Source organism: Pseudomonas sp. GW821-FHT07B01, assembly GCF_059419065.1.
This window is the reverse complement of the sequence record NZ_JBWKRA010000014.1, coordinates 1-114,359: the sequence shown is the minus strand read 5'-3', so window position 1 is coordinate 114,359 and position 114,359 is coordinate 1. Positions and strand designations below refer to the sequence as shown.

Genomic DNA, 114,359 nt, shown 5'->3' with positions numbered 1-114,359 from the left:
CCTATCTGGAACATTTACCGGTGCTGAGCCTGGCGCCCGAACAGTTGTCACGCTACAAACTACGGCGCTCCAAGCGCGATGACCATTTCTGCACCGCCGAGGTGGCGGCGCTGTGCCTGGAGCTGGCCGATGACCTGGCCGCCAGCGAAGTGCTGGATGCCTACCTTGATGTGTTCAGCACCCATTACCTGGCTGCCAAATTCCAACTGTCATTGGATGCGGAGGACACCGTGCATACCCGCCTTGCACCCTACATCCCGGCGGGATAACCAGACGACGTTTGCATGATGGCACTGTAAGCCCGCAACCCGCTAAAATCCCCACGGGCGTAGTGCTTGACCCTCCAGGCTACGCTGGGCATGCTGTGCGCCGATTGGGTGCAACCGTGAATTATCGACGTCGTTTCATGTGTTTTTGACGTTGAACGGGCCCTGTGGCGATCGCTGCCTGGCCGTCGCCTCGTGTATTGGTGAACCCTGAACCCATCAGGGCTCCCATAAAAAACAGGATCATTTAACCAATGGCCACATACGAAATCCTGATTGCCGATGACCACCCGCTGTTTCGCAGCGCACTGCATCAGGCCGTAACCCTGGGCCTTGGCCCCGATGTACGTCTGGTCGAAGTGGCCAGCATTGCCGAACTGGAAGCCCGCCTGACTGAAAAATCCGACTGGGATCTGGTGTTGCTCGACCTGAACATGCCGGGCGCGTACGGTTTCTCCGGGCTGGTGCTGCTGCGCGGCCAATACCCGCAGATCCCCGTGGTGATGGTGTCGGCCCAGGAAGAAGCCGACGTGGTGGTGCGCTCCAAAGAGTTTGGCGCCAGCGGCTTCATTCCCAAGTCCAGCGCGATGGAAGATATCCAGAAAGCCGTGCGCACGGTGTTGGACGGCGATGTGTCCTGGCCACCCCAGGCGTTTGAAGAAATCAATGTGTCCGATGAAGCCAAGGCCGCCCGCGATGGCCTGGCCAGCTTGACGCCCCAGCAGTTCCGGGTATTGACCATGGTCTGCGAAGGGTTGTTGAACAAGCAGATTGCTTACGAATTGAGTGTGTCGGAAGCGACCATCAAGGCCCACGTTACGGCGATTTTCCGTAAGTTGGGCGTGCGTACGCGCACTCAGGCGGCGTTGCTTTTGCAGCAACTCGAGTCCATCTCGCAACATTAAGTTACAGCCGCTTCACGCTTTTTTGACTTTGCGTGATCTAGCTTCCCCACTTCTTTGGTTCAGTTGCCTACATCTATGTCGCCTTTCAAGGGTCAAACCGGTATCAAACGTATCTTCAATGCAGGGGGCTATTCCCTGGATGGCCTGCGTGCGGCTTTCACTGGCGAGGCGGCATTCCGCCAGTTGGTGTTGCTGAACGTCATCCTGATCCCCTTGAGCTTTTTCCTGCAGGTCAGCCGGGTTGAACGGGCGCTGCTGATTGCAGTGTGTTTGTTGGCGCTGATCGTCGAATTGCTCAACTCAGCGGTAGAAGCGGCCATTGACCGTATTTCCCTGGACCGCCACCCGCTGTCGAAAAACGCCAAGGACATGGGCAGCGCCGCGCAATTCGTGGCACTGACCATGATCACCCTGGTATGGGCCGTAATCCTGATCTGACGATCAAGCGATACTCGGCAGCACGATCTCGTCGCTGCGCTGCACCCCAGCGGTGAAGGCGCGGCACAGTTCGAGAAACTCGCGCATCGCCGAGGTCTGGTACTTCTGCTTGTGCCAGATGAAGTAGAACTGCCGGGCCAAGTCCAGGTCCGGGGTTTCCACCGGCACCAGGCTGCCACGGCGGAAGGCATCGCGCAGCGCCAGCCGCGAAATGCAGCCAATCCCCAAGCCCGACTCCACTGCCCGTTTGATCGCCTCGGTGTGTTCCAGCTCCAGGCGGATATTCAGCGCGCTGCGGTGATGACGCATTGCCTGATCAAAGGTCAGTCGCGTGCCCGAGCCCTGTTCCCGCAGGATCCACGCTTCGTGGGTCAACTCGTCCATGGTGGCCACCCCACGCTTGGCCAAATGATGCTGGGGCGCACAGAACACCACCAGCTCATCTTCTACCCAGGTCTGCACCTCGATATCCGGGTGGCTACAGTCGCCTTCGATTAGACCCAGGTCAATTTCGTAGTGGGCAACCTGATGCACGATATGGGCAGTGTTCTGCACATGCAGCTTTACCTGGCTCTCGGGGTGTTGCTGCATAAAGCTGCCAATCAGCAGTGTCGCCAGGTAATTGCCTATGGTCAGCGTGGCGCCGACCGCCAGGGAGCCGAAGCCTGACTTGCCGTTGAGCAGGTCTTCGATCTCCTTGGCCTGGTCCAGCAATGCCACCGCCTGGGGCAACAGCTGGTGACCGAGGGCGTTGAGGCTCAGGCGCTTACCGGCGCGGTCGAATAATTGACAGCTGGATTGACGCTCCAGCTCGGTAATCGAGGTGCTGGCGGCGGATTGAGATAAGGCCAGAAGGCCAGCAGCGCGCGAGACGCTTTCCTGCTGGGCGACGGCGACGAAAACTTGCAGTTGACGGAGAGTAAATCGCATATCGATATAACCGATAACCCTTATCTTAATAATCCAGTTAACAGATATTGTCGCCGCCATTAGAATGCTGTGCAATTGCGCATCCATACCTTTGGCGCAGACCCATTTCCAGGAGTCCCCCGTACATGAGCAACATGAACCACGAGCGTGTCCTCAGTGTTCATCACTGGAACGACACTCTGTTCAGCTTCAAGTGCACCCGCGATCCGGGCCTGCGCTTCGAGAACGGTCAGTTCGTGATGATCGGCCTGCAACAGCCCAACGGCCGCCCGCTCATGCGCGCTTACTCCATTGCCAGCCCGAACTGGGAAGAGCATCTGGAGTTCTTCAGCATCAAGGTGCCCGATGGCCCGCTCACTTCCCAGTTGCAGCATCTGAAGGAAGGCGACGAGATCATCATCAGCAAAAAACCGACAGGCACCCTGGTGCTTGACGATTTGAAGCCGGGCAAGCATCTGTACCTGCTCAGCACCGGTACTGGCCTCGCTCCATTCATGAGCGTGATCCAGGACCCGGAGACCTATGAGCGTTTCGAAAAAGTCATCCTGTGCCACGGCGTGCGCTACGTCAACGAAGTCGCCTACCGCGAATTCATCACCGAGCACCTGCCGCAGAACGAGTTCTTCGGCGAGGCCCTGCGTGACAAGTTGATCTACTACCCGACCGTGACCCGCGAGCCGTTCGAAAACGAAGGTCGCCTGACCGACCTGATGCGCAGCGGCAAACTGTTCAGCGACATCGGCCTGCCACCGATCAACCCCGAGGACGACCGCGCCATGCTGTGCGGCAGCCCAAGCATGTTGGATGAGACCAGCGAAGTGTTGAACAGCTTCGGCCTGAAGGTATCGCCACGGATGCGTGAGCCGGGTGATTATTTGATCGAGCGTGCGTTCGTCGAGAAGTAATACAGAGTCAGTAACACCGGCGATCCAAAAAGTGTGGGAGCTGGCTTGCCTGCGATAGCATCACCTCGGTTCAACTGAACCACTGAGGTGTCTGCATCGCAGGCAAGCCAGCTCCCACATTTGGTTTTCGCCCTATTTAGCCGAAACCACTTCCAGCACACAAATCATCCCCGGCTCCGGGTAGTGCCAGCGCACATCCACATCCCAGAACCGCACACCGTATTCACGCTCAGGACCGGGCGTTTGGTAGGCCGGTCGCGGATCTTGCGCCAGGCACTGATCAATCAACTCCACCAACGGTTCACCAAGGCGCTGTGCATGGCCTTGCGCCTGTTGCAGTGCAGCCTTGAGCCATTGCACGCCGATCAGCGCGGGCGCATCGCTGGCGATGTCGTTGGTGGCCGCATCCACGATATCGGCATAAGGCACATACGGCTTGATATCCAACACCGGCGTGCCATCGAGCAAATCTATGCCGGAAATCCACAGGCGCCCCGGTTCCACCTTGTCCAGCTTCACCACCGACTGGCCGATGCCATTGGGACGATGGGTTGCGCGGGTGGCAAACACGCCCATGGACGTATTGCCGCCCAGGCGTGGCGGGCGCACTTTCAGGCGTGGCTTGTCTTCCAGGGCCTGATGAAACAGAAACAGCAGCCACACATGGCTGACCTGCTCCAGCCCCTGCACCGCCTCACCCTGGTCGAACGGCGCCACCAGCTCCAGCACGCCACGGGCAGCCGGTGCCAGTTGCGGTTGGCGCGGGATGGCGAACTTCTCCTTGAAACAGGAGCGTACGAAGCCGACGGGCGAGACCTGGTAACTCATGGGCTTAGGCACGGACCCGCAAGGTCAGGCCCTTGAGGAAGTTACGCAGCAGCTGATCGCCACAGGTGCGGTAGTTGGTATGACCAAACTTGCGAAACAGCGCGCTCAGCTCTGGCTTGGACACCGGGAACTCCGCCGCCTTGAGGATTGCATGCATGTCGTCTTCCTTCAGTTCGAAGGCCACGCGCAGCTTTTTCAGGATGATGTTGTTGGTCACCGGGGTTTCGATCGGCTGCGGCGGGCGGCTTTCGTCCTTGCCGCGCTTGAAAATCACCAAGCCATCGAGGAAGTGGGCCATGACTTCATCCGGGCAGAACACGAAGCCTTCTTCCTCATCTTTTTTGAGGTAGGTGAGCAGGTCTTCCTTGGTCACGTCCATGCCGCCGAGCTTGATGATCTCGACCATCTTGTTGTCGCTGATGTCGAGCATGTAGCGCACGCTGCGCAGTACGTCGTTGTGAATCATGGTGGGCAATCCTGGTATTCAACTGATGACACCGCCGGAATCAGGCGGTGTCGGGAAAAGGGAACGGCTTAAAACTTTTCTTTGCCGGACAGGTAACGCCATTGGCCCACTGGCACCTTGCCAATGGACACGCCGCCGATGCGGATGCGGCGGATGGCGATGACTTTCAGGCCAACGGCTTCGCAGAACAGCGCGATCACGCCGGGTTGCGGGTTTTTCAGCGCAAAGCGCAGGCGGTTCTCGTTCTGCCAGCTGGCTTTGACGGCAGGCAGCTCTTTGCCTTTGTAGGTCAGGCCGTGGTTCAGGCGGTTAAGGCCGTGGGCAACCATGTCGCCTTCGACTTCCACCACGTATTCCTGCTCGATCTTGGCGGCATCGGCGGTCAACTTGCGCAGAATCTTCCAGTCCTGGGTGAACACCAGCAGGCCACTGGCCTTGGCTTGCAGGTCGGCGCTGGCGCTCAGGCGCAGAAAGTGCCCCTTGAGCGGACGCTTGCCGAAGCGGTGCTCTTCAGAAAGGGTTTCGGCGCTGATCGAGGCCATGGCGGTTTCAGCATCCACGCCTGCGGGGGCGTGCAGCAGGATAGTCACCGGCTCTGGCGCGGTGGCTTTAGCTTCCGGGTCCAGCTCGACTTTCTCGTCAGTGACCTTGAACTGCGGCTCGTCGATCACTTCGCCGTCCACCGAGACCCAGCCGCCTTCGATAAACAGCTCAGCCTCCCGACGGGAGCAACCGACCAGTTCGATAAGGCGTTTGGAGAGGCGTATGGGGTCAGTCATGACAAGGGCCGTAACAAAAGGGGGCCACTATTGTACCTGCCTGGCGCCGGTTAATCCCGGCCCCATTTCAGCACATGGGCCATAACAATTACTTAACTGACACAACACGGGTTAAATGTGGGAGCTGGCTTGCCTGCGATGGCGGTATACCAGCACCGGATGGGTAGACTGACCCGACGCCTTCGCAGGCAAGCCAGCTCCCACAGTTCAGGCATTACGGGCCTGTTGCTGCTGGCGCAGACGCAGGTGCAACAACGGATAAGGCTGCCCAAGCCCATCATGGTCCGTTCGCCCGATCACCTCGAAGCCTTGCTTGAGGTAAAAACCCAGGGCCTGGGGGTTCTGTTCGTTGACGTCCAGTTCATCGGCATTCATGTGTTCGATCGCGTAACCCAGCAATTGCCGGCCCAGTCCCTGGCCACGGTGGTGCGGGTCGATAAACAGCATTTCCACTTTGCCCCCCGACACTCCGGCGAACCCGGTGATGCGTTGGCATGAGTCCTTGGTGCAGATCAGCATGACCGCATCGAGGTAGCGGGTCAGCACCAGGTTTTTCAACATGTCGATATAGCTGTCCGGGAGGAAGTCGTGGGTGGCGCGTACCGAGTCCTCCCAGATCTGCACCAGGCGCGTGTAGTCGCTGGTTTTAGGTGTGTGAATCACCGAATGCTGACGCATACCCGCTGTCCCTTGCTGTATTCGGGGTTGATGGACAATACGATAGACCTAAAAAAGCCCCGCATCTTCTCAGAGGCGAGGCTTTTTTATCACCGTGCGATCAGTCGCGCTTTTCAGCCCACAAGTCGTACTCGTCGGCGTCGGTCACAGTGCACCAGACTTTGTCACCCGGCTTCAGGCCGCTGGCATCGTCGATAAACACGTTACCGTCAATTTCAGGGGCGTCGAAGAAGCAACGACCCACCGCGCCTTGCTCGTCGACTTCATCGATCAGCACTTCGATTTCCTTGCCGATGCGCAGTTGCAGGCGTGCCGAGCTGATGGCCTGCTGGTGCGCCATGAAGCGCTCCCAACGGTCTTGCTTGACGTCGTCCGGTACCACGGCCAAGTCCAGCAGGTTGGCGGGTGCACCTTCCACCGGCGAGTACTGGAAGCAACCGACGCGGTCCAGCTGCGCTTCGGTCAGCCAGTCCAACAGGTACTGGAAGTCTTCCTCGGTCTCGCCGGGGAAACCGACGATGAAGGTGGAGCGGATGATCAGCTCCGGGCAGATCTCGCGCCAGTTCTTGATGCGTGCCAGGGTCTTGTCTTCGAACGCCGGGCGTTTCATCGCCTTGAGCACTTTCGGGCTGGCGTGCTGGAACGGGATGTCCAGGTACGGCAGGATCTTGCCGGCGGCCATCAACGGGATCAACTCGTCCACGTGCGGGTACGGGTAAACATAGTGCAGGCGCACCCACACGCCCAGGCTGCTGAGGGCTTCGCACAGCTCGGTCATGCGGGTTTTCACCGGCGCGCCGTTCCAGAAGCCGGTGCGGTATTTCACATCGACGCCGTAAGCGCTGGTGTCCTGGGAGATCACCAGCAGCTCCTTGACGCCAGACTTGACCAGGCGCTGGGCCTCATCAAGCACATCACCGACCGGACGGCTCACCAGCTTGCCGCGCATCGACGGGATGATGCAGAAGCTGCAGCTGTGGTTGCAGCCTTCAGAAATCTTCAGGTACGCGTAGTGACGCGGGGTCAGCTTGATGCCCTGGGGCGGCACCAGGTCGATCAGCGGGTTGTGGTCCTGACGTGGCGGCACCACTTCGTGCACGGCGTTGACCACCTGCTCGTACTGCTGCGGGCCGGTCACGGCCAGCACGCTCGGGTGCACGTTGCGGATATTGCCTTCTTCCACCCCCATGCAGCCGGTCACGATGACCTTGCCGTTTTCCTTGATGGCTTCGCCGATCACTTCCAGGGATTCGGCCTTGGCCGAGTCGATGAAGCCGCAGGTGTTGACCACCACCACATCGGCGTCCTGGTAAGTGGACACGACGTCGTAGCCTTCCATACGCAATTGCGTGAGGATGCGCTCGGAGTCGACAAGCGCCTTCGGGCAACCCAGGGAAACAAAGCCAACCTTGGGGTTGGCTTTTGCGATGGTGGTGGACATGTCTAACCTCGGTATTGAATGACGCTGCCGGTCGTGCACGACAAGGCAACGGATGGGCGCTTGGTGCGCCTCTGATCAAAAAGTGCGCAATTCTATCGGTGGGCAACGCACTTGACCAGCTTTATGCAGGGAAATACGACGAGTGCTGCGCCGGGTCATCCCCATAGCCACTGGCGCGCGCTTAAGCCCGGATGTCTTGTTCGGTTCGGTGCGATACCACTTTAGACATGCCCACACCTAACGCCTGGAGGACTTTAAGCAAAGTGGAGAGCTTAGGATCGCCGCCGACGCCGATGGACCTGTAGAGGTTTGCTCTATTGAGTCCTGTGTTCTGCGACAAGCTGAGCATCCCACCACGGGCTTCCGCCACTCGACGGATAGCGACAAGGAAAGCGTCCTCGCCACCGGCTTCATCTATTTCCTCAAGCGCGACAGATAAATATTCGAGGGCGAATGCTTCGTCGTTGCGAAGCATTTCCAGAACGCTATCTTCGTGCGGGCGGGTACGAATGGTCATTTTTGCTGCACCTTGTAAGATTTCCAGAGAGCCTTGGCCTGATCGATATCGTTCTGCTGTCTGGCCTTCGAACCACCGCCCAATAGGAAAATGATTTTTCGATCCTGGACGGCGTAATACAAGCGAAACCCCGGGCCGAAATCGAGCTTCATCTCAAAGACCCCATCACCCACTGGCTCGGTAACGCCAAAGTGACCAAGGGACGCTCGATCCACTCTGGTGGTGATTCTTGCTTTCGAACGCGTGTCCTGCACTGTATCCAGCCAAGCCTGGAAGATATCCACGCCGTTGATTGACAGTACGTGTTTCACTTCGTACATGAGGAGTGTACCTTAAAAGAGACAGTCCGATAGTTGAGTTTTTATATCGACTGCGCGCCATGCGAATGCACGACTGACTGATCAGGTAATCCGGCCAAGGCGCTCCTGCTCACACCACCCAGGCAGCACGACTGAGCCGGGCCAGGAATATACGGTTGGCCGTAAATGTGATCAATGCAGGCAAAAAGGCGCCAAAGTGCTGCTGTGCCCGCTATGACTGATTGCCTAAAACGACACCCCGTTCACTTGAACGGGGAAATGCGACGAGTGCTGCGCTATGCTTCGCGCCGTTACGCTCGGGTAAAGCCCTTGGGTCAATAAAACGTCTGTTACGAGAAGTAAAACAGCGCATGCTAGGGTCAGCTTAGAAGCGCTGTTTATAAAAGACCTCAGGTCAAAAGGGCAGGAGTGGTTGATGGGTCAGGCAAGTAGTCAGGCAGCAGGTGCCGAGCATTCAAAAGCCAAGCCGATTGGCATGCTGGTGGCGGCGGTCGGGGTGGTTTATGGCGATATCGGGACCAGCCCGCTGTACACCCTTAAAGAGGTGTTCAACGGTGGTTATGGGGTGCAGGTCAACCATGACGGCGTCCTGGGGATCCTGGCGCTGATCTTCTGGTCGCTGATCTGGGTGGTGTCGATCAAGTACGTGCTGTTCGTGCTGCGTGCCGACAACCAGGGCGAGGGCGGCATCATGGCTCTCACCGCGTTGGCCCGGCGAGCTGCCGGCAAGCACACGAAATTGCGCAGTTTCCTGGTGGTGTGTGGCCTGTGTGGCGCGGCGTTGTTCTACGGCGACAGCATGATCACCCCGGCAATTTCGGTGTTGTCGGCCATCGAAGGCTTGGAACTGGCGTTCGACGGCCTGGAAAAATGGGTGGTGCCCATTGCCCTGGTGGTGCTGGTGGCGCTGTTCCTGATCCAGAAACACGGCACCGACCGCATCGGCAAGCTGTTTGGCCCGGTGATGGTGACCTGGTTCCTGGTGTTGGGCGGCCTGGGGGTGTACGGCATCCTGCAGCAACCCGAAGTGCTCAATGCGCTGAACCCGGCATGGGGTGTGCGCTTCTTCATGGTTCACCCCGGTATTGGCGTGGCGATCCTCGGCGCGGTGGTGCTGGCATTGACCGGCGCTGAAGCGTTGTACGCCGACATGGGCCACTTCGGCCGCAAACCCATCGCCCGCGCCTGGTTCCTGCTGGTGCTGCCGGCGCTGGTGCTGAACTATTTTGGCCAGGGCGCGATGCTGCTGGGCGATCCGGAGGCGGCGCGCAACCCGTTCTACCTGCTGGCGCCGAGCTGGGCACTGGTCCCGTTGGTGGGCTTGTCCACCATGGCCACGGTGATTGCTTCCCAGGCGGTGATTTCCGGCGCGTTCTCGTTGACCCGCCAGGCGATCCAGCTGGGTTACATCCCGCGCATGCATATCCAGCACACCTCCAGTGCCGAACAGGGCCAGATCTACATCGGTGCAGTGAACTGGTCGTTGATGGTCGGCGTGATCTTGCTGGTGCTGGGTTTCGAATCCTCCGGCGCTCTGGCCTCGGCCTACGGTGTAGCGGTGACCGGCACTATGCTGATGACCACCATCCTGGTATCGGCGGTGATGCTGCTGCTGTGGAAGTGGCCACCGGTGCTGGCCGTGCCGCTGTTGCTCTGCTGCCTGTTGGTGGATGGCCTGTTCTTCGCCGCCAACGCGCCGAAGATCGTCCAGGGCGGCGCCTTCCCGGTACTGGCCGGGATCGTGCTATTCGTGCTGATGACCACCTGGAAGCGTGGCAAGCAATTGCTGGTCGGCCGTCTCGACGAGGGTGGCCTGCCGTTGCCGATCTTTATCAGCAGTATCCGCGTACAGCCGCCCCATCGCGTTCAGGGCACGGCGGTGTTCCTCACCGCGCGGCCCGACGCCGTGCCCCATGCTCTATTGCATAACCTGCTGCATAACCAGGTGCTGCATGAGCAGGTGGTACTGTTGACCGTGGTTTACGAAGACATTCCACGGGTGCCAGCGGCGCGACGCTTCGAGGTGGATGCCTACGGCGAAGGCTTCTTCCGCGTGATCCTGCACTTCGGTTTCACCGATGAGCCGGATGTGCCTGAAGCGCTGAAACTGTGCCATCTGGATGACCTGGACTTCAGCCCGATGCGCACCACCTACTTCCTCAGCCGTGAAACGGTGATTGCCTCGCGCATCAAAGGCATGGCCCGTTGGCGCGAAGTGTTGTTTGCCTTCATGTTGAAAAACGCCAACGGCAACTTGCGGTTCTTCAAACTGCCGGTCAACCGTGTGATCGAGCTGGGCACCCAGGTCGAGATGTAAGGCGCTGCCTACCGGGAGCCGGCAATCGGCTCCCGCTTTCCTTCTGAACCCTGTGCAAACGATGGTTGTCGACTAGGCTGGTAGGAGCGAGCTCGCTCCTACAAAAATGCCTATGAAGCCCAGAAGAGGTGCGCCATGAGTCAGCTGCTCGAACCTTATACCCTGCGCCAATTGACCCTGCTTAACCGCATCGCGGTTTCACCCATGTGCCAATACTCCAGCGACGATGGCCTGGCCAATGACTGGCACCTGGTGCATCTCGGTAGCCGGGCCGTGGGTGGCGCCGGGCTGATTTTTACCGAGGCCACGGCGGTGACCGCCGATGGCCGTATCACCGCCCAAGACCTGGGCCTGTGGAACGACGCTCAGATCGAACCATTGCGGCGCATCACCCGTTTTATCGCGGCCCAGGGCGCGGTGGCTGGGATCCAGCTGGCCCATGCCGGGCGCAAGGCCAGCACCCATCGGCCATGGATCGGCAAACACGGCAGCGTCAAGCCGGAGGAGGGCGGCTGGGTGCCGGTGGGGCCTTCGCCAATTGCGTTTGACCCCAATCACACCCAGCCCAAGCCATTGGACGAAGGGCAGATCCAGCAAGTAATCGCCGACTTTGTCGCCGCCGCCAGGCGCGCCTTGACCGCAGGCTTTGAAGTGGTGGAAATCCACGCCGCCCACGGGTACCTGCTGCACCAGTTTCTCTCGCCGATCAGCAACCAGCGTCAGGACCACTACGGCGGCTCCTTCGAAAACCGCATTCGCCTGGTGCTGGAAGTCACCAAGGCCGTGCGCGCCGTGTGGCCTGAGGAGTTGCCGCTGTTTGTGCGCGTGTCGGCCACCGATTGGGTGGAAGACGGTTGGAACCCGGATGAAACCGTGGAGTTGGCGCGCCGTCTGAAAGACCTCGGGGTGGATCTGATCGACGTGTCGTCCGGTGGTACCGCCGCCAATGCCGAGATTCCTACCGGCCCCGGCTACCAGACGCGCTTCGCCGAGCGCGTGCGCAAGGAGTCGGGCATGGCCACCGGCACGGTTGGCATGATTACCGAACCGGCCCAGGCCGAGCATATCCTGCGCACTTGCCAGGCCGACATCATCTTCCTGGCCCGGGAACTGCTGCGCGACCCGTACTGGCCTTTGCATGCCGACGATGATCTGGGTGGGCGCAAGGCCATCTGGCCCGCGCAATACCAACGGGCCACCCACCGCGACCAGCCGATTCATGAGTCGGATCTGCGCGATTGATCCTGCACACGGCCCTACCGGACCCACCCTGACACGGTGGGTTTTTTCTTGCTCGCGTTTATAGGAAGGCTGATCCTCGGCGGTTGTTAAGCAGGAGAAGCTTATGCTGGTGGAACGCGCGTTAACCGAAGACGATATCCCTTTGCTGGCAACCATCGATCGTACGGAGCTGATCCCGGCGTGCTATCGCATGGACTGCGGCGAACTGGTGTTGTATGCCACACATCATGATATGCGCGGCTGGCCCGAAGGCGAGGCTGAACAGGATGCGGTGGCGCTGCGTGCCTGCCTCCAGCGCGGCGGGTGGTTGTGGGGCGTATTCGACGGCCCGGTGCTGGTCGCCGCAGTGGTGGTGGACAATCGGTCCTTCCATCACCAGGGCTTGCTGATGCGGCAGTTGAAATTCCTGCATGTCAGCCATAGTGCCCGCGGTACTGGTCTGGGCGGTCGGTTGTTGGCGCTGGCTTGTGAGCACGGCCGGCAAGTGGGGGTCCAAGCGCTCTATATCTCGGCGACGGAGTCGCGTAACACCGTGGACTTTTACCTGCGCCATGGTTGCCATTTGTTGCAGCAACCCCACGCTGAGCTTTATGCGCAAGAACCGCTAGACATCCACCTGTATCGACCCCTGCGTGAGTAATGGCTGTAGGCTTTTATTACCGACGTTATTTTTTTAAGTTAATACTCTAAAAAAATCCCACGAATGGTGAGATAGTTTCTACGCTAAGGGTAAGCCCGACTCCTGGCCCAGGGAGACAGGCGGTTGGTCCGCGAAGCCGTTGCGCTTCCCGGGAGTTGGGAAATGGGCACCAGGAGTGTTTGACTGATATCAGGAGTAGCGGTCCATGGCCAAGTCCTATGGCGTAGCGGGTGCGGTGGCGTCTTTTCTGAGTCGCCGGATGTCCTTGCGGGGTCGAAGGTTGAGTTCAGATGAGATGGAGTTGCTGGTGCAATACCGGGCGCTGACCGAGAGCGATCAGGTGGCGATGCGCTATCTGATTGGCGCGATGAAAAGCGTGTCGCGATTCTGAGCCAAATCCGATCATTCCCACGTTATTGCGTGGGAATGATCGTGCAGTGTGGCATCAGGTGTATTTGCGTTGCTCTGGGGCAGGTGGGAAGTACTGATACAGCCAGGTTTCACTGAGGGTGCGGTCCTGGGTTCGTATAAACAGGCGCAATTCGACGGGTTCCACGCTGTCGCTGGTGGGGTACCAGTCGAACAGGATGCGGTAGCCCTTGATGTTGTCCAGCACCAGCACACTGAAGTCCTTCACCTCACCATGGGAACAGGTCACCACGGGCTCGATGCCGGTGCCCGCTGGCAGGCGATCCAGGCCGCCGCCCTTGAAGTCCACGGCGAAACGCCGCGCCCATACCTTCGGATAATGCTCGCCGGGTGCCCAGCCTTCGGTAAAGCCGCCCATGCCGGAACGGGTCGCATCGACCTGTGCCAGCGGCGTGCTCACTGGCGGCAGTGCGCTCCAGTACAGCTTGTAGCCGTAGTTGAGCGAATCACCGGCGGCCACAGGCTTTTTCGGGGTCCAGAAGGCCACGATATTGTCCAGGGTTTCGCCAGTGGTGGGGATTTCCAGCAAGTCGATGGAGCCTTCGCCCCAGGCCGTGGTCGGTTCAACCCACAGGCTTGGGCGTTTGCTGTACCAGTCGACGGTGTCCTGGTAGCTGGCGAACTCATGGTCGGTCTGCACCAGGCCGAAGCCTTTGGGGTTGGTATCGGCGAACGCGTTGAATTGCAACTTGGCCGGGTTGTTCAGGGGCCGGCAGATCCACTCGCCGTTGCCGCGCCACATGGCCAGGCGGTCCGAGTCGTGGATTTGCGGGTGGATGGTGTCGCACATGCGGCGCTCATGGGTGCCGCAGCTGAACATACTGGTCATGGGCGCGATGCCCAGTTGCTCGATGGCGGTGCGCGCATTGATGTGCGCGTCGATCGCCATCACCACTTGGTTGGCCTGGCAGTCGATATCGAAGCGGTAGGCGCCGGTGGCGCTTGGCGAGTCGAGCAGGGCGTAGACCACAAAGCGCGTGGCGTTCTTGTCCGGAATTTCGAACCAGAACTGCGTGAAATCGGGGAATTCCTCGCGTTTTTTCGCGTAGGTATCAATCGCCAGGCCACGCGCCGAGAGGCCGTACTGGCCGGTGGAATCCACCGCACGGAAGTAGCTGGCGCCGAGAAACGACAGCACGTCATGGCGGTCCAGCTCCGGCGCCTTGAACAGCTTGAAACCGGAGAAACCCAGGTCGCCGGTCAATTGCTGGGTGTCCACCGTGGTTTTTTCATAGTTGAACAGTGAAGGGCGAAAATGCACTTCGCGGGCCTCACGGGTCTTGGGGTCGACGCTGTGCATGCGCACCGGCGTCTTGAAGCCCATGCCGACGTGGAAGAACTGCACGTCCAGTTGGCCGTTCAACTCCTTCCACAGCGAATGGTTACGGTCATAGCCGATGGCGTTGAAATTCTGCGGGGTCATGGTGGCCAGGGTCGGCGGCAGCACCTGCTTAGTGTCCTGATAGCCACGGGTGGCCAATTGCTTGGCCTGGGCCTTGAGCGATTCGAAATCGAACGCCACGGCCTTGCCATCGGCAGCCCGATTCCCGGCCCAGGCCTGCGCGGCCAGCAGGCCACTGGCGGACAAACCGGTGTAAGCCGCAATGGCCATGGATGCTTTGAGCAAATTCCTGCGGTGCATAGAGACAACCTGTCGTGAGCAAATCCCGCGCCGTTCCTGGCACGTAGCGGATCAGAAATAACGGTTCGGACATGCCTTCGGCCAAACGCAACGGACAATAAACAGACGCCGGATAGCTTAAGCGGTTCGATGAGCAAGGCAAATTGATTGATGGCGGGATGATGGCGTTGCATGTGCAACAAGACATTTCCAGCATCGCAGGAGGACGTTACATCTGGAAGCACTCTAGATCGCGGCTTTTTGGCACTTAGTTTTACGCTGGAGGCCTATTGGTCCTACGAACCCAAGTGTCTGGAGGCTACGAATGAATACCCGTGGATTGCTCGATCAGTTGCTCAAGTCTGGCCAGGACATGTTGCAAAACAAGGCCGGCGGCCAACGCAAATCCAATGACAAGGGCGCCCTCGGTGGCTTGCTCAGCGGTGGCGGGCTCGGCAGCATGCTCGGCGGTGCCGGCGGCGGCGCCCTGGCGGCGGGGGCCATGGGCTTGCTGCTGGGCAATAAGAAAGCCCGCAAATTCGGCGGCAAGGCGCTCACCTACGGCGGCCTGGCCGCACTGGGTGTGATTGCCTACAAGGCTTACGGCAACTGGCAAGCCCAGCAGGCCAGCGCGCCCCAAGGCGAGCCGCAAACCATCGACCGCCTGCCGGCTGACCAGGTGGAGCAACACAGCCAGGGCATTCTCAAGGCACTGGTGGCCGCGGCCAAGGCTGATGGGCATGTGGATGAGCGCGAGCGCGCCTTGATCGAAGGCGAATTTACCAAGCTGGACAACGACCAGGAGCTGCAACACTGGCTGCACGCCGAACTCAACAAGCCCCTGGACCCCACCGACGTCGCCCGCGCCGCCAGCACCCCGGAAATGGCCGCCGAAATGTACATCGCCAGCGTGATGCTGGTGGATGAGGAAAACTTCATGGAAAAAGCCTACCTGGACGAACTGGCCCGCCAACTGAAACTTGAGCCCGGCTTGAAGCTTGAGTTGGAAAAACAAGTGCGGCTTAACGCATAAACAAGGCCGCACGCCAATCAAAATGTGGGAGCGGGCTTGCTCGCGAATGCGGTAGACCAGTCACTCTATTTATGACTGACTGACGCCATCGCGGCATAGGTATCAACACCCTAACCACGATGCGAAGCGAGGTGCCGAGTGGTGGGGCAAGAGCCCTTTTGGTTACTTTTGGCTGGGCCGGCATTCCGGGCTCTTTTCCAAAAGTGACCCGCTGTAAAAGCGGAACCCTAAGTAGCCGTTACCGCAGCAATGGATATGTACACAATCCAACTGTGTTACCTGCCAGGCCGTCTTCGCGAGCAAGCCCGCTCCCACAGTTGGATCGCGGGGTGTCTGGTAGATAAGCGTTGCCGCCATCGCAGGCAAGCCAGCTCCCACATTCAGACCGTGGGGGGCAGGTGGGTAGGCGTCGGCTGTCAGGCCGTCACGGGAGCAAGCTCCCTCGCCACAGGTCCAGCGCCGTACCAAAATTGTGTAGATAGCTGTGGCCAACGCGAGCACATCTGCATTCTGTGCACTGCACATCAAAAGCCTTGATAAAAGCGCGCAGCCGCTCAGCTATACTCCCCTCCATTTGAATGGCCCTGCGAGGAATTACTGTGAAGAACTGGACCCTGCGCCAAAGGATTTTGGCGAGCTTTGCGGTAATTATCGCGATCATGCTGCTGATGGTCGTGGTCTCGTATTCGCGCTTGCTGAAAATCGAAATCAGCGAAAACTCAGTGCGGGACGATGCGGTGCCCGGGGTGTTTTTCAGCTCGATGATTCGCAGCGCCTGGGTCGACAGCTACCTGCAAACCCAGGAGTTGGTCGGAATCCACGAGAACCAGGGCATTTCCGAAACCGACAAACAGGATTACAAGTCTTTCGAAGCTCGGCTTGAGCAGCATATGGCCAGCTACGCGGGGACGATCAATATCACCCAGGATCGCACCGAATTCGATGCCTTCGAAAAACTGCACCAGAGCTACAACCAGATTCTCGCCCAGGTTTTGGCGGCCCATCAGAGCAATAACGCCGCCGAAGCACTGAGGTTGTTCAACGAGCAACTGACCCCCGCCTGGACAGCAGGCCGCATGAAGCTCAATGACATTATCAACGAAAACAAACAGGTCGCCGACAACGCCACCGCCGCCATCGATGATGCGGTAGCGGCCGCGAAGATCAGCATGGGCGTCTCGCTGTTGCTGGCGATTCTCGCCGCCGCGCTGTGTGGCCTGTTGCTGATGCGCGCGATCATGGCGCCGATGCAGCGCATCGTTCAAATCCTCGAAGTCATGCGCACCGGTGACCTGAGCAAGCGCCTGAACCTGGAGCGCAAGGACGAATTCAACGCGGTTGAAACCGGCTTCAACGACATGATGACCGAGCTGACTGCCCTGGTGTCCCAGGCGCAGCGTTCATCGGTGCAGGTCACCACCTCGGTCACCGAGATTGCCGCGACCTCCAAACAGCAACAGGCGACCGCGACAGAAACCGCAGCCACCACCACCGAAATCGGCGCCACTTCCCGCGAGATTGCCGCCACGTCCAAGGACTTGGTCCGCACCATGACCGAAGTGTCCACCGCCGCCGACCAGGCCTCGGTGGCTGCCGGTTCCGGCCAGCAGGGCCTGGCCCGCATGGAAGAAACCATGCACTCGGTGATGGGCGCCGCCGACCTGGTCAACGCCAAGCTGGCGATCCTCAATGAGAAGGCCGGCAACATCAACCAGGTGGTAGTCACCATCGTCAAGGTGGCCGACCAGACCAACCTGTTGTCCCTCAATGCTGCGATCGAGGCTGAGAAAGCCGGTGAGTACGGCCGCGGCTTTGCCGTGGTTGCCACCGAAGTGCGCCGCCTGGCCGACCAGACCGCTGTGGCGACCTACGACATTGAGCAGATGGTGCGTGAGATCCAGTCGGCGGTGTCGGCAGGGGTGATGGGCATGGACAAATTCTCCGAGGAGGTGCGCCGCGGCATGTCTGAGGTGCAGCAAGTGGGCGAGCAACTGTCGCAGATCATCCATCAGGTACAGGCCCTGGCGCCGCGGGTGCTGATGGTCAACGAAGGCATGCAGGCCCAGGCCACCGGTGCCGAGCAGATCAACCACGCGCTGGTGCAATTGGGCGATGCCAGCAGCCAGACCGTCGAATCCCTGCGCCAGGCCAGCTTTGCCATTGATGAACTGAGCCAGGTTGCGGTCGGTCTGCGCAGCGGCGTCTCGCGTTTCAAAGTCTGATGAGCGAACTCGCGGCTAAACGCGGTGCCGTCCCGGCAGCGAAAAAGGCGTTGTTTCTGGTGTTTCGCATCGGCAACGAACGCTTTGCCCTCAAGGCCACGGAAGTGGCCGAGGTGCTGCCGCGCCTGGCGCTCAAACCTATCGCCCAAGCGCCCTTGTGGGTGGCGGGTATCTTCGCCCATCGTGGGGTGCTGGTGCCGGTCATCGACTTGAGCGCCCTGACGTTCGGCACTTCGGCTCAGGCGCGTACCAGCACGCGCCTGGTGCTGGTCAATTACCAGCCGCAGCCCTGGAGTGAGGCGCGTTGGCTGGGGCTGATTTTGGAACAGGCCACCGACACCCTGCGTTGCGACCCCGCCGAATTCCAGCCCTATGGCCTGGACAACCGGCAGGCGCCGTACCTGGGGCCGGTGCGTGAAGATGCCCAGGGCTTGATGCAGTGGATTGGCGTTGCGGATCTGTTGACCGCGCCAGTGCGCGCCTTGCTGTTTTCCGCCGAGTTGAGCCTATGAGCAATGACCCGCGGTTTTTCGCGTTTTTGAAAGAACGCATCGGCCTGGACGTCGCTTCGGTGGGCGAGGCGATTATCGAACGCGCGGTGCGCCAGCGCTGCCAGTCGTCCCAGTCGCAGTCGGCGGAGGCTTACTGGCAACACCTGCAAACCTCCCATGACGAGCAGCAGGCGCTGATCGAAGCGGTGATCGTCCCCGAGACCTGGTTTTTCCGCTATCCCGAATCCTTTGCAACCCTGGCCCGCCTGGCCCAGGTGCGTCTGGCCGAGATCAATCAGCTGCGCGCCCTGCGTATTCTCAGCCTGCCGTGTTCGACGGGCGAAGAACCCTATTCGATTGCCATGGCCTTGCTCGATGCGGGGTTGGCGCCCCACCAGTTCAAAGTGCAGGGCATGGATGTCAGCCCGCTGTCGGTGGAGCGCGCGCGGCGGGGCGTGTACGGCAAGAACTCGTTTCGCGGCGCCGACCTTGAGTTTCGTGACCGCCACTTCACTGAAGACGCAGGTAATTACCGCATCGCCGACCGGGTGCGCGAACAAGTGCGCCTGCAAGTCGGCAACTTGCTGGACCCGGCACTGCTGGCGAATGAGCCAACCTACGATTTTGTGTTCTGCCGCAACTTGCTGATCTACTTCGACCAGCCGACCCAGAAACAGGTCTTTGATGTGCTCAAGGCATTGACTCACGTAGACGGTGTGCTGTTTATCGGCCCGGCCGAGGGCAGCCTGCTGGGGCGCCACGGCATGCGCTCCATCGGCGTGCCGCAGTCCTTTGCCTTCAGTCGGCATGTAGAACCGGCCGCGCCGGCTGCACCTGTGATCAAACCGACGCCCGCGCCGCTACCGCAGCGCAGGGCGGCGCCGATACCGCTCAAGCCGCGACCGTTCAGCTCGGTCACCCCCCACGTGCCACCGGTCAAAGCTACGCATACCGATGCAGGGGATCTGCTCAGCCAGATCGCAACCCTGGCCAACGAGGGCAAAAGTGCCGAGGCCCGAGCGGCCTGCGAGCGGTATTTGAGCAGTCACCCGCCGGCCGCCCAGGTGTTTTACTGGTTGGGGCTGCTCAGCGATGTGGCTGGCAGTGCCCTGGAGGCCCAGGGGTATTACCGAAAAGCTCTGTATCTGGAACCGCAGCATCCCCAGGCCCTGATGCACCTGGCCGCGTTGCTCGAGTCCCAGGGTGACAGTGTCGGCGCGCGTCGTCTTCAGGCACGCGCCGCCCGTAGCGAGCGAGCTGACAGTGAGACCAAACGATGAGTAGCCCTGACGCGCTCGACACCGCAGGCCTGGACCTGACGCTGACCGATACCCAAGCCATTGACGACTGTTGGAACCGCATCGGTATTCATGGCGACAAGTCCTGCCCGTTGTTGGCCGAGCATATCCACTGCCGCAATTGCTCGGTGTATTCCGCCGCCGCCACACGCCTGCTCGACCGCTACGCACTGCAACAGGACGACCATCACGCGCAGGCAACTGCCGAAGCGGATAACGAGGTGGTCACCCGTTCGCTGTTGATGTTCCGCCTCGGCGAAGAATGGCTCGGTATCGCCACCCGTTGCCTGGTGGAAGTGGCGCCGCTGCAGCCGATCCACTCGCTGCCGCACCAGCGTTCCCGAGCGCTGCTGGGCGTGGCCAACGTACGCGGGGCGCTGGTGGCGTGCCTGTCACTGGTGGAACTGTTGGGCCTGGACAGCACCAGTGCCGGCGCCAGCGGCGGGCGGATCATGCCGCGCATGCTGATCATCGCTGCCCAGGACGGTCCGGTCGTGGTGCCGGTGGATGAAGTAGACGGCATCCATGCCATCGATGAGCGCACCTTGAAGGCCGCATCGGTGTCCGGTACACAGGCCAGCGCACGCTACACCCAAGGCGTGTTGCAGTGGAAAGGCCGCAGCCTGCGCTGGCTGGACGAAGCGCAATTGTTGTCCGCCGTGACCCGGAGCCTCGCATGACCCCCGACCAGATGCGCGATGCCTCGCTGTTGGAACTGTTCAGCCTGGAAGCCGATGCGCAGACCCAGGTGTTGAGCGCGGGCCTGCTGGCGCTGGAACGCAACCCGACCCAGGCCGACCAGCTCGAAGCGTGCATGCGCGCCGCGCATTCACTTAAAGGGGCGGCGCGGATTGTCGGCGTGGATGCCGGCGTCAGCGTGGCCCACGTCATGGAAGACTGCCTGGTGAGTGCCCAGGAAGGCCGTCTGTATCTGCAACCTGAACATATCGACGCATTACTGCAAGGTACTGACCTGCTGATGCGTATCGCTACCCCAGGCAATGATGTGGGGCCGGCGGATATCGAGGCGTACGTAGCGCTGATGGAGCGCTTGCTCGATCCCTCGCAGCCGATTGCGACGCCCGCGCCAAAACCCGAACCCATCCCCGCGCCGCGGGTTGACGCATTGCTGCTGGAGCCCGAGCTGGAGCCTGCGCCACCGCTCGGCAGTGACGCGCCGCGCCAGAACAAACGCATGACCGAAGGCGGCGAGCGCGTGCTGCGGGTGACGGCTGAGCGCTTGAACAGTCTGTTGGACTTGTCCAGCAAATCCCTGGTGGAAACCCAGCGGCTCAAGCCGTACCTGGCCAGCCTGCAACGCCTCAAGCGCATTCAAAGTAACAGCTTGCGTGCGCTGGATGCCCTGGACGGCCAGCTCAAGTCGCTGGATCTGAACCTGGAAGCCCAGGAGGCCCTGACCGATACCCGTCGCCTGCTGAGTGAAGCCCAGGCCCTGCTGGCGGAAAAAAACGCCGAGCTGGATGAGTTCGGCTGGCAGGCCGGCCAGCGCGCCCAGGTGCTCTACGACACCGCATTGGCCTGCCGCATGCGACCGTTTGCCGATGTGCTGGCCGGGCAGGTGCGCATGGTGCGTGACTTAGGTCGCAGCCTGGGCAAGCAAGTGCGCCTGGAGATTGAGGGCGAAAAGACCCAGGTCGACCGGGATGTGCTGGAAAAACTCGAAGCGCCGCTCACCCATCTATTACGCAATGCGGTCGATCACGGCATCGAAACCCCTGAGCAACGCGTGCTCGCTGGCAAGCCGGCGGAAGGCTTGATTCGCCTGCGTGCGTCCCATCAGGCCGGGTTGTTGGTGCTGGAATTGAGCGATGACGGCAACGGTGTCGACCTCGAGCGCCTGCGCGGCACCATCGTCGACCGCCATCTGTCGCCGGTTGAAACGGCCCTGCGTCTGAGTGAAGAAGAACTGCTCACGTTCCTCTTCTTGCCAGGGTTCAGCCTGCGCGACAAAGTCACCGAAGTGTCCGGGCGCGGGGTCGGTCTGGACGCGGTGCAACATATGGTTCGTCAGCTGCGCGGCGCGGTGGTGCTGGAGCAGACTGCGGGGCAGGGCAGCCGCTTCCATCTTGAGGTGCCGTTGACCCTGTCGGTGGTGCGCAGCCTGGTGGTGGAAGTCGGCGAAGAAGCCTATGCCTTTCCCCTGGCGCATATCGAACGCATGTGCGACCTGGCGCCCGACGACATCGTGCAGTTGGAAGGCCGCCAGCACTTCTGGCATGAAGGCCGACACGTCGGCCTGGTTGCCGCCAGCCAGTTGCTGCAGCGCCCGCCGGGGCAGACCCCTTCAGATACCTTGAAAGTGGTGGTGATCCGCGAACGCGATGCCGTGTACGGGATTGCCGTGGAGCGCTTTATCGGCGAGCGCACGCTGGTGGTGTTGCCGCTGGATGATCGCCTGGGCAAGGTCCAGGACATTTCTGCCGGGGCCTTGCTCGATGACGGCTCGGTGGTGTTGATCGTCGATGTCGAAGACATGCTGCGTTCAGTGGACAAGCTGCTCAATACCGGGCGCCTGGAGCGCATCGCCCGACGCAACCAGCAGGCCACCGAAGCGCCGCGCAAGCGCGTGCTGGTGGTGGACGACTCACTGACGGTGCGCGAGCTGCAACGCAAATTATTACTCAATCGTGGTTATGAAGTCGCTGTTGCGGTCGATGGCATGGATGGCTGGAACGCATTGCGCTCCGAGGACTTCGACCTGCTTATCACGGATATTGATATGCCTCGCATGGACGGTATTGAATTGGTCACACTTTTGCGCCGTGACAGTCGCCTGCAATCGTTGCCGGTGATGGTGGTTTCCTACAAGGATCGTGAAGAAGACCGCCGCCGTGGCCTCGACGCCGGGGCCGACTATTATCTAGCCAAAGCCAGTTTCCATGACGACGCCTTGCTCGACGCCGTGGTTGAACTGATTGGAGGCGCCCGGGCATGAGGATTGCGATCGTCAATGACATGCCCCTGGCGGTGGAGGCCTTGCGCCGCGCCCTGAGTTACGAGCCCGCCCACGAGGTGGTATGGGTGGCCAGCAATGGCCTGGAAGCGGTACAGCGTTGCGCCGAGCTGACCCCGGACCTGATCCTGATGGACCTGATCATGCCGGTGATGGATGGGGTGGAGGCCACCCGGCAGATCATGGCCGACACGCCTTGCCCGATTGTGATCGTCACTGTCGACCGCCAGGCCAACGTCAGCCGCGTATTCGAAGCCATGGGCCACGGCGCCCTGGATGTGGTGGACACCCCGGCACTGGGCGTTGGCAACCCCAAGGATGCGGCCGCGCCCCTGCTGCGCAAGATCCTCAATATTGGTTGGCTGATCGGCCAGCGCGGCACGCGGGTGCGTGCCGAAACCCCGCCGCAGCGGGTCACCGGCAAGCGTCAACGGCTGGTGGCCATTGGTTCTTCGGCTGGTGGGCCGGCGGCACTGGAAGTTCTGCTCAAGGGTTTGCCCCGGGATTTTCCCGCCGCCATCGTGCTGGTACAGCATGTGGACCAGGTCTTCGCCGCCGGCATGGCCGAGTGGCTGAGCAGCGCTTCCAGCCTGCCGGTGCGCCTGGCCTGTGAGGGCGAGCCGCCTCAACCCGGCGTGGTATTGCTGGCCGGCACCAACCACCATATTCGCTTGTTGAAAAATGGCACGCTAGCCTATACCGCAGAGCCGGTGAACGAGATTTACCGGCCCTCCATCGACGTGTTTTTCGAAAGTGTCGCCAGTTACTGGAACGGTGACGCCGTCGGCGTGCTACTGACCGGCATGGGGCGCGACGGGGCCCAGGGCCTCAAGTTGATGCGCGAACAAGGATATTTGACCATCGCCCAGGATCAGCAAAGCTCGGCGGTGTACGGCATGCCCAAAGCGGCGGCGGCGATTGATGCTGCTGTTGAAATTCGCCCACTGGATAGAATTGCGCCCCGATTGCTGGAGGTCTTTGCAAAATGAACAAAAATCTCCCGCCGTGCTGGCTTGCAGGTAGTAATTCAGGTGATTGCACATGAATGATTTACAGCTCGACGACTTCAAGACCGACGAAAACGCCGCCATGGTGCTGCTGGTCGACGACCAGGCCATGATCGGTGAAGCCGTGCGGCGTGGCCTGGCCCATGAAGAGAACATCGACTTCCACTTTTGCGCCGACCCGCATCAGGCGATTGCCCAGGCGATCCGCATCAAGCCCACGGTGATCCTGCAAGACCTGGTGATGCCGGGTCTGGACGGCCTGACCCTGGTGCGCGAGTATCGTAATCACCCGGCTACCGCGAATATCCCTATCATCGTGCTGTCCACCAAAGAGGACCCGCTGATCAAAAGCGCGGCCTTTGCGGCCGGGGCCAATGATTACCTGGTCAAGCTGCCGGACAACATCGAACTGGTGGCGCGCATCCGCTATCACTCGCGCTCCTACATGACCCTGTTGCAGCGCGACGCGGCGTACCGTGCGTTGCGGGTCAGCCAGCAACAGTTGCTGGACACCAATCTGGTGCTGCAACGCCTGATGAACTCCGACGGCCTGACCGGGCTGTCCAACCGCCGCCACTTCGACGAATACCTGGAGCTGGAATGGCGCCGAGCCATGCGCGACCAGACCCAACTCTCGTTGCTGATGATCGATGTGGATTTCTTCAAGACCTACAACGACAGCTTCGGCCATGTCGAGGGCGACGAAGCCTTGCGCAAAGTTGCCGCCACCATTCGCGATGCCAGCAGCCGCCCTTCGGACTTGCCGGCGCGCTACGGTGGCGAAGAGTTCGCACTGGTCCTGCCCAACACCTCGCCGGGCGGCGCACGCCTGGTCGCGGAAAAACTGCGCATGGCGGTGGCGGCGTTGAAAATCCCGCACATCGCCCCGGCTGAAGGTGCCAGCCTGACCATCAGTATTGGGCTGTCGACGTTGACGCCTGTCCAGGGTACGGACTGCCGGCAGCTGATCATGGCGGCGGACAAGGGGTTATACACGGCCAAGAATAATGGGCGTAATCAGGTGGGCATCGAATAATCCCAAGCGCCGGGCGCCTCTGTGGGAGCAGGTAAGCCAGCTCCCACATTTGATCGCTATCTGGCTATGGATCCTGTACAAACCACCGCCTTTTCGGCCAAGCGGACTGCCGTTCGCAGCCGTTTGCCGTTATACTCGCCGGCTTTCAAAAGTTCGCCAACGAGTGCTGCCCGCCATGGAAATCAACCCGATCCTTAACACCATCAAGGACCTGTCCGAGCGCTCCGAAACTATTCGGGGGTATCTTTGACTACGATCAAAAGCATGAGCGTCTGACCGAGGTCAATCGCGAGCTTGAAGATCCGAGTGTCTGGAACAAACCCGAATACGCCCAGGAACTGGGGCGCGAACGCGCTGCGCTGGCACAGATCGTCGATACCCTCGACGAACTGAACACCGGCCTGGGTGATTGCCGCGACCTGCTGGACATGGCCGTCGAAGAAAACGACGAAGGCGCAGTGGGCGATGTCGTCGCCGAGCTGGCCCGTCTCGAGGAAAACCTCGCCAAGCTTGAATTCCGCCGCATGTTCAGCCATGAAATGGACCCGAACAACGCCTATCTGGATATTCAGGCCGGTTCCGGTGGCACCGAGGCCCAGGACTGGGCCAACATCCTGCTGCGCATGTACCTGCGCTGGGCCGACAAACGCGGTTTCGACGCGACCATCATGGAACTGTCCGCCGGTGAAGTGGCCGGTATCAAGGGCGCGACCGTACACATCAAGGGCGAATACGCCTTTGGCTGGCTGCGCACCGAGATCGGCGTGCACCGCCTGGTGCGCAAGAGCCCGTTCGACTCCGGCAACCGTCGCCACACCTCATTCTCTGCGGTGTTCGTCTCGCCAGAGATCGACGACAAAGTGGAAATCGAGATCAACCCGGCCGACCTGCGGATCGACACCTACCGTTCCTCCGGTGCCGGTGGCCAGCACGTAAACACCACTGACTCGGCCGTACGTATTACCCACGTACCGACCAACACCGTGGTCAGCTGCCAGAACGAACGTTCCCAGCACGCCAACAAGGACACCGCCATGAAAATGCTGCGGGCCAAGTTGTACGAGCAGGAAATGCAGAAGCGCAACGCCGCTTCCCAGGCGCTGGAAGACACCAAGTCGGATATCGGCTGGGGCCACCAGATCCGTTCGTACGTGCTCGATGCCTCGCGGATCAAGGATCTGCGCACTAACATCGAACGCAGCGACTGCGACAAGGTACTCGACGGCGATATCGACGAATACCTGGAAGCCAGCCTGAAATCCGGCCTCTAATACCCTCTGTGGGAGCGGGCTTGCCCGCGATCCCCCGCCGAAGGCTGGGGGCAACGAACCTGATGGAATATTTAAAGACATGAGCGACCAACAACTCGACCCGCAAGCCCTGCAACAGGAAGAAAACTCCCTGATCGCCCTGCGCAAGGAAAAGCTTGCTGCCGAGCGCGCCAAGGGTAACGCCTTCCCCAACGACTTCCGTCGCGACAACTACTGCGATGCCTTGCAGAAGCAATACGCGGACAAGACCAAGGAAGAACTGGCAGAGGCTGCGATCCCGGTCAAGGTGGCAGGTCGCATCATGCTCAACCGTGGCTCGTTCATGGTGATCCAGGACATGACCGGTCGCATCCAGGTCTACGTCAACCGCAAGACCCTGTCCGAAGAAACCCTGGCCTCGGTGAAAACCTGGGACATGGGCGACATCATCGCAGCCGAAGGCACCCTGGCCCGTTCCGGCAAGGGCGACCTGTACGTCGAGATGACCAATGTGCGCCTGCTGACCAAGTCCCTGCGTCCGCTGCCAGACAAGCACCACGGCCTGACCGACACCGAACAGCGCTATCGCCAGCGCTACGTTGACCTGATCGTCAACGAAGACGTGCGCCAGACCTTCCGCGTACGCTCGCAAGTCATTGCCCACATCCGCAGCTTCCTGATGCAGCGTGACTTCCTGGAAGTGGAAACGCCGATGCTGCAGACCATCCCGGGTGGTGCCGCAGCCAAACCGTTCGAAACCCACCACAACGCGCTGGACATGGAAATGTTCCTGCGTATCGCGCCGGAGCTGTACCTCAAGCGCTTGGTCGTGGGCGGCTTTGAAAAGGTGTTCGAGATCAACCGCAACTTCCGTAACGAAGGCGTCTCGACCCGTCACAACCCTGAATTCACCATGTTGGAGTTCTACCAGGCCTACGCCGACTACGAAGACAACATGGACCTGACCGAAGAACTGTTCCGCGAGCTGGCACAGCTGGTGCTGGGCAGCACTGACGTGCCGTACGGCGACAAGGTGTTCCACTTCGGCGAGCCATTCGTGCGCCTGTCGGTGTTCGACTCGATCCTCAAGTACAACCCCGAGCTGACCGCTGACGACCTCAACGACATCGACAAGGCCCGTGCCATTGCCAAGAAAGCCGGCGCCAAGGTGCTGGGCTTCGAAGGCTTGGGCAAGCTGCAGGTGATGATTTTCGAAGAACTGGTGGAGCACAAGCTGGAGCAGCCGCACTTCATTACCCAGTACCCGTTCGAAGTGTCGCCGCTGGCCCGTCGCAACGACGACAACCCGAACGTCACCGACCGTTTCGAGCTGTTCATCGGTGGCCGCGAAATCGCCAACGCCTATTCCGAGCTTAACGATGCGGAAGACCAGGCCGAGCGCTTCATGGCCCAGGTGGCCGACAAGGACGCCGGTGACGACGAAGCCATGCACTACGATGCCGACTTCGTTCGGGCCCTGGAGTACGGCATGCCGCCGACTGCCGGTGAAGGTATCGGCATTGACCGTCTGGTGATGTTGTTGACCAACTCGCCGTCGATCCGCGACGTGATCCTGTTCCCGCACATGCGGCCGCAAGCGTAACCGTAGCGAAATCCGAAGCCGCCTTTTATAAGGCGGCTTTTTTATGTGGCCTGTTCAAGTGGTGCTCGTCATTGATCGTTCCCACGCTCCGCGTGGGAGTGCACTCTGTGACGCTCCGCGTCACCTCTAAAGGAAGAAGTGTGGTGAACCGCGTAATGGCTCAAGAAGGTGCCGCCGGCATTGCTGCTGCCGTGGCTGAAAGCGTTCAGTACCAGGGCCGCAAGGCCAGCCGGCGGGGCAGCGAGCAACGCCGGCAAGACATTCTCGATGCGGCCATGCGTATCGTCGTGCGCGATGGCGTGCGGGCCGTACGTCACCGGGCAGTGGCGGCAGAGGCGGGGGTGCCGCTGTCGGCCACCACCTATTACTTCAAAGACATCGACGACCTGCTCACCGACACCTTCGCCCAATACGTGGAGCGTAGCGCCGCTTTCATGGGCAAACTGTGGGTGCGCAACGAAGGCCTGTTGCGCGAGATGGTCGCCTATGGTGACGGCAGCCCGCAGTCCCGCTCGCAACTGGCCGATGATATCGCGCGCCTGACCGCCGACTATGTGCTGCGCCAACTGACCAACCGGCGCGAATACCTGATGGCTGAGCAGGCTTTTCGCCAGGAAGCCCTATTGAACCCGCGGCTGGCCGAACTGGTACGCTCCCATCAACAGATCCTGTTGCAGGGTACCGGGCAGTTTTTCCAGGTATTGGGCTCCCGTGAGCCGCAGCAGGATGCCAAGGTGTTGACGGCTATCATCAGTCGGATGGAATATCAGGGCCTGTTGGGCGGCGCAGAGCCTCTGGCCGGTGACGAGATGCTTGAAATTCTCAAGCGTTACATGCACCTGGTATTGGCCTCGGTCTAGCCCTGTGCGCAATCTGCTTTGGGTGGGGGCAGGCAAGCCTGCTCCCACCTCTGATGGGCCTGCTGCTCAGATGTGAAGCCGTGCGCTACCTGCGCGTGGGCCAATAACGTTTAAAGAGGAAGCACCGGGTGGACGATTACCAGCAGACGATACGCACCTTGTCCGATCGCATTGTGCTGGCGCAAACACCGATCCGCGTTCTCGATGCGGTGAAATGGGACGAAAACATTCGCCAGGGATTTCTCAAGGCCAAGGGCAAGGCGATGCCTGCCGTAGACCGTGATTACTACCTGAACCGACCGCTGTCGTTCGACTCCAGCGCGGTGAAGCTGGAATTCCAGAACATCGAGCGCGACATCACCCGTCGCCTTGGGCAATTCAGTCCGGTGGGGCAGATCATGCGGCGCATGTGCCGTGAATACCGCATGGTGGTGCGCATGCTTGAAGCGCGCGGCACCGAGGACTTCGGTCTGATTTCCCAAGAGCTGTACGGCGCCGCCTCCGATGCGTTCCACGCTGGCGACCCGACCCTGGCCGACCTTGGCCTGATGCTCTCCGACTACCTGAACAACATCGATGGCCGGGGCGATCTCAAGGACGAAGCCAAGACCCTCACCGCCAAGGACGCGGTCAGCCTGCTGCAAACGCGCCTGAACAAGGTGTTTGGCGAAGCCGAAGAGACCATCCGCGTGTTCGAGTCCGACGGCATCGTCGCCGATGCGGCAGCGGGCGCCGACTACATCAAGATCCGCGCCGATGCGATGTTCAATGACCGCGACGTGCGCGCCCTCGAAGTGCATGAAGGGTTGGTGCATGTGGGCACCACCCTTAACGGCCAGAACCAGCCGATCTGCACGTTTCTGTCCAAGGGCCCGCCGTCGTCCACCGTCACCCAGGAAGGCCTGGCGATCCTGATGGAAATCATCACGTTTGCCTCCTACCCCAGCCGCCTGCGCAAACTCACCAACCGGACCCGCGCCATCCATATGGTGGAGGAGGGCGCCGACTTCCTGCAGGTGTTCGAGTTCTTCCGCGAGCAAGGCTTTGAAATGGCCGAAAGCTATGGGAATGCCAGCCGGGTATTTCGTGGTTCGGTGCCCACCGGCCTGCCATTTACCAAGGATTTGTCCTACCTCAAGGGCTTTATCATGGTCTACAACTACATCCAGCTCGCCGTGCGCAAAGGCAAGCTGGAGCAAGTGCCGCTGCTGTTCTGCGGCAAGACCACCCTTGAAGACATGCGTACCCTGCGCCAGTTGGTCGACGAAGGCCTGGTGGTGCCGCCCAAGTACCTGCCGGAGCAGTTTCGTGACATGAACGCGCTGGCGGCCTGGATGTGCTTCTCAAACTTTCTCAACCACTTGAGCCTGGACCGGATCGAGGCGGATTACTCCAATATCCTGTAACTGACGAAACCGAATCAAAAAATGTGGGAGCTGGCTTGCCTGCGATAGCGCTGGGTCAGCCAGCACTCAGTCACTGATAGACCGCTATCGCAGGCAAGCCAGCTCCCACGTTTGATCTTTACTGGTCTTCAGAACTTTCGCGAGGTTTCAACGGATGAGAATCCTCGGCATTTTATGCCTGCTACTTACATTGAACGGCTGCAGCTCCTTGCTGTTCTACCCCGAGCCCGGCCTACCCTTCACCCCGGAAAAAGCCCTCCTGCAATACCGCGACGTCACGCTCACCACCGCAGATGGCGTGAAACTGCACGCCTGGTGGCTGCCGGCAAAACCCGGTGTCCCGCTCAAGGGCACAGTCCTGCATTTGCACGGCAACGGCGGCAACCTCGCCTGGCATCTGGGGGGCAGTTGGTGGTTGCCGGAGCAGGGTTATCAAGTGCTGTTGCTGGACTATCGCGGCTATGGGCTGTCGGAAGGCAAGCCGTCGTTGCCGGCGATCTACCAGGATATCGACGCCGCATTCGGCTGGATCGACAAGGCGCCTGAAACCCAGGGGCAACCGCTGATTATTCTCGGACAAAGCCTGGGCGGTGCACTGGCTGTGCATTACCTGGCAGCCCACCCGGAGCGTCAAGCCCAACTAAAAGCCTTGGTACTGGACGGCGTGCCAGCCAGTTATCGTGACGTAGGACAATTCGCCCTGAGCACTTCCTGGTTAACCTGGCCGTTGCAGGTGCCGCTGTCGTGGCTGGTGCCCGACGCCGACAGTGCGATCAATGCCATGCCCCGGTTGACCGGTGTGCCCAAGCTGCTGTTCCACAGCCTGGATGACCCGATCGTGCCGGTGGCCAATGGCATCCGCCTGTATCAAGCGGCGCCACCGCCCAGGGTGTTGCAACTGACCCGCGGCGGCCATGTGCAGACCTTTGCCGACAAAACCTGGCAGACCGTCATGCTGCGTTATCTGGACGACCCGCTGCACTTCAACGGCTTGCGCCGCCTGGGGGAAATCCCGAATTACCCTATTCCTAAAGTTGATTCATCAGAGAGCCCGCAATGAGCGAAGAACGCAACATGATCCCGCTGATCCTCACCGGTATCGGTACCATCATCGGCACCGTTGGCTGCCTGTGGTACTACGGCTATCTGCACTTCGCCAAGCCGGAAGATGCGTTGCTGCTCAGCGATTTCACCATGCTCAAGACCATACCGGGCGAAGATTACAAAGTCTCCCTGACCCCGGCCGCGCAAGTGGCGCAGTGTGTTGACGGCGTGTTGGTGATGTTTGATACCGAGCAGAAAGGTTTGAGCGGCGTGCTGGTGAACAACAAGAAACAGGCCGTGCGTTGTATAGGTCAAGAAACGCCGAAACTGGAGCAGTAGGACAGGCAATGTGGGAAAAGCTGGAACCATTTTGAGTGAGTTGCCACTGATTTGGGACCGAGCAGCAACGCTGATTCGGTTAACTCTTGAACTTGATTTGGAGTCACATATGTCTATAAGTGGAGTTGGTCCTTCCCAAGGTGGTTTTGGCGCTCAAGATGCAGGTCAACAATCCGGTGACGTGGGCAGCCTCAAGAACCAGATTGCGGATCTGAAGAAGCAAATAGGTCAGATGCAATCTCAAGGTGCCGGTGGTTCAGAGGGCGGCGGCGGTTCGGGAGGCGCTGTGGATGACCTTAAAAAACTGCTGAAAGAACTCGAGGAAAAGCTTAAAGCTATGGAAGGCCAAGAGGGTAAAGGCGCTGATGGCGAAGGCAGCAAGCCTGGTGGCGAAGATGGCGCAAAGATTTCCATTGATTTCCAGCAGTAACATGAATAACGGGAACCGTCTTGCGTCAGAAGCCACAAAAGCGTCATGACTCATAAAGATTGGGGCCGAGACAGTGGCGATTACTATTGCTGCGATACGCAACATGTTGAACATGGCGAGAGGGCATGAAGAACTGGAGCGCAAAGTTGCCCAGACGCATGAGCTTAGCCAACTGATGGACAAGCTGTCGAGCGCGAAGATAGAAATGCCGCTCGAAGATACACATCGTCCAGTCGGGTTCGACGAACCCAAAAAAAACCCACCGTAAGGTGGGTTTTTTATCCAGCATCAATCAGTTAGCAACGGAAGACCGTGGCTTGACCGGCTGGTTGTCGTTGGAAATGGTCACTTCCACGCGACGGTTCATGGCACGGCCGGAGACGCTGCCATTATCGGCAACCGGGTATTCCTTGCCATAACCCTGGGTCACGATACGCGAGATATCCACGCCTTGTTGAGCCAGTGCACGCTGAACAGAAGCGGCACGACGCTCAGACAGGCTCTGGTTGTACGAGTCGGAACCGGTGCTGTCAGTGTAGCCTTCGACGATCACTTTACGGTCTGGGTTGTCGCGCAGGAACTGAGCCAGCTTGGTGATGTTCACCAGGCCGCTGGATTTCAGGTCGGACTTGTTGGTGGCGAACAGCACGTCACCGAAAGTCACCAGGGTGCCACGATCAGTTTGCTTGGCGTTCAAGCTGTTTTGCAGTTGCTTGATCTGCGCATCACGCGCGTCCAGCAGGGCACGGGCGCGTTCGTCACCGGCGTTTTTCAGCTTGGCTTCGGATTCGCGCAGGACGATGGTGTCCTTGGCCACTTCAACGCGCTGGTTGGTCAGGTATGCGAGTTGGTCGACTTTCTTCTCGTCTTCTTTGTCGCGGTAGGCCTTGTCAGCCTTGTCCAGCCAGTCGCTGGCGTCTTTGGTTTCCAGCGCCGCCAGCTTGGTGGCTTGTGGGTTGGTTTGCAGGGACGAGAAATTGGTCCGCGCATTTTCCAGGTTCGCGTTCGGCGGGGTGGAGCAGGCCGCCAAGGCAACGCTCATCGCCAGCAGGGCAGGGATCATCAATTGTTTACGCATAGTCGTGTCGTCCTTTCAATTCGATATCAGGTGCGATGCAGTCAAGTGGCAGCGGCTTACTTCTGCATGATTGCAGCTGGGCGCATGCCTTCTTTACGCAGTTCGTCAACAGCCTTCTGGGAATCCTTCACAGCCTGTTGAGCCTTGGCAGCCTGGGCTTTACGCTCAGCGACGCGAGCATCCCACTCGGCTTGTTCAGCCAATTGGCGAGCCTTGTCGTAGTTCTTGTCGTGCATGGCAATCTCAGCTTCTTTGAGCTTGTCCTGGGCCGACTTCATTTCCACCGCCGCATACTCGGTACCGCCGGCGCTGACTGCGCTGTTGACGGCCGATTGGGTCACGGCGTACTGCTCGGTTGGAGGGTTGCCGGCGCAGCCAGCCAGAACGAAGCTGGTGCCGATTGCCAGCGCGGCCAATTTGAGCCCGCGCAGGTGGTTAAACGAGGATTTGGCAGTGCTGGTGTTCATCGTCTTCAACTCCATTGGATAACTCCTGAAAAACATCAAAATCCATCGGGGCGTATCGATTTCGGGCCCGTCGGTAAAGCACATGGCGTCCGTTCAAACGACCGTTCCACAAGTGATGGCTACTGGCTGTGACCGGAGGCTTTTTTCAAAAGTTCAGCGGATATGGCGATTTGCCTAAAAAAATATCTGACTGATTGGTCAGTGTTTGAAAAATGGAACTTTCGCGGCGTGCGGCGGTACCTCCGGGCCTGTAAAAGGCCCGGAATACGTGGGTTTAATTGACGTCAATAAATGTTTATCAGTGTTTTTGTTCGTCAGTGCCGGCCGACAAATCATGTAGGTGGCGACGGGATAAAGTAAGAAAGCGTGGCGTGGGGCCGACGTCTTCATACAACGGGTCACCCTCTTCGTCGGTGGCAATTACCTGCTGGCCCTGGATGTAGGGAAAGCTGGCTTCCAGCTCTTCAAGGGCGGCACCGATCAACTCGCCGAGCAGTTCTTCGACATGGCGCTTGGGGTACATCTCGGCAATGGCCGCCAGCCGTGCAGCGGCTTCGACATCCAGATGAATGGCGTATTCAGTCTTGGTCAAACGACCCTTGGCGGTTTCTTCCCAATGCTGGGCCAGTTCTCGAATTTTCATGGCTACCTCAATAAAGCCTGCGATGGCAGGCGGTGATGAGCGACCAGCCGCCTGCGTGAAAATAACGCGGTGACTCATCGTTGAGACTAGCTGTAAGCGCCAAGGTTTAAAGTCGTTCGCGTTCGGCCTTGTCAGAAACCGACGTCGGCGGCACTCTGAAGCACTTGCGCGTCCCGGATTTCTGGCTGGAGATTGGCTGATGAGTGATATCGATGCACGCTTGCGTGAGGATGTTCACCTGCTGGGTGAGCTGTTGGGCAACACCATTCGAGAGCAGTACGGCGAGGCTTTCCTCGATAAGATCGAGCAGATCCGCAAAGGCGCCAAGGCCGACCGCCGTGGAGCCGTTTCGCAGAATGCCGCTGGTGATGAACTGAGCGCCAGCCTCAATCAGTTGCAGGAGGAGGAGTTGCTGCCCGTGGCGCGGGCCTTCAACCAGTTCCTCAACCTGGCCAACATTGCCGAGCAATATCAGTTGATTCATCGGCGCGATGAATCGCAACCCGCGCCGTTCGAATCCCGGGTCTTGCCGGAGTTGCTGGCCCGTCTGCAAAGCGAAGGTCACAGCAATGAATCCCTGGCCCGGCAGTTGGCGCGGTTGGACATCGAGCTGGTGCTCACCGCCCACCCCACCGAAGTGGCCCGCCGCACGCTGATCCAGAAATACGATGCCATTGCTGCGCAACTGGCCTTGCAAGATCACCGTGACCTCACCACCGCCGAGCGCGAGCAGATTCGCGAGCGCTTGCAACGCTTGATCGCCGAAGCCTGGCACACCGAAGAAATCCGGCGCGTGCGCCCCACGCCGGTAGATGAAGCCAAATGGGGCTTTGCGGTGATCGAGCATTCGCTGTGGCACGCCATTCCCAATTACCTGCGCAAGGCCGACCAGGCCCTGCACGCCGCCACCGGCCTGCGCCTGCCCCTGGAGGCTGCGCCGATTCGCTTTGCTTCGTGGATGGGCGGCGACCGTGACGGCAACCCGAACGTCACCGCGCCGGTCACCCGCGAAGTGCTGTTGCTGGCGCGTTGGATGGCGGCGGATTTGTATCTGCGTGACATTGACCAACTGGCCTCCGAGCTGTCGATGCAACAGGCCAGCCCGGCGTTGCAAGCCAAAGTAGGCGACAGCGTCGAACCTTATCGTGCCTTGCTCAAGCAACTGCGTGAACGCCTGCGCGCCACGCGCCAGTGGGCCCACACCTCGTTGACCAGCACCACCCCGGCGCCGGCCGAGGTGTTGCAGGACAACCGCGACCTGCTCGACCCTCTGCAACTGTGCTACCAATCGCTGCACGAATGCGGCATGGGCGTGATCGCCGATGGCCCGCTGCTCGACTGCCTGCGCCGTGCCGTAACGTTCGGCCTGTTCCTGGTGCGCCTGGATGTGCGTCAGGACTCCAGCCGTCACTCGGCGGCCATGACCGAAATCACCGATTACCTGGGCCTGGGGCGTTATGAGGACTGGGATGAGGATGCGCGTATCAGCTTCCTGACCCAGGAACTGACCAATCGGCGACCATTGCTGCCGGGTTACTTCAAACCCTCAGCGGACACCGCCGAGGTGCTCAATACCTGCAAGGAAATCGCCGCCGCACCAGCCGCATCATTAGGTTCGTATGTCATCTCCATGGCCGGCGCCGCGTCGGATGTGCTGGCGGTGCAACTGCTGTTGAAGGAGTCGGGCGTACAGCGGCCAATGCGCGTAGTGCCATTGTTCGAGACCCTGGCCGACCTGGACAACGCCGGACCGGTGATGGAGCGCCTGCTGCAATTGCCGGGTTACCGCGCACGCTTGCAGGGCCCGCAGGAAGTGATGATTGGCTACTCGGACTCGGCCAAGGACGCGGGCACCACGGCCGCCGCCTGGGCGCAGTACCGGGCGCAGGAACGTCTGGTGGATATCTGCCGCGAGCAACAGGTGGAGCTATTGTTGTTCCATGGTCGCGGCGGCACCGTTGGTCGTGGCGGTGGCCCGGCACACGCGGCTATCCTGTCGCAGCCACCGGGCTCGGTAGCGGGGCGTTTCCGTACCACTGAGCAGGGCGAGATGATTCGCTTCAAATTCGGTCTGCCGGATATCGCTGAGCAGAATCTCAATCTCTACCTGGCGGCGGTACTGGAAGCGACCCTGTTACCGCCGCCCCCTCCCGAGCCTGCCTGGCGTCATCTGATGGACGAACTGGCGGCAGACGGTGTCAGCGCTTACCGGGCCGTGGTGCGGGAAAATCCGCAGTTCGTCGAGTACTTCCGCCAGTCCACGCCGGAGCAGGAGTTGGGCCGTTTGCCCCTGGGCAGTCGCCCGGCCAAGCGGCGTGCGGGCGGGATTGAAAGCTTGCGCGCCATCCCGTGGATTTTTGGTTGGACCCAGACGCGCCTGATGCTGCCCGCCTGGCTCGGCTGGGAAGCGGCACTGAGCAAGGCGCTGGAGCGCGGTGAAGGTCAATTGCTGGGGCAGATGCGCGAGCAGTGGCCGTTCTTTCGCACGCGTATCGACATGCTGGAAATGGTCCTGGCCAAGGCCGATGCCGAGATCGCCCGTCTTTATGATGAGCGCCTGGTGCAGCCGGACCTGCTGGCATTGGGTGCGCACTTACGCGACCTATTGTCGCAGGCGTGTGACGTGGTGCTTGGCCTGACCGGCCAGTCGCAGCTGCTGGCCCATAGCCCCGACACCCTGGAGTTCATCCGCCTGCGCAACACCTACCTCGACCCCTTGCACCTGTTGCAGGCCGAGTTGCTGGCACGTTCCCGTCAGCAGGAGGCTGCCCAAGACAGCCCTCTGGAACAGGCGCTGCTGGTGTCCGTGGCCGGTATCGCGGCCGGTTTGCGCAACACCGGCTGAGGTTTTTTGCGTGTACTCAATGGCTTGCGGATAAACCGCGACGACCGCCCGGAAACGGGCGGTCGTCGTTTGAGAGGGTGGGTTGCGCTCAGGCACACCCTGGCGCTGACGCATGTGCGGCGCGGGTTTCTCCTACTTTTGGCGGCTTGTATGGTGAGGGCCCGCTGTGTATCTTGATCAGCCTTTGGCCGTTTGATCGGCCTAGAACCACATTTTTACGAGATTGGCCCCACGCGGCGAATCCGAGCGTCATCTCTATAAAAAATTGAGGAGCACATCGATGCGCGTCATTCTGCTGGGAGCTCCCGGGGCCGGTAAAGGTACTCAGGCAAAGTTCATCACTGAAAAATTCGGCATTCCACAAATCTCCACCGGCGACATGCTGCGTGCGGCCGTCAAGGCTGGCACCGAGCTGGGCCTGATCGCCAAGAGCGTGATGGACAGCGGCGGCCTGGTCTCCGATGACCTGATCATCAACCTGGTCAAGGAACGCATCAGCCAGGAAGACTGCAAGAACGGTTTCCTGTTCGACGGCTTCCCACGCACCATTCCCCAGGCCGAAGCCTTGGTGAAGGCGGGCGTGGAGTTGGACGCCGTGGTCGAAATCGCGGTTGAAGACGAAGAGATCGTCCAGCGTATCGCTGGCCGTCGTGTTCACGAAGGCTCGGGCCGTGTGTACCACATCGTCTACAACCCGCCGAAAGTGGAAGGCAAGGACGATGTCACCGGCGAAGACCTGGTGCAGCGTAAAGACGACACCGAAGAAACCGTGCGTCATCGCCTGTCGGTCTACCATTCCCAGACCAAGCCCCTGGTGGACTTCTACCAGAAGTTGTCCGCAGCCCAGGGCAAGCCGAAATACAGCCACATCCCTGGTGTGGGCTCGGTAGAGGCCATCACCGCCAAGGTGCTGCAAGCACTGAGCTGATCCCTTGATCGGCGGCACAGACAACGGCCCGCTTGCGGGTCGTTGTTGTTTATACTGGCGCACTTTTTTCCGACTTGGACACCCACACCGATGAGCACCCTGCTGGCCCTGGACACCGCGACTGAAGCTTGCTCCGTTGCCTTGCTGCACGATGGCAAGGTCACGAGCCACTACGAGGTGATCCCGCGCCTGCACGCGCAGAAATTGTTGCCGATGATCAAGCAACTGCTTGAAGACGCCGGTACCACCCTGGCTGCCGTGGATGCCATCGCGTTCGGCCGTGGCCCCGGTGCATTCACTGGCGTGCGCATTGCCATTGGCGTGGTGCAGGGCCTGGCCTTTGCGCTGGAGCGCCCGGTGTTGCCGGTGTCCAACCTGGCGGTACTGGCCCAGCGTGCGTTGCGTGAGCACGGGGCATCGCAGGTGGCAGCGGCAATTGATGCGCGCATGGATGAGGTTTACTGGGGTTGCTACCGTGAGACCGCAGGCGAAATGCGCCTGGTCGGTGCGGAAGCGGTGCTTGCCCCCGAAGCTGCGCAGTTGCCCGCTGACGCCAGCGGTGATTGGTTCGGTGCCGGCACGGGCTGGGGTTATGGCGAGCGCATCAAGGTGTCGTGTGCCGAGCAGGACGCAGCGATGTTGCCCCACGCCGAAGACCTGCTGGCGTTGGCACGTTTCGCATTCGAGCGCGGCGAGGCGATTGCGGCGGACCAGGCAGCACCGGTGTACCTGCGCGATAAAGTCGCGCAGACCAAGGCCGAACGCGGGATTATTTGACGCCAAAAAATGTGGGCGTTACGCGGCAAATTTCGCCAATCGTCAGAATTTGCCTGGGTTTTTAAACCTTTTACAAATTATGTGTTCTAGTTATCACCAGAGCATTTGCGCGCCATGGAAAGTGCCGCTAAATTGCCATCATTGATACCGAGTCTGCATGTATGCGTATAGACGGTTTTTCCTCACAGTCGTACCCCCTCAAGCGTAAGCCGCGCAAGGCGAGCGTGACGGTAGACGAGTCCGTCGAGGATTCACCGGACTTCATCGAAGTACACACCGATACGCCTTCCAAAGCTCAAGGCGCCTCGACCGTACGTATCAGCGGCGTTCCTGCCCGTCAGCAAGATATGGTTTTTCCCCGTTCCATGAGCAAAAGCGTTGCCACCGCCCTGGCCAGCTACCTGACCACTGCCGGCTTTGTCGAATGGGATATGGAAGTGCTGGGTCTCGATATCCATATCTGATGCGTTTGCCTTATTACATCGGCTGCCCGTCCTGGAGTGAAAACGCCTGGCGCGAGTACCTGTATCCCGTTGAGGCACGTTCCAGCGATTACCTCGGGCTCTATTCCCAGGTCTTCAACGCCGTTGAAGGCAATACTACTTTTTACGCTCGCCCCTCGGCCGCCACTGTGCAGCGCTGGGCCGAAATCATGCCTGATGATTTTCGCTTCACCGCCAAATTCCCCGGCGATATCAGCCATGCTGGCGATTTGCGTGAACAGTTGCCGGCGGCAGAAAGTTTTGTCGGCTTGATGAGCCCGTTGGGTGAGCGCGTTTCACCGCTGTGGCTGCAGCTCTCGAAGAGCTTTACGCCGCCACGCCTGGCGGAGCTGGCTGGATTTCTCGATGGCATTGATCGGCCGCTGGCCGTGGAGGTGCGTCATGAACAGTTCTTCGCCAAGGGTGATGCTGAGCGCATGCTCAACCGCCTGTTGCGTGATCGCGGTGTCGAGCGCATCTGCCTCGATCCCCGTGCACTGTTCAGTTGTACTTCTACCTCGGAAGCGGTGCTGCATGCCCAGTCAAAAAAGCCCCGGGTGCCACCGCGCCCAGCGGCCCTGACGCAATTTCCCCAGGTGCGCTTCATCGGGCATCCGGACCTTGAGGCCAATGACCCGTTCCTGATTCCCTGGGTGGAAAAGATCGCCAGTTGGATCGAAGAGGGCCGCACGCCCTATATGTTCCTGCACACGTCGGACAACCGTCTCGCGGCACAGCTGGCGCTGCGCTTCCACGCAAAGCTGATGGTGCGCCTGCCAGGGCTACCGCCGCTGTCTGCCTTGCATCGAGAACCCGTGGCGGAGCAGCTCGGACTACTTTGAGGGTTGAGCCGTGGGTATGGTCAAGACATTGAGTGTGTTGCTGGTGCTGGTGGGCGCCTTTGCGTTGGCTGTCTGGCGGGGTTGGGTGCCGATGCCGCCTGAATGGAACCCCTGGGCGCCCTTGGATGTGCGAGCGAGCCCCAACTTGTTGACGCGCTACAAGCTCAGTCGTTTGCAGGATGATCCAGCGCTGTGTGACCAGGTGTTGAACACCTCTGGTCTGCGCGTGAGCCGCCAGGCCGATACATCGGCTGATGCGGCATGCCCCTTGCGCAATGTCCTGCGTGTGCAGGGCGCTGACGTGGCCTTGAGCAGCAGCTTTCTCGCCAGTTGCCCGCTGGCGGTGGCGTTCGCCTTGTTCGAGCGACATAGCCTGCAACCGGCGGCCCAGGCCGTGTTTGGCCAAGCGGTGAGCCGCGTCGAGCATTTGGGCAGTTTTGCCTGCCGTAATATCTACAACCGTGCCGACGGTCGACTCAGCCAGCATGCCTCGGCCAATGCCCTGGATATCGCCGGTTTTCGCCTGGCGGATGGGCGCAGCATCAGCGTGCTCAAGGATTGGCCGGGGCAGGGCGACAGTGCGCGTTTCCTGCGTTTGGTACGCGATGGCGCCTGTGATGACTTCAACGTGGTGTTGAGCCCGGACTACAACGCGGCTCATCGCAACCATTTCCATCTGGACATGGGGCGTTGGTGGGTGTGTCGCTAGGGTTCAGGCGGCCAGGCGCAGGTTGTGGGTTACCAGCGGGCGTGCCCAGTAGTAATCGAAATCCAGGGCCTTTTGCTGCGCCAGCAGTTCTTCTTCAGGGTACGGCGTGGCGGCCGGTGGCAGCAGGTCCAGCTCGAATTCGGCAATCGGCAGGTGCAGCGGGCGTGGTTGTGGCGTCGGGCCCGGCGCTGGTAGCGGTTGGCCGGCGTTCAGCACAATGGGGCGCACCCACTCGCTTTCAAACGTTTGTTGGCGTTGCTGGGCGGCTATTTCTTCTTCCGGGAACGGCGTCGCGGCCGGTGGCAGCAGCTCGGTTTCGAACTCGGCAATTGGCAGGAAGAGCGGTTCCGGCGGGGCGATCTCGGTGTCTTTCACATCGCACTCACGCTGGGTGAGGATCTGCGCCAGCAGGTCGGCGCCTTCGCGGGGTTCAACCGCCGGGTCTGCCGGGGCAGGCGTCTTGGCGGCGAGCGCGTCCGGCGTTTCACCGAGCTGCTCGGCCAACGTGCGGGCGAAGAAGTCTTGCCACACATGACTCACCCCGGCCAGCGCTTGGGTATTGCGCAGGCCGTAATGGTTGTGGGTCGGCAGTACACCGATGGAAAGGGGAAGAATGTCTGACATTTTTCTCGGTCGACGCTCAGCTCTGGCAAAATACCTGACTGTGATTTTTATCGGCCGTTGTTTGCCGATCCTTAATATTTTTGAGCGTGGCGATTGATGAACGAACAACCAGCGGCCAGCCGCATCCAGGTCCAAGCCTTGGCTGACAGCTTCCAGGCCCGCGCTGAACAGTGGGCTTCGCTGCTGGGGTTGCCTCTACAGGTGGCCGATGCGGATTTTTCCCTGCAAGTGGGGGAGCACGGCTTGCAGTTGCAACAGCTTGGGCCTGATGCGCCAGGGCCGGTGCGGGTCGACTTTGTCGAAGGCGGCGCGGCGCATCGGCGATTGTATGGTGGTGGCAGCGGGCAGATGATCGCCAAGGCGGTGGGCATCGCCCAGGGCGTGCGCCCGCGAGTGCTGGACGCCACGGCTGGCTTGGGCAAGGACGCGTTCGTGCTGGCCAGCCTCGGGTGTGAGATGAGCCTGATCGAGCGCCAGCCGTTGATCGGCGCCTTGCTCGAAGATGGCCTGGCCCGCGCTGCAGAGGATTTTGACGTGGCGCCGATTGTGGCGCGCATGAAGCTGCTCAAGGGCAATTCCATCGACGTGATGCTCAATTGGCAGGGCGAGCCGCCTCAGGTGATCTACCTGGACCCGATGTTTCCGCACCGTGAGAAAACTGCGCTGGTGAAGAAGGAAATGCGCCTGTTTCGGCCGTTGGTGGGTGATGATCCGGATGCACCGGCGTTGCTCGCGGCGGCTCTGGCCCTGGCCAGCCATCGTGTGGTGGTCAAGCGGCCGCGCAAGGCGCCCTGTATTGAGGGGCCGAAGCCGAGCCATGCGTTGGATGGCAAGTCCAGCCGCTACGATATTTATCCCAAGAAGGCGCTCAAGGCATAAGCGGCAGCATTCATCTTGCTGATGCGGCGAGATCCAATTGTGGGAGCTGGCTTGCCTGCGATGACGGCCTCCCAGCCGACACCTATCCACCTGACACTCCGCGATCAACCTGTGGGAGCTGGCTTGCCTGCGATGGCGGCCTTCCAGCCGACACCTATCTCCCTGGCGCCCCGCAATCAAATTGTGGGAGCGGGCTTGCTCGCGAAGGCGGCCTGACAGCCGACACAGTTGGATTGTGTACATATCCATTGCTGCGGTAACGGCTACTTAGGGTTCCGCCTGACGGCGGGTCACTTTGGAAAAGAGCCCCAAAGTAACCAAAGGGCTCTTGCCCCACCACTCGGCACCTCGCTTGGGCTCGGTGTGCCCGAACGCAGGCTTGAATCCGTGGGCCGCCGCCACGCGCCATCCATGGCGCGGGGCGGCTAACCCGGCGTCCTGCCGGGTTACCCACGAATTCAAGCCTGCGTTCGGCCAGCGTGGTTTAACGGGGCGCTTGAGATCAAGATCACAAGCAGATCAAGATCAAGAGCGACTCGCTTCGCATCGTGGTTACCGTTGGTCGCTACCGACTACGCAGATGTATCGAAACCCTGGCTGCGATAGGCCCGCATAAACAACTTCACCACGTCCTGCACATGCTCTTCGGCCTCTTGCGCGCTCAATTGTCCGCCGCAGCCATACAACAAGCGGAAGTTCGCCGTGCCCTTGAGCAGGCAAAAGAAGTGCTCCGCGGCTTTGAACGGTGTGTCGATGCTCAGGGCGCCGCCCTGGTGAATCTTGCCGAGCAGGCGCTCCATGCCTTGCAGCATGCGCATGGGGCCGGCGTTGAAGAATATCTGGGAGAGTTTCACGTCCTGATTGCCGGTGGTCATCATCAGGCGATGCAGGTTTACCGACTCCTCGCTGTTGATCAGCCAATGAAAGCCGCGTGCGATGTTGAGCAACACCGTCTCGACGGGCATGCCTTCGGGAAGCTCGAAGTACATCACCGGCAACTGCTCTTCACATTTGGCCACCACCGCAGCGGTGAACAGCGTCTCCTTGTCGGTGAAGTGGCTGTAAACCGTGAGCTTCGATACGCCGGCGGCCAGGGCAACGGCGTCCATGCTGGTGTTCGCATAACCCTTGTCCAGGAACAGCGATTTCGCCGATTCGAGGATTGCCTGGCGTTTTGCCATGTCCTTGGGACGCCCGGGGCTTGCGGTGTTCAGAGGATTGTCGGACATTTTCACCTTTAATACTGGACTGGTGAGTTTGGTATTAATAACATACCGGCCAGTATAATTATTCCAAGCTCTATTTGCGAAAGGTCCTTCAGCATGCGCAGCGCTTTCCTGCCCCTTGCTTTGCCTGTCAGCCTGGTCTTCCTGTTAGCCGCGTGCGGCCATGAAGAAGCGGCCCAGACCACCGTACGTCCGGCCATGGTGGTGCAACCGCAGCCTTCGGCACAGGCGATGGACAGCTACCCTGGTGAGGTTCGTGCCCGTTATGAGCCGGACCTGGCCTTTCGCATCGGCGGTAAAGTCAGCAAGCGCCTGGTGGAGGAGGGCGAGCGGGTCAAGGCCAACCAGCCGCTGGCCGAACTCGACCCCCAGGACGTGCGCCTGCAACTGGAAGCGACCCGCGCTCAAGTAGCCGCTGCAGAGGCCAATCTCAGCCTGGTGCGTGCGGAACGAGATCGCTACAAGACCTTGATGGACCGGCAGATGGTCAGTCGGTCGCAGTACGACAATTCCGAAAACCTCTACCGAGCCGGTGAAGCACGCCTCAAGCAGATCAAGGCCGAGTTCGATGTGTCGAGCAACCAGGCCGGCTACGCCGTGCTGCGCGCGCCTCAAGACGGGGTGGTCGCCAAGCGTGCCGTCGAAGTGGGGCAAGTGGTTTCCGCTGGCCAGACCGTGTTCACCCTGGCCACCGATGGCGAGCGTGAAGTGTTGATCAGCCTGCCTGAACAGGGCTTTGGCCGCTTCAAGGTCGGCCAGCCAGTGTCGGTGGAGTTATGGAGCCAGCCAGAGCAACGTTTTGCCGGGCGCATTCGTGAGCTGTCTCCCGCGGCCGATCCCAAATCCCGCACTTTCGCGGCGCGTGTGGCCTTCACTGGCGGCAAAGTGCCCGCCGAACTGGGTCAAAGTGCGCGGGTTTTCATCCAGGCCGACGGTGTCATTGCGCTGTCGGTACCCTTGTCTGCCCTGAGTGCCGAAAACGGCGCGTCCTACGTCTGGCGTGTACAACCGGACAACACCCTTGAACGCACTCCCGTGCGCATTGGTGCCTTTGGCGAGAACACCGTACCGATACTGGAAGGATTGGCCGCCACCGATTGGGTGGTTGCCGCAGGCGTGCATGTACTCCATGAGGGCCAATTAGTGCGCCCGGTGGATCGCTCCAACCGTGTGGTTAATCTGGCGGCCAAGGAGTAGTCCCCATGGGTTTCAATCTTTCCGAATGGGCGTTGCGTAATCGCCAGATCGTACTGTTCCTGATGATCCTGCTGGCCGTGGTTGGCACCTTGTCCTACACCAAGCTGGGGCAAAGCGAAGACCCGCCCTTTACCTTCAAGGCCATGGTGATCAAGACCAACTGGCCCGGGGCCACGGCCCAGGAGGTATCGCGCCAGGTCACCGAGCGAATCGAGAAAAAACTCATGGAGACTGGTGAGTACGAACGCATCGTGTCGTTTTCCCGCCCAGGTGAATCCCAAGTCACCTTTATTGCCCGTGATTCGATGCGTTCGGCGCAGATTCCCGAGCTGTGGTATCAGGTGCGCAAGAAAATCAGCGACATCCGCCACACCTTGCCGCCGGATATCCAGGGGCCGTTTTTCAACGATGAGTTCGGCACCACGTTCGGCAATATCTACGCCCTGACCGGCGACGGATTCGACTACGCCGTGCTCAAGGACTACGCCGAGCGTATCCAGATCCAACTGCAACGCGTCCCGGATGTGGGCAAGGTCGAGCTGCTCGGCTTGCAGGACGAGAAGATCTGGATCGAGCTGTCCAATCTCAAGCTCGCCACCCTCGGCTTGCCTTTGGCCGCGGTCCAGCAGGCGTTGCAGGAACAAAATGCGGTCTCCACCGCCGGCTTCTTTGAAACCCCTACCGAGCGCGTGCAATTGCGCGTTTCTGGCAACTTCAAGACGGTGGAAGAGATCCGCAACTTTCCGATACGCGTGGGGGATCGCACTTTCCGCATCGGTGACGTGGCTGACATCCATCGAGGTTTCAACGACCCACCGGCACCGCGCATGCGCTACATGGGCGCAGATGCCATCGGCCTGGCCGTGGCCATGCGCGACGGTGGCGACATCCTCGTATTGGGCAAGGCCCTTGAAGCGCAATTCGCACGCCTGCAAAAGAACCTTCCGGCAGGGATGGAGCTGCGCAAAGTGTCGGACCAACCAGCAGCGGTAAAGACCAGCGTCGGCGAGTTTGTCCAGGTACTGGCTGAAGCGTTGGCGATTGTTTTGCTGGTGAGCTTTTTCTCCCTCGGTGTGCGCACCGGCATGGTCGTTGCCCTGACGATTCCGCTGGTACTGGCGATGACCTTTGCCAGCATGTATTACCTGGGCATCGGCCTGCACAAGATTTCCCTTGGCGCCTTGGTCCTGGCCCTGGGCTTGTTGGTAGATGACGCGATCATCGCCGTGGAAATGATGGCGATTAAAATGGAGCAGGGCTACGACCGGCTCAAGGCTGCGAGTTTCGCCTGGACCAGCACCGCGTTCCCTATGCTCACCGGCACCCTGATCACGGCGGCGGGCTTCTTGCCAATTGCCACCGCGCAATCGAGCACCGGGGAATACACCCGCTCGATCTTCCAGGTGGTGACCATCGCACTGCTGGCCTCCTGGGTGGCAGCCGTGGTGTTTGTGCCGTACCTGGGGGAAAAACTCCTGCCCGACCTGGCGAAGATTCATGCGGCCAAACACGGCACCGACGGCCCGGACCCTTACGGCACACCCTTCTATCAGCGTGTAAGGCGTCTGGTGGAGTGGTGCGTGCAGCGGCGTAAAACCGTGATCGTGCTGACCCTGCTGCTGTTTATCGGCTCGGTTGCACTGTTTCGCTTCGTGCCGCAACAGTTCTTCCCGGCTTCCGGTCGCCTGGAGTTGATGGTCGACCTGAAACTGGCCGAGGGCGCTTCCCTCAGCAACACCGCCGAACAGGTCAAACGCCTGGAGGCGTTGCTCAAGGAGCATGCCGGCATCAACAACTATGTGGCCTACGCGGGCACCGGTTCGCCGCGGTTTTACCTGCCACTGGACCAGCAATTGCCCGCTGCCAGCTTCGCCCAGTTTGTGGTGCTGGCTAACACCATCGAAGAGCGAGAAAGCCTGCGCACCTGGCTGATCGAAACCCTCAACGAGCAATTTCCCGACCTGCGTTCGCGTGTCACACGGCTGGAGAACGGCCCGCCCGTAGGCTACCCGGTGCAGTTTCGCGTGACCGGCGAGCACATCGAAGAGGTGCGCGCGCTGGCGCGCAAAGTGGCGGCCAAGGTTCGCGAAAATACCCATGTGGTCAATGTGCACTTGGACTGGGAAGAGCCAAGCAAAATCGTGTACCTGAATATCGACCAGGACCGTGCCCGCGCCCTTGGCGTGAGCACCGCCAACCTGGCGAAATTCCTGCAGAGTTCCCTGACCGGCTCCAGCGTCAGCCAGTACCGTGAGGACAACGAATTGATCGAGATCCTCCTGCGCGGCACGGTGCATGAGCGTAGCGAACTGTCGCGCCTGCCGAGCCTTGCTGTGCCCACCGACAATGGTAAAAGCGTGGCGCTGTCGCAAATTGCCACCCTTGAATATGGCTTCGAAGAAGGCATCATCTGGCATCGCAACCGCTTGCCCACGGTGACTGTGCGGGCCGATATCTATGGCAAGGAACAGCCGGCGACCCTCGTGCAGCAGATCTTGCCGACGCTCGCCGATGTACGTGCCGAACTGCCGGACGGCTACCTGCTGGAAGTGGGCGGCACGGTTGAAGATTCTGCGCGTGGGCAAAACTCGGTGAAGGCCGGCGTACCGCTGTTTATCGTGGTGGTGCTGACCTTGCTGATGCTGCAACTGCGCAGCTTTTCGCGCACGGCGATGGTCTTTCTCACCGCACCGTTGGGACTGATCGGCGTGACCCTGTTCCTGCTGGTATTCCACCAACCCTTCGGCTTCGTCGCCATGCTTGGCACCATCGCGCTGTCGGGAATGATCATGCGTAACTCGGTGATTTTGGTGGACCAGATCGAGCAAGACATCAAGGCCGGCCTGGCACCTTGGCAGGCGATTATCGAAGCTACGGTCCGACGCTTTCGCCCGATTGTTCTGACGGCACTGGCGGCGGTGCTGGCGATGATTCCGCTGTCGCGCAGTGTGTTCTTCGGGCCGATGGCCGTGGCGATCATGGGAGGGTTGATCGTGGCTACGGCATTGACCTTGCTCTTTCTCCCGGCGCTTTATGCCGCGTGGTTTCGCGTCAAAAAGGACGCTGGATAATCAGGCTGTCATCTCGGTTGTCGGGGCGTAGAGAGTACGCGCCCCGTCACCGTTGGCATGCGGCAGAATGAGCAATTTTCCTATGTGAGAGATAGGAAGCTCACTACACGGGGCTAGGAACCTTTCCTTATTGATTGCCACTCAATGTTACCTGGTTGGCAGGTACCTACTGCTCTTGCTCGTCGGCACAAACAGTAGTGATTGGAATGAATTTAAGGAGTTCGCCATGTGTATAGCTAGTTTGAAGGCTTTTCTGCGTCCGCCCAGCAGGCCAAAACCTCCTGAAAAGTGTAAACCCAGCCCTCCGGAGAGTTGTAAGCCCAAGCGTCCTGGGTATTGCAAACCCAAGCCGCTTGAGAGTTTCAGACCCAAGCCTCCTGAGGAATGCAAACCCAAACCTCCTGAAGAGTGCAATCCCAAGCCCCCTGCGAAGTGTTGCTACATAAAAATCGTTGAGCTGACGATTGTCATGAAGGCGGCCATAAAATACTGACTTTGAGGCTCTTTTTTGCGCAAACGCCTCGAGAATACGAGGCGCTTGTGGGGGGGCAGGGCAGATCGGCAGGTTTTACAGCGCGCCAAACACCTTCTTGGCCAAGCTGGTAGCCGCAGCCGCTGGATTCTTGCGAATCGTTTCTTCCTGCTGCGCAATCATCTTGAACAACCCATCCAGGGCCTGCTCGGTCACGTAGTTCTCAACGTTGGCGCTCTTGGCATCCACCGCGCCAAAGGCCGCGGCCTTGCCGGCCAGGGCGTTGTACTGCTGGGCCACGCCGACTTTGTCGGTGGCGGCCTTGACGATAGGCAGGAACTTGGCGCGAATCTCTTCACGGCTGCTTTTGTTCAGGTACTGGGTGGCGGAGTCCTGGCCACCGCTGAGAATGCCCTTGGCGTCGGTCACGCTCATGTTCTTCACTGCGTTGACCAGGATCGGCTGGGCCTGGGTCACGGCGGTTTCTGCGGCCTTGTTCATGCTGGTTTCCAGCTGCGTGACCTGGTCACCCATGCCGAACATTTTCAACTTGTCGGCGACTTTGCCGAGTTTGCCCGGCAGGCCGATCTTCACGTCCGGATTGTTACTGAAACCACCGGGCGTCCCGAGTTGTTTCACAGCAATCTGTGCACCTTGAGTCAAGGCATCCTTGAGGCCGCCGCTGGCGTCACCCTGGGACAGGCTGCCGAGATCCAGAGCCATGGCGTTGGCGCCGAATAGCAAGCCAGCACACAGGGCGGTGAGGCGAAGAGATTTGCGGAGCATGGGCGCTTCCTTATGAAGTGGGAATGATCAGTGTGCGGCTGCATCCACGCGCAGGCGCAGCGGTTGTGGGTCCTGGCCGTTGAGCTGCACCGTGTACCGCTCGGTGGTGATAAACAGTAGCTTGCCGTCCAGCTCGATGCGAGCGCTGACCGAGTATGTGTGGCCTGGCTTAACCTGGGCCGGGTTATAGCTCAGGTGAAACGGCAGCGGCACCTGGCCTTTGACCGGGCCTTTCTGTTCGGCGAGGGTCACGGCCGGGGCGTCCATCAGGGACACGTCCTGCAGGCTGACACTCAAGGTGGCGGCTGGCGGCAGGGCGATGCGTTGCAGGTAGAACACTTCGCCGTCAAGGCCGGCCTTCGGGGTTGGGGTCATCGAGTGGCAGGCTCCGAGCAGGGCGGTCAGGCCCAGGAGGATGAGTTTTTTCAAGGTGCGGCTCCTTTTCAACGGCGCCGGAATCCGCCCGACGCCTCATTCAGTCTAGCGCTGTGCTTCAGGGTTGACGGCAACCGGTTCCGCCGCAGCCTCGGCTGCACCGTCCACGCGGTGCAAGGCAACCTGGCGGATCGACAGGCGAATATCCGCCGGCAGTACGCGTTTGGCGGCGCCTTCGGCCAGTTCGCCGAGCAGGTCGTGATAGCCCAGCTTGCCGGCTTCATCGCGGCGCAGCACATCTTGCTCCAGCAACGTCTGGATAAAATGTCGGAAAAGACTCTTGTCGAAGAATTCCGGGGCATTGAGGCCGTGCAGGATCGACAGGCGCTGGGCCATGATCGTGCACAGGTCTTCCAGCTCTTCGGCGCTGATGCTGTTCTGGCCGCTGTTGAGCAGTAACGAGATCGCCATGTAGAAACGTTGCAGGGTCTGGGCGATGCTCTTGGACAGCAGCGTCAGCAGCACAAAGTGCCGCGAACTCGGCGCCGGGCGCAGGTACACGGCGTTTTCGAAACGCAGCAGGCCTTGTTCGACAAACGCGTCCAGCCATTGATCGACCACGTTGTCCAAGTCGTCCAAGGACCAACGAATAAACAGTTCCGATTGCAGGTACGGGTAAAGCGCGTGGGTGTAGCGCAGGATCTGGTCGCGGCTCATCCGCGAGCTGCTCTGGAAGAAGCTCGCCAGCAACGCCGGCAGGGCGAAGATGTGCAGCACGTTGTTGCGGTAGTAGGTCATCAGGACGGCATTCTGCTCATCCAGATAAACGATTTTGCCCAGGGCGTCACTCTGCTCGGACAACAGGTTCATGTCCTTGACGTGCTTGATCAGCGCCAGGCCATCGCCCTCCGGCAAAGTGGTATGGGGCGAGTAGGGCACACGACGCAACAGCGCCAGGTACAGGTCCAGCTGGCGGGCCATGGCCTGTTCATCCAGGGCCAGGCGGGTGGTGGACAGCAGGGCCAGCGCCACCAGGTTCACCGGGTTCACCGCAGCGGCTTCGTTCAAATGACGCGCCACCTGTTCGCCGAGGCGATTGGTGGTTTCGTTGAGCCAGGCCGGTTTGTAGTTCGGCCCCAGTTCCTGGGCGCGCCAGTCCGGTTGCTCGGCGTCGAGGAACTCCGCCAGCTTGATCGGCTCACCGAAGTTGACCGCCACTTGGCCGAAGCGCTGCTTGAGCGCGCCGACCACTTTGAAAATATCGAAGATCGACTCTTTCTTCTTGCTCGCGCCACGCAGTTCGCCCAGGTAAGTGCGGCCTTCGAGCACGCGCTCATAGCCGATATACACCGGCACGAACACGATGGGCATGCGCGAGGAACGCAGGAAGCTGCGTAAGGTGATCGCCAGCATGCCGGTTTTCGGTTGCAGCATGCGCCCGGTGCGCGAGCGGCCGCCTTCGACGAAGTATTCCACCGGGAAACCCTTGGTAAACAGGGTGTGCAGGTATTCGTTGAACACCGAGGTGTACAAAGGGTTGCCCTTGAAGGTGCGGCGCATGAAAAACGCACCGCCACGGCGCAGCAGGCTGCCGATCACCGGCATGTTGAGGTTGATGCCGGCAGCGATGTGCGGTGGGGTCAGGCCGTTCTTGAACAGCAGGTAGGACAGCAGTAGGTAGTCGATGTGGCTGCGGTGGCAAGGCACGTAGATCACCTCGTAGCCTTGGGCCACCTTTTGCACGCCCTCGATGTTATTGACCTTGATACCGTCGTAAATCTTGTTCCAGAACCAGCTCAATACCACTTCCAGGAAGCGGATCGCGGTGTAGGTGTAATCCGAGGCAATCTCGTTGCCATAGCGCAGGGCCAGGGCCTTGGCTTTTTCCGGGGCGATCTTTTCGCGTTCGGCTTCATCCGCAATGGCTTGGCGTACCAGCGGCATATTGACCAGGCCCTTGACCAGATTACGGCGGTGGGACAGGTCGGGACCAATCACTGCCGTCTTCAGGTTACGAAAGTGCACACGCAGGATGCGCTGGGCCATGCGCACGGTGCGTTCGTGGCCTTTATTGTGCTCGATCAATTCACGCAGGTTGATAGGCGCGGAGAATTGCACGCGGGTCTTGCGCCCCAGGATCAGGATGCTCAACAACCGGCGTAGACGCCCGGTGACCGCCCAGCTGTCGGCGAATAAAAGCTTCCAGGGGCTGGACTCGCTTTCGGGGGATTGGCCCCAGAACACACTGACCGGAATGATTTGTGCATTCTCTTCGGCGTGTTCGGTGAGGGTGTTGACTAGGCGCGTCAGGGTGGGCGGCGCACCGCGCTTGTCCTGGCGACCGAGCCAATCCGGATCCGGCGTGAGGTAGAAGAACGCCGCAGGCTCCATCAGCGGCCCCACAGATACCGGCAGCACCGGACGTGGCAGGCCAGCCTTGGTGCACTCGGCATCGACCACCGCCAACTCGGTCAGGGAGGGTGATTGCAGGACGTAGAAAACCGGCCGGCTGCGGTCCAGGTTGAGGGTTAGGGACGACTGGTTGATCGTCTCTGAGCGAACCCAGAGGTACAACAGTCGGCGCAAGGTGCCAAACACCAGACGGCGGAACGGGGAGCGGGTCATAGGCGAGCTGCTTCAAGTGGAAAAAACCGAGCAGGCGCTCGGGCGGGTAGTGTGCCGTATTCGCCGAAAATCGGCAAAAAAGCAGCGATGTAAAGTTGAGTTGATGGTTTTTGAGCCTGTCTTATACTCGGCAGTTCAATGCGAGCGACTCAACAATAAAAAACCAGTGGGAGTGAACAGATGTCAACGCGCGAAACCGGCAATGTGAAGTGGTTCAACGATGCAAAGGGCTACGGCTTTATCCAGCGTGAAGATGGCAAGGATGTGTTTGTGCACTACCGCGCCATTCGCGGTGAAGGCCACCGCTCGTTGGCAGAAGGCCAGCAGGTGGAATACGCCGTGGTGACCGGCGAGAAGGGCTTGCAGGCGGAGGATGTGGTCGGCCTGTAACAACGTTGTTTGATCGTTCCCACGCTCTGCGTGGGAACGCCTCTTGTGACGCTCCGCGTCACGCTTTGGGACGCAGAGCGTCCCAGGCTACTTTCCCACGCAGAGCGTGGGAACGATCTTCAGGCGGTTTTCCACGTGATCTGCTCTTCACCGTCTTCGCTGATGCGAATCCAGGTGTCGGCACTTTCCTCACCTTCTTCCTCAACCCAGGTGCCCGGTGCGCAACGCACTTCGACGTTCAGCGCGGCAAACGCGGCGCGGGCGCAGGCGATGTCGTCGTCCCACGGGGTCTGGTCGCTTTCCAGGTACAGGCTGTTCCATTTGCCCACCGCCTTGGGCAGCCAGGTCACCGGCACGCTGCCGGCCTTGCACTTGTAGGTCTGGCCTTTCTGGACCCAATCGGTGCACGGGCCCAGGGCGGCACCCAGCCAGGCGGCGATGGCCTTGTGATCGACGTCGGCGTCCTTCAGGTAAATCTCAATATCGGGTTGGCGCATGGATGTTCCTCGTTGCGGGATTCGAAAATCCATTCGCGGGTGGGTGAACGTCAGTCATTGAAGCACGAAATAATCGTAACGCATCGACACCGTGACCTGCAGCGGCTCGGCCGCCTCGATCACCTCGTGGCGGCGCTCGGCACTGGCCCGCCAGCCGTGGGGCGTCATCGCCAGCAGGTTGGCGCGGTCCTGGGCTTCGGCCAGGCTCAGGGTGAATTCCAGTGTTTCACTGTGTGCCAGGTGCATGCCGTCCGGCACCAGGGCCAGATGTTTGTCGTCGGTATACTCGCGTACCTCGTCGTAAAGACGCTCGCGCAGTTCCATCAAGTGGCCGCTGGTCGGGCCGACCTTCATCAAACCGCCGCCGGGACTGAGCAGGCGCTTGGCCTCTTGCCAGTCCAACGGGCTGAACACGCTGGCGAGGAACTGGCAGCTGGCATCGGCCAATGGCACGCGGGCCATGCTGGCGATCAACCAGGTCAGCGCCGGGTTGCGTTTGCACGCGCGCTTGACCGCTTCCTTGGAGATATCCAGGGCATAGCCATCGGCGTGGGGTAGGGCCTGGGCAATTTGCGCGGTGTAGTAACCCTCGCCACACCCAATGTCGACCCAGCGCTGCGGTGCACGCTCGGCGGCCAGTTCGGCCAGGCGCTTGGCCACCGGGGCGTAGTGCCCGGCGTTGAGGAAGTCGCGGCGCGCCTCGACCATGGCCAGGTTATCGCCTGGGTCGCGGCTGTTCTTGTGCTGCACCGGCAACAGGTTCAGGTAACCCTGGCGCGCGCGATCGAAACGGTGCCCGGCCGAGCACGCCACGCCACTGTCCACCGCATTGAGCGGTGCGCTGCAAATGGGGCAGGCAAGCATCAGGCGAGCAACTTGATCAGAGTCTGGTAGTAGATTTCGGTCAGCACATCGAGGTCGCTGGCCAGGATACGTTCGTTGACCTGGTGGATCGTCGCATTGACCGGCCCCAGTTCGACCACCTGGGTGCCCAACGTCGCAATGAAGCGCCCATCGGAGGTACCGCCGCTGGTGGACGCCTGGGTCTCACGCCCGGTGATCGCCAGGATGCTGGCCGACACCGCATCCAGCAGCGCACCCGGCTCGGTGAGGAACGGGAGGCCCGACAGCGCCCACTCGACGTGCCAGTCCAGGCCATGTTTGTCGAGAATGACCGCGACGCGTTGTTGCAGGCCCTCGACGGTGGACTCGGTGGAAAAACGGAAGTTGAACACCGCCGTCAGGTCACCCGGGATCACGTTGGTGGCGCCGGTACCGGAGTTGAGGTTGGAAATCTGGAAGCTGGTTGGCGGGAAGAACGTGTTGCCGTCATCCCAATGCTCGGCAGCGAGTTCGGCCAGCGCCGGTGCGGCCAGGTGGATCGGGTTCTTTGCCAGATGCGGGTAAGCCACATGGCCCTGTACACCGCGCACTGTCAAGGTGGCGCCGAGGGAGCCACGGCGGCCGTTCTTGACCACGTCGCCCACCAGGCTGGTGCTCGACGGTTCGCCGACGATGCACCAGTCCAGGCGCTCCTTGCGTGCGGCCAAGCGTTCAATTACGGCCTTGGTGCCATGGTGCGCCGGGCCTTCTTCGTCGCTGGTGATCAGGAAGGCGACCGAACCCTTGTGGTCCGGGTAGTCGCTGACGAAACGTTCCGCCGCCACCAGCATCGCCGCCAGGCTGCCTTTCATGTCCGCCGCGCCACGGCCGCAGAGCATGCCGTTGTCATCGATCAACGCGTCGAACGGGTCGTTCTGCCAGGCCTGTACCGGGCCGGTCGGCACCACGTCGGTGTGACCGGCAAAACACAGCACCGGGCCTTCGTGCTTGCCGTGGGTGGCCCAGAAGTTGTCCACATCTTCGATGCGCATCGGTTCAAGCGCAAAACCGGCGCCGCCCAGGCGCTGCATCATCAGCTTCTGGCAATCGGCATCGATCGGCGTGACCGACGGGCGACGGATCAGGTCGATGGCAAGTTGAAGGGTCGGCGAAAGGTCGGCATGGGCCGTCATGGGGGAACTCCGGAAAGCGTGTGGTGGGCGCAGGACGAATGTGGAAATACCGAGCCTGGAGCGACGCAATTCCAATGTGGGAGCTGGCTTGCCGGCGATAGCATCGCTGCGGTGTGCCTGTCAGACCGCGGCGTCTGCATCGCAGGCAAGCCAGCTCCCACATAGAATTGGGCCAGGCCAAGTCTCACAAACGGCCGTTATCTTATAGCAAAACGGCGGCCAAGGGCCGCCGTTTAGTGCATCGCGTGACTTTTTACGCCGCCGGCGCAGCCTCAGGCGCCGTCGAAGGTTTGGGCAGCGACGACAAGAACGCCATGATCAGCGCCGCCACGTACGGCAGCGACTGCACCAGCAACATCACCACCCAGAAGCGAATGTCATTGCTCGGCAGGCCTTGCACCAGGTAGATCCCCAGCGCCGCGCCCCACAGCAGCAGCATGATGAACATTTCTTCGCGGGCTTCGGAAATCGCCACCCAGAAGCCGTGGTTATCCGCGTTTTTCGGTGTACGAAAGAACGGAATGCTGCTGGTGAAGAAGCCGTACAACACCGCCTTGGCGATGGTATGAGACAGCGCCAACCCGGCCAGCGCCGCGCAGAACGCATCTTTCAAGTTCACACCTACCGCACGACGGTAGAGGAAGATGATCTTGCCGACTTTGAACACAAACAACGCCAACGGCGGGATTGCGAAAATCAGCAATGGCGGGTCGACCCGAGTCGGCACGATGATCATCGCCGCAGACCACAACAGGGCGCCGACGGTAAAGAAGATGTTCATGCCATCGGCCACCCACGGCAACCAGCCCGCAAGGAAGTGGTAGCGCTGGCCACGGGTCAGTTCGGTGTCTTTACCGCGCAACAGGCTGGCGGTGTGGCGCTTGATGATCTGGATCGCGCCATAGGCCCAGCGGAAACGCTGTTTCTTGAAGTCGATAAAGGTATCCGGCATCAAACCCTTGCCGTAGCTGTCGTGGTAGTAGGCCGCCGACAAGCCTTTTTCAAACACACGCAGGCCCAGTTCGGCGTCTTCACAGATGCACCAGTCGGCCCAGCCCAGCTCTTCAAGCACCGAGCGGCGGGTCATGGTCATGGTGCCGTGCTGGATGATCGCGTCACGGTCGTTACGGGTGACCATGCCGATATGGAAGAAGCCCTTGTATTCGGCGTAGCAGAGCTTCTTGAAGGTGCTTTCGTTCTGGTCGCGGTAATCCTGGGGCGACTGCACCACGGCGATTTTCGGGTCGGCGAAGTGCGGCACCATGTGCTTGAGCCAGTTCGGCGATACGCAGTAGTCCGAGTCGATCACTGCGATCACTTCGGCATCCTTGGCGGTGTGCGGGATCAGGTAGTTCAGCGCGCCGCCCTTGAAACCGGCCAGGGGCGCGACGTGGAAGAACTTGAAGCGCGGGCCGAGGGTTTCGCAGTAGTCGCGCACCGGCTCCCACACCGCCGGGTCCTTGGTATTGTTGTCGATGATCAGGACTTCGTAGTCCGGATAGTCGAGGGCGGCCAGGGCATCGAGGGTCTGTTTGACCATTTCCGGCGGCTCGTTGTAGCACGGCACATGGATCGACACTTTCGGGCGGTAGTCCGAGTCGCCTTCCACGGGCAGGAATTCACGCCGACGCTTGTGGGTCCAGACTGCTTCCGCCAGCTCATGGGCTTCGGTCAGCAACACAATGAACACGCCCAGCGCGCCGAGTGCCAGCAACACACCGACCGTCACGCTGAACCAGGTGCTGTATTGCTGGCTGTAGTCGTAGCCGATCCAGACCAGCACCGACCCGCACAGGAACGCAATAAAGGTCAGGAAGGTACGGCCACGCTGGCGCAGGGCCGAGCCATCGATCATCAACAGGGTCAGGGACAGCAGCGCAAGCACCACCGAACCGATGGCCAGCACCCGCCATTGCGGAATCGCTACCACCGGGCCGTCAAAATTGAATTTCTGCTGGCGCGCGGCGTTGAATACACCCCAATACGCACCCGCCGAACCTTCGTCGCTGACCTTCCACGGCTGGTCGAAGGCCTCGATCACGAAGTAGTTGTAACCCTGGCGGTTGAGCTTGTTTACCAGCGTACGCAGGTAAATCGCCTGGTCTGCCGGCGACGATTCATTGCCGCCGCGCATACGGCCGTTGCTCGGCCAGCCCACCTCCGACAGCAGCAGTGGCTTTTTCGGGAAGGCTTTCTTTAGGTCCTTGGCGCGGTCGAGGACGTACTGGCCGGCCTTGTCCATCGGAATGTATTCCCAGAACGGCAGGATGTGCGCGGCGATCAGGTCGACGTGCTTGGCCAGTTGCGGGTTCTTTTCCCAGATGTGCCATTGCTCGGAGGTGGTCACCGGGACTTTCACGGCGGCACGCACGCGGTCGAGCAACACGATCAGGGCTTCGGGGGTGATTTCCTCACGGAACAACGCTTCGTTGCCTACCACTACGCGCACCACACTGCGCGAGGTGTTGGCGATCTCGATAGCGCGCTGGATCTCCCGCTCGTTACGCTCAAGGTCCGGGCTGATCCAGATCCCCAGGGTCACGCGCAGGCCAAACTCTTCGGCCAGCTTCGGAATATCCCCCAGGGGGCCGTCCACCGAGTAGGTACGGATGTTGTCCGTCAGCTTGCTCATGATCGCAAGGTCCTGACGCATCTGTTCGTCGGTAGGGTACTGGCCTTTCTGCGGGTACTGGCCTTGCTGGAACGGCGAGTAGGAAAAGCCGGAGATCTGATCTGGCCAGTTGGGAGCGGTGACCGGGCGGTTGATCAGCGCCCAGAAACCGGTGAACAGCGCGGCAATTGCCAGCACCACCACCAGGTTGAGTCCAAATTTACGCGATGCCATGGTTATGTCGGGTTCCAAAGGGTGCGGAACGAAAGAGGTGTCGGCCTGCGCCGAACGGCGCGCATCCTACACTGGCGCTTCCCTGAGCGTACAGCAGACAGAGAAAAGCCGGACGTTAGTCTGCGAAACTCCATCTAAGTTCTTCACTTGTAACTTGTAGCTTAAAACTTGCTGCTGCGTAGCCCTATAATGCGCGCCGGTTTTTGGGGTAATGATGATGAGTACAGAAGATCCGCGGTTTGCAGGCGTTGCCCGCTTGTACGGCCTTGAGGGCCTGGAACGCTTGAAAGCGGCCCATGTGGCGATCGTCGGCGTCGGCGGCGTGGGTTCCTGGGCGGCAGAAGCGATTGCCCGCTGCGGGGTGGGCGAGATTTCGCTGTTTGACCTGGATGATGTCTGCGTCAGCAACAGCAACCGCCAGTTGCATGCCCTGGACAGCACCGTGGGCAAACCCAAGGTCGAAGTGATGGCTGAGCGCCTGCGCGGCATCAACCCCGATTGCACCGTGCACGCGGTGGCAGACTTCGTCACCCGCGACACCATGGCCGAGTACATCACTCCGACTATCGACTGTGTGATCGACTGCATCGACGCGGTCAACGCCAAGGCGGCGCTGATTGCCTGGTGCAAGCGCCGCAAGATCCAGATCATCACCACCGGCGGCGCCGGTGGGCAGATTGACCCCACGCTGATCCAGGTGTGTGACCTGAACCGCACCTTCAATGACCCGTTGGCCTCGAAAGTGCGCTCTACCTTGCGCCGCGATTATGGCTTTTCGCGCACCGTGACTCGTCATTACAGCGTGCCGTGCGTGTTTTCCACCGAGCAACTGCGCTATCCCAAGCCCGATGGCAGCATTTGCCTGCAGAAGAGTTTTGTCGGTGATGGCGTGAAGCTGGACTGCGCCGGAGGGTTTGGCGCAGTGATGATGGTCACGGCCACGTTCGGCATGGTGGCGGCGACCAAGGCGGTGGACAAGATTGTGGCGGGAGTGCGCAGGCCGTCGGAGCGCATCAAACCCAGCTAAATCTCATTGCCGAATATAGATCCAAATTGTGGGAGCTGGCTTGCCTGCGATAGCGGTGTGTCAGCCACTGAAAATACTGACTGATTCGCCGCTATCGCAGGCAAGCCAGCTCCCACATTATTTCTGTGTACGCGTCAGGTCTCGCATGCGTTGCAGTACGGCATTCAAACCATTGCTGCGCGACGGCGATAACTGGCGCGACAAGCCAAGTTGATTGAACCAGTCAGGCAGGTCAACCGCTTGCAGTTCATCAGCCGACAGCCCATTGACCCGCGCCAGCAGCAACGCCACCAACCCACGAATCATCCGCGCCTCGCTGCTCGCCGTAAACTGCCAATGGCCGCCCTGCAAACGCCCCACCAGCCACACCAGGCTTTCGCAACCTTGCACCAGGTTGGCGTCGACCTTTTCATCATCGGCCAGGGCGGGCAAGCGTTCACCCCATTGCATCAGCACCCGGGCGCGCTGCTCCCAACTGCCAATGGCCTGGAAGGCTTGCAGTGCGGCGTGTGCCTCCAGCGGCAAGCTCATCGCAGCATGTCCAGCGCCCGGTCCAACGCTTCAAAAAAGCGCTCCAGGTCGTCGGAATCGTTGTAGAGCGCCAGTGAAACGCGGATGGCGCCTGACAGATTCATCGCCTTCAACAGCGGCATCGCGCAGTGATGACCGGCACGCACGGCAATGCCTTGCTCGGTCAGCAGGTGGGCGAGGTCGGCGTTGTGCACGCCCTCCACCACAAAACTCACCAGCGCCACCTGCGGCGATCCCAGCACGCGTACGCCATTGCGTGCCTTAAGCCCACGCAGCAGGTAGTCATGCAGGGCGGCTTCGTGGGCGATCACCGCCGAGGGATCCAGTGAACTCAGGTAATCCAGGCTCGCGCCCAGGCCGATCACGCTGGCAATCGGTGGAGTGCCGGCCTCGAAACCCAGCGGCGCGGGGCGAAAGCTGGCGCTGTGGTAGTCGGCCTGTTGCACCATCTCGCCGCCGAACTGCCAGTGGCGCAGGTGGTGCAGGGCCTCATTACGGCCATACAGCACACCCACGCCGTCCGGGCCGTAGAGTTTGTGGCTGGAAAATACGTAGAAGTCGCAGCCCAGGGCCTGCACGTCGTGACGGCCATGGACGATGCCTTGGGCGCCGTCCACCACCGTGAGGGCGCCGTGTGCCTGGGCCATCGTCAGCAAGGCTGGCAGCGGCTGCCAGGCACCGAGCACGTTGGATAACTGGCTCACCGCCAGCAAGCGTGTGCGTGGGCCAATCAAGCTGGCCGCGGCGTCCAGGTCGATGACGCCGTCATCGTCCAGAGGCAAGACCACCAGTGTGAGTGCGCGGCGTTTGGCCAATTGCTGCCAGGGCAACAGGTTGGCGTGGTGTTCCAGTGCGCTGATGGCAATCTCATCGCCCGCATTGAATAAGTGCTCCAGGCCATAGGCCAGGAGGTTCAGCGCAGAGGTTGCGCCGTGGGTAAACACGACCTGCCCGCTGTCACCTGCGTTCAACCACTGCGCGACCTTGCTGCGGCTGTCTTCGAACGCCTGGGTCGCATGGGCTCCGGGCAAATGCTGAGCACGGTGCACATTGGCTGCGCCATTGGCGTAGTAATGACTGATGGCATCCAGCAGGGCTTGGGGTTTTTGCGTGGTGGCGGCGCTGTCCAGATAGGTCTGGTCTTGCCGTTGCAGGGTGGCGATGGCCGGGAAATCGGCGCGCCAGGGGGAGGGCACAAGCATGGTGATCAAGACTCGTATAAGCGAGCCGCCCCCGAAGGTGCGGCCGCTAGTGGCATCGAGTGGCTGCTTAGTTGTGAGCGTGCAGCGCTTCGTTCAGTTCGATGGCCGATTTGTGGGTTTTGCACTCCACGGCACCGGTCTCGGAGTTACGACGGAACAGCAGGTCTGGCTGGCCAGCCAACTCACGCGCCTTGACCACCTTGACCAGTTGGTTCTGCTCATCCAGCAGGGCAACCTTGGTGCCGGCGGTGATGTACAGGCCCGACTCCACCGTGTTGCGGTCGCCCAATGGGATACCGGTACCGGCGTTGGCGCCGATCAGGCAGCCTTCGCCCACCTTGATTACGATATTGCCGCCGCCCGACAGGGTGCCCATGGTGGAGCAACCGCCGCCCAGGTCCGAGCCCTTGCCGACGAATACGCCCGCCGATACGCGGCCTTCGATCATGCCCGGGCCTTCGGTGCCCGCGTTGAAGTTGACGAAGCCTTCGTGCATCACGGTGGTGCCTTCGCCTACGTACGCGCCCAGGCGGATACGTGCAGCGTCAGCGATACGCACGCCAGCCGGTACGACGTAGTCGGTCATTTTCGGGAACTTGTCTACCGAGAACACTTCCAGCAGGTCGCCACGCAGGCGCGCTTCCAGTTGGCGCTCGGCCAGTTCATTGATGTCGATAGCGCCCTGGCTGGTCCAGGCCACGTTCGGCAACTGCGGGAACACGCCGGCCAGGCTCAGGCCGTGGGGCTTGACCAAGCGATGGGACAGCAGGTGCAGCTTGAGGTAGGCCTCAGGCGTGGAGGTCAGCGCTGCGTCTTCGGCCAGCAAGGTCGCGACCAGCGGCGTGTGGCTTTCAGCCAGGCGGCTGAGCAGGGCGGCCTGGGCAGCATCGACGCCTTTGAGCGCGTCAGCCAGTTGCAGGGCCTGGCTCACGGTGAAGGTGATCGCCTGGTTGCCTTCGGTGTAACCGAGGATCGGTGCGATGGCGGCAACGATTTCAGCCGACGGGTTGAGCAAGGGTTGTGCGTAAAACACTTCCAGCCAAGCACCTTGGCGGTTCTGAGTGCCGACGCCGAAGCCCAGGCTGAACAGGGAATTGGACATGCTGTTACCTCTACAAAAATGGAAGGCTGGCCTACTTGAGGGCCGCCGAATAACTATCTGGCTTGAAGCCAATCAGGGTTCTGTCACCGAGATCGAGCACCGGGCGCTTGATCATCGAGGGTTGTGCGAGCATCAATTCAATGGCTTTCGACTGATCGAGATCGGCTTTGCGTTCGTCTTCGAGTTTGCGAAAGGTGGTGCCCGCACGGTTCAAAACCACCTGCCAACCGTGCTCATTGCACCATTGGGTCAAGTGTTCACGGTCGATACCGGCCGTTTTGTAGTCATGGAACTCATAGCTCACCCCGTGCTCATCGAGCCAGGTGCGCGCCTTTTTCATGGTGTCGCAGGCTTTGATGCCGAAAAGGTGCAAGGTTTTGCTTGAAGCACTCAAGGAATTGCCCCCCTTTGGACGTATGAAAATGAAAGATCGCCGATTATGCCACGACCAGCGGGTTTCGGCGCCGCTCGTCAACAGCGTGCGACTTTTGCGCAAAGTGCCAGTGCGCAGCATAGGCGAGTAACATAGCCAGGTAACATAGCCGGGTAATATGGCACTTCAACGGCCAGTTGTTGCCTGATGTGTCTTTGCAAGCCGATTGTCCGGGAAACCCGCGTTATGCAAACCGCCTACACCGTCCTTATCCTGCTGATGCTGGTCAGCCTTTCGCGCCTGGTCGGGCGCATCATCCCACTGCCGTTGCCCCTGGTGCAGATCGCCGCCGGCGCCTTGCTGGCCTGGCCCACGTTGGGGCTGCATGTGGCGCTGGACCCGGAGCTGTTCCTGTTTCTGTTCCTGCCGCCACTGTTGTTTTCCGATGGTTGGCGCATGCCCAAGCGCGAGTTGTGGCGCCTGCGTGGTCCGATCCTGACGTTGGCGGTGGGGCTGGTGCTGTTCACCGTGGTGGGCGCTGGTTACTTTATTCATTGGTTGCTGCCCTCGATCCCCTTGCCGGTGGCCTTTGCCCTGGCAGCGGTTTTATCCCCGACGGACGCCGTGGCGGTATCGGCCATTTCCCAGAACCGTTTGCCCAAGCCGCTGATGCACATGCTCCAGGGCGAGGCCTTGATGAATGACGCGTCGGGCCTGGTGACTTTCAAGTTCGCCCTGGCCGCGGCGTTGACCGGGGTCTTTTCCCTGGCGGATGCCAGCCTCACGTTTGTGTTGGTGGCGGTGGGCGGGCTGGCGGTCGGTGTGGCGCTGAGTTGGTTGGTCGGCCGCCTGCGTAGCTGGATGATCGCGCAGGGTTGGGATGACCCGGCGACCCATGTGGTGTTCATGTTATTGCTGCCCTTTGCCGCTTACGTACTGGCTGAACGCCTGGGCGCGTCCGGCATCCTCTCGGCGGTGGCAGCGGGCATGATGCAAAGCTGGCTCGACCTGCTGCCGCGCCAGACCAGCACGCGCTTGCTCAACCGCAGCGTGTGGTCGTTGCTGGAGTTTGCCTTTAACGGCCTGATCTTCCTGCTGCTCGGTCTGCAACTGCCAGACATCATCAAGGCCGTGGTCAGCCATGAAACCACGCTGTGGCCCACCTTGATGTATCGCTGCCTGGATGTGGTGGCGATCTTCCTGGTGCTGGTGGTATTGCGCTTTATCTGGGTGCAAAGCATCTGGCGGCTGTCGGGGTTGCTGCGCAGGCTACGTGGCAAAAGCGCGCTGACCCTGGTGCCGACGGCCCGTTCCTGCTGGTTGTTGACGGTCGGCGGTGTGCGCGGAGCGGTGACGTTGGCCGGTGTCATGTCGGTGCCCTTGCTGTTGGCGCCTGGCCAGGATTTCCCTGAGCGTGACCTGCTGATCTTTATCGCTGCCGGGGTGATCCTGCTGTCGCTGGTCGCTGCCTGCATCGCGCTGCCGTTACTGCTGCGTGGTGTCGAAAAAGGCCCGGATGAGAAGCGCCACAACGAAGTGCGCGAGGCCTGGAAGAAGACCGCCGTGGCGGCGATCCATGCGCTGGAGGCCCAGGAACCCGCCGAAGCCGAAACCCCGGATGCCGCTCAAGCTGCGCTGGCCACCGAACTCAAGGCGCGGCTGATGGCGGAGTATCGTCATCAGTTGGATGTGTTTAATGATTCGGCTGAAGCCCAGGCGCTGGCCCATCAGATGGATGTGCTGGAGCGTAAGTTGCGGCTCAAGGCCTTACGGGCGCAGCGGTTGGAGTTGTACAGCTTGAGCCGTCATCACCAGATTGGTGATGACGTTTTGCGGGAGGTGTTGGCGGATCTGGATATGAGTGAGGCGAATTTGGGTCAAACCCACTAGTCATTGATACCGTTTTCTGTCCCTGCCGCAGTTTATGGAGGCGCAGTGTAAATAAGTAAGTTGGAACATTAGGCCGATTTTTTAGGGAGGGTAATGTCGGTAAGGCCCAAGGCCTTAGCAAACATATGTTTGACGGCGCGAGCAGTTTTCTTTTTGTTGGCGTCCCAGTGGATCCCCATCGTGGGCTGTGATGTATCGGTACTTTTGGCATCTGTGCCTATTTGGGACCACGAGGTCCCATCCGCGCTCAGCGAAATTCGAATATCGCCGTCGTCTTGGTCGGTGAATACGACGTGATTATTAACGTGAGGTTGTAGTTTTTCAATATTATGCTTCACGAACTTTTGCTGTGCGTCATCCATGCCGTATAGAGATACGGTAACTTTCGTATTCTCGGGCCATAGCTTTTTTACAACGGCGGTAGCTTTGAGCTGTTTAATGCTGTCTTCCCGTGAAGGGTGAGGGGGGAGTGGGTACATGTTTTTGCCTATTAATTTTACATCGCCAAGTGAGGGTTTATTGTTTTTTTTAATTTCAGGGGCGCCTTTTAACTCGGTTGACGTAAACGGGTAGTGCATAATCGATTTCTGGTCGTACTCAGTGAAGATAGGGCCGTTTTTCTGTCGCTTTACTGTGTCAAGTATGTTGTTTTTTAAAGTTTTTTCGGGGTCTTTTAATTCCTTGGTACCCTTTAGAAGCTCAGCTTTATCAAACTTGATAGTGCGATCTGGATGTTGATGCTCATGCAATACACCAATGGCGTGCAAGCCCTCGTGTATGGTGGTAGCGACTATCTCTTCAGGCGTTCGATTGAAATTGATGAAAAACGTGGGTTTGCCGGCCGGCGCTTTTCGGGCGTCTGTTCCCACATATGTGGAACCATTTAACCCGGTTGTTTCGTTATGGCCTACTCGGATATCAGCGTCGGCACCGGCGACGTACTTGAATGTGAGATTGATATAAGGGGTGAATTCACTGAACCCTTTTTTTATAAGAGCTTCTTGGTCAGGGGTAGTTCCGATGAAGCCAATGGTGACGGTTGAATTCTGTGGCCATCTCCGGTGAATTGCGCCTACGCCGCGCTTGGATCTGCTAAGGGGCGTGGACTCCACCTGTGTTTGTTCATTGATGGTGGTGGTCGTCGGGTTTTCTACGTGCGTAGACGTCTGCCTGTAGCTATTGTTGATGACGGACATCTTGTTTGGCTCCAGAATAATCACGGTGTCGAATCAATATTCAATAATTGCGGTACTAATTCGTAAATTATGTGGTTGATCTGGCTGGGCGGTTCCTTTATGTGATCTGACAGATGTAAATATGTTTGTCGGCGATATCTGGCATCCACGCCGCTAGCCGTCGGCGAAATATTCGGGATTATGTTGAGGAGGTAATCGCCGGGAGTCGTTCTGTGATTCAGGGTTGAGGCTAAGCGGAGGGTAAAAAAATACGTTATATAACGTTGTTTCGTCATCATCAGGTGGGTGATGACTTTTTGCGTAAAGTGTTATTGGGATTGAATATAAGTGCCGCGAGTTTAGACAGCGACAACCTCAGGTTTGTTTCGATAATGCCCACTCCTGCCCGGCAGAAGTGGGCTCTTAGTTAGCGCTTGCGCTGAATAAAGTTCCGAATCCTCTGCGCCGCTTCCACACACTCGGCCAACGGCGCCACCAGCGCCAGGCGTACGCGCCCGGCGCCAGGGTTGAAGCCGTCGACTTCGCGCGACAGATACGAACCCGGCACAACGGTCACATGTTCCTCCACGAACAAGTCGCGGCAGAAGGCGGCGTCGTCTCCCTTCACATTCGGCCACAGATAGAAGCCACCGTCTGGAGCTTGTACATCCAGCACGGGCTTGAGAATGGCCAGTACGGCGTCGAATTTCTCCCGATACATGTCACGGTTGACCAGTACGTGAGCTTCATCCTGCCAGGCCGCAATGCTTGCAAGCTGGGTTTGCACTGGCATCGCGCAGCCGTGGTAGGTGCGGTACAGCAAAAAGGCCTTGAGGATCTCGGCGTCGCCGGCCACGAAGCCTGAACGCAGGCCTGGCAGGTTGGAGCGCTTGGACAGGCTGTGGAACACCACACAACGCTTGAAGTCCTGGCGGCCCAGTTCGACGCAGGCGCTGAGCAGTCCCGGTGGTGGGGTTTGCTCGTCGAAGTACAGCTCGCTGTAGCATTCGTCGGAGGCGATGACGAAATCGTATTCATCGGCCAGGGCGATGAGTTTTTTCAGGGTGGCGACCGGAATCAGCGCACCGGTCGGGTTGCCGGGGGAGCACAGGAACAGGATCTGGCAGCGTTTCCAGATATCGGGGGAAACAGCATCGAAGTCTGGATTGAAGCCGTTGCTATCCAGGCACGGCAGGTAATGCGGCTTGGCCCCGGCCAGGAACGCAGCGCCTTCGTAGATCTGGTAGAACGGGTTGGGGCTCACCACCAGCGCATCGTCGCCACGGTTGACCACGGTCTGGGTGAAGGCAAACAGCGCCTCGCGCGTACCGTTGACCGGCAGGATGTTGCGCGCCGGGTCCAGCCAGGCCTTGGGCACGTTGAAGCGGCGTTCGCACCAGGCGCCGATGGCTTCACGCAGTGCCGGGATACCCAATGTGGTGGGGTACACCGCCATTTGATCGAGGTTATTGCTCAAGGCCTCGGCAACGAAGGCCGGTGACGTGTGCTTGGGCTCGCCGATGGACAGTGCGATCGGGCGTTTGTCCGGGTTCGGCGTCACGCTGCCGAGCAGGGCGCGCAGCTTCTCGAAGGGGTAGGGCTGCAACTGGTTAAGGGCGTTGTTCATATAAGCCTCTATCACGGTGAGCGCGGACCTGTGGGAGCTGGCTTGCCTGCGATCTGCGGTCGATCGGACGGGCCGAAGTGTCTGCATCGCAGGCAAGCCAGCTCCCACATGACTCGTGTTCACAAAGTTAAGAATTCAAATAGTCAGTCTGGTCAGCTCGACACCGGGTTCCTGGGTCACGCTCAACTGCTCCACGATTGCCGCCTGTAAACGCAGGCACAGCTCCGGGTCGGACAGTGGCTGGTTGTCGGCATCGGTGATAAAGAACACGTCTTCCACCCGCTCGCCCAGGGTCGCAATCTTGGCATTTTGCAATGACAGGTCGAACTCCAGGAAAATCCCGCCGATACGCGCCAGCAGGCCTGGGCGATCCGGTGCGCTGAGCTCCAGCACCGTCACCGGGCGCTGTGCGTCGTTGGAAATGGTCACCTGGGGCGCAAAGGCAAAATGCTTGAGCTGGCGCGGCACCCGGCGCTGGATGATGGTGGGGTAGTCGTCGGGGTTGCGCAGGGCTTCGGTCAGGCCCTCGCGGATCTTTTTCACGCGCGCCGGGTTGTCTCCAATCGAGTCGCCGTCGGCATCGAGCACGATGTAGGTATCGAGAGTGAACTGGCTGCTGGAGGTGATGACCCGGGCGTCATGGATGTTCAGGTTGAGCTGGTCCATGGCCGCTACCGTCACGGCAAAGAAGTCGTGCTGGTCAGGGGCGTAGATGAAGATCTGCGTGCCACCTTCGAATTCGCGCTGGGTGGTTTCCTTGATCAAGACCAACGGGCCGCCATCGGCGGGTTGCTGCAGGATCGCGTCGCTGTGCCAGGCCACGTCGCCGGCGGTGTGGCGCAGGAAGTAATCGTCACCCAGTTGCGACCAGAGTTGCTCGACGTCGTCCGGGTCGTTACCGCCGCGCACCAGGATATCCAGGGCTGCGCTTTGGGTGCGGCGGATCTGCTCTTCGCGGTCCACCGGGTTCTCCAGGCCACGGCGCAGGGCGCGCTTGGTCTCGGTGTACAGCTGGCGCAACAGGCTGGCGCGCCAGGAGTTCCACAGCGTCGGGTTGGTGGCGTTGATATCGGAGACGGTCAGCACATAGAGGTAGTCGAGACGGGTCTCATCGCCGACGATGCCGGCAAAGTCGTGAATCACCTGTGGGTCGGACAAGTCCTTGCGCTGGGCCGTGGTCGACATCACCAGGTGGTTCTGCACCAGCCAGACAATCAGGCGGCTGTCCCACATCGGCAACTGGTGGCGCTGGCAGAAGGCTTCGGCATCGACCGCGCCGATCTCCGAGTGGTCGCCATGTCGGCCTTTGCCGATGTCGTGGTACAAGCCGGCCAGGTAAATCAGCTCGGGCTTGGGCAGCTTGGCCATCAGCTTACTGGCCAGCGGGAATTTCTCTGACACCTGGGTGTACTGCAACTTACGCAGGTGCTTGATCAGGTTCAGGGTGTGGGCATCGACGGTATAGATATGGAACAGGTCGTGCTGCATCTGCCCGACGATAAAGCCGAACTCCGGCAGGTAGCGCCCCAGAATGCCGTAGCGGTTCATGCGCCGCAGGTTGCGATGGATGCCGATGCGGCACTTGAACAGTTCGATAAACAGGCTGGTATTGCGAATGTCGTTGCGAAAATCGTCGTCGATCAGGTGACGGTTTTCCCGCAGCAAGCGGATGGTATCGGCGCGCACGCCTTTGATCTCCGGCTGCTGGGCCATCAACACAAAGATTTCCAGCATGGCGAACGGCGTGCGGCGGAACACGTTGTCGTTGCGCGCTTCGATATAGCCGTCGTGCAGCTGGAAACGCGCGTTGATCGGCTGCGGTGGCGCTTCGTCTTCGGGAGCCAGGATCACTTCTTCGAAGTGCTGGATGATCAAGTCGCTGAGCTGGGCAATGCTCATGACCACCCGGTAGTACTGCTGCATGAAGCTTTCGATGCTGGTCTTCGCGTCTTCGCCCTCAAAGCCGAGCAAGGTGGCGATAGAGCGCTGGTGATCGAAGAGCAGGCGGTCTTCGGAGCGCCCGGCCAGCATGTGCAGGGCGTAGCGCACCTTCCACAGGAATTCCTGGGACGAGGCCAGTAGGGAATTTTCGCTCTCCACCAGAAAGCCTTCGCCGGCCAGGGCGCGCAGGTTCAGCGTGCCGTATTGACGGCGCGCCACCCACAAGATTGTCTGGATATCCCGCAGCCCACCGGGTGAGCCTTTGACGTTGGGTTCCAGGTTGTATTCGGTGTCGTTGTACTTGTGGTGCCGGGCTTTTTGCTCGGCGCGCTTGGCCAGGAAAAAGTCTTTGCTTGGCCACATGTGTGCGGTGCTGGTGACTTCGAGCATGCGCTGGCGCAGGCGCTCGGGGCCACAGATGGTGCGGCTTTCCATCAGGTTGGTGACCACCGTCAGGTCCGCACGGGCCTCTTCGGCGCATTCGTCCACCGAGCGTACGCTCTGGCCGACTTCCAGGCCGATGTCCCACAGCAACGTCAGAAAGCGCTCGATGGAATCGCGAAAGGTCTCGTGATCGGCTTTGTCCAGCAGGATCAGCAGGTCAATGTCGGAGTAGGGGTGCAGTTCGCCGCGACCGTAGCCGCCGACCGCCACCAGGGCGATATCGGCGTCGAAACTCCAATTGAACTGCTCCCAGGCCTTTTGCAGGATGTTATCGACGAACCAGGCGCGGTCTTCGATCAGGCGGCGAATATCCCGGCCGCTGCGAAAGCGCGCATCGAGCACCTCGCGGGCTTGGCGGATGGCCTTCTTGAAGGCGGCGATGGGGCTTGCCTTCAATGCCAGCTCGGCCTGGAACTGGCCACGGTCGAAGAGTTCGGGATCCACCTGGGGCATCGTTCGGCTTTCCTTTCTATCTATCAGTCAGTCACAACACGCTGTCGGAAAACCTGGGCAGCCTTCAGGCCGAAACGCGTGGGATGGTGTCGTCGGCGCGCAGGGTGAAGATCTCATAACCGGTGTCGGTGACCAGCAGGGTGTGTTCCCACTGGGCCGAGAGCTTGCGGTCCTTGGTGATGGCGGTCCAGCCGTCGCCCAGCACCTTGGTGTCGGCCTTGCCCTGGTTGATCATCGGTTCGATGGTGAAGGTCATGCCGGCCTTGAGTTCCATGCCGGTGCCCGCACGGCCGTAGTGCAGAATCTGTGGCTCTTCGTGGAACACCTTGCCGATACCATGGCCGCAGAATTCGCGCACCACCGAGAAGCCGTTCTTTTCCGCGTGCTTCTGGATCACTTCGCCAATGTCACCCAAGCGGCAGCCGGGTTTGACGATCTCGATGGCCTTGTACATGCATTCCTGGGTGACCTGGGACAGACGCTCGGCCCATACCGGCACATTACCGACGTGGAACATGCGGCTGGTGTCGCCGTGGTAACCATCCTTGATCACCGTGACGTCGATGTTCAGGGTGTCGCCGTCTTTCAGTGGTTTGTCGCCCGGAATGCCGTGGCAGACCACGTGGTTGATCGAGGTGCAGATCGACTTGGGGAAACCTTTGTAATTCAGCGGGGCAGGGATGGCTTTTTGCACGTCGACTATATAGTCGTGGCAGATACGGTCCAGCGCTTCAGTGGTGACGCCGGGCTTGACGTGTTCGGCGATCATTTCCAGCACGTCGGCAGCCAGTTTGCCGGCAACGCGCATGCCTGCGATGTCTTCGGCGGTTTTCAAGGTAACGGTCATACAGGCTCTCTCTAGCGCGACGCGCTGAAATCAATACGGTTCACGGGGGCGCGACAAAGGGTTACAACATTCGCGCAATTCCCAAAAAACGCGATTCTAACAGACGATGCTGGCAAATCATGCGCGTCTGGTGATCGCTTCTCTCTATGAGGTAGAGGCATGTTGGCTGTATTCAAGGGCTTACGCAAAGGCGGCGACCGGCAAATGTGATTGCGGGTTTCGTTTTTGCCGATGCTGTGGTATAAAATGCGCCGCTTTCCGGGGATACCCCGCAAAGCTTAAATCCACACACGTGTCGACACGATGACCTGGGTGCCGGAGGCCTTGATGCCGCTGGTTGGTCATTGGGATACGTGGAGGCCAAACCCGACTTATTAAGGAACTATCATGTCCCAAGTCAACATGCGCGATATGCTGAAGGCCGGTGTGCACTTCGGTCACCAGACCCGTTACTGGAACCCGAAAATGGGTAAGTACATTTTCGGCGCGCGTAACAAGATTCACATTATCAACCTTGAAAAAACCCTGCCAATGTTCAACGAAGCGCTGACTTTCGTAGAGCGTCTGGCCCAGGGCAAAAACAAGATCCTGTTCGTCGGCACCAAGCGTTCCGCTGGCAAGATCGTTGCTGAAGAAGCAGCACGTTGCGGTTCTCCGTACGTCGATCACCGCTGGTTGGGCGGCATGCTGACCAACTTCAAAACCATCCGTGCTTCCATCAAGCGTCTGCGTGACCTTGAAGTACAAGCCGAAGACGGTACTTTCGCCAAGCTGACCAAGAAAGAAGCGCTGATGCGCTCCCGTGACCTGGAAAAGCTCGATCGTTCCCTGGGTGGTATCAAGGACATGGGCGGTCTGCCTGACGCACTGTTCGTTATCGACGTTGATCACGAGCGCATCGCGATCACCGAAGCCAACAAGCTGGGCATCCCGGTTATCGGCGTAGTCGATACCAACAGCAGCCCGGAAGGCGTTGACTACATCATCCCAGGCAACGATGACGCAATCCGCGCTATCCAGCTGTACATGGGTTCGATGGCTGACGCTGTAATCCGTGGCCGCAACCACGTTGCTGGCGGTACCGAGCAGTTCGTTGAAGAAGCTCCGGTAGCTGCCGCTGAGTAACTGACGCCCTGGCGTTGACTCAGTAAGCAAAAAGGGGGCTTGGCCCCCTTTTTGCCACCTCGAAAACCATTTGTCGGCAGCGCAGCTACATTATTTGTAACGTGCAGCGGCCTACAACGGAGATTCGGGAAGAATTGATCGCCCGTTTGATCGGGTGGAATGGTTGAAAACCTATCCAAGAGGATTTTGAAATGGCAGAGATTACTGCAGCGTTGGTTAAAGAACTGCGTGAGCGTACTGGCGAAGGCATGATGGATTGCAAAAAGGCCTTGACCAAGGCCGGCGGCGACATCGAAAAAGCCATTGATGACATGCGTGCTTCCGGCGCCATCAAGGCTGCCAAGAAAGCAGGCAACGTGGCTGCTGAAGGCGCTATCGCTCTGAAAGAAGACGGCAAATCCGCCGTTCTGCTGGAAGTGAACTCCCAGACCGACTTCCTGGCTCTGCAGGATGACTTCAAGACATTCGTTGCTGCCAGCGTCGAAAAAGCTTTCGCTGACAAGCTGACCACTGTTGAGCCTCTGATCGAAGCTCAAGAAGCAGCTCGCCTGGTACTGGTCGGCAAGGTTGGCGAAAACGTCAACATCCGTCGCCTGGTTCGCGTTGAAGGTGATGTAGTTGGTGGCTACCTGCACGGCAACAAAATCGGTGTTGCAGTTGTTCTGAAAGGCGGCGACGTTGAGCTGGCCAAAGACATCGCGATGCACGTTGCTGCAAGCAACCCTGAGTTCCTGCTGCCTTCGGAAGTTTCGGCCGAAGCGATCGAGCGTGAAAAAGCTGTGTTCCTGCAGCTGAACGAAGAAAAAATCAAAGGCAAGCCAGAAAATATTGTTGAGAACATGGTCAAAGGCCGTATCAGCAAGTTCCTGGCCGAAGCAAGCCTGGTTGAGCAGGCGTTCGTCAAGAACCCTGAAATCAAGGTTGGCGAACTGGCCAAGAAAGCCGGTGCTGAAATCGTTTCCTTCACTTACTTCAAAGTAGGCGAAGGCATCGAGAAGCCGGTCGACAACTTCGCTGAAGAAGTTGCTGCCCAGCTGGCTGCCGCCAAGCAATAAGACAGTTCCAAACTGTCGCCGAAAGAGGCTGCCCGCTCACGCGCGCAGCCTCTTTTCAAATGGGAAGGCCAATTTTATTTGGTTTCCTCTCGGAACTGGCTTACAAAGCCGTGTTCCGATGGCGCTGTGACAGCGTCCAGCTAGAGTGAACGCAAGCCGTAAAACGGCTCGCCAAGAATTTTTAAAAAATACGCCGCAGGAGAGATTCGCAATGGCTCAGCAGGGCAGTGGTTATCAGGCTCGCTATAAACGCATTCTACTCAAGCTCAGCGGCGAGGCCCTGATGGGCTCGGAAGAGTTCGGGATCGATCCCAAGGTGCTTGACCGCATGGCGCTGGAAGTCGGCCAGTTGGTCGGTATCGGCGTGCAGGTCGGCCTGGTGATTGGTGGTGGCAACCTGTTCCGTGGTGCGGCACTGAGTGCGGCCGGTATGGACCGGGTTACCGGCGACCACATGGGCATGCTGGCCACTGTGATGAACGCCCTCGCCATGCGCGACGCCCTGGAGCGCGCCAACATCTCGGCCATCGTGATGTCGGCAATTTCAATGGTTGGCGTGACCGATCATTATGATCGCCGCAAAGCCATGCGCCACCTGAACTCCAAGGAAGTGGTGATCTTTGCCGCTGGCACAGGTAACCCGTTCTTCACCACCGACTCGGCCGCATGCCTGCGTGCTATCGAAATCGATGCCGACGTGGTGTTGAAGGCGACCAAGGTGGATGGCGTATACACTGCAGACCCATTCAAAGACCCGCATGCCGAGAAGTTCGATCATCTGACCTACGATGAAGTTCTGGATCGCAAGCTGGGTGTCATGGACCTGACCGCTATCTGCCTGTGCCGCGACCACAAAATGCCGCTGCGCGTATTTAACATGAACAAGCCCGGCGCCCTGCTGAATATCGTACACGGCGGCGCAGAAGGGACTCTGATCGAGGAAGGCCAACAATGATCAACGAAATCAAGAAAGACGCCCAGGCGCGTATGCAGAAATCCCTGGAATCCTTGAGTCACGCCTTTGGCCAGATCCGTACAGGCAAGGCGCACCCAAGCATCCTGGGCAGCGTGATGGTGCCTTACTACGGTTCCGACACCCCGCTGAGCGGTGTGGCCAACGTGACCGTGAAGGATTCGCGTACCCTGCAAGTTGTTGCCTTCGAGCGCAACATGCTCGCGGCTGTCGACAAGGCTATTCAGAGCGCCGGCCTGAACCTCAACCCGACCAACCTGGGCGAGTTGTTGCTGATCTCCATGCCAGCCCTGACCGAAGAAACCCGCAAGGGCTTCACCAAGCAGGCGCGCAGTGCCGCTGAAGATGCGCGCGTTGCCGTGCGTAACATCCGCCGCGATGCGTTGGGCGACCTGAAGAAGCTGGTCAAGGACAAGGAAATCAGCGAAGACGAAGAGCGCCGTGCCGTCGCGGATATCGACAAGCTGACCAAGGACGCCGAAGCCCAGATTACCAAGGCGACCGAAGAAAAAGAAAAGGACCTGATGGCCGTATAAGGGGTCAGGACGCCTTCATGGAAAAGACCAAGCAGACTGTGCCCTCCGTGGTGCCGCGCCATGTCGCGATCATCATGGATGGGAATAATCGCTGGGCGAAAAAACGCTTTATGCCGGGTGTTGCCGGGCATAAAGCGGGTGTTGACGCGGTAAGGGCGGTGATTGAGGTGTGCGCCGAGGCCAAGGTCGAAGTATTGACCTTGTTCGCGTTCTCAAGTGAGAACTGGCAGCGACCCGCCGATGAAGTCAGTGCCTTGATGGACCTGTTCTTCAAGGCTCTGCGTCGTGAGGCCAAGCGCCTCAACGACAACAACATCAGTCTGCGTATCATTGGTGATCGCTCGCGGTTCCATCCGGAGCTGCAAGCTGCCATGCGCGAAGCCGAGGCCATCACTGCCGGCAGTAACCGTTTTGTGTTGCAGATCGCAGCCAACTACGGTGGTCAGTGGGATATTGCCCAGGCTGCACAGCGGCTGGCCCGCGAAGTGCAGGCCGGCCATCTGCGCCCGGACGACATCACGCCCGAACTGTTGCAAACCTGCCTGGTGACCGGCGACCTGCCGTTGCCGGACTTGTGCATTCGTACCGGTGGCGAGCATCGCATCAGCAATTTCCTGCTGTGGCAGCTGGCCTACACCGAGCTGTACTTCTCCGACCTGTTCTGGCCGGACTTCAAACACGATGCCATGCGTAATGCACTGGCTGATTTCGCTTCCCGTCAGCGTCGCTTCGGTAAAACGAGCGAGCAGATCGAAGCTGGAGCCCGGGTTTAAATGCTTAAACAACGAATCATCACGGCGCTGATCCTGCTGCCGATTGCCTTGTGCGGTTTTTTCCTGCTCGACGGTTCCGGCTTCGCGCTGTTCATCGGCCTGGTTGTGACCCTTGGTGCGTGGGAGTGGGCGCGCCTGGCAGGCTTCGTCAACCAGTTGCCGCGTGTGGCCTATGCCGCCTTGGTCGCGCTGTTGTTGTTCTTCATGTACATCCTGCCGGACATCGCGCCCTGGGTGCTGGGGGCTGCAGTGTTGTGGTGGGCGTTGGCGACTTTCCTGGTGCTCACCTATCCGCGCACCAGTGGCCAGTGGTCCAGCGTGGCCTGCAAGCTGGTGATTGGCCTGGCGATCCTCTTGCCGGCCTGGCAAGGGCTGGTGGAGATCAAGCGTTACCCGCTGGGCAACGAATTGATCCTGGCTGTGATGGTGTTGGTATGGGGTGCCGACATTGGTGCCTACTTCTCGGGTAGAGCTTTTGGCAAACGCAAGCTGGCCCCGGCCGTAAGTCCCGGCAAGAGCTGGGAAGGTGTATACGGCGGCCTGGCCTTGACGCTGCTGATCACCCTGGTGGTCGGTGTGGTGCGTGACTGGTCGGTAAAGGAGGTGCTTCTGGCCTTGCTGGGGACGGCTATTGTCGTCTTCATCTCGGTGGTGGGCGACCTTACCGAGAGCATGTTCAAACGCCAGGCGGGCATCAAGGACAGCAGTAACCTGTTGCCTGGTCATGGCGGTGTGCTTGACCGTATCGACAGCCTCACCGCTGCGCTGCCTATTTTTGCCGTGCTGTTGTGGATGATCGCTTCGTGAGCCGCCTGCAGCAGGTTACGGTGCTGGGCGCGACCGGCTCGGTCGGGCTCAGTACCCTTGACGTCATAGCGCGTCACCCCGATCGCTATCAAGTTTTCGCCCTGACCGGCTTCACGCGTTTGCGCGAGTTGCTGGCCTTGTGCGTGCGTCACTCGCCGCGCTTTGCCGTGGTGCCTGAGGCGGCTGCGGCTCGTAATCTGCAGGAGGATCTGCGGGCTGCCGGGCTGGCTACTCAGGTATTGGTCGGCGAGGCAGGGTTGTGCCAGGTCTCGGCCGATGCGGACGTGGATACCGTCGTGGCGGCGATTGTCGGTGCAGCCGGTTTGCGCCCGACCTTGGCGGCAGTCGATGCTGGCAAGAAAATCCTGCTGGCCAACAAAGAAGCGTTGGTCATGTCCGGCGCACTCTTTATGCAAGCGGTGCGTAAGAGCGGCGCGGTGCTGCTGCCTCTGGACAGCGAGCACAACGCCATCTTTCAGTGCATGCCCGGTGATTTTGCCCGCGGCTTGAGCCAGGTCGGCGTGCGCCGGATTCTGCTGACGGCATCTGGCGGGCCATTCCGCCAGACTCCGTCGGCCGAGCTCGAGCATGTGTCTCCCGATCAGGCATGTGCCCATCCGAACTGGTCCATGGGGCGCAAAATCTCTGTGGATTCGGCGAGCATGATGAACAAAGGCCTGGAGTTGATCGAGGCATGCTGGCTGTTCGATGCACGGCCTGACCAGGTTGAGGTGGTCATTCACCCACAAAGTGTGATCCATTCCCTGGTCGATTACGTGGATGGCTCGGTGTTGGCGCAGTTGGGTAACCCGGACATGCGTACACCGATCGCCAACGCCTTGGCGTGGCCTGAGCGGATTGATTCCGGCGTAGCACCGTTGGACTTGTTTGCAATCGCGCGCCTGGACTTCGAAGCCCCTGACGAGCAGCGTTTCCCTTGTTTGCGCCTGGCGCGGCAAGCGGCCGAGGCGGGTAACAGTGCCCCGGCGATGCTTAACGCGGCCAACGAAGTGGCCGTGGCGGCGTTTCTTGAGCGGCGCATCCGCTTTCCGCAGATCGCGAGTATCATCGAGGACGTCCTGGCGCTTGAGCCGGTAGTGGCAGTGAATGATCTGGAGGCGGTGTTCGAGGCCGACACCAAGGCCCGAGCCCTGGCCGGGCAATGGTTGGATCGCAATGCGGGTTAGGCCGCGGGCAGGTTTGAGTCTTCAGGCATTGGATTGAAGTGCGGAGAAATTAGATGAGTGCGCTCTACATGATTGTCGGCACCCTGGTTGCTCTGGGTGTGTTGGTGACCTTCCACGAATTCGGCCACTTCTGGGTGGCGCGTCGTTGCGGCGTCAAGGTATTGCGCTTTTCCGTCGGTTTCGGCATGCCGTTGTTGCGCTGGCATGATCGCCGCGGCACTGAGTTTGTCATTGCTGCTATCCCGTTGGGCGGCTATGTCAAGATGCTCGATGAGCGCGAAGGCGAAGTGCCTGCAGACCAGCTGGACCAATCCTTCAATCGCAAGACCGTTCGTCAGCGTATTGCGATTGTCGCGGCGGGACCGATCGCCAACTTCCTGTTGGCGATGGTGTTCTTCTGGGTCTTGGCCATGCTGGGCAGCCAGCAGGTGCGCCCGGTCATTGGCGCGGTCGAAGCCGACAGCATCGCGGCCAAGGCGGGCCTGACGGCAGGGCAGGAAATTGTATCCATTGATGGCGAACCCACCACAGGGTGGGGCGCGGTCAATTTGCAGTTGGTGCGTCGCCTGGGTGAAAGCGGCACCGTCAATGTGGTGGTGCGTAACCAGGACTCCAGCGCCGAAACCCCGCGGGCATTGGCGCTGGACCATTGGCTCAAGGGCGCCGATGAGCCCGATCCGATCAAATCCCTGGGGATCCGCCCTTGGCGCCCGGCTTTGCCGCCGGTGCTGGCCGAGCTTGATCCAAAGGGGCCGGCCCAGGCTGCTGGCCTGAAAACCGGTGATCGCCTGTTGGCCCTTGATGGCCAGGCGCTGGATGACTGGCAGCAGGTGGTCGACCTGGTGCGTGTGCGCCCTGATACCAAAATTGTGCTGAAAGTTGAGCGCGAGGGTGCTCAAATCGACGTCCCCGTGACCCTGTCGGTGCGAGGCGAAGCCAAGGCGGCCGGGGGCTACCTGGGGGCAGGGGTCAAAGGTGTCGAATGGCCGCCATCGATGGTGCGAGAGGTCAGCTACGGGCCTTTGGCAGCGATTGCAGAGGGCGCGAAACGCACCTGGACCATGAGCGTGCTGACCCTCGAATCCCTCAAGAAAATGTTGTTCGGTGAGCTCTCGGTAAAAAACTTGAGTGGACCGATAACCATTGCTAAAGTGGCGGGCGCTTCTGCCCAGTCGGGTGTCGCGGATTTCCTGAATTTCCTGGCTTATCTGAGTATTAGCCTTGGGGTTCTGAATTTGCTGCCCATTCCAGTATTGGATGGGGGGCATCTGCTGTTTTATCTGGTCGAGTGGGTGCGTGGTCGCCCCTTGTCGGATCGGGTGCAGGGTTGGGGGATACAGATTGGTATCAGTTTGGTGGTCGGGGTGATGTTGTTAGCCCTGGTCAACGATCTGGGACGTCTGTAACGCTTCGCTGAATTGCGAATCTGCCGCATTTTGCGGCAGTTTGTTTATTGCCAGTTGGAATAAGAAAGGACTTCATGAAACGTCTGCTGCTAACTGCGGTTCTCACCGTATTGATGATCGCCGAAGTTCACGCCGAGTCCTTCACCATCTCCGATATTCGCGTCAATGGCCTCCAGCGGGTCTCCGCGGGTAGCGTCTTTGGTGCCTTGCCGTTGAACGTCGGGGAACAGGCGGATGATCGTCGCCTGGTGGAATCCACTCGTGCGCTGTTCAAAACCGGGTTCTTTCAAGATATCCAACTGGGTCGCGAAGGCAACGTCCTGGTCATAACGGTCGTCGAGCGACCTTCCGTCGCCAGTATCGCGATCGAAGGTAACAAGGCCATCTCCACTGAAGACCTGATGAAGGGCCTTAAGCAATCGGGCCTGGCCGAGGGCGAGATCTTCCAGCGCGCAACCCTTGAGGGTGTGCGTAACGAGTTGCAACGCCAGTACGTTGCCCAGGGCCGCTACTCCGCGACCGTGGAAACCGAAGTGATCCCCCAGCCTCGTAACCGTGTGGGCCTGAAGGTCAACATCAACGAAGGTACCGTGGCCGCCATCCAGCACATCAACGTCGTGGGCAACACCAAGTTCCCTGATGAAGACCTGGTCGACCTGTTCGAACTCAAGACCACCAACTGGTTGTCGTTCTTCAAGAACGATGACAAGTACGCCCGTGAAAAGCTCTCCGGTGACCTGGAACGCCTGCGCTCCTACTACCTGGACCGTGGCTACATCAACATGGACATCGCTTCGACCCAGGTGTCCATCACCCCGGACAAGAAACACGTCTATATCACCGTCAACGTCAACGAAGGCGAGAAGTACAAGGTTCGTGACGTCAAGCTCAGCGGCGACCTGAAAGTGCCTGAAGACCAGGTCAAGTCCCTGCTGCTCGTGCAGAAGGACCAGGTGTTCTCGCGCAAGCTGATGACCACCACCTCAGAACTGATCACCCGCCGCCTGGGTAACGAAGGCTATACCTTCGCCAACGTCAACGGCGTGCCGACCCCGAATGATGAAGACCATACCGTGGACATCACCTTCGTCGTCGATCCGGGCAAGCGTGCCTACGTCAACCGTATCAACTTCCGTGGCAACACCAAGTCTGCGGACGAAGTGCTGCGTCGTGAAATGCGTCAGATGGAAGGTGGCTGGGCTTCGACCTACCTGATCGACCAGTCCAAGACCCGTCTCGAGCGCCTGGGCTTCTTCAAGGAAGTCAACGTCGAAACCCCGGCCGTACCGGGTGTGGATGACCAGGTTGATGTGAACTACGCCGTTGAAGAACAAGCCTCGGGTTCGATCACCGCCAGCGTCGGTTTCGCCCAGAGTGCCGGTTTGATCCTGGGTGGTTCCATCACGCAGAACAACTTCCTGGGTACCGGTAACCGTGTGTCCATCGGCCTGACCCGCAGCGAATACCAGAGCCGATACAACTTCGGCTATACCGACCCCTACTGGACTGCAGACGGTGTGAGCCTGGGCTACAACGCCTTCTACCGCACCACCGACTACAAAGACCTCGATGTTGACGTTGCAAGCTATGCGATCGACAGCCTGGGTGCCGGTGTCAACGTGGGTTACCCGATCAGCGAGACTTCGCGCCTGACCTTCGGCCTTACCGCCCAGCAGGATGAGATCAAGACCGGTATTTATACCGTGGACGAAATCTTCGACTTCACCCGCCGTGAAGGCGACAAGTTCCTGAACTTCAAGGCGTCTGCCGGCTGGTCCGAGTCGACCCTGAACAAAGGCGTACTGGCAACCCGCGGCCACTCCCAGAGCCTGACCGCGGAAGTCACCACGCCGGGCAGCGACCTGTCGTTCTTCAAGCTCGACTACCGCGGCCAGTTGTTCCAGCCGTTGAGCGATAACTACACCATGCGCCTGCACACAGAGTTGGGCTATGGCGACGGTTATGGTTCGACCAATGGCTTGCCGTTCTATGAAAACTACTATGCAGGTGGTTTCAACTCGGTACGTGGCTTCAAGGACAGCACTCTGGGTCCGCGTGGTACGCCGAGCCGCGGTTTTGCTCAGACCGGTAACCAGGGCACTGTCGCTGACTCGGACAACGACCCGCTGCCATTCGGTGGTAACGTGCTGATCCAGGGTGGTGCGGAGATTCTGTTCCCGCTGCCGTTCGTCAAGGACCAGCGCTCCCTGCGTACTTCGGTCTTCTGGGACGTGGGTAACGTGTTCGACTCCAAGTGCGAACAGATCAAGAACCCAAGTGGCTTGAAGTCCAACACTCAGTGCAACGACGTAAGCCTCAGTAACCTGGCGAGCTCCGTGGGCGTGGGTGTGACCTGGGTGACTGCGCTGGGCCCGTTGAGCTTTGCTCTGGCCATGCCGATCAAGAAACCGGATAACGCTGAAACCCAGATTTTCCAATTCTCCCTCGGCCAGACGTTCTAAGCGTCTGACCTAAGATAACGACAACGGATTCTGTAGGAGTACATCGTGCGTAAGTTGACTCAATTGGTCTTGCTGGCCACTGTGCTGGTCACCACCCCGGCCTTCGCCGAAATGAAAATCGCGGTCCTGAACTATCAGATGGCCCTGCTGGAGTCCGATGCGGCCAAGCGATACGCCGTGGATGCCGAGAAGAAATTCGGTCCGCAGCTGACCAAGCTCAAGACCCTGGAAAGCAGCGCCAAGGGGATCCAGGACCGCCTGGTAGCCGGTGGCGACAAGATGCAGCAAGGCGAGCGCGAGCGTCTGGAGCTTGAATTCAAGCAAAAGGCTCGTGACTACCAGTTCCAATCCAAGGAGCTGAACGAAGCCAAGGCTGTGGCCGACCGCGAAATGCTCAAGCAGCTCAAGCCGAAGTTGGACAGCGCTGTGGAAGAAGTCATCAAGAAAGGTGCCTTTGACCTGGTGTTCGAGCGTGGCGCCGTGATCGACGTCAAGCCTCAATATGACATCACCCGCCAGGTGATCGAGCGCATGAACCAGCTGAAGTAAACCATGACAGCGACTATCAAACTCGGCGAGTTGGCCGAGTTCCTGGGGGCCACCTTGCGTGGCTCCAAGGAGAAAGAAATCACTGGGCTAGCCACCTTGCAGGAGGCTGGCCCAGCTCAGTTGAGCTTCCTCGCAAATCCTCAATACCGTAAATACCTGGTCGACTGCCAGGCCGCAGCCGTGTTGCTGAAGGCCGCCGACGCCGAAGGGTTTACCGGGGATGCGCTGGTGGTGGCCGACCCGTACCTGTCGTACGCCAAGGCGTCGCACCTGTTCGATCCCAAGCCGAAGGCGGCCGGCGGTATTCACCCGTCTGCCGTGATCGCCGATGATGCCCAGGTTGACCCTGCCGCCAGCATCGGTGCATTCGCTGTGATCGAAAGCGGGGCGCGTATTGGTGCTGGTGTCACCGTGGGTGCCCACTGCTTTATCGGTGCACGCTGTGAAATTGGTGCCAATGGTTGGCTGGCCCCCCGCGTGACCCTCTACCACGATGTGCGTATTGGTCAGCGTGTGGTCATTCAGTCCGGTGCTGTTATCGGCGGCGAAGGTTTTGGCTTTGCCAACTCCAAAGGTGTCTGGCACAAGATCGCCCAGGTCGGTGGCGTATTGATCGGCGATGATGTGGAGATCGGCGTGAACACCGCCGTGGATCGCGGGGCCCTGGCCGATACTGTGATCGGTAACGGTGTAAAGCTCGATAACCAGATCCAGATCGCCCACAACGTACAGATTGGCGATCACACCGCCATGGCCGCCTGCGTAGGTATTTCCGGCAGCACCAAGATCGGCAAGCATTGCATGCTCGCCGGTGGTGTAGGGCTGGTGGGACATATCGATATTTGCGACAACGTCTTCATCACCGGTATGACCATGGTGACCCACTCGATCACAGAGCCAGGGGCCTACTCGTCCGGTACCGCGATGCAACCTGCGGCCGAATGGCGCAAGAGTGCTGCGCGTTTGAGGAAGATCGACGACATGGCACGACGTATCAAACAGCTTGAAAAGCGTGTCGGGGACGTGACCCCTGGCGGTAATGCTTCATCAGAAGGCTGATACCATTTCCATATCAAGTGTGCGCGGCCGCTAGACGGCCTCCTTGATTTGCTAGCGGGGCGTGCGCCTGGTGCGCCCGCCCCCAATCTTTATTACAGGCTTCCCCCCGAAATGATGGACATCAACGAGATTCGCGAATACCTGCCTCACCGTTACCCGTTCCTGCTGGTGGACCGCGTAGTGGACCTCAACGTCGAGGAAAAGCGCATTCGTGCCTACAAGAATGTCAGCATCAACGAACCATTCTTCAATGGTCACTTTCCTGCGCATCCAATCATGCCAGGTGTTTTGATCATCGAAGCCATGGCCCAGGCTGCCGGTATCCTTGGTTTCAAAATGCTCGACCTCAAGCCTGCCGACGGCACGCTTTACTATTTCGTGGGTTCGGACAAGCTGCGTTTTCGCAACCCGGTCACCCCGGGTGACCAGTTGATCCTGGAAGCCAAGTTCATCAGTTGCAAACGCCAGATCTGGAAGTTCGAATGCCAGGCCTCGGTAGATGGCAAGCCGGTGTGCTCTGCCGAGATCATCTGTGCGGAACGCAAACTATGAGTTTGATTGACCCTCGCGCAATCATCGATCCGTCGGCCGTACTGGCCGCCGACGTTGAGGTCGGCCCTTGGTCGATCGTCGGCGCAGGTGTGGAAATCGGCGAGGGGACTGTCATCGGGCCGCACGTGATCCTCAAGGGTCCGACCCGTATTGGCAAACACAATCGCATCTACCAGTTTTCCTCGGTAGGCGAAGACACCCCGGACATGAAGTACAAGGGTGAAGAAACACGCCTGGTCATCGGTGACCACAATATTATCCGTGAAGGCGTCACCATTCACCGTGGCACCGTGCAGGATCGCGCCGAAACCACCTTGGGTGATCACAACCTGGTCATGGCCTATGCGCACATCGGCCATGACAGCGTGATCGGCAATCATTGCATCCTGGTCAACAACACTGCGTTGGCAGGCCATGTGCACGTTGATGACTGGGCGATCCTTTCCGGCTTCACCCTGGTACATCAATACTGCCATATCGGCGCCCACAGCTTTTCCGGTATGGGCACCGCCATCGGCAAGGATGTCCCGGCATTCGTGACGGTGTTCGGCAATCCTGCCGAAGCCCGCAGCATGAATTTTGAAGGCATGCGTCGTCGTGGTTTCAGCGAAGAAGCCATCCACGCCCTGCGCCGTGCCTACAAGACGGTTTACCGCCAAGGGTTGACCGTGGAGCAGGCCCTGGCCGAGTTGGCCGAGCCTGCCACGCAGTTCCCTGAAGTCGCGGTATTCCGTGATTCTATCCAGACCTCGACTCGCGGCATCACCCGCTGATCATGGCCACTCTGCGTATTGCGCTCGTGGCCGGTGAAGCTTCCGGCGATATCCTGGGTGCTGGTTTGATGCGGGCGCTCAAGGCCCAGCATCCGGCGGTGGAATTTATCGGCGTCGGTGGCCCGTTGATGCAGGCCGAAGGCCTGACCTCCTACTTCCCCATGGAACGCCTGTCGGTCATGGGGCTGGTGGAAGTCTTGGGGCGCCTGCGTGAGCTGCTGGCTCGCCGCAAGCTGCTGATCAAGACGCTGATCGAAGAAAAACCTGACGTCTTTATCGGCATCGATGCGCCGGACTTCACGCTCAATATCGAACTCAAGTTGCGCCAGGCCGGGATCAAGACCGTGCATTACGTCAGCCCATCCGTGTGGGCGTGGCGCCAGAAGCGTGTGTTGAAAATCCGCGAAGGCTGCGACCTGATGCTGACCTTGCTGCCATTCGAAGCCCGGTTCTACGAGGAGAAGGGCGTGCCGGTGCGGTTTGTCGGCCACACCCTGGCTGACGCCATTCCCTTGCAGGCTGATCGTGCGGCTGCGCGTGCCGAGCTGGGCTTGCCCGATGGCCCCTTGGTTGCGTTGATGCCAGGCAGTCGTGGCGGTGAGGTGGGGCGCTTGGGTGCGTTGTTTTTTGATGCTGCCGAACGTCTTCAGGTGCAAAAGCCGGGAATCCGCTTTGTGCTGCCTTGCGCCAGTCCACAACGTCGTGCACAGATCGAAACCCTGCTGGAAGGTCGCAACCTGCCGTTGACCCTGCTCGATGGCCAGTCCCACCTGGCCCTGGCAGCCTGCGATGCGGTGTTGATCGCCTCGGGCACCGCCACGCTTGAGGCCTTGCTGTACAAGCGGCCGATGGTCGTGGCCTATCGCCTGGCGCCACTGACCTTCTGGATCCTCAAGCGCATGGTCAAGAGCCCTTACATTTCCTTGCCCAACCTGCTGGCCCAGCGCCTGCTGGTCCCGGAGTTGTTGCAGGACGATGCAACGCCCGAAGCGCTTGCGCAAACCCTACTACCCTTGATTGACGGCGGCGAAGAGCAGACCCGTGGTTTCGACGATATTCACCGCACGTTACGCCGTGATGCCTCGAACCAGGCGGCCGACGCCGTGTTGACCTTGATCGGCCATAAACAGGAAGCCTTATGACCATGCAAATGGGCCTGGATTTCAGCCTCGTTGCCCAAGCCCACGAACTGGTGGCGGGTGTTGACGAAGTCGGGCGCGGTCCACTCTGTGGCGCAGTGGTTACGGCGGCAGTGATCCTGGATCCGAACCGCCCGATCCTGGGGCTCAACGATTCGAAGAAGCTCACCGAAGCCCGTCGCGAAAAGCTCTATGACGAGATCTGTGAGAAAGCCCTGAGCTGGCATATCGCCCGGGCTGAAGTCGAAGAAATCGACGAGCTGAATATCCTGCACGCCACCATGCTGGCGATGCAGCGCGCTGTGGAAGGGCTGCACATCACCCCGAAAATGGCGATGATCGACGGTAACCGCTGCCCCAAACTGACAATGCCGTCCGAAGCGGTGGTCAAGGGCGATAGCAAGGTTCCCGCCATTGCCGCCGCTTCGATCCTGGCCAAGGTCAGTCGCGACCGTGAAATGGCCGCGTTCGAATTGATCTATCCCGGCTACGGCATTGGAGGCCATAAAGGCTACCCGACCCCCGTTCATCTGGAAGCTCTGGCTCGGCTCGGCCCCACCCCGATCCATCGCCGCTCGTTTGCCCCGGTGCGCCAGGCTTATGAGGCCCGTGAAAGTCTGATCGAGGTTTAGCAGCAAGGCTGATGTTTTTACCCAGGCCCGGTACAATCCGGGCCTTGTTGTTTTCATGTATCAAGACAGGATCACTATGCCGGCTTCATTCGTTCATCTACGCCTGCACACTGAGTACTCCCTGGTCGACGGCCTGGTACGGATCAAACCGCTGGTCAAAACCCTGGTGGGCATGAACATGCCTGCGGTCGCGGTTACCGACCAGAACAACATGTGTTCCCTGGTCAAGTTCTACAAGAACGCCATGGGCGCCGGCATCAAGCCGATCTGCGGCGCGGATCTGTGGCTGTCCAACAAAGACCCGGATAACCCCCTGAGCCGCATCAGCCTGCTGGCGATGAACGGCGTGGGTTATCGCAACCTCACCGAACTGATCTCCCGTGGCTTTATCGATGGTCAGCGCAACGGCTCGATCATCATCGAGCGCGAGTGGGTGGCCGAAGCCAGCGAAGGCCTGATCATGCTCTCGGCGGCCAAAGAGGGCGAAATCGGTATCGCGCTGCTGGGCGGTAACCCTCAGGAAGCCGAAGTGCTGGCGCGTGAGTGGATGCAGGTGTTCCCAGGCCGGTTCTACCTGGAAGTCCAGCGCACCAACCGCCCCAACGATGAAGAGCATCTGCACGCTGCCGTAGCCCTGGCCGATAAGCTGGGTGCGCCGCTGGTGGCGACCAATGATGTGCGCTTTATCAAGAAAGAAGATTTCGAAGCCCACGAAACCCGCGTGTGCATCGGCGAAGGCCGGGCCCTGGACGACCCGCGCCGCTCCAAGAACTACAGCGAAGAGCAGTACCTCAAAAGCGCCGAGGAAATGGCGGAGCTGTTCAGCGACTTGCCCGAGGCCCTGGAAAACTCCGTTGAGATCGCCAAGCGCTGCAACATCGAAGTGAAGCTGGGCAAACACTTCCTGCCCAACTTCCCGATACCCGATGGCATGACCATCGATGAGTATTTCCGCAAAGTGTCGTTCGATGGCCTGGAGGAACGCCTCAGCGTCCTGCTGCCCAAGGACACCACCGAGGACTACGAAGCCAAGCGCCAGGTGTATGTCGATCGGTTGAATTTCGAGCTGGATATCATTATCCAGATGGGATTCCCCGGTTACTTCCTGATCGTAATGGACTTTATCCAGTGGGCAAAAAACAACGGTGTACCGGTAGGCCCTGGCCGGGGGTCAGGTGCTGGCTCGCTGGTGGCCTACGTACAGAAGATCACCGACCTTGACCCGCTTGAATATGACCTGCTGTTCGAACGGTTCCTGAACCCGGAACGGGTTTCCATGCCCGACTTCGACGTCGACTTCTGCATGGATGGCCGTGACCGCGTGATTGAGTACGTGGCCGAAAAATATGGTCGCAACGCGGTGAGTCAGATCATCACCTTCGGCTCCATGGCCGCCAAAGCGGTAATCCGCGACGTGGCGCGGGTGCAGGGCAAGTCCTACGGTTTGGCGGACCGCCTGTCGAAGATGATCCCGTTCGAAGTCGGCATGACCCTGGAAAAAGCCTACGAGCAGGAAGAAATCCTGCGCGACTTCATCAAGGTCGATGAAGAAGCCGCCGAAATCTGGGACATGGCGCGCAAGCTCGAAGGCGTGGTGCGTAACGTCGGTAAACACGCCGGTGGCGTGGTTATTGCGCCGACCAAGCTCACCGACTTTTCGCCGATCTATTGCGATGAAGAAGGCGACGGCCTGGTCACCCAGTTCGACAAGGACGACGTGGAGGCCGCCGGCCTGGTGAAGTTCGACTTCCTCGGCCTGCGGACCCTGACGATCATCGACTGGGCACTCAAGACCATCAACCGCGACCGTGCCAAGGTCGGCGAAGAACCGCTGGATATCGCGTTTATCCCGCTGGACGACAAGCCGACGTACAGCCTGCTGCAAAAAGCCGAAACCACCGCAGTGTTCCAGCTTGAATCCCGGGGCATGAAGGAGCTGATCAAAAAGCTCAAGCCCGACTGCCTGGAAGACTTGATCGCACTGGTGGCCCTGTTCCGTCCGGGCCCGCTGCAATCGGGCATGGTGGATGACTTCATCAACCGTAAACACGGCCGCGCCGAGCTGGCTTACCCGCATTCCGACTATCAGTATGAAGGCCTCAAGCCCGTACTGGCGCCGACCTACGGCATCATCCTGTACCAGGAACAGGTGATGCAGATCGCCCAGGTGATGGCCGGCTACACCCTCGGCGGTGCGGACATGCTGCGTCGCGCCATGGGTAAGAAAAAGCCCGAGGAAATGGCCAAGCAGCGCGGCGGTTTCATTGAAGGTTGCGCCACCAACAACATCGATGCCGACCTGGCCGGTAACATCTTCGACCTGGTAGAAAAATTCGCCGGTTATGGCTTCAACAAATCCCACTCCGCCGCCTATGGCCTGGTGTCGTACCAGACCGCCTGGCTGAAAGCCCACTACCCGGCACCGTTCATGGCGGCGGTACTCTCGGCGGATATGCACAACACCGACAAGGTCGTGACCTTGATCGAGGAAGTGCGCACCATGAAGCTGCGCCTCGACGCCCCGGACGTGAACGCTTCGGAGTTCAAGTTCACGGTGAACGACGAAGGCCGCATCATCTATGGCCTCGGCGCGATCAAAGGCGTGGGCGAAGGCCCGGTGGAGGCCATTACCGAAGCGCGTCAGGACGGGCCGTTCAAGGACCTGTTCGACTTTTGCGCACGCGTTGACCTCAAACGCATCAACAAGCGTACCCTCGATGGCCTGATCCGTAGCGGCGCACTCGACCGTCTTGGCCCGTATTTTCATGATGAGCCGAAGGCTTACCAGGCCAATATCGATCGTAACCGGGCGGTGCTGCTGACCGCCATGGAAGAGGCGATCAAGGCCGCCGAACAGACCGCCCGTACCCATGACAGCGGCCACGCCGACCTGTTTGGCGGGCTGTTCGTCGAAGAAGATGCGGATGTCTACGCGAATCACCGCAAGGCCAAGGAGCTGACTCTGAAGGAACGCCTCAAGGGTGAAAAAGACACCTTGGGCCTGTACCTCACTGGCCACCCGATTGATGAGTACGAAGGCGAAATCCGCCGTTTTGCCCGCCAGCGCATCATTGACCTGAAACCGGCGCGGGATACCCAGACGGTTGCCGGTATGATCATCGCCCTGCGGGTGATGAAAAATAAGAAGGGCGACAAGATGGGCTTCATCACCCTCGATGACCGCTCGGGCCGCATCGAAGCGTCATTGTTTGCCGACGCGTTTCACTCCGCCCAATCGCTGTTGCAGACCGACGCCATGGTGGTGGTGGAAGGGGAGGTCAGCAATGATGACTTCTCCGGTGGCCTGCGCCTGCGCATCAAGCGCGTGATGAGCATGGAAGACGCCCGCACCAACCTGGCCGAAAGCCTGCGCCTGAAGGTCAAGACCGAAGCGCTTAAAGGCGATCAGCTACGCTGGTTGGGTGACCTGCTAAAACGCCATCGTGGCGCATGCCCGGTGACCATGGAGTACACCGGCAGCGATGCCAAGGCCATGTTGCAGTTTGGTGAGACGTGGCGAATTGATCCCGCTGATGGCTTGATTCAAGCTTTGCGTGACCAGTTCGGGCGAGACAACGTCTTCCTCCAATACCGTTGACGGTCAGATAGATCTGATCTCGACTAAACATTTAATCTCGACCTAAACGCGCCTCTCCCTTAAGGTAGGGCGCGAATAGACAACCGGCTGGCCAGGCACCCCTTGGCCGTCGACCCAAGACGGACGCTTATGAACCCGAATTTTCTTGATTTCGAACAGCCGATCGCTGACCTGCAAGCCAAGATCGAAGAGCTGCGCCTGGTCGGCAATGACAATTCGCTGAACATCGGTGATGAAATCGCTCGCCTGCAAGACAAGAGCAGCACGCTCACCGAAGACATCTTCGGCAAGCTGACCAGCTGGCAGATCGCGCGCCTGGCTCGCCACCCGCGCCGTCCCTACACCCTGGACTACATCGAACACATCTTCACCGAGTTCGACGAGTTGCACGGCGACCGTCACTTCTCGGACGATGCAGCCATCGTGGGCGGCATCGCTCGCCTGGACGACCAGCCGGTGATGGTGATCGGTCACCAGAAGGGCCGTGAAGTGCGCGAGAAAGTACGCCGCAACTTCGGTATGCCGCGCCCGGAAGGCTATCGCAAGGCGTGCCGCCTGATGGAAATGGCCGAGCGCTTCAAGATGCCGATCCTGACCTTCATCGACACGCCGGGTGCCTACCCGGGTATCGACGCCGAAGAGCGCAACCAGAGCGAAGCGATTGCCTGGAACCTGCGCGTCATGGCGCGCCTGAAAACCCCGATCATTGCCACCGTGATCGGTGAAGGTGGTTCCGGCGGTGCCCTGGCCATTGGTGTCTGCGACCAATTGAACATGTTGCAGTACTCGACCTACGCGGTGATCTCGCCGGAAGGTTGTGCCTCGATCCTGTGGAAAACCGCCGAAAAGGCGCCGGACGCTGCCGAAGCCATGGGCATCACCGCCGATCGCCTCAAAGGCCTGGGTATCGTGGACAAGGTCATCGCCGAGCCACTGGGCGGCGCTCACCGTGATCCGGCTGCCGCTGCTGCGACCATCCGTGCCGAGTTGGGGTCGCAACTGGCGATGCTCAAGAAGCTGGATAACGAAGCGCTGCTGGCTCGTCGTTATGAGCGCCTGATGAGCTACGGCCTCTAAGCCGACGCTGTACCCAATGTAGTAGCCGGCTTGTGTGGGGGCTGGCTTGCCTGCGATAGCATCACCTTGGTATCACTGATACACCGAGGTGCCTGCATCGCGGGCAAGCCCGGCTCCCACATTTGCTTTGTGTATGCTGACGAACGTATTCAAGCTTTGCGGCGGTGACGTGTGATGAAACCAACCCTGCCGGCCACACTCCTGCACACCCTGGCCCCCTGGCGCACCGCCCCGGCCTGGCATATCGCGTTCTCCGGCGGTCTCGACTCCACCGTCCTGCTGCACCTCCTGGCCTCATTGACCAAAATCGAAAATCTGCCTCCTGTCAGCGCCGTCCATGTCCACCATGGCCTGCAAGCTGCTGCCGATGCTTGGCCCTCTCATTGCCAATCGGTCTGCGACAGCCTGGGCGTACCTTTGCGCGTCATGCGCGTGCAGGTCAGTCAGGGTGCGAGCCTTGAACGTGCGGCCCGCGAGGCGCGCTACCAAGCGTTCATGCAGGTCATGGGGGCGGGGGAGGTGCTTTTCACTGGCCAGCATCGCGACGATCAAGCCGAAACCCTGCTGTTTCGCCTGCTGCGTGGCGCCGGTGTAAGAGGGCTGGCGGCTATGCCTGAGCATCGCCCCTTGGCGCAGGGGTGCTTGGTGCGGCCGTTGCTGGCATTTTCCCGTAGCGACCTGGAAGCCTACGCCCATCAGCATCAGTTGCAGTGGATTGACGACCCCTCCAACGTTGATCCACGGTTTTCCCGCAATTACCTGCGTCACCACGTACTTCCCACGCTGACGAAACGCTGGCCACAGGCGATCACCCACTTGGCTCGCACGGCTGAACACATGGCTGAGGCGCAAGGGCTGCTCGACGAATTGGCGATGATGGATCTGCAGCGCGCCGATCAGCCTTCTGCGTTTCCCTGGTTGCCTCTGCAGTCCCTGGCGCTTGAACCATTGCGTGAATTGTCCGATGCCCGCCAGCGTAACGCCCTGCGGCATTGGCTCATGCCACTGACCCGTTTACCCGACAGCGATCACTGGGCCGGTTGGCATGCCCTGCGCGATGCCAAGTGTGACTCACAGCCTCTGTGGCGCCTGGCCGACGGCCAAATGCAGCGTAGCGGTGAACGCATTTGGTGGTTGCCCTCCACATGGTCGGAGTTTTCCGACGCATCGGTGAGCTGGCTCGATCCGCAAGATCCACTAGAGTTAACGGGCAATGGTCAACTGAGGTTTGTCGGCAAGGCCCCCGAAGGCCCGCTGCAGGTGCGTTATCGCCAGGGTGGCGAAATCATCGACGTAGCGGGCCGAGGCCGGCGGGATCTCAAGCGTCTGCTGAATGAAAGCGGCATGCCGGGCTTCGCCCGTGGCAGATTGCCGCTGGTCTATCGGGGCGAGCAATTGCTGGCTGTGCCAAGCGTTGCGGGGGCATGGTCCAGGTCGGTGGGTGAGGTGCAATTGGATTGGTTGCCACAGACCTGCGATCAAGGTTTGAGCTGATAGCGCCTTTCCGGTAGACTACGCTCCCTTCTTGATACAACTTCTGTGGATTCGCCTGAATCGCAGTCGTTGCCGATTACCAAGCAGTCTTTGCTGGGCGATTCCAAAAAATGTGTAGCGATCAACGTACCGGTGCTTCATTGCTGGTCTGTCACAACGCGGCGGTTTTTTTGAAAGGTGCACTGTGATTAATGCAGGTGATCGGGGGCTTCGGCCTTCCTTCGCTTTCCCCGGCGGCTCGGACCGCTTTAACGCAGACTTCTAGGGTTTTTCATGACGCGCTACATATTCGTCACGGGCGGTGTTGTTTCTTCATTGGGGAAAGGCATTGCCTCCGCTTCATTGGCGGCCATCCTGGAGGCGCGGGGACTTAAGGTCACCATGCTCAAGCTGGACCCGTACATCAACGTTGACCCGGGCACCATGAGCCCGTTCCAGCACGGTGAAGTGTTCGTCACCCACGACGGCGCCGAGACCGACCTGGACCTGGGCCACTACGAGCGGTTCATCCGCACGACCATGACCCAAAACAACAACTTCACCACCGGCCGTGTCTACGAGCACGTGCTGCGCAAAGAGCGCCGTGGTGACTACCTGGGTGCAACCATCCAGGTGATCCCGCACATCACCGACGAAATCAAGCGCCGCATCATCAAGGGTGCAGGCGATGCCGACGTGGCGATGGTCGAGATCGGTGGCACCGTGGGTGACATCGAGTCCCAACCGTTCCTCGAAGCCATCCGCCAGTTGCGTTTCGAAGTCGGCGCCAAGCGCGCGATGCTGATGCACCTGACACTGGTGCCGTACATCGCCACTGCCGGCGAAACCAAAACCAAGCCTACCCAGCATTCGGTCAAGGAACTGCGTTCCATAGGCCTGCAGCCGGATGTGCTGGTATGCCGCTCCGATCATCCGATCGACATTTCCTCGCGCCGCAAGATCGCGCAGTTCACCAACGTTGAAGAACGTGCGGTGATTGCCCTGGAAGACGCCGACACCATCTACAAGATCCCGGGCATCCTGCATTCCCAGGGGCTGGATGATTTTGTGGTCGAGCGTTTCGGCCTGCAGTGCGGCGGCGCCGACCTGTCCGAGTGGGAAGCGGTTGTCGACGCCAAGCTCAACCCTGAGCATGAAGTCACCATCGCCATGGTCGGCAAGTACATGGAACTGCTGGACGCGTACAAGTCGCTGATCGAAGCCATGAGCCACGCCGGTATCAGCAACCGTACCAAGGTCAACCTGCGCTACATCGACTCCGAAGACATCGAGAACCAGGGCACCGCGCTGCTCGAAGGTGTTGACGCTATCCTCGTTCCCGGCGGTTTCGGCCTGCGTGGCGTGGAAGGCAAGATCACCGCAGTGCAGTACGCCCGTGAAAACAAGGTGCCGTACCTGGGTATCTGCCTGGGCATGCAAGTGGCTGTTATCGAGTTCGCCCGTAACGTGCTGGGCTGGAAAGACGCCAACTCCACCGAGTTCGATCACACCAGCGGCCATCCGGTCGTGGGTCTGATCACCGAGTGGGAAGACGCCACTGGCGCCGTTGAAACCCGTACCGAAACGTCCGACCTGGGCGGCACCATGCGCCTGGGTGCACAGGATTGCCTGCTGGAAGCTGGCTCGCTGGTACACGACTGCTACGGCAAGGATGTGATCGTCGAGCGTCACCGCCACCGCTATGAAGTGAACAACAACCTGCTGCCGCAGATCAAAGAAGCTGGCCTGAAAATCTCCGGCCGCTCCGGTGATGGCAAGCTGGTTGAAGTGGTGGAGGCACCGGATCATCCTTGGTTCGTGGCTTGCCAGTTCCACCCGGAGTTCACCTCGACGCCGCGCGACGGTCACCCGTTGTTCAGTGGTTTCGTCAAAGCAGCACTGACGCAACATCAGAAGAAGGCGTAAACCTGATGGCCCAGAAGATCATTCGCGTAGGCGACATCGAGATTGCCAACGACAAGCCCATGGTGCTGTTCGGCGGCATGAACGTGCTGGAAAGCCGTGACATGGCGATGCAGGTGTGTGAGGAGTACGTGCGGGTCACCCAGAAACTGGGTATCCCTTACGTCTTCAAGGCCAGCTTCGACAAGGCCAACCGTTCGTCCGTGACCTCCTATCGCGGCCCGGGCCTTGAAGAAGGCATGCGGATCTTCCAGGACATCAAGCAAGCCTTCGGCGTGCCGATCATCACCGACGTCCACGAGCCTGAGCAGGCTGCCGTGGTCGCCGAGGTGTGCGACATCATCCAGTTGCCGGCCTTCCTGTCGCGCCAGACCGACCTCGTGGTCGCCATGGCCAAGACCGGCGCGGTGATCAACATCAAGAAAGCCCAATTCCTCGCTCCTCAGGAGATGAAACACATCCTGAGCAAATGCGTGGAAGTCGGTAACGACCAGTTGATCCTGTGCGAGCGGGGTTCGAGCTTCGGCTATAACAACCTCGTGGTGGACATGCTCGGTTTCGGCATCATGAAACAGTTCGAATACCCAGTGTTCTTCGACGTGACCCACGCGCTGCAAATGCCCGGTGGTCGCTCGGACTCCGCTGGCGGGCGACGTGCCCAGGTGACGGACCTGGCCAAGGCGGGCATGAGCCAGTCCCTGGCGGGCCTGTTCCTTGAAGCTCACCCAGACCCGGACAACGCCAAATGTGATGGCCCATGCGCCCTGCGCCTGGACAAGCTGGAGCCATTCCTGGCCCAACTCAAGCAGTTGGACGAGCTGGTCAAGAGTTTTCCGACGGTAGAGACCGCGTAACTGGCATTTCTCCGGTAGAATTTCCCACGCTTTACGCTCAGGCCCCCGGGCCTGAGCCTTGTCGTCTGCAAGCCTGCCCCGTTGTTCCACCCTTGCGGTCGGTCAAAAGATTTCCTTCAGCTGCGTCGTTTTCGTCAACTTTGGAGTGTTTACAACAATGGCAAAAATCGTCGACATCAAAGGTCGTGAAGTTCTCGACTCCCGTGGCAACCCCACCGTCGAAGCCGACGTGCTTCTCGATAACGGCATCATCGGCAGCGCCTGCGCGCCGTCCGGTGCTTCCACCGGTTCGCGCGAAGCGCTGGAACTGCGTGATGGCGACAAGAGCCGTTACCTGGGCAAGGGTGTACTCAAGGCTGTAGCCAACATCAACGGTCCGATTCGCGACCTGTTGCTGGGCAAGGACCCGCTGGACCAGAAAGCCCTGGACCACGCGATGATCAAGCTCGACGGCACTGAAAACAAAGGCAGCCTCGGCGCCAACGCCATCCTCGCGGTATCCCTGGCCGCCGCCAAGGCCGCAGCTCAGGACCAGGACCTGCCGTTGTACGCACACATTGCCAACCTGAATGGCACTCCGGGCGTCTACTCGATGCCGGTGCCGATGATGAACATCATCAACGGTGGCGAGCACGCAGATAACAACGTCGACATCCAGGAGTTCATGGTGCAGCCGGTTGGCGCCAAGTCCTTCTCCGAAGGCCTGCGCATGGGCACCGAGATTTTCCATCACCTCAAGGCTGTACTGAAGGCTCGTGGCCTGAGCACTGCCGTGGGTGACGAAGGTGGTTTCGCGCCGAACCTGGCCTCCAACGAAGATGCGCTGAAAGTCATCTCCGAAGCCGTGGCCAACGCTGGCTACAAGCTGGGCACCGACGTGACCCTGGCCCTGGACTGCGCCGCCAGCGAATTCTATGAAGACGGCAAGTACAACCTGTCCGGCGAAGGCCAGGTGTTCAACTCCGAAGGCTTCGCTGAATACCTCAAGGGCCTGACCCAGCGCTACCCGATCATCTCGATCGAAGACGGCCTGGACGAGTCCGACTGGGATGGCTGGAAAATCCTCACCGACAAGATCGGCGAAAAAATCCAGCTGGTGGGTGACGACCTGTTCGTGACCAACACCAAGATCCTGAAAGAAGGTATCGACAAGAAGATCGCCAACTCGATCCTGATCAAGTTCAACCAGATCGGCACCCTGACCGAAACCCTGGAAGCCATCCAGATGGCCAAGGCCGCGGGCTACACCGCCGTGATCTCCCATCGCTCCGGCGAAACCGAAGATTCCACCATTGCCGACCTGGCCGTGGGTACTTCGGCGGGCCAGATCAAGACCGGTTCCCTGTGCCGTTCCGATCGCGTGTCCAAGTACAACCAATTGCTGCGCATCGAAGAGCAATTGGCAGGTAAAGCCAAGTACAACGGTCGCGGCGAGTTTCGCGGCTAAGCAGTAAATGGTAAAAAGTCGGCGGATTGCGTCAGAAATCTCACGTCAGTGTGAATTTCGGCGCTAATCTGCTGACTGACAAGCGCAAGCCTGGTTTTTCCAGGCTTTGTGCTATCAGTTGCTGCAAAAGGTTTGCATGACTGTCTTTTTTCACTGGATACCCGGATTTCGATGCGCAGTCCCAATTGGTTGTTCCTCGTCTTACTCTTGTTGCTGGCTGGCCTGCAGTACCGCCTATGGGTCGGTAATGGCAGCTTTGCGCAGGTAGAAGAGTTGACCCAGCAAATTGCCGACCAGCGTGCCGAAAACGAACGCCTGCTGGAGCGCAACCGTGTCCTCGACGCTGAAGTGCTTGAGCTGAAAAAAGGTACGGAGACCGTTGAAGAGCGGGCTCGTCATGAGTTGGGCATGGTCAAGGAGGGCGAGACCCTCTACCAGTTGGCCCAATGAGCCACGATTTACCGGCCTTCTGGGCCGTGATTCCTGCCGCGGGCGTCGGTGCCCGTATGGCCGCAGACCGTCCCAAGCAGTACCTGCAACTGGGCGGGCGCACTATTCTCGAACACAGCCTCGGCTGTTTTCTCGACCACCCACGCCTCAAGGGCCTGGTGGTCAGTCTTGCAATTGACGATCCTTATTGGCCCACCTTGGCATGCGCCACTGACCCGCGTATACAGCGTGCCGACGGGGGCTCGGAACGTTCCGGCTCGGTACTCAATGCGCTGCTGCAACTCAACGCCCTGGGTGCCAGTGATGACGACTGGGTGTTGGTGCACGACGCTGCGCGGCCTAACCTGAGCCGTGATGACCTCGACAAATTGTTGGCGGAACTGGCTGACGATCCGGTAGGCGGCCTGCTGGCGGTGCCGGCGCGCGACACCCTCAAGCGTGTCGACAAGCATGGCCGTGTGGTGGATACCGTTGATCGCAGCCTGATCTGGCAGGCTTACACGCCGCAGATGTTCCGCCTGGGCGCCTTGCATCGCGCCTTGGCCGACAGCCTGGTGGCCGATGCGGTGATCACCGATGAAGCGTCGGCCATGGAATGGTCCGGGCAGGCGCCGCGCCTGATCGAAGGGCGTTCGGACAATATCAAGGTGACTCGGCCGGAAGACCTGGAGTGGTTGAAGTTGCGCTGGGCTAACCGGCGGTAACCTGTCAGACCGGGTCTGCTTCATCGCAGGCAAGCCAGCTCCCACATTTGATCGCTGCCACATCAAACAACACGTCCAACTGTGGGAGCCGGGCTTGCCCGCGATGAGGCCGGTGCAGACCACCTCAATTCAATGCTTGTACTCGGGCCTCTGCGCCAACCCCACCTTCAAAAAGTCCACCAGCTTCCTCACCTTCGGCGACAAATGCCGCTGCTGCGGATACAACGCCCACACCGCAGTATTTGGCGGTTGATGAGCCTCCAGCAACGACACCAACGCCCCGCTGTGCAGATGCTCCAGCACGTAGTAATCCGGCAACTGGCACAAGCCCATGCCTTGTAACGCCGCATCCAGCACCGCTTGCCCGCTGTTGCAGCGCCAATTGCCTTGCACGCGCTGGGAAAATTCCCGCCCATCCTGGGCCATTTGCCAGATATCCGAGCTGCCAATCAGGCAGTTATGCCGGCTCAACTCCGACAAACTGTGTGGCCGACCGTACCGTTCGAGGTAGGAGGGCGACGCGCACAGGTACATGCGTCGAGGTGCCAGGCGGCTGGCAACCATGCGCGAGTCTTGCAGGCGTCCCAGGCGGATGGCCAGGTCGAGGCCTTCATGCACCAGGTCCAGCGAGCGGTTGGTCAACTCGATGTCCACGCGCAGTTGCGGATAGTGCGCCATGAATCGTGTCACCAGCGGCACGATAAAGCGTTCGCCATAGGCCACGGCGCAGGTCATGCGCAACATGCCCTTGGGTTCGCTGGTCAGGTCGCCCACCGCCCGCAACGCTTCCTCGCGACCGTCCTGCAGGCGTTGGCAGTGCTGCAGGAAGGTCTGACCGGCTTCGGTCAAAGTCACCTTGCGCGTACTGCGGTACAGCAATCGGGTTTGCAGGCGTTCTTCAAGGCGCGCCACTTGCCGGCTGACATGGGATGAAGACACCCCCAACCGTTCGGCCGCCGCCGTGAACTGGCTGCATTCGGCCACCGCGACAAACTCGTCAATGCCTTCCCAGCGGTTCTCCAGCATGGTGATTGTCCCTGTACAGCAATAATGTTTTGCTTTAGTCCGGATTATTCATCAATAGGTGATGATTTACACTCACCGTCTCAGTTTTTAACCCGATGGAGAAACCCGGATGATCAAGTCCCGTGCCGCCGTAGCCTTCGAGGCCAAGAAGCCCCTTGAGATTGTTGAAGTGGATGTCGCCATGCCCAAGGCTGGCGAGGTGCTGCTGCGGGTGGTCGCGTCCGGCGTGTGCCACACCGACGCCTACACCTTGTCGGGGGCTGACCCGGAAGGCATCTTCCCTTCGATCCTCGGCCATGAAGGCGGCGCAGTGGTGGAAGCCATCGGCGAGGGCGTAACTTCGGTGGCTGTGGGCGATCACGTGATCCCGCTGTACACCCCGGAATGCGGCAAGTGCAAGTTCTGTCTGAGTGGCAAGACCAACCTGTGCCAGGCCATTCGCGCCACGCAGGGCAAGGGCTTGATGCCGGATGGCACCACGCGTTTCTCCTACAAGGGCCAGCCGATTTTCCACTACATGGGCACCTCGACGTTCTCCGAGTACACCGTGCTGCCGGAAATCTCCGTGGCCAAGATTCCTAAAGAAGCGCCGTTGGAAAAAGTCTGCCTGCTCGGTTGTGGTGTCACCACCGGCATCGGTGCGGTGATCAACACCGCCAAGGTCAAGCCGGGCGACACCGTGGCCGTCTTCGGCCTGGGCGGTATTGGCCTGTCGGCGATTATCGGTGCAGTCAAGGCCAAGGCCGGTCGCATCATTGCTATTGATATCAACCCGGCCAAGTTCGAAATCGCCAAGCAACTGGGTGCCACCGATTGCATCAACCCGAAAGACTACGACCGCCCAATCCAGGACGTGATTGTCGACCTGACTGACGGCGGCGTGGACTTCTCTTTCGAGTGCATCGGCAATGTGCAACTGATGCGTGCGGCCCTTGAGTGCTGCCACAAAGGCTGGGGCGAGTCAGTGATCATCGGCGTGGCCGGTGCTGGCCAGGAAATTGCCACTCGCCCATTCCAGCTGGTCACCGGTCGCGTCTGGCGTGGTTCGGCGTTTGGTGGCGTGCGCGGTCGTACCGAATTGCCAAGCTACGTGGAAATGGCTCAGTCCGGTGAAATTCCGCTGGATACCTTCATCACCCACACCATGGGCCTGGAAGATATCAACAAAGCGTTTGACCTGATGCATGAAGGCAAGAGCATTCGTACCGTCATTCACTTCTGAGGTCGGCCATGAGTCTGGAAAACCTGTCATGCCAGAAGAGCTTCGGCGGCTGGCATAAACGCTACAAGCATCATTCCGATGTGCTCGGTTGCGACATGACCTTTGCCGTCTACCTGCCTCCGCAAGCGGAGCAGGGCGGCAAGCTGCCGGTGTTGTATTGGCTGTCCGGTTTGACCTGTACTGACGAAAACTTCATGCAAAAGGCCGGCGCCCAGCGCATGGCCGCCGAGTTGGGCTTGATTATCGTCGCGCCGGACACCAGCCCCCGTGGCCCCGGCGTGCCGGGCGACCCGGACAATGCCTGGGACTTCGGCCTCGGCGCCGGCTTCTACCTCAATGCCACCCAGGAACCCTGGGCCAAGCACTATCGGATGCATGACTACGTGGTGCAGGAATTGCCGGCACTGGTGGAGGCGCATTTCCCTGCGTCGGATAAGCGCGGCATCAGCGGCCACTCCATGGGCGGTCACGGTGCGCTGGTCTGTGCGCTGCGCAACCCTGGACGTTACCTGTCGGTGTCGGCATTTTCGCCGATCAACAATCCGATGGACTGTCCGTGGGGCCAGAAGGCCTTTTCCCGTTATTTGGGTGAAGAGCGCTCGAAGTGGCGTGAATGGGATGCCTGCGTGCTGATCAGCGAAGCCTCGGAAAAGTTGCCGCTGTTAGTGGACCAGGGCGATCGCGACGATTTCCTCGCCATTCAGCTCAAGCCCGAAGCCCTGCTGCAAGCAGCCAAGGCAGCCAACCATCCGCTGGAACTGCGCCTGCAGCCTGGCTACGACCACAGCTACTTCTTCATCGCCAGCTTCATCGAAGACCATTTGCGGCATCATGGTCGTGCTTTGCTCGGTTAATCTGAGGCAAAAGTAGGTAGAATCACGCCCTGAATTAAATCGGGGCGTTTTTTTATGCGTATTGGCCACGGCTACGATGTGCACCGTTTCGCTGAAGGCGATTTCATCACCCTGGGCGGCGTGCGTATTGCACACCACCATGGGTTGCTGGCTCATTCCGACGGCGACGTGGTCTTGCACGCCTTGAGCGATGCCTTGCTCGGCGCGGCTGCATTGGGCGATATCGGCAAGCACTTCCCGGACACCGATCCCACCTTCAAGGGCGCGGACAGCCGTGTGTTGCTGCGCCATGTGGTCGGCCTGATCCATGCCAAGGGCTGGAAGGTCGGCAACGTCGATAACACCATCGTCGCCCAGGCGCCGAAAATGGCCCCCCATATCGAAGCGATGCGCACAGCGATCGCCGCAGACCTGCAAATTGAATTGGATCAAGTCAACGTGAAAGCCACCACCACCGAAAAGCTCGGGTTTACCGGTCGTGAAGAGGGCATCGCGGTGCACTCCGTCGCCTTGTTGCTGCGCGCATGAACGACCTGCAACTGCTGGGCCCGCGGGCCTATGGCGAGGCCCTGGGCAGCGCGGTACTCAAGGCCACAGCCGAAGACTTCCAGGTTGATGAGGTACTGGACATCCCGCTGACCGGCGACGGCGAGCACCTGTGGCTGTGGGTGGAAAAGCGCGGCTTGAACACTGAGGAAGCGGCACGGCGTATCGCCAAGGCTGCTGGGGTGCCATTGCGCACCGTCAGCTATGCCGGGCTCAAGGACCGTCAGGCCCTGACCCGCCAGTGGTTCAGCGTGCAATTGCCCGGCAAGGCCGACCCGGACATGAGCGGCGCAGAAAACGACACCCTCAAGATCCTGAAAACCGCCCGTCACAAACGCAAGTTGCAGCGTGGGGCTCATTCGGCCAACGGCTTCACCTTGCGCCTGACCCAACTGGTCGGCGACACCGCTGCCATCGACGCACGTCTGCAGTTGATTGCCCGGCACGGCATCCCCAATTATTTCGGCACCCAGCGTTTTGGCCACAACGGCGGCAATGTGGCGGATGCTCGCGAGTGGGCTGCCCGCAAGGCCCTGCCCGAGCAGCGCAACGTGCGCTCGCGCTTGCTGTCCACCGCTCGCAGTTACCTGTTCAACCAAGTGTTGGCGGCTCGCGTCGCCGACGGTTCATGGCAGCGAGCCCAAGTTGGCGATCTGCTGGCGTTTACCGACAGTCGCAGTTTTTTTCCGGCCGGGGAAGCTGAGTGCAGTGACCCGCGCCTGGCGATTCTGGACCTGCATCCCACCGGCCCGCAGTGGGGCGAAGGCGATTCGCCGGCGAAAGGTCTTACATACGAGTTAGAACAATCTGTCGCCGCTGGAGAAGCAGACCTACGTGATTGGTTGGTGAAGGCGGGAATGAGCCAGGAACGTCGCATTCTGCGACTGCCCATTGGCGGGTTGACGTGGCATTATCCCGGGCCTGACATTCTGCAATTGGAATTCGTCCTGCCGGCCGGATGCTTCGCCACTGTCTTGGTGCGCGAGCTTGTTGATCTGGTGCCGGTGGGGCAGACGGACAGCCCATGCGTATTCTGATATCAAACGATGACGGTGCCACCGCACCCGGTCTTGCTGCGCTTCATGCTGCGCTGCAGGATTACGCCGAGTGCGTGGTGGTTGCCCCCGACCAGGACAAGAGCGGCGCCAGCAGTTCGCTGACGCTCGACCGTCCGCTGCACCCGCGGGTCCTGGCCAATGGCTTTATCAGCGTTAACGGCACCCCCACCGACTGCGTGCACCTGGCAATCAACAGTTTGCTGGAGCACCAGCCAGACCTGGTGGTCTCGGGGATCAACCTGGGCGCCAACCTGGGCGATGACGTGCTGTATTCCGGCACCGTGGCGGCGGCCCTTGAAGGGCGCTTCCTGGGCCGCACCGGCTTTGCCTTTTCCTTTGCTTCGCGGCAACTGGATAACCTGGCGACGGCGGCCTACTACGCGCGCAAGCTGGTGGAGGCCCATGCTTCCCTGGACCTGCCGCCGCGTACGGTGCTCAACGTCAATATCCCCAACTTGCCCCTCGACCATATTCGCGGTATCCAACTCACGCGCCTGGGCCATCGCGCCCGTGCGGCGGCGCCCTTGAAGGTGGTCGACCCTCGCGGCAAGGAAGGGTATTGGATCGCCGCCGCCGGCGACGCCGAAGATGGCGGCGAAGGCACCGACTTTCATGCGGTGATGCAAGGCTATGTCTCCGTTACTCCTCTGCTGTTTGATCGCACCTTCAGTGATGCCTTCAGTGGCCTTGATGGCTGGCTGGAGGGACTGCGTTGATGGCTCGTGAACAAGACGATCTGTTGCGCCGTGGGATTGGGATGACCTCCCAGCGCACCCGGGAGCGGTTGATCCAGCGTCTGTATGAAGAAGGCTTGTCCAACGCGCAGGTGCTGGAAGTGATCCGGCGCACGCCGCGGCACCTGTTTGTCGATGAGGCGCTGGCACATCGCGCCTATGAAGACACAGCGTTGCCCATCGGCCACAACCAGACCATCTCCCAGCCCTACATGGTCGCGCGCATGAGCGAGCTGCTGCTGGCGGCGGGGCCATTGGACAAGGTGCTGGAGATCGGTACCGGCTCCGGTTACCAGACGGCCGTGCTGTCGCAATTGGTAGAGCGGGTGTTTTCGGTCGAGCGCATCAAGGTGCTGCAGGACCGGGCCAAAGAGCGTCTGGTGGAGCTGAACCTGCGCAACGTGGTATTCCGCTGGGGCGATGGCTGGGAGGGCTGGCCGGCACTGGCGCCCTACAACGGAATTATCGTCACCGCCGTGGCCACCGATGTGCCGCAAGCCTTGCTGGATCAATTGGCGCCTGGCGGGCGTTTGGTCATCCCGGTGGGCTCCGGCGAAGTGCAACAGTTGATGCTTATTATCCGCGAAGACGAAGGCTTTTCCCGGCATGTACTCGGTGCTGTGCGTTTCGTCCCCTTGCTCAACGGCCCGCTGGCCTGATCATTTATTCGCGCGCAGTGAATTCTGTAGGCGGGGATGTGTCTTACGGCGGGGTCTATTGAATCAACACACCTGGCAGCCACGATTAAACATGATGAATTTTTCCTTTCAGTCAGGTGCCAGTAAAAAGCCAATGCCCAGTTATACTTGCGTCATATTTCAAGCCTGATCCAGGCGTTAACGTTCAGCCACCACAAAGGGAGCGGCGGGTGAGTCTCACAGGTCCTGCGCAGCGAATGAGTAAAACAAGCTTTCAGCGACTGGTGCTTGGCCTTGTCTTGAGTTCCTTATTGGCAGCCTGCTCGAGCACGCCATCCGGCGGTGCGCGGGTCGTTGACCGTACCAACGCAACCCCCCAGAGACCTACGGTCACCACCGGCCAATACGTGGTGCGCAAAGGCGACACCCTGTTCTCGATTGCCTTCCGTTATGGCTGGGACTACAAGGCGCTGGCTGCCCGTAACAACATTCCTGTGCCGTATACGATCCATCCGGGGCAGACCATTCGTTTCGATGGTCGCTCAGGTTCCGCACCTACGGCAGTTGTGACAAAGTCGGGTTCTTCGCCATCGTCCTCGAGCAAGACCACCATCATCACTCGGCCTGCAGGCAGCGCCACGCCTACGGTTGCGAGCAAGCCGCCACCCGCGCCGTTGCCACCTGCCGGGCCTGCGCCGACCGGTTGGGGATGGCCTTCAAACGGAGTGTTGATTGGAAAATTCTCTTCAAACGGTAGTTTGAATAAAGGCATTGATATCGCCGGGGATTTGGGACAGCCTGTTTTAGCTGCGTCTGATGGGACGGTGGTGTACGCCGGGAGTGGTTTGCGGGGCTACGGCGAGCTGGTCATCATCAAACACAGCGATACCTACGTCAGTGCCTACGGTCATAACCGCAGGTTGTTGGTTCGGGAGGGGCAGCAGGTCAAGGTCGGACAGACGATTGCCGAAATGGGGTCAACGGGCACAGACCGGGTGAAACTGCACTTTGAGATTCGCCGCCAAGGGAAGCCTGTAGATCCGCTGCAATTCCTACCCCGTCGTTGATGTGTTGCACAGCCTGTTCCCTCACGTAGAAGGAACAGGCTCCAGCGTTGCCAAGGATAGAGGCGTCGCTTGAGCTTGAGGTCGAACTCACCAAAGGACTATAACAATGGCTCTCAGTAAAGAAGTGCCGGAGTTTGACATCGACGATGAGGTTCTCCTTATGGAGACCGGCATCGATTTGGAAACGATGTCAGATAATGAAGGGGTATCACCACCTTCAGTTCGCACCAAATCCAAAAATGCTGCCGCGTTGAAGCAGCACAAGTACGTTGATTACACGCGGGCGCTCGATGCGACCCAGCTGTACCTCAATGAAATCGGCTTTTCCCCTCTGTTGACCCCCGAAGAAGAAGTCCATTTTGCGCGTCTGTCGCAGAAGGGCGATCCGGCTGGGCGTAAGCGCATGATTGAAAGCAACCTGCGCCTGGTGGTTAAGATCGCCCGACGCTACGTCAATCGTGGGCTGTCCCTGTTGGACCTGATCGAGGAGGGCAACCTGGGCTTGATCCGGGCTGTGGAGAAGTTCGACCCTGAGCGGGGCTTCCGTTTCTCCACCTACGCCACTTGGTGGATTCGCCAGACCATCGAACGGGCGATCATGAATCAGACCCGCACGATCCGTTTGCCGATCCATGTGGTCAAGGAGCTCAATGTCTATCTGCGGGCGGCGCGTGAGCTGACGCAAAAACTCGATCATGAACCTTCGCCTGAAGAGATCGCCAACCTGCTGGAAAAACCGGTAGGGGAGGTCAAGCGCATGCTCGGCCTTAACGAGCGTGTCTCTTCGGTCGATGTCTCGCTGGGGCCGGATTCGGATAAGACCCTGCTGGACACCCTGACCGATGATCGTCCGACAGACCCTTGCGAGCTGCTGCAAGACGATGATCTTTCCCAAAGTATTGACCAGTGGCTGTCAGAGCTCACGGACAAGCAGCGTGAAGTGGTGATTCGCCGCTTCGGCCTGCGCGGCCATGAGAGCAGCACCCTGGAGGATGTAGGCCTGGAGATCGGCCTGACCCGTGAGCGGGTGCGGCAGATCCAGGTAGAGGGCCTCAAGCGCTTGCGCGAGATCCTGGAGAAGAATGGCTTGTCGAGTGAGTCGTTGTTCCAATAACGATTGGTAGGGCAGCGATCACAAAACGCCCGATGCATGTGAATGCACCGGGCGTTTTGCTGTGCCCTGATCGTTCCCACGCAGAGCGCGGGAACGATCAGGCATAAAAAAACCCCGCTTTTAAGGGCGGGGTTTTTTCGACTAAGTCAGTACAAGTTAGATAACTTGAACTTCTTCAGCTTGCATGCCTTTCTGACCGCGGGTAGCGATGAAAGAAACCTGTTGGCCTTCTTTCAGGCTTTTGAAGCCGTCGGATTGGATAGCTTTGAAGTGAACGAACAGGTCGTCACCGGATTGTGGAGTGATGAAGCCGAAGCCTTTTTCATCGTTGAACCACTTAACGGTACCAGTTTGGCGATTAGACATGGTGTATCTCCTTGGACAAAGTTAACTGCGACTCAGGAAAAGCCCTGGCCGAGACTGAGTGCAAAGAGCAGGAAAAATTCTTGGAGATGGTTGGATCGAAATTCAACATATCGTGTAGAGATTCTCAGTGACACAAGCAGCACAGTGGCGCCACCTTAACCCTTTTTCCGGAACGTGCCAATGGTATTTCCGAAGGTTTCTCTAATTTCGTGACTGGCGGTGGTATTTACAGTCATGGGCGCCTGCCGTCCGGGCCCCGGCCACGCTGGCTGCGGCTTATAGCTGGCAGTGCATGGATCAAGAAAACCGGTGCGGCCTTTGAACCCCAACGCCGGCCCCGGTAAGATGGCCCACAGATTTTTTTCGCCTCGCTATTCAGGACACCGCCATGAGCATCAAATCGGACAAGTGGATTCGCCGCATGGCGCAGGAACACGGCATGATCGAGCCGTTCGTCGAACGCCAGATTCGTGGCGAAGGCGACGAGCGCGTGATTTCGTACGGTGTTTCCAGCTATGGCTACGACGTGCGTTGCGCCGATGAATTCAAGGTGTTCACCAACATCAATTCGGCGATCGTCGATCCGAAAAACTTCGACGAAAAGAGCTTCGTCGACGTCAAGAGCGACGTGTGCATCATCCCGCCCAACTCCTTCGCCCTGGCGCGCACTGTAGAGTTCTTCCGTATTCCTCGCGACGTGCTGACCATCTGCCTGGGTAAAAGCACCTATGCCCGCTGCGGCATTATCGTCAATGTCACGCCGCTTGAGCCTGAGTGGGAAGGCCACGTCACCCTGGAATTCTCCAACACCACCACCTTGCCGGCGAAAATCTACGCCAACGAAGGCGTGGCACAGATGCTGTTCCTGCAGTCCGATGAGGCCTGTGAAGTGTCCTACAAAGACCGTGCGGGCAAGTATCAGGGCCAGCGCGGCGTCACTCTCCCACGCGCTTGATCGAAAGCGCCTACGGGCAAAGGGAATTTGTCTGCAGAAAGTGACTCTATCTAGGTGTACTGCTTCGGCGCGTGTGAAACGCGCCGGGCCATACTTGAGGAGTACCTTATGAAGATCGACCCGCGAATCAGCGCAGAACTCGCCCGGCTTGAACCCAACCAGATTGGTGTTCTGGCCTGGTCCTTGATGGCCAACCCCGCGCACGCGGGGGGCATCCCTGGTCAACCCGAACCTGATTACCCACAGCCTACCGAACCGGGTGAGCCGACCTTACCGGACGAGCCGCCACCCGCGCCCGTGGCCTGATCCCTGAGCAGGCCTTATCGATCATTGAATCGGCCAGACGTGGTGATCGCCGATCACATAGATTCGGCGGTCTGGGGCCTGCTCCACGGCATAGCCCCCTGTAAACGCGCCAAAGGCTGGCAGCAGGCTTACCCGCCCGCCGACCTGGAAGCACGGCAGGCGTAGCCGTTGGCGCCCTTTACCGCGCAGGTGGTACACAGGATGCACATGCCCCGCCAGTACATGATGGCTGGCATGGGCGTCGGGCTCATGTTGCAAGGCGAAAGGGCCCATCAGCAGAGGCTCCGCGACCACGTCGATGCCCAAGTCCAGTGGTGGGTCGCCGGCACGTTTGTCGTGATTGCCGCGAATCAAGATCAAGGCCAGTGTGCGATTGCGCTCACGCCAGGCCCGGATTGCGTTCAGGGTGCCGCTGGCGTGAGAGCCGGGGCCGTGCAGGAAATCCCCGAGAAAGATCAACTGTTCGCAGGGTAGGGCCGATAACAGCCTGTCCAGGCCTTCCAGGTTGGCCGTAGTCGTGCCCTGTGGCACCGGCTGCCCCAGGCTGCGATAGGCCGACGCCTTGCCAAAATGCGCGTCGGCGATCAGCAAACATTTACGCGCGGGCCAGTACACAGCTTTCTCCGGCAATAGCCATAGCTCTTCACCTTCCAGCGTCAGTGGGTAATGCATCAGCCTTGCCCTTTGTCGGCGACTTTTTCCAGGTCCTTGACCATCCGCGCGATGCGCTCCGAGAGTTTTTCCGAGCTCATGCTTTCGCGCATCCGTTCTACCAGCAGCGGAAAGGCCAGGGGCGTGGGCCGCTGGATCCTGTGCAGGTCCAGCTTCAGCGTCGACAGATGATTCAGCGTCTGTTCCAGCCGGCGAATATCCAGCTCGTCCCGCAGAACTTCTTCTCCTGCCTGGGCCAGCAGCAGATTTTGTGGGTCATATTGCTTGAACACTTCAAAGAACAAACCACTGGAAGCCTGCACCTGCCGCGTGCTTTTTGGCGCGCCGGGGTACCCGGCAAATACCAGCCCGGCGATTCGCGCAATCTCGCGAAAGCGGCGCAGGGCCAGTTCGCCGGCATTGAGGCTGGCAATTACGTCAGCCAGCAGGCCTTGGGGGCTCAGCAACCTTGTATTCAACAACTGGGGCCACTGCACCTCGGTGGCGCTCAACAGCTCCAGGCCATAATCATTCACCGCAATCGAAAAGGTCAGCGGCTGCTGCTGGCTGACCCGCCATGCCAGCAAACTGGCTAGGCCCAGGTGTACCTGGCGGCCAGCGAATGGGTACAGAAACAGGTGCCAGCCCTCTCGCGACCGCAGGGTTTCAGCCAGCAAATGCTCGCGGGTCGGCAGCCCGGACCAGCGCAATTGGGTATGCAGCAACGGTTGCACCGCCTTCATCTCTGGGCCGTCGAAGTGCCCATGCGCGGCGGCATCAAAACGCTCGACCACCGCCTGGGCCAGTTCGTTGGAAAGGGGCATGCGCCCGCCATTCCAGCGTGGCACGGCGGCTTTTTTCGCGTTGCTGCGGCGTACGTAAGCGGTCATGTTTTCCACGCGCACCAATTCCAGCAACCGCCCGGCGAACAAAAATCCATCCCCCGGCTTGAGCCTTGCAATAAACCCTTCCTCGACACTGCCCAGGTTCTTGCCGCCGCCGCCTTTGCTCCAGAACTTGAGCTGGATGCTGGCGTCACTGACGATGGTGCCCACGCTCATGCGGTGGCGGCGTGCCAGGCGGGCATCCGGAACGCGCCAGATGCCGTGCTCATCGGGCTCCACCCGGCGGTAATCCGGATAAGCGGTGAGTGACAGGCCACCATGGCGCACAAACCCCAGGGCCCAGGCCCAGTCCGCTTCGGTGAGGTCGCGATAGGCCCAGGCGCCGCGCACTTCGTCCAACAGTGCCGCCGGGGTAAACCCGCCGCCCAAGGCCATGCTGACCAGGTGTTGTACCAGCACATCCAACGGCTTGTACGGTGATTCCCGCGCTTCGATGCGCCGTTGGGCGATCGCATCCTGGGCGGCTGCGGCTTCCACCAACTCCAGGCTGTGGGTTGGCACCAGCGTTACCCGTGAGGGCCGCCCTGGCGCGTGGCCGGAGCGCCCGGCGCGTTGCATCAGCCGCGCTACGCCCTTGGCGGAGCCGATTTGCAGCACCCGTTCCACCGGCAGGAAGTCAACGCCCAGGTCGAGGCTGGAAGTGCACACCACTGCCTTGAGCTGTCCATCTTTCAACGCTCGCTCCACCCAGTCCCGGGTCTCTCGCGATAACGAACCGTGGTGCAGGGCAATTAGTCCGGCCCAGTCCGGTCGGGCGTCGAGAATCGCCTGATACCAGATTTCCGATTGGGCCCGGGTGTTGGTAAATACCAGGCAACTGCTGCTGGCCTCTACCTCGGTGACCACTTGCGGCAACATCTTCAAGCCGATATGCCCGGCCCAGGGAAAGCGCTCGGTGACGGGCGGCAGCAAGGTGTCGACCTTCAGTGCCTTGGCCGTTTGCCCCTGTACATTGATGCCGCTGCCCTGTGGGACCAGTACTTCCAAGGCGTGGGCCTGATTACCCAGCGTCGCGGAAATACCCCACACCATCAACTCAGGATGCCAGCGCCGCAAGCGTGCCAGTGCCAGTTGCAACTGCACGCCACGCTTATTGCCGATCAGTTCGTGCCATTCATCCACGATGACCATGCGCAGGTGCGCCAGGCTGGTTTCACTGTCGGCACGGGCCAGCATCAGGGTCAGGCTTTCCGGGGTGGTGACCAGAGCGGTGGGTTGGCGACGGGTCTGGCGCGCGCGTTCACTGCTGCTGGTGTCACCGGTGCGCAGACCTACACTCCAGGGAATCTGAAGGGCCTCCAACGGGGCTTGCAGAGCACGTGCGGAGTCGGCGGCCAGGGCGCGCATCGGCGTGATCCACAGGACCGTCAGCGGCTCGGCAGGCGGTTTGCGTTTGCCTGTGGCGGGCGGGCGGGTAATGGCGAAACGATTGAGGGCGGCAAACCACAGGGCATAGGTTTTACCCGCCCCGGTGCTGGCATGCAGTAGCCCCGACTGACCGGCCTTGACCGCGGCCCATACCTCTTTCTGAAAGGCGAATGGCTTCCAGCCTTGGGTGGCAAACCATTGCTTGGCGAAATCATGGGGTTTTGCCATGCGGCAGCGGACGCTCTGGAGGGGTTAGTTCAAAGACCCCTGAGGCAGCGCCGACGTTCAACTGCCTAATGCCATTCAGTCAAGCAGAAGCGCTGCCCTGTGGCGAGGGAGCTCGCTCCCGCTGGACTGCGTAGCAGTCCCCGTCTTTTTGAACAAAGAGCGGGGCCGCTTCGCGCCCTAGCGGGAGCAAGCTCCCTCGCCACAGCAAGCTCGCTCCTACTTCAAATTGCCACTCAGAAACTGCTGCAGGCGTTCGCTTTTCGGATTGCCCAGCACATCCTCCGGCAAGCCCTGCTCCTCCACCAGGCCCTGGTGCAGGAACAGCACCTGGCTTGAGACCTTGCGTGCAAAGCTCATTTCGTGGGTCACCATGATCATGGTGCGACCTTCCTCGGCCAGGCCCTGGATCACCTTCAATACTTCGCCCACCAGCTCCGGGTCCAGGGCCGACGTGGGTTCATCGAACAGCATCACCTCCGGCTCCATGGCCAGGGCGCGGGCGATGGCGACACGCTGCTGCTGGCCGCCGGAGAGGAACGCCGGGTATTGATCAGCCACCCGCGCCGGCAGCCCGACTTTGTCCAGGTAGCGGCGGGCACGGTCTTCGGCGTCCTTCTTGCTGCAACCCAGCACGCGGCGCGGGGCCATGGTGATGTTTTCCAGCACGCTCATGTGGCTCCACAAGTTGAAGTGCTGGAACACCATTGCCAGCCGTGTGCGCAAGCGTTGCAGCTCGGCGTCGTCAGCCACCCTCATGCCCTGGCGATCGCTGACCATGCGGATCGCTTGGCCGTCCAGGGTCATGGCGCCATCGTTGGGGGTTTCCAAAAAGTTGATACAGCGCAGGAAGGTACTCTTGCCTGAGCCACTGGCGCCGATCAGGCTGATCACATCACCGGTCTTGGCCTTGAGCGACACACCTTTGAGCACTTGATTGTCGCCATAGCTTTTGTGCAGGCCTTCAACGGTCAGTTTGTACATGTGGCATGCATCCTCAAGGCGAAAGTAGATAACCGCTGCGGTAGGCCTGTGTGCCGGCGACATGGCAGATCACCATGCCGGCCGTGGCCATGCGGCGTAGCGAACGGGCGTAAAGCAACCCGGCGTGCTGGCAGTGCACAGGCGTTACGCGGTCGGTAATGGGGTCGATGATTTCAGCGACCAATTGCCCCGCCTCCAGGTATTCCCCCGGCAGGGCGCTGAACACGAGCAAGCCACCCACTGCAGTGGTCACCGGCTCCACCGCCGCCAGCGGCGTAGCCGGGTAGGCCAGGGCAGGCAAGGGGGCTGCATTGCCGCGAATGGCGCCGAAGTGGATCAAATAATCAATGATGGCCTGGCAGTCCAGCGCGGCGAGGCCGTGGTTGACATCGCCCTGGCCACGCAGCTCGACGGTCACCGACAAGCTGCCCATGGGGATCGGGTAGCGTTCGCCGAAGCGTTGCTGCAATTGCCACCACACCAGGGTGAAACATTCGTCAAAAGACTGCCCACCGGAATCGGTGGCCAACAGGTTGGCCTGCGAACCCAGGTAGCGCGCCAACGGTTCTACCTGTGGCCAGGCTTCGGGCGTGGTGTACAGGTGCGCCACGGCTTCGAAGTCGCAATGCAGGTCCAGCACCACGTCGGCATCACAGGCCAGGCGTTGCAGCACCAGGCGTTGGGAGTGCAACTGGGTCTGGGCGGTGTGCGCGGCCAGGGCGTGCGACAGTGCGCTGCGGATCAATTGGGCATTGCGCTGGGGATCATCGCCCAGCAGGTCTTCGACCTGGTTGCCGACGTCTTCGCTGAGATCGACGAACAGGCGATTGAAGTTCTGCCCGCTTTCCAGTTCGTAGCGGCCCAAGGGGATGTCCATCAACACCTGTTCCAGGCCCACCGGGTTGGCGACGGGCACCAGCACGATTTCGCTGCGCAAGCGCCCGGCCGTTTCAAGTTCTGCCAGGCGCGCCTTCAGGTGCCAGGTCACCAGCATGCCCGGCAATTCATCGGCATGCAGGGAGGACTGGATGTACACCTTCCCTTCGGGCTGCTGCGGGCCGAAGTGAAAACTGTGGATCTGCCGCGCCGTGCCGGGCACCGGCGCGATCAGATCATGTAGCTGGTGGCGCATGCAAACTCCTTAGTGGCTCGGCCCGAGAAAGGCCAGCCAACGGCGTTCCGCCAGGCGAAACAGGCCGACCAGGGCAAAGGTCACCGTCAGATAGATCAGTGCGGCAATGCCGAATGACTGGAAGGTCATGAAGGTGGCGGAGTTGGCATCCCGCGCCACTTTGAGGATATCCGGGATCGTCGCGGTAAAGGCCACGGTGGTCGAGTGCAGCATCAGGATCACTTCGTTGCTGTAGTAGGGCAACGAGCGTCGCAACGCGGAAGGCATGATCACGTAGGCGTACAGCTTCCAGCCGCTTAGGCCATAAGCCTTGGCCGCCTCGACTTCGCCGTGGGCCATGCTGCGGATTGCCCCGGCGAAAATCTCCGTGGTGTAGGCGCAAGTGTTGAGGGCGAAGGCGAGTAGGGTGCAGTTCATCGCGTCGCGAAAGAACGCATCCAGCACCGGTTGTGCTCGTACGGCGGCAAGGCTGTAGATGCCGGTGTAGCAGATCAGCAATTGGATATAGAGCGGCGTACCACGAAACAGGTAGGTGTAGAACTGCACGGGCCAACGCACCAGGCGCTTGCGCGAAACGCGGGCGATAGACAGTGGAATCGATACCAGAAAACCAATGACCAGTGAGGCGCTGAGCAGCCACAAGGTCATGGCCAGACCGGTGATGTGCTGGCCGTCGCTGTAAAGAAAGGGGCGCCAGTATTCTTGCAATAGCTCAATCATCGCACTGCCTCCCGGGCGCCTGCGGAGTAGCGACGTTCAAGTCGGCGCAAGACAAAGTTGGACGCGCTGGTGATCAACAGGTAGATCAGCGCCGCCAGCACCAGGAAATAAAACAGTTGATAGGTGCTCTTGCCAGCGTCCTGGGCGGCTTTTACCAAGTCTGCGAGGCCGATGATCGACACCAGTGCGGTGGCCTTGAGCATCACCATCCAGTTATTGCCGATGCCCGGCAGCGCAAAGCGCATCATCTGCGGGAAGGTCACGTAGCGAAACCGCTGCCCGCGCTTGAGCCCGTAAGCGGTGGCGGCTTCGAGTTGGCCGCGGGGCACGGCGAGGATCGCACCGCGAAAGGTTTCGGTGAAATACGCACCGTAGATAAAGCCCAGGGTGATCACCCCGGCGCTGAACGGGTCGATCTCGATGTATTCCCATTCCATAAAGTCGGTAAAGCCACTGAGCCAGGTTTGTAGGCTGTAGAAAATCAACAGCATCAGTACCAGGTCCGGCACACCGCGAATCAGAGTGGTATAGAGCTGGGCGGGGATACGCACAATGGCCAGGCTGGACAGCTTGGCGCTGGCGCCGAGCAGGCCCAGCACTACGCTGACGGCCAGGGACAGCACCGACAACTTGATGGTCATCCAGGTGCCTTGCAGCAACAGCGGGCCGAAACCCTTCAGGCTGAATGCGCTCAGCCCGAGGGTTTGCAACAGATCTTCGAGCATAAATCAGGACCTATGGCGATAAAAAAGCGCCCCACCTGAAGCAGGGCGCCCCAGGCATTATTTGCCGCTGTACAGGTTCAGATCGCCAAAGTGTTTCTTCTGGATAGTGGCGTAGGTGCCATCATCGTGTAACGCTTTGATACCTTTATCCAAAAGCGCCTTGAGTTCAGTGTTACCTTTTTTGATACCGATAGCGGTTTTCGACGGCAGGAGCGGGTCGTCGATAGCTGCGCTCACTTCATAGCCAGCACCGGCTGGCGACTTGAGAAAGCCCAGTTCGGCTTGGAGCATGTCCTGCACGGAAGCGTCGAGGCGCCCGGAGGTCAGATCGGCGTACACCTGGTCCTGGTTAGCGTAAGCCTTGGTGGTCACCCCGGCTTTATCCAGTACGGCCTTGGCGTAGGCTTCCTGGATGGTGCCTTGCTCGTAACCCACGGATTTGCCTTTGAGAGATTCTGGCGTCGAATAGCCAGCGCCTTTCTTGAACACCAGCGAAGTCGGGCCGGAGAACAGCTCAGAGGAGAAGTCGATCGCCTTCTCGCGCACTGGGGTCACGGTCATCGACGAGATCACGCCATCGAATTTATTGGCTTTCAGGCCCGGGATCATGCCGTCGAAGTCACTTTCGACCCACTTGCACTTGACCTTCAGCTCCGCGCAGATCGCATTGCCCAGGTCGATATCGAAGCCCACCAGGCTGCCGTCGGCGGCCTTGGATTCGAACGGTGCGTAGGAAGGGTCGACACCAAAACGCAATTCCTTGTATTCCTTGGCTGTAGCAACACCAGCAGCCATGCACAGAGCCAGTGCAGAAAGGGTCAGCAATGCTTTTTTCATTATGTAATCCCTGGAAACCAAGATAAGCGCTTGTGGCGCGATTAGGACTGTTACTGAACGGTGTCAGACCCATCACAAGTAGCAATTTCTGCACCATAGTTCCGGATGGGCTTTTTAAACGGTGGGATAAGGCAGTTCCAAGTGTAGGCGGCGCCCAAAAATGGGCATGGAATTTCCAGTGCACCATTGTGGAACTGTCGCTGATCAAAAGGTGGGAGCTGGGTGGGGGGGGGGGGGGGGGGGGGGGGGGGGGGGGGGGGGGGGGGGGGGGG

107 protein-coding genes (1 of these 107 running past the window's edge) are annotated in these 114,359 nt (G+C 60.0%); 69 read left to right on the top strand and 38 right to left on the bottom strand.

Annotated features, from left to right (window positions below; genetic code table 11):
• The 3 genes from AC07S6_RS17080 to AC07S6_RS17070 all read left to right on the top strand — a co-directional run.
• Positions 1–269 carry the end of a tRNA-uridine aminocarboxypropyltransferase gene (locus tag AC07S6_RS17080; protein WP_014717180.1) on the top strand. Its footprint begins 451 nt before the window's first position, so the window shows 269 of its 720 coding nt (coding positions 452–720); its start codon lies off the left edge, out of view; its stop codon occupies positions 267–269.
• Positions 270–520: 251 nt separating this feature from the next.
• The gene (erdR, locus tag AC07S6_RS17075; RefSeq protein ID WP_003189050.1) at positions 521–1,171 is read left to right on the top strand and encodes a response regulator transcription factor ErdR; all 651 of its coding nucleotides are present in this window, start codon (positions 521–523) and stop codon (positions 1,169–1,171) included.
• 75 nt (positions 1,172–1,246) lie between these two features.
• A complete protein-coding gene (locus AC07S6_RS17070) occupies positions 1,247–1,609 on the top strand; it encodes a diacylglycerol kinase (protein ID WP_003189051.1) in 363 nt (120 codons plus the stop codon).
• Positions 1,610–1,612: 3 nt separating this feature from the next.
• On the opposite strand, the gene AC07S6_RS17065 is transcribed toward AC07S6_RS17070, so the two are convergent.
• Positions 1,613–2,539 (bottom strand): LysR family transcriptional regulator, encoded by a 927-nt coding sequence (locus tag AC07S6_RS17065; protein ID WP_003189054.1) that lies wholly within the window; start codon positions 2,537–2,539, stop codon positions 1,613–1,615.
• A gap of 125 nt (positions 2,540–2,664) precedes the next feature.
• Between AC07S6_RS17065 and fpr the strand changes: the two genes are divergently transcribed.
• Positions 2,665–3,444 carry a ferredoxin-NADP reductase gene (gene fpr, locus AC07S6_RS17060; RefSeq protein WP_003189055.1) on the top strand — a complete coding sequence of 260 codons (780 nt, stop codon included), beginning with the start codon at positions 2,665–2,667 and terminating at the stop codon, positions 3,442–3,444.
• A gap of 132 nt (positions 3,445–3,576) precedes the next feature.
• Here the strand turns inward: fpr and tsaA are convergent, their stop codons facing one another.
• The 7 genes from tsaA to AC07S6_RS17025 all read right to left on the bottom strand — a co-directional run bounded on the left by tsaA (position 3,577) and on the right by AC07S6_RS17025 (position 8,473).
• Positions 3,577–4,272 carry a tRNA (N6-threonylcarbamoyladenosine(37)-N6)-methyltransferase TrmO gene (gene tsaA / locus AC07S6_RS17055; protein ID WP_495112668.1) on the bottom strand — a complete coding sequence of 232 codons (696 nt, stop codon included), beginning with the start codon at positions 4,270–4,272 and terminating at the stop codon, positions 3,577–3,579.
• Between the two features lie 4 nt (positions 4,273–4,276).
• The gene (locus tag AC07S6_RS17050) at positions 4,277–4,738 is read right to left on the bottom strand and encodes a YehS family protein (RefSeq protein WP_005785469.1); all 462 of its coding nucleotides are present in this window, start codon (positions 4,736–4,738) and stop codon (positions 4,277–4,279) included.
• A 68-nt stretch (positions 4,739–4,806) separates the two neighbouring features.
• Positions 4,807–5,517 (bottom strand): rRNA pseudouridine synthase, encoded by a 711-nt coding sequence (locus AC07S6_RS17045; protein WP_106111045.1) that lies wholly within the window; start codon positions 5,515–5,517, stop codon positions 4,807–4,809.
• A gap of 207 nt (positions 5,518–5,724) precedes the next feature.
• Positions 5,725–6,195, bottom strand: coding sequence for a GNAT family N-acetyltransferase (locus tag AC07S6_RS17040; protein ID WP_236281434.1), 471 nt, complete (start codon positions 6,193–6,195; stop codon positions 5,725–5,727).
• A 100-nt stretch (positions 6,196–6,295) separates the two neighbouring features.
• Positions 6,296–7,636, bottom strand: a complete 1,341-nt coding sequence (gene rimO / locus AC07S6_RS17035; protein ID WP_003231334.1) for a 30S ribosomal protein S12 methylthiotransferase RimO — start codon at positions 7,634–7,636, stop codon at positions 6,296–6,298.
• A 181-nt stretch (positions 7,637–7,817) separates the two neighbouring features.
• A complete protein-coding gene (locus tag AC07S6_RS17030; protein ID WP_014717185.1) occupies positions 7,818–8,153 on the bottom strand; it encodes an addiction module antidote protein in 336 nt (111 codons plus the stop codon).
• The gene (locus tag AC07S6_RS17025; RefSeq protein ID WP_495112667.1) at positions 8,150–8,473 is read right to left on the bottom strand and encodes a type II toxin-antitoxin system RelE/ParE family toxin; all 324 of its coding nucleotides are present in this window, start codon (positions 8,471–8,473) and stop codon (positions 8,150–8,152) included. Before AC07S6_RS17025 ends, AC07S6_RS17030 begins: the two co-directional genes overlap by 4 nt.
• A gap of 415 nt (positions 8,474–8,888) precedes the next feature.
• Here AC07S6_RS17025 and AC07S6_RS17020 point away from each other — a divergent pair, with 415 nt between their 5' ends.
• The 4 genes from AC07S6_RS17020 to AC07S6_RS17005 all read left to right on the top strand — a co-directional run bounded on the left by AC07S6_RS17020 (position 8,889) and on the right by AC07S6_RS17005 (position 13,063).
• Entirely contained in the window at positions 8,889–10,790 is a 1,902-nt protein-coding gene (locus AC07S6_RS17020; protein ID WP_032903268.1) for a potassium transporter Kup, read from the top strand.
• Positions 10,791–10,925: 135 nt separating this feature from the next.
• Complete coding sequence (locus AC07S6_RS17015) at positions 10,926–12,032, top strand: NADH:flavin oxidoreductase/NADH oxidase (RefSeq protein WP_032903266.1); 1,107 nt, start codon at positions 10,926–10,928, stop codon at positions 12,030–12,032.
• 103 nt (positions 12,033–12,135) lie between these two features.
• Positions 12,136–12,672, top strand: coding sequence for a GNAT family N-acetyltransferase (locus AC07S6_RS17010; protein WP_201491239.1), 537 nt, complete (start codon positions 12,136–12,138; stop codon positions 12,670–12,672).
• 205 nt (positions 12,673–12,877) lie between these two features.
• Entirely contained in the window at positions 12,878–13,063 is a 186-nt protein-coding gene (locus tag AC07S6_RS17005) for a hypothetical protein (protein ID WP_014717190.1), read from the top strand.
• A 54-nt stretch (positions 13,064–13,117) separates the two neighbouring features.
• Here AC07S6_RS17005 and AC07S6_RS17000 read toward each other — a convergent pair whose 3' ends face one another.
• A complete protein-coding gene (locus tag AC07S6_RS17000; RefSeq protein ID WP_495112666.1) occupies positions 13,118–14,743 on the bottom strand; it encodes a glucan biosynthesis protein D in 1,626 nt (541 codons plus the stop codon).
• A 304-nt stretch (positions 14,744–15,047) separates the two neighbouring features.
• Here AC07S6_RS17000 and AC07S6_RS16995 point away from each other — a divergent pair, with 304 nt between their 5' ends.
• The 16 genes from AC07S6_RS16995 to AC07S6_RS16920 all read left to right on the top strand — a co-directional run bounded on the left by AC07S6_RS16995 (position 15,048) and on the right by AC07S6_RS16920 (position 31,983).
• Complete coding sequence (locus tag AC07S6_RS16995; protein WP_034126502.1) at positions 15,048–15,755, top strand: tellurite resistance TerB family protein; 708 nt, start codon at positions 15,048–15,050, stop codon at positions 15,753–15,755.
• A gap of 599 nt (positions 15,756–16,354) precedes the next feature.
• Positions 16,355–17,977 carry a methyl-accepting chemotaxis protein gene (locus AC07S6_RS16990; protein WP_014717193.1) on the top strand — a complete coding sequence of 541 codons (1,623 nt, stop codon included), beginning with the start codon at positions 16,355–16,357 and terminating at the stop codon, positions 17,975–17,977.
• Positions 17,977–18,489, top strand: coding sequence for a chemotaxis protein CheW (locus AC07S6_RS16985; protein ID WP_034126504.1), 513 nt, complete (start codon positions 17,977–17,979; stop codon positions 18,487–18,489). The genes AC07S6_RS16990 and AC07S6_RS16985 overlap by 1 nt, the downstream gene beginning before the upstream one ends.
• The gene (locus tag AC07S6_RS16980) at positions 18,486–19,748 is read left to right on the top strand and encodes a CheR family methyltransferase (RefSeq protein WP_495112665.1); all 1,263 of its coding nucleotides are present in this window, start codon (positions 18,486–18,488) and stop codon (positions 19,746–19,748) included. Before AC07S6_RS16985 ends, AC07S6_RS16980 begins: the two co-directional genes overlap by 4 nt.
• A complete protein-coding gene (locus AC07S6_RS16975; RefSeq protein WP_034126506.1) occupies positions 19,745–20,446 on the top strand; it encodes a chemotaxis protein CheW in 702 nt (233 codons plus the stop codon). The genes AC07S6_RS16980 and AC07S6_RS16975 overlap by 4 nt, the downstream gene beginning before the upstream one ends.
• Positions 20,443–22,722: a hybrid sensor histidine kinase/response regulator gene (locus AC07S6_RS16970; protein ID WP_495112664.1), complete on the top strand. Its 2,280-nt coding sequence runs from the start codon at positions 20,443–20,445 to the stop codon at positions 22,720–22,722. Before AC07S6_RS16975 ends, AC07S6_RS16970 begins: the two co-directional genes overlap by 4 nt.
• Complete coding sequence (locus AC07S6_RS16965; RefSeq protein ID WP_130174755.1) at positions 22,719–23,729, top strand: chemotaxis response regulator protein-glutamate methylesterase; 1,011 nt, start codon at positions 22,719–22,721, stop codon at positions 23,727–23,729. Before AC07S6_RS16970 ends, AC07S6_RS16965 begins: the two co-directional genes overlap by 4 nt.
• A gap of 52 nt (positions 23,730–23,781) precedes the next feature.
• Positions 23,782–24,783, top strand: a complete 1,002-nt coding sequence (locus AC07S6_RS16960) for a response regulator (RefSeq protein ID WP_034126509.1) — start codon at positions 23,782–23,784, stop codon at positions 24,781–24,783.
• A 175-nt stretch (positions 24,784–24,958) separates the two neighbouring features.
• Positions 24,959–26,054 (top strand): peptide chain release factor 2 gene (gene prfB / locus AC07S6_RS16955; protein ID WP_096001736.1). Its coding sequence is split into 2 segments (ribosomal slippage): positions 24,959–25,030 and positions 25,032–26,054, totalling 1,095 coding nucleotides; the frame shifts between segments, so codons are not numbered across the junction.
• A gap of 79 nt (positions 26,055–26,133) precedes the next feature.
• On the top strand, positions 26,134–27,636 hold the full coding sequence (gene lysS / locus AC07S6_RS16950; RefSeq protein WP_003189082.1) for a lysine--tRNA ligase: 1,503 nt from the start codon (positions 26,134–26,136) through the stop codon (positions 27,634–27,636).
• Between the two features lie 143 nt (positions 27,637–27,779).
• Entirely contained in the window at positions 27,780–28,496 is a 717-nt protein-coding gene (locus AC07S6_RS16945; protein WP_490613655.1) for a TetR/AcrR family transcriptional regulator, read from the top strand.
• Positions 28,497–28,624: 128 nt separating this feature from the next.
• Positions 28,625–29,902, top strand: coding sequence for a flavohemoglobin expression-modulating QEGLA motif protein (locus AC07S6_RS16940; protein WP_014717201.1), 1,278 nt, complete (start codon positions 28,625–28,627; stop codon positions 29,900–29,902).
• A gap of 154 nt (positions 29,903–30,056) precedes the next feature.
• The gene (locus AC07S6_RS16935; protein ID WP_495112663.1) at positions 30,057–30,962 is read left to right on the top strand and encodes an alpha/beta hydrolase; all 906 of its coding nucleotides are present in this window, start codon (positions 30,057–30,059) and stop codon (positions 30,960–30,962) included.
• Positions 30,959–31,285, top strand: coding sequence for a PA3694 family proteiin (locus AC07S6_RS16930; protein WP_054917825.1), 327 nt, complete (start codon positions 30,959–30,961; stop codon positions 31,283–31,285). The genes AC07S6_RS16935 and AC07S6_RS16930 overlap by 4 nt, the downstream gene beginning before the upstream one ends.
• 31 nt (positions 31,286–31,316) lie before the next feature.
• A complete protein-coding gene (locus tag AC07S6_RS16925) occupies positions 31,317–31,715 on the top strand; it encodes a hypothetical protein (protein WP_495112662.1) in 399 nt (132 codons plus the stop codon).
• 73 nt (positions 31,716–31,788) lie between these two features.
• A complete protein-coding gene (locus AC07S6_RS16920) occupies positions 31,789–31,983 on the top strand; it encodes a hypothetical protein (protein WP_034126515.1) in 195 nt (64 codons plus the stop codon).
• A gap of 24 nt (positions 31,984–32,007) precedes the next feature.
• Here the strand turns inward: AC07S6_RS16920 and lptF are convergent, their stop codons facing one another.
• The 3 genes from lptF to AC07S6_RS16905 form a co-directional block, all read right to left on the bottom strand.
• On the bottom strand, positions 32,008–32,793 hold the full coding sequence (gene lptF / locus AC07S6_RS16915; protein ID WP_003189093.1) for a lipotoxin F family OmpA-related lipoprotein LptF: 786 nt from the start codon (positions 32,791–32,793) through the stop codon (positions 32,008–32,010).
• Between the two features lie 56 nt (positions 32,794–32,849).
• Complete coding sequence (locus AC07S6_RS16910; RefSeq protein ID WP_003189094.1) at positions 32,850–33,275, bottom strand: DUF4398 domain-containing protein; 426 nt, start codon at positions 33,273–33,275, stop codon at positions 32,850–32,852.
• 283 nt (positions 33,276–33,558) lie between these two features.
• Complete coding sequence (locus AC07S6_RS16905) at positions 33,559–33,903, bottom strand: pilin assembly protein (protein WP_073522699.1); 345 nt, start codon at positions 33,901–33,903, stop codon at positions 33,559–33,561.
• A 199-nt stretch (positions 33,904–34,102) separates the two neighbouring features.
• Between AC07S6_RS16905 and ppc the strand changes: the two genes are divergently transcribed.
• The 6 genes from ppc to AC07S6_RS16875 all read left to right on the top strand — a co-directional run bounded on the left by ppc (position 34,103) and on the right by AC07S6_RS16875 (position 40,486).
• On the top strand, positions 34,103–36,748 hold the full coding sequence (gene ppc / locus AC07S6_RS16900; RefSeq protein WP_495112661.1) for a phosphoenolpyruvate carboxylase: 2,646 nt from the start codon (positions 34,103–34,105) through the stop codon (positions 36,746–36,748).
• Between the two features lie 280 nt (positions 36,749–37,028).
• Positions 37,029–37,676, top strand: coding sequence for an adenylate kinase (adk, locus tag AC07S6_RS16895; protein ID WP_003189104.1), 648 nt, complete (start codon positions 37,029–37,031; stop codon positions 37,674–37,676).
• Between the two features lie 90 nt (positions 37,677–37,766).
• Entirely contained in the window at positions 37,767–38,453 is a 687-nt protein-coding gene (gene tsaB, locus AC07S6_RS16890) for a tRNA (adenosine(37)-N6)-threonylcarbamoyltransferase complex dimerization subunit type 1 TsaB (RefSeq protein WP_019817729.1), read from the top strand.
• A 161-nt stretch (positions 38,454–38,614) separates the two neighbouring features.
• Positions 38,615–38,917 (top strand): hypothetical protein, encoded by a 303-nt coding sequence (locus tag AC07S6_RS16885; RefSeq protein ID WP_197880462.1) that lies wholly within the window; start codon positions 38,615–38,617, stop codon positions 38,915–38,917.
• Positions 38,917–39,777, top strand: coding sequence for a DUF72 domain-containing protein (locus tag AC07S6_RS16880; RefSeq protein WP_197880463.1), 861 nt, complete (start codon positions 38,917–38,919; stop codon positions 39,775–39,777). The genes AC07S6_RS16885 and AC07S6_RS16880 overlap by 1 nt, the downstream gene beginning before the upstream one ends.
• Positions 39,778–39,793: 16 nt before the next feature.
• Positions 39,794–40,486: an extensin-like domain-containing protein gene (locus AC07S6_RS16875; RefSeq protein WP_495112660.1), complete on the top strand. Its 693-nt coding sequence runs from the start codon at positions 39,794–39,796 to the stop codon at positions 40,484–40,486.
• 3 nt (positions 40,487–40,489) lie between these two features.
• On the opposite strand, the gene AC07S6_RS16870 is transcribed toward AC07S6_RS16875, so the two are convergent.
• A complete protein-coding gene (locus AC07S6_RS16870) occupies positions 40,490–41,110 on the bottom strand; it encodes an energy transducer TonB (protein WP_495112659.1) in 621 nt (206 codons plus the stop codon).
• Positions 41,111–41,206: 96 nt separating this feature from the next.
• Here AC07S6_RS16870 and AC07S6_RS16865 point away from each other — a divergent pair, with 96 nt between their 5' ends.
• Positions 41,207–41,989: a class I SAM-dependent methyltransferase gene (locus AC07S6_RS16865; RefSeq protein WP_186526505.1), complete on the top strand. Its 783-nt coding sequence runs from the start codon at positions 41,207–41,209 to the stop codon at positions 41,987–41,989.
• Positions 41,990–42,561: 572 nt separating this feature from the next.
• On the opposite strand, the gene AC07S6_RS16860 is transcribed toward AC07S6_RS16865, so the two are convergent.
• Entirely contained in the window at positions 42,562–43,218 is a 657-nt protein-coding gene (locus AC07S6_RS16860; RefSeq protein WP_495112658.1) for a TetR/AcrR family transcriptional regulator, read from the bottom strand.
• Positions 43,219–43,311: 93 nt separating this feature from the next.
• Between AC07S6_RS16860 and AC07S6_RS16855 the strand changes: the two genes are divergently transcribed.
• Entirely contained in the window at positions 43,312–44,412 is a 1,101-nt protein-coding gene (locus tag AC07S6_RS16855) for an efflux RND transporter periplasmic adaptor subunit (RefSeq protein ID WP_054917837.1), read from the top strand.
• Between the two features lie 5 nt (positions 44,413–44,417).
• Positions 44,418–47,483, top strand: a complete 3,066-nt coding sequence (locus tag AC07S6_RS16850) for an efflux RND transporter permease subunit (RefSeq protein WP_495112657.1) — start codon at positions 44,418–44,420, stop codon at positions 47,481–47,483.
• Between the two features lie 568 nt (positions 47,484–48,051).
• Here AC07S6_RS16850 and AC07S6_RS16845 read toward each other — a convergent pair.
• Genes AC07S6_RS16845 through plsB form a run of 3 tightly spaced genes read right to left on the bottom strand, consistent with a single transcriptional unit; the run spans position 48,052 to position 51,741 of the window.
• A complete protein-coding gene (locus AC07S6_RS16845) occupies positions 48,052–48,741 on the bottom strand; it encodes a DUF4197 domain-containing protein (protein WP_003189124.1) in 690 nt (229 codons plus the stop codon).
• A 27-nt stretch (positions 48,742–48,768) separates the two neighbouring features.
• Positions 48,769–49,170, bottom strand: coding sequence for a YbaY family lipoprotein (locus tag AC07S6_RS16840; protein WP_495112656.1), 402 nt, complete (start codon positions 49,168–49,170; stop codon positions 48,769–48,771).
• A 51-nt stretch (positions 49,171–49,221) separates the two neighbouring features.
• A complete protein-coding gene (gene plsB / locus AC07S6_RS16835) occupies positions 49,222–51,741 on the bottom strand; it encodes a glycerol-3-phosphate 1-O-acyltransferase PlsB (RefSeq protein WP_495112655.1) in 2,520 nt (839 codons plus the stop codon).
• A 180-nt stretch (positions 51,742–51,921) separates the two neighbouring features.
• On the opposite strand from plsB, the gene AC07S6_RS16830 reads away from it, so the two are divergent.
• Positions 51,922–52,131 (top strand): cold-shock protein, encoded by a 210-nt coding sequence (locus tag AC07S6_RS16830; RefSeq protein WP_034126819.1) that lies wholly within the window; start codon positions 51,922–51,924, stop codon positions 52,129–52,131.
• A 119-nt stretch (positions 52,132–52,250) separates the two neighbouring features.
• On the opposite strand, the gene AC07S6_RS16825 is transcribed toward AC07S6_RS16830, so the two are convergent.
• The 4 genes from AC07S6_RS16825 to AC07S6_RS16810 all read right to left on the bottom strand — a co-directional run bounded on the left by AC07S6_RS16825 (position 52,251) and on the right by AC07S6_RS16810 (position 57,488).
• The gene (locus tag AC07S6_RS16825) at positions 52,251–52,628 is read right to left on the bottom strand and encodes a hypothetical protein (protein WP_034126820.1); all 378 of its coding nucleotides are present in this window, start codon (positions 52,626–52,628) and stop codon (positions 52,251–52,253) included.
• 54 nt (positions 52,629–52,682) lie between these two features.
• Positions 52,683–53,492, bottom strand: a complete 810-nt coding sequence (locus AC07S6_RS16820; RefSeq protein ID WP_495112654.1) for a putative RNA methyltransferase — start codon at positions 53,490–53,492, stop codon at positions 52,683–52,685.
• Positions 53,492–54,643, bottom strand: a complete 1,152-nt coding sequence (gene dapE, locus AC07S6_RS16815) for a succinyl-diaminopimelate desuccinylase (protein WP_495112653.1) — start codon at positions 54,641–54,643, stop codon at positions 53,492–53,494. The genes AC07S6_RS16820 and dapE overlap by 1 nt, the downstream gene beginning before the upstream one ends.
• A 253-nt stretch (positions 54,644–54,896) precedes the next feature.
• A complete protein-coding gene (locus AC07S6_RS16810) occupies positions 54,897–57,488 on the bottom strand; it encodes a glycosyltransferase (protein ID WP_034126823.1) in 2,592 nt (863 codons plus the stop codon).
• Positions 57,489–57,705: 217 nt separating this feature from the next.
• Between AC07S6_RS16810 and tcdA the strand changes: the two genes are divergently transcribed.
• On the top strand, positions 57,706–58,515 hold the full coding sequence (gene tcdA, locus AC07S6_RS16805; protein WP_019817865.1) for a tRNA cyclic N6-threonylcarbamoyladenosine(37) synthase TcdA: 810 nt from the start codon (positions 57,706–57,708) through the stop codon (positions 58,513–58,515).
• Positions 58,516–58,632: 117 nt separating this feature from the next.
• On the opposite strand, the gene AC07S6_RS16800 is transcribed toward tcdA, so the two are convergent.
• The 4 genes from AC07S6_RS16800 to AC07S6_RS16785 form a co-directional block, all read right to left on the bottom strand.
• The gene (locus AC07S6_RS16800; RefSeq protein WP_495112652.1) at positions 58,633–59,046 is read right to left on the bottom strand and encodes a SufE family protein; all 414 of its coding nucleotides are present in this window, start codon (positions 59,044–59,046) and stop codon (positions 58,633–58,635) included.
• Complete coding sequence (locus AC07S6_RS16795) at positions 59,043–60,248, bottom strand: aminotransferase class V-fold PLP-dependent enzyme (RefSeq protein ID WP_495112651.1); 1,206 nt, start codon at positions 60,246–60,248, stop codon at positions 59,043–59,045. The genes AC07S6_RS16800 and AC07S6_RS16795 overlap by 4 nt, the downstream gene beginning before the upstream one ends.
• Before the next feature lie 67 nt (positions 60,249–60,315).
• Complete coding sequence (gene dapD, locus AC07S6_RS16790) at positions 60,316–61,350, bottom strand: 2,3,4,5-tetrahydropyridine-2,6-dicarboxylate N-succinyltransferase (protein WP_034126827.1); 1,035 nt, start codon at positions 61,348–61,350, stop codon at positions 60,316–60,318.
• A 31-nt stretch (positions 61,351–61,381) separates the two neighbouring features.
• Positions 61,382–61,690: an arsenate reductase gene (locus AC07S6_RS16785; RefSeq protein ID WP_229999207.1), complete on the bottom strand. Its 309-nt coding sequence runs from the start codon at positions 61,688–61,690 to the stop codon at positions 61,382–61,384.
• 279 nt (positions 61,691–61,969) lie between these two features.
• Here AC07S6_RS16785 and AC07S6_RS16780 point away from each other — a divergent pair, with 279 nt between their 5' ends.
• The gene (locus AC07S6_RS16780; RefSeq protein ID WP_495112650.1) at positions 61,970–63,613 is read left to right on the top strand and encodes a Na+/H+ antiporter; all 1,644 of its coding nucleotides are present in this window, start codon (positions 61,970–61,972) and stop codon (positions 63,611–63,613) included.
• Positions 63,614–63,681: 68 nt separating this feature from the next.
• Here the strand turns inward: AC07S6_RS16780 and AC07S6_RS16775 are convergent, their stop codons facing one another.
• The 4 genes from AC07S6_RS16775 to map form a co-directional block, all read right to left on the bottom strand.
• A complete protein-coding gene (locus AC07S6_RS16775) occupies positions 63,682–64,809 on the bottom strand; it encodes a M12 family metallopeptidase (RefSeq protein WP_495112649.1) in 1,128 nt (375 codons plus the stop codon).
• 406 nt (positions 64,810–65,215) lie between these two features.
• The gene (gene dapC / locus AC07S6_RS16770) at positions 65,216–66,415 is read right to left on the bottom strand and encodes a succinyldiaminopimelate transaminase (RefSeq protein ID WP_495112648.1); all 1,200 of its coding nucleotides are present in this window, start codon (positions 66,413–66,415) and stop codon (positions 65,216–65,218) included.
• A gap of 135 nt (positions 66,416–66,550) precedes the next feature.
• The gene (locus AC07S6_RS16765) at positions 66,551–69,253 is read right to left on the bottom strand and encodes a [protein-PII] uridylyltransferase (RefSeq protein ID WP_197882185.1); all 2,703 of its coding nucleotides are present in this window, start codon (positions 69,251–69,253) and stop codon (positions 66,551–66,553) included.
• A gap of 64 nt (positions 69,254–69,317) precedes the next feature.
• A complete protein-coding gene (gene map / locus AC07S6_RS16760; RefSeq protein ID WP_003189156.1) occupies positions 69,318–70,100 on the bottom strand; it encodes a type I methionyl aminopeptidase in 783 nt (260 codons plus the stop codon).
• A 387-nt stretch (positions 70,101–70,487) separates the two neighbouring features.
• On the opposite strand from map, the gene rpsB reads away from it, so the two are divergent.
• The 23 genes from rpsB (at position 70,488) to ispD (ending at position 96,654) form a co-directional block, all read left to right on the top strand.
• The gene (gene rpsB, locus AC07S6_RS16755; protein ID WP_003189158.1) at positions 70,488–71,225 is read left to right on the top strand and encodes a 30S ribosomal protein S2; all 738 of its coding nucleotides are present in this window, start codon (positions 70,488–70,490) and stop codon (positions 71,223–71,225) included.
• Between the two features lie 191 nt (positions 71,226–71,416).
• Entirely contained in the window at positions 71,417–72,280 is an 864-nt protein-coding gene (tsf, locus tag AC07S6_RS16750; RefSeq protein WP_490613672.1) for a translation elongation factor Ts, read from the top strand.
• A 211-nt stretch (positions 72,281–72,491) separates the two neighbouring features.
• Positions 72,492–73,235, top strand: a complete 744-nt coding sequence (gene pyrH, locus AC07S6_RS16745) for a UMP kinase (RefSeq protein ID WP_003189161.1) — start codon at positions 72,492–72,494, stop codon at positions 73,233–73,235.
• A complete protein-coding gene (frr, locus tag AC07S6_RS16740) occupies positions 73,232–73,789 on the top strand; it encodes a ribosome recycling factor (protein ID WP_003189163.1) in 558 nt (185 codons plus the stop codon). Before pyrH ends, frr begins: the two co-directional genes overlap by 4 nt.
• Positions 73,790–73,806: 17 nt before the next feature.
• Complete coding sequence (gene uppS, locus AC07S6_RS16735; protein ID WP_005785713.1) at positions 73,807–74,562, top strand: polyprenyl diphosphate synthase; 756 nt, start codon at positions 73,807–73,809, stop codon at positions 74,560–74,562.
• On the top strand, positions 74,563–75,369 hold the full coding sequence (locus AC07S6_RS16730; protein ID WP_070415440.1) for a phosphatidate cytidylyltransferase: 807 nt from the start codon (positions 74,563–74,565) through the stop codon (positions 75,367–75,369).
• On the top strand, positions 75,366–76,556 hold the full coding sequence (gene ispC / locus AC07S6_RS16725) for a 1-deoxy-D-xylulose-5-phosphate reductoisomerase (protein WP_197882187.1): 1,191 nt from the start codon (positions 75,366–75,368) through the stop codon (positions 76,554–76,556). The genes AC07S6_RS16730 and ispC overlap by 4 nt, the downstream gene beginning before the upstream one ends.
• Positions 76,557–76,609: 53 nt before the next feature.
• Positions 76,610–77,962, top strand: a complete 1,353-nt coding sequence (gene rseP / locus AC07S6_RS16720) for a sigma E protease regulator RseP (protein WP_197882188.1) — start codon at positions 76,610–76,612, stop codon at positions 77,960–77,962.
• Between the two features lie 74 nt (positions 77,963–78,036).
• Entirely contained in the window at positions 78,037–80,424 is a 2,388-nt protein-coding gene (bamA, locus tag AC07S6_RS16715; protein ID WP_054917864.1) for an outer membrane protein assembly factor BamA, read from the top strand.
• A gap of 45 nt (positions 80,425–80,469) precedes the next feature.
• A complete protein-coding gene (locus tag AC07S6_RS16710) occupies positions 80,470–80,973 on the top strand; it encodes an OmpH/Skp family outer membrane protein (protein ID WP_003189173.1) in 504 nt (167 codons plus the stop codon).
• A gap of 3 nt (positions 80,974–80,976) precedes the next feature.
• A complete protein-coding gene (gene lpxD / locus AC07S6_RS16705) occupies positions 80,977–82,032 on the top strand; it encodes a UDP-3-O-(3-hydroxymyristoyl)glucosamine N-acyltransferase (protein WP_197882190.1) in 1,056 nt (351 codons plus the stop codon).
• 111 nt (positions 82,033–82,143) lie between these two features.
• Positions 82,144–82,584: a 3-hydroxyacyl-ACP dehydratase FabZ gene (fabZ, locus tag AC07S6_RS16700; RefSeq protein WP_003172281.1), complete on the top strand. Its 441-nt coding sequence runs from the start codon at positions 82,144–82,146 to the stop codon at positions 82,582–82,584.
• Positions 82,581–83,357 (top strand): acyl-ACP--UDP-N-acetylglucosamine O-acyltransferase, encoded by a 777-nt coding sequence (lpxA, locus tag AC07S6_RS16695; protein ID WP_032893181.1) that lies wholly within the window; start codon positions 82,581–82,583, stop codon positions 83,355–83,357. Before fabZ ends, lpxA begins: the two co-directional genes overlap by 4 nt.
• Before the next feature lie 2 nt (positions 83,358–83,359).
• Complete coding sequence (lpxB, locus tag AC07S6_RS16690) at positions 83,360–84,499, top strand: lipid-A-disaccharide synthase (protein ID WP_197882191.1); 1,140 nt, start codon at positions 83,360–83,362, stop codon at positions 84,497–84,499.
• Positions 84,500–84,501: 2 nt separating this feature from the next.
• Complete coding sequence (rnhB, locus tag AC07S6_RS16685; protein ID WP_161793220.1) at positions 84,502–85,128, top strand: ribonuclease HII; 627 nt, start codon at positions 84,502–84,504, stop codon at positions 85,126–85,128.
• 76 nt (positions 85,129–85,204) lie between these two features.
• Entirely contained in the window at positions 85,205–88,726 is a 3,522-nt protein-coding gene (gene dnaE, locus AC07S6_RS16680) for a DNA polymerase III subunit alpha (RefSeq protein ID WP_003189180.1), read from the top strand.
• 129 nt (positions 88,727–88,855) lie between these two features.
• Complete coding sequence (locus tag AC07S6_RS16675) at positions 88,856–89,803, top strand: acetyl-CoA carboxylase carboxyltransferase subunit alpha (RefSeq protein ID WP_003189182.1); 948 nt, start codon at positions 88,856–88,858, stop codon at positions 89,801–89,803.
• A 174-nt stretch (positions 89,804–89,977) separates the two neighbouring features.
• The gene (gene tilS, locus AC07S6_RS16670) at positions 89,978–91,297 is read left to right on the top strand and encodes a tRNA lysidine(34) synthetase TilS (protein ID WP_495112647.1); all 1,320 of its coding nucleotides are present in this window, start codon (positions 89,978–89,980) and stop codon (positions 91,295–91,297) included.
• 273 nt (positions 91,298–91,570) lie between these two features.
• Positions 91,571–93,202: a CTP synthase gene (gene pyrG / locus AC07S6_RS16665; protein WP_034126838.1), complete on the top strand. Its 1,632-nt coding sequence runs from the start codon at positions 91,571–91,573 to the stop codon at positions 93,200–93,202.
• Between the two features lie 5 nt (positions 93,203–93,207).
• Positions 93,208–94,053 (top strand): 3-deoxy-8-phosphooctulonate synthase, encoded by an 846-nt coding sequence (gene kdsA / locus AC07S6_RS16660; RefSeq protein WP_495112646.1) that lies wholly within the window; start codon positions 93,208–93,210, stop codon positions 94,051–94,053.
• A 157-nt stretch (positions 94,054–94,210) separates the two neighbouring features.
• The gene (gene eno / locus AC07S6_RS16655) at positions 94,211–95,500 is read left to right on the top strand and encodes a phosphopyruvate hydratase (RefSeq protein ID WP_003189193.1); all 1,290 of its coding nucleotides are present in this window, start codon (positions 94,211–94,213) and stop codon (positions 95,498–95,500) included.
• Positions 95,501–95,671: 171 nt separating this feature from the next.
• Positions 95,672–95,950 (top strand): cell division protein FtsB, encoded by a 279-nt coding sequence (gene ftsB / locus AC07S6_RS16650; protein WP_003189195.1) that lies wholly within the window; start codon positions 95,672–95,674, stop codon positions 95,948–95,950.
• Positions 95,947–96,654 (top strand): 2-C-methyl-D-erythritol 4-phosphate cytidylyltransferase, encoded by a 708-nt coding sequence (ispD, locus tag AC07S6_RS16645; protein WP_014717241.1) that lies wholly within the window; start codon positions 95,947–95,949, stop codon positions 96,652–96,654. The genes ftsB and ispD overlap by 4 nt, the downstream gene beginning before the upstream one ends.
• A 129-nt stretch (positions 96,655–96,783) precedes the next feature.
• Here ispD and AC07S6_RS16640 read toward each other — a convergent pair whose 3' ends face one another.
• On the bottom strand, positions 96,784–97,680 hold the full coding sequence (locus tag AC07S6_RS16640) for a LysR substrate-binding domain-containing protein (protein WP_019817856.1): 897 nt from the start codon (positions 97,678–97,680) through the stop codon (positions 96,784–96,786).
• 109 nt (positions 97,681–97,789) lie between these two features.
• On the opposite strand from AC07S6_RS16640, the gene AC07S6_RS16635 reads away from it, so the two are divergent.
• From AC07S6_RS16635 to rpoS, 8 genes are all read left to right on the top strand, one after another.
• Entirely contained in the window at positions 97,790–98,902 is a 1,113-nt protein-coding gene (locus tag AC07S6_RS16635; RefSeq protein WP_014717243.1) for an S-(hydroxymethyl)glutathione dehydrogenase/class III alcohol dehydrogenase, read from the top strand.
• An 8-nt stretch (positions 98,903–98,910) separates the two neighbouring features.
• Complete coding sequence (gene fghA / locus AC07S6_RS16630) at positions 98,911–99,756, top strand: S-formylglutathione hydrolase (protein WP_073845261.1); 846 nt, start codon at positions 98,911–98,913, stop codon at positions 99,754–99,756.
• A gap of 54 nt (positions 99,757–99,810) precedes the next feature.
• Complete coding sequence (ispF, locus tag AC07S6_RS16625; RefSeq protein ID WP_003189207.1) at positions 99,811–100,284, top strand: 2-C-methyl-D-erythritol 2,4-cyclodiphosphate synthase; 474 nt, start codon at positions 99,811–99,813, stop codon at positions 100,282–100,284.
• A complete protein-coding gene (gene truD / locus AC07S6_RS16620; RefSeq protein WP_014717246.1) occupies positions 100,281–101,339 on the top strand; it encodes a tRNA pseudouridine(13) synthase TruD in 1,059 nt (352 codons plus the stop codon). Before ispF ends, truD begins: the two co-directional genes overlap by 4 nt.
• Positions 101,327–102,076: a 5'/3'-nucleotidase SurE gene (gene surE / locus AC07S6_RS16615; protein WP_003189210.1), complete on the top strand. Its 750-nt coding sequence runs from the start codon at positions 101,327–101,329 to the stop codon at positions 102,074–102,076. Before truD ends, surE begins: the two co-directional genes overlap by 13 nt.
• A 41-nt stretch (positions 102,077–102,117) precedes the next feature.
• Entirely contained in the window at positions 102,118–102,753 is a 636-nt protein-coding gene (locus AC07S6_RS16610) for a protein-L-isoaspartate(D-aspartate) O-methyltransferase (RefSeq protein WP_169850588.1), read from the top strand.
• 209 nt (positions 102,754–102,962) lie between these two features.
• Positions 102,963–103,799: a peptidoglycan DD-metalloendopeptidase family protein gene (locus AC07S6_RS16605; protein WP_034126845.1), complete on the top strand. Its 837-nt coding sequence runs from the start codon at positions 102,963–102,965 to the stop codon at positions 103,797–103,799.
• A gap of 106 nt (positions 103,800–103,905) precedes the next feature.
• On the top strand, positions 103,906–104,913 hold the full coding sequence (rpoS, locus tag AC07S6_RS16600) for an RNA polymerase sigma factor RpoS (RefSeq protein WP_034126846.1): 1,008 nt from the start codon (positions 103,906–103,908) through the stop codon (positions 104,911–104,913).
• Between the two features lie 156 nt (positions 104,914–105,069).
• Here the strand turns inward: rpoS and AC07S6_RS16595 are convergent, their stop codons facing one another.
• On the bottom strand, positions 105,070–105,279 hold the full coding sequence (locus AC07S6_RS16595) for a cold-shock protein (RefSeq protein ID WP_002554837.1): 210 nt from the start codon (positions 105,277–105,279) through the stop codon (positions 105,070–105,072).
• 388 nt (positions 105,280–105,667) lie between these two features.
• On the opposite strand from AC07S6_RS16595, the gene dcd reads away from it, so the two are divergent.
• Both dcd and AC07S6_RS16585 read left to right on the top strand, forming a co-directional pair.
• Positions 105,668–106,234, top strand: coding sequence for a dCTP deaminase (gene dcd, locus AC07S6_RS16590; protein WP_003189215.1), 567 nt, complete (start codon positions 105,668–105,670; stop codon positions 106,232–106,234).
• Positions 106,235–106,342: 108 nt separating this feature from the next.
• Positions 106,343–106,540, top strand: a complete 198-nt coding sequence (locus AC07S6_RS16585) for a hypothetical protein (protein ID WP_005785769.1) — start codon at positions 106,343–106,345, stop codon at positions 106,538–106,540.
• A gap of 21 nt (positions 106,541–106,561) precedes the next feature.
• On the opposite strand, the gene pdeM is transcribed toward AC07S6_RS16585, so the two are convergent.
• The 7 genes from pdeM to AC07S6_RS16550 form a co-directional block, all read right to left on the bottom strand.
• Complete coding sequence (gene pdeM, locus AC07S6_RS16580) at positions 106,562–107,212, bottom strand: ligase-associated DNA damage response endonuclease PdeM (RefSeq protein ID WP_197882200.1); 651 nt, start codon at positions 107,210–107,212, stop codon at positions 106,562–106,564.
• Positions 107,212–109,692, bottom strand: coding sequence for a ligase-associated DNA damage response DEXH box helicase (locus AC07S6_RS16575; protein ID WP_495112645.1), 2,481 nt, complete (start codon positions 109,690–109,692; stop codon positions 107,212–107,214). Before AC07S6_RS16575 ends, pdeM begins: the two co-directional genes overlap by 1 nt.
• A 216-nt stretch (positions 109,693–109,908) precedes the next feature.
• Positions 109,909–110,673, bottom strand: a complete 765-nt coding sequence (locus AC07S6_RS16570) for an ABC transporter ATP-binding protein (protein WP_014717251.1) — start codon at positions 110,671–110,673, stop codon at positions 109,909–109,911.
• Positions 110,674–110,686: 13 nt separating this feature from the next.
• A complete protein-coding gene (locus tag AC07S6_RS16565; protein WP_495112644.1) occupies positions 110,687–111,805 on the bottom strand; it encodes a succinylglutamate desuccinylase/aspartoacylase family protein in 1,119 nt (372 codons plus the stop codon).
• A gap of 9 nt (positions 111,806–111,814) precedes the next feature.
• Positions 111,815–112,525, bottom strand: coding sequence for an ABC transporter permease (locus AC07S6_RS16560; RefSeq protein WP_003189226.1), 711 nt, complete (start codon positions 112,523–112,525; stop codon positions 111,815–111,817).
• Entirely contained in the window at positions 112,522–113,250 is a 729-nt protein-coding gene (locus AC07S6_RS16555) for an ABC transporter permease (protein ID WP_495112643.1), read from the bottom strand. The genes AC07S6_RS16560 and AC07S6_RS16555 overlap by 4 nt, the downstream gene beginning before the upstream one ends.
• Positions 113,251–113,307: 57 nt before the next feature.
• Positions 113,308–114,087: a transporter substrate-binding domain-containing protein gene (locus AC07S6_RS16550; RefSeq protein WP_014717255.1), complete on the bottom strand. Its 780-nt coding sequence runs from the start codon at positions 114,085–114,087 to the stop codon at positions 113,308–113,310.
• Positions 114,088–114,359: the final 272 nt, after the last annotated feature.

Bases quoted from the DNA above. Each gene is read 5' to 3' on its own strand.
- erdR (WP_003189050.1), top strand. From the start codon at position 521: ATGGCCACATACGAAATCCTGATTGCCGATGACCACCCGCTGTTTCGC.
- AC07S6_RS17070 (WP_003189051.1), top strand. From the start codon at position 1,247: ATGTCGCCTTTCAAGGGTCAAACCGGTATCAAACGTATCTTCAATGCA.
- AC07S6_RS17065 (WP_003189054.1), bottom strand. From the start codon at position 2,539: ATGCGATTTACTCTCCGTCAACTGCAAGTTTTCGTCGCCGTCGCCCAG.
- fpr (WP_003189055.1), top strand. From the start codon at position 2,665: ATGAGCAACATGAACCACGAGCGTGTCCTCAGTGTTCATCACTGGAAC.
- tsaA (WP_495112668.1), bottom strand. From the start codon at position 4,272: ATGAGTTACCAGGTCTCGCCCGTCGGCTTCGTACGCTCCTGTTTCAAG.
- AC07S6_RS17050 (WP_005785469.1), bottom strand. From the start codon at position 4,738: ATGATTCACAACGACGTACTGCGCAGCGTGCGCTACATGCTCGACATC.
- AC07S6_RS17045 (WP_106111045.1), bottom strand. From the start codon at position 5,517: ATGACTGACCCCATACGCCTCTCCAAACGCCTTATCGAACTGGTCGGT.
- AC07S6_RS17040 (WP_236281434.1), bottom strand. From the start codon at position 6,195: ATGCGTCAGCATTCGGTGATTCACACACCTAAAACCAGCGACTACACG.
- rimO (WP_003231334.1), bottom strand. From the start codon at position 7,636: ATGTCCACCACCATCGCAAAAGCCAACCCCAAGGTTGGCTTTGTTTCC.
- AC07S6_RS17030 (WP_014717185.1), bottom strand. From the start codon at position 8,153: ATGACCATTCGTACCCGCCCGCACGAAGATAGCGTTCTGGAAATGCTT.
- AC07S6_RS17025 (WP_495112667.1), bottom strand. From the start codon at position 8,473: ATGTACGAAGTGAAACACGTACTGTCAATCAACGGCGTGGATATCTTC.
- AC07S6_RS17020 (WP_032903268.1), top strand. From the start codon at position 8,889: ATGGGTCAGGCAAGTAGTCAGGCAGCAGGTGCCGAGCATTCAAAAGCC.
- AC07S6_RS17015 (WP_032903266.1), top strand. From the start codon at position 10,926: ATGAGTCAGCTGCTCGAACCTTATACCCTGCGCCAATTGACCCTGCTT.
- AC07S6_RS17010 (WP_201491239.1), top strand. From the start codon at position 12,136: ATGCTGGTGGAACGCGCGTTAACCGAAGACGATATCCCTTTGCTGGCA.
- AC07S6_RS17005 (WP_014717190.1), top strand. From the start codon at position 12,878: ATGGCCAAGTCCTATGGCGTAGCGGGTGCGGTGGCGTCTTTTCTGAGT.
- AC07S6_RS17000 (WP_495112666.1), bottom strand. From the start codon at position 14,743: ATGCACCGCAGGAATTTGCTCAAAGCATCCATGGCCATTGCGGCTTAC.
- AC07S6_RS16995 (WP_034126502.1), top strand. From the start codon at position 15,048: ATGAATACCCGTGGATTGCTCGATCAGTTGCTCAAGTCTGGCCAGGAC.
- AC07S6_RS16985 (WP_034126504.1), top strand. From the start codon at position 17,977: ATGAGCGAACTCGCGGCTAAACGCGGTGCCGTCCCGGCAGCGAAAAAG.
- AC07S6_RS16980 (WP_495112665.1), top strand. From the start codon at position 18,486: ATGAGCAATGACCCGCGGTTTTTCGCGTTTTTGAAAGAACGCATCGGC.
- AC07S6_RS16975 (WP_034126506.1), top strand. From the start codon at position 19,745: ATGAGTAGCCCTGACGCGCTCGACACCGCAGGCCTGGACCTGACGCTG.
- AC07S6_RS16970 (WP_495112664.1), top strand. From the start codon at position 20,443: ATGACCCCCGACCAGATGCGCGATGCCTCGCTGTTGGAACTGTTCAGC.
- AC07S6_RS16965 (WP_130174755.1), top strand. From the start codon at position 22,719: ATGAGGATTGCGATCGTCAATGACATGCCCCTGGCGGTGGAGGCCTTG.
- AC07S6_RS16960 (WP_034126509.1), top strand. From the start codon at position 23,782: ATGAATGATTTACAGCTCGACGACTTCAAGACCGACGAAAACGCCGCC.
- lysS (WP_003189082.1), top strand. From the start codon at position 26,134: ATGAGCGACCAACAACTCGACCCGCAAGCCCTGCAACAGGAAGAAAAC.
- AC07S6_RS16935 (WP_495112663.1), top strand. From the start codon at position 30,057: ATGAGAATCCTCGGCATTTTATGCCTGCTACTTACATTGAACGGCTGC.
- AC07S6_RS16930 (WP_054917825.1), top strand. From the start codon at position 30,959: ATGAGCGAAGAACGCAACATGATCCCGCTGATCCTCACCGGTATCGGT.
- lptF (WP_003189093.1), bottom strand. From the start codon at position 32,793: ATGCGTAAACAATTGATGATCCCTGCCCTGCTGGCGATGAGCGTTGCC.
- AC07S6_RS16910 (WP_003189094.1), bottom strand. From the start codon at position 33,275: ATGGAGTTGAAGACGATGAACACCAGCACTGCCAAATCCTCGTTTAAC.
- AC07S6_RS16905 (WP_073522699.1), bottom strand. From the start codon at position 33,903: ATGAAAATTCGAGAACTGGCCCAGCATTGGGAAGAAACCGCCAAGGGT.
- ppc (WP_495112661.1), top strand. From the start codon at position 34,103: ATGAGTGATATCGATGCACGCTTGCGTGAGGATGTTCACCTGCTGGGT.
- adk (WP_003189104.1), top strand. From the start codon at position 37,029: ATGCGCGTCATTCTGCTGGGAGCTCCCGGGGCCGGTAAAGGTACTCAG.
- tsaB (WP_019817729.1), top strand. From the start codon at position 37,767: ATGAGCACCCTGCTGGCCCTGGACACCGCGACTGAAGCTTGCTCCGTT.
- AC07S6_RS16885 (WP_197880462.1), top strand. From the start codon at position 38,615: ATGCGTATAGACGGTTTTTCCTCACAGTCGTACCCCCTCAAGCGTAAG.
- AC07S6_RS16880 (WP_197880463.1), top strand. From the start codon at position 38,917: ATGCGTTTGCCTTATTACATCGGCTGCCCGTCCTGGAGTGAAAACGCC.
- AC07S6_RS16875 (WP_495112660.1), top strand. From the start codon at position 39,794: ATGGTCAAGACATTGAGTGTGTTGCTGGTGCTGGTGGGCGCCTTTGCG.
- AC07S6_RS16870 (WP_495112659.1), bottom strand. From the start codon at position 41,110: ATGTCAGACATTCTTCCCCTTTCCATCGGTGTACTGCCGACCCACAAC.
- AC07S6_RS16865 (WP_186526505.1), top strand. From the start codon at position 41,207: ATGAACGAACAACCAGCGGCCAGCCGCATCCAGGTCCAAGCCTTGGCT.
- AC07S6_RS16860 (WP_495112658.1), bottom strand. From the start codon at position 43,218: ATGTCCGACAATCCTCTGAACACCGCAAGCCCCGGGCGTCCCAAGGAC.
- AC07S6_RS16855 (WP_054917837.1), top strand. From the start codon at position 43,312: ATGCGCAGCGCTTTCCTGCCCCTTGCTTTGCCTGTCAGCCTGGTCTTC.
- AC07S6_RS16850 (WP_495112657.1), top strand. From the start codon at position 44,418: ATGGGTTTCAATCTTTCCGAATGGGCGTTGCGTAATCGCCAGATCGTA.
- AC07S6_RS16845 (WP_003189124.1), bottom strand. From the start codon at position 48,741: ATGCTCCGCAAATCTCTTCGCCTCACCGCCCTGTGTGCTGGCTTGCTA.
- plsB (WP_495112655.1), bottom strand. From the start codon at position 51,741: ATGACCCGCTCCCCGTTCCGCCGTCTGGTGTTTGGCACCTTGCGCCGA.
- AC07S6_RS16830 (WP_034126819.1), top strand. From the start codon at position 51,922: ATGTCAACGCGCGAAACCGGCAATGTGAAGTGGTTCAACGATGCAAAG.
- AC07S6_RS16825 (WP_034126820.1), bottom strand. From the start codon at position 52,628: ATGCGCCAACCCGATATTGAGATTTACCTGAAGGACGCCGACGTCGAT.
- AC07S6_RS16820 (WP_495112654.1), bottom strand. From the start codon at position 53,492: ATGCTTGCCTGCCCCATTTGCAGCGCACCGCTCAATGCGGTGGACAGT.
- dapE (WP_495112653.1), bottom strand. From the start codon at position 54,643: ATGACGGCCCATGCCGACCTTTCGCCGACCCTTCAACTTGCCATCGAC.
- AC07S6_RS16810 (WP_034126823.1), bottom strand. From the start codon at position 57,488: ATGGCATCGCGTAAATTTGGACTCAACCTGGTGGTGGTGCTGGCAATT.
- tcdA (WP_019817865.1), top strand. From the start codon at position 57,706: ATGAGTACAGAAGATCCGCGGTTTGCAGGCGTTGCCCGCTTGTACGGC.
- AC07S6_RS16800 (WP_495112652.1), bottom strand. From the start codon at position 59,046: ATGAGCTTGCCGCTGGAGGCACACGCCGCACTGCAAGCCTTCCAGGCC.
- AC07S6_RS16795 (WP_495112651.1), bottom strand. From the start codon at position 60,248: ATGCTTGTGCCCTCCCCCTGGCGCGCCGATTTCCCGGCCATCGCCACC.
- dapD (WP_034126827.1), bottom strand. From the start codon at position 61,350: ATGTCCAATTCCCTGTTCAGCCTGGGCTTCGGCGTCGGCACTCAGAAC.
- AC07S6_RS16785 (WP_229999207.1), bottom strand. From the start codon at position 61,690: ATGAAAAAGGCGCGCACCTGGCTCGATGAGCACGGGGTGAGCTATGAG.
- AC07S6_RS16780 (WP_495112650.1), top strand. From the start codon at position 61,970: ATGCAAACCGCCTACACCGTCCTTATCCTGCTGATGCTGGTCAGCCTT.
- AC07S6_RS16775 (WP_495112649.1), bottom strand. From the start codon at position 64,809: ATGTCCGTCATCAACAATAGCTACAGGCAGACGTCTACGCACGTAGAA.
- dapC (WP_495112648.1), bottom strand. From the start codon at position 66,415: ATGAACAACGCCCTTAACCAGTTGCAGCCCTACCCCTTCGAGAAGCTG.
- AC07S6_RS16765 (WP_197882185.1), bottom strand. From the start codon at position 69,253: ATGCCCCAGGTGGATCCCGAACTCTTCGACCGTGGCCAGTTCCAGGCC.
- map (WP_003189156.1), bottom strand. From the start codon at position 70,100: ATGACCGTTACCTTGAAAACCGCCGAAGACATCGCAGGCATGCGCGTT.
- rpsB (WP_003189158.1), top strand. From the start codon at position 70,488: ATGTCCCAAGTCAACATGCGCGATATGCTGAAGGCCGGTGTGCACTTC.
- tsf (WP_490613672.1), top strand. From the start codon at position 71,417: ATGGCAGAGATTACTGCAGCGTTGGTTAAAGAACTGCGTGAGCGTACT.
- pyrH (WP_003189161.1), top strand. From the start codon at position 72,492: ATGGCTCAGCAGGGCAGTGGTTATCAGGCTCGCTATAAACGCATTCTA.
- frr (WP_003189163.1), top strand. From the start codon at position 73,232: ATGATCAACGAAATCAAGAAAGACGCCCAGGCGCGTATGCAGAAATCC.
- uppS (WP_005785713.1), top strand. From the start codon at position 73,807: ATGGAAAAGACCAAGCAGACTGTGCCCTCCGTGGTGCCGCGCCATGTC.
- AC07S6_RS16730 (WP_070415440.1), top strand. From the start codon at position 74,563: ATGCTTAAACAACGAATCATCACGGCGCTGATCCTGCTGCCGATTGCC.
- rseP (WP_197882188.1), top strand. From the start codon at position 76,610: ATGAGTGCGCTCTACATGATTGTCGGCACCCTGGTTGCTCTGGGTGTG.
- bamA (WP_054917864.1), top strand. From the start codon at position 78,037: ATGAAACGTCTGCTGCTAACTGCGGTTCTCACCGTATTGATGATCGCC.
- lpxD (WP_197882190.1), top strand. From the start codon at position 80,977: ATGACAGCGACTATCAAACTCGGCGAGTTGGCCGAGTTCCTGGGGGCC.
- fabZ (WP_003172281.1), top strand. From the start codon at position 82,144: ATGATGGACATCAACGAGATTCGCGAATACCTGCCTCACCGTTACCCG.
- lpxA (WP_032893181.1), top strand. From the start codon at position 82,581: ATGAGTTTGATTGACCCTCGCGCAATCATCGATCCGTCGGCCGTACTG.
- lpxB (WP_197882191.1), top strand. From the start codon at position 83,360: ATGGCCACTCTGCGTATTGCGCTCGTGGCCGGTGAAGCTTCCGGCGAT.
- rnhB (WP_161793220.1), top strand. From the start codon at position 84,502: ATGCAAATGGGCCTGGATTTCAGCCTCGTTGCCCAAGCCCACGAACTG.
- dnaE (WP_003189180.1), top strand. From the start codon at position 85,205: ATGCCGGCTTCATTCGTTCATCTACGCCTGCACACTGAGTACTCCCTG.
- AC07S6_RS16675 (WP_003189182.1), top strand. From the start codon at position 88,856: ATGAACCCGAATTTTCTTGATTTCGAACAGCCGATCGCTGACCTGCAA.
- tilS (WP_495112647.1), top strand. From the start codon at position 89,978: ATGAAACCAACCCTGCCGGCCACACTCCTGCACACCCTGGCCCCCTGG.
- pyrG (WP_034126838.1), top strand. From the start codon at position 91,571: ATGACGCGCTACATATTCGTCACGGGCGGTGTTGTTTCTTCATTGGGG.
- kdsA (WP_495112646.1), top strand. From the start codon at position 93,208: ATGGCCCAGAAGATCATTCGCGTAGGCGACATCGAGATTGCCAACGAC.
- eno (WP_003189193.1), top strand. From the start codon at position 94,211: ATGGCAAAAATCGTCGACATCAAAGGTCGTGAAGTTCTCGACTCCCGT.
- ftsB (WP_003189195.1), top strand. From the start codon at position 95,672: ATGCGCAGTCCCAATTGGTTGTTCCTCGTCTTACTCTTGTTGCTGGCT.
- ispD (WP_014717241.1), top strand. From the start codon at position 95,947: ATGAGCCACGATTTACCGGCCTTCTGGGCCGTGATTCCTGCCGCGGGC.
- AC07S6_RS16640 (WP_019817856.1), bottom strand. From the start codon at position 97,680: ATGCTGGAGAACCGCTGGGAAGGCATTGACGAGTTTGTCGCGGTGGCC.
- AC07S6_RS16635 (WP_014717243.1), top strand. From the start codon at position 97,790: ATGATCAAGTCCCGTGCCGCCGTAGCCTTCGAGGCCAAGAAGCCCCTT.
- fghA (WP_073845261.1), top strand. From the start codon at position 98,911: ATGAGTCTGGAAAACCTGTCATGCCAGAAGAGCTTCGGCGGCTGGCAT.
- ispF (WP_003189207.1), top strand. From the start codon at position 99,811: ATGCGTATTGGCCACGGCTACGATGTGCACCGTTTCGCTGAAGGCGAT.
- truD (WP_014717246.1), top strand. From the start codon at position 100,281: ATGAACGACCTGCAACTGCTGGGCCCGCGGGCCTATGGCGAGGCCCTG.
- surE (WP_003189210.1), top strand. From the start codon at position 101,327: ATGCGTATTCTGATATCAAACGATGACGGTGCCACCGCACCCGGTCTT.
- AC07S6_RS16610 (WP_169850588.1), top strand. From the start codon at position 102,118: ATGACCTCCCAGCGCACCCGGGAGCGGTTGATCCAGCGTCTGTATGAA.
- rpoS (WP_034126846.1), top strand. From the start codon at position 103,906: ATGGCTCTCAGTAAAGAAGTGCCGGAGTTTGACATCGACGATGAGGTT.
- AC07S6_RS16595 (WP_002554837.1), bottom strand. From the start codon at position 105,279: ATGTCTAATCGCCAAACTGGTACCGTTAAGTGGTTCAACGATGAAAAA.
- dcd (WP_003189215.1), top strand. From the start codon at position 105,668: ATGAGCATCAAATCGGACAAGTGGATTCGCCGCATGGCGCAGGAACAC.
- AC07S6_RS16585 (WP_005785769.1), top strand. From the start codon at position 106,343: ATGAAGATCGACCCGCGAATCAGCGCAGAACTCGCCCGGCTTGAACCC.
- pdeM (WP_197882200.1), bottom strand. From the start codon at position 107,212: ATGCATTACCCACTGACGCTGGAAGGTGAAGAGCTATGGCTATTGCCG.
- AC07S6_RS16575 (WP_495112645.1), bottom strand. From the start codon at position 109,692: ATGGCAAAACCCCATGATTTCGCCAAGCAATGGTTTGCCACCCAAGGC.
- AC07S6_RS16570 (WP_014717251.1), bottom strand. From the start codon at position 110,673: ATGTACAAACTGACCGTTGAAGGCCTGCACAAAAGCTATGGCGACAAT.
- AC07S6_RS16565 (WP_495112644.1), bottom strand. From the start codon at position 111,805: ATGCGCCACCAGCTACATGATCTGATCGCGCCGGTGCCCGGCACGGCG.
- AC07S6_RS16560 (WP_003189226.1), bottom strand. From the start codon at position 112,525: ATGATTGAGCTATTGCAAGAATACTGGCGCCCCTTTCTTTACAGCGAC.
- AC07S6_RS16555 (WP_495112643.1), bottom strand. From the start codon at position 113,250: ATGCTCGAAGATCTGTTGCAAACCCTCGGGCTGAGCGCATTCAGCCTG.
- AC07S6_RS16550 (WP_014717255.1), bottom strand. From the start codon at position 114,087: ATGAAAAAAGCATTGCTGACCCTTTCTGCACTGGCTCTGTGCATGGCT.